Source organism: Nocardiopsis alba (assembly GCF_000710955.1).
Taxonomy (GTDB): domain Bacteria; phylum Actinomycetota; class Actinomycetes; order Streptosporangiales; family Streptosporangiaceae; genus Nocardiopsis; species Nocardiopsis alba.
Map to the genome: position 1 here is coordinate 115,344 of NZ_BAZE01000001.1, position 115,343 is coordinate 230,686.

Below are 115,343 nucleotides of genomic sequence, written 5' to 3' on the forward strand. Positions count from 1 at the left end.
CGTTGGCCAACGCCAGCCCGAACATGCCCTGACCGCACTGCATGAGGTCGACGACCTCCTCGGGAGAGGTGCACTCGTAGACGCTCACACCATCGCTCATGAGGGTGATGCGGGCCAGCTCACCGGCGGGGCGGCCCCGCAGATGGTCCACGGCCGTACGGATCTGCTGAAGGGAGATCCCGGTGTCCAGGAGGCGCTTGGCCACCTTGAGCATGAGGATGTCCGGGAGACTGTACAGGGGCGCGTTATGGGCGCCTGAGCGCACGCTCGGCTCCACCAGGCCGGTTCTGGCCCAGTAGTCGAGCTGTCGATAGGTGATCCCGGCGGCGGTACACGCCGCGGGTCCCCTATACCCGACGTCCATAGGCAGCGCCACCACGTCCTCTTCGCACAGTAGGCCCTGCTGCCCCGCTAGCCGCAGCGCGGACCGCCTGTCTTCGGGATCCCGCTTGCCGCTCGCTACCGCCACGCCGACCTCCGGCTTCTCGTCCCACGGCGGCATCGACAGGGGAAAGTCCACTCAGGGAAGGGGCGCGCCGTGGGTTCCACAGCACCGAAGGTAAAGCGGCGCCACGGCAGCGTCAACGAGGCCGCGCGGCGCGTCGCCAACTACGCGTTGCGACGGCTCCGCCCGGCCGACGGCTCCGATGGGCCCGCGGCTCCAGGGGGTTTCGGCTGTGGTCTCCACGACCAATCCCTCATCCCAATCTATCACTGAGACCCGCGACGAAGCCGCAGGTCAAGGCCGTGTCCTCGGTGGAGACACTCTCGCCTCCCGAGAACACGGAACGGGACCCGCGCTCGGCGCGGATCCCGTCGCGTGTTCACGTACTACGTCGCCCGAAATCCTCGGGAGAGATATTGTCCAGGAACTCCCGGAACGCCTCGACCTCGTCCTCCTGCTCGTCCGGGATCGGCATCCCCGCCTCGTCGATCACGTCCTCGTGAGCGTAGATCGGGGTTCCGGTCCGCAGCGCCAGGGCGATGGAGTCCGAGGGCCTGGCACTGACCTCCACACCGTTGCTGAAGACCAGCTCGGCGTAGAAGATGCCATCGCTCAACCCGGTGATCCTCACCGTCTCCAGGCCGGTGTCCAGGGCGTCGAGGACGTCCCGGAACAGGTCGTGGGTGAGGGGCCGGGCGGGGGCCACACCCTGCTGGGCCAGTGCGATGGCGGTGGCCTCCACACCACCGATCCAGATCGGCAGGTAGCGGTCACCCTCGGTCTCCTTGAGCAGGACAATCGGTTGGTTCGAGGGCATCTCAACCCGGACGCCGACGACCTCCATGTGCTTCACAGCGTCTCCGTCCCACGAGTCGTCATGCCGGCTGGGCGCTCGTCCCTGCTCCCCCGTTGGATCAGGACCCGAGGGCGAAATCGGCACCCTTCGTTACAAAGCTCTCCGGAGGCGGGGGGCCGCAAACCTCTCCGGCCCTCCCGCCCCCGTCGACCGTGGTCAGCGATCCGTCATCGGCGCGGCTTGGTCAACAGGACCATGCGGAACTTGCCGATCTGGATCTCGTCCCCACCGCCCAACTCGGCCTCGTCCACCGGCTCGCGGTTGACGTAGGTACCGTTGAGACTTCCGACGTCACGGACTCCGAACCCGTTGCCACGGCGGAAGAACTCCACGTGGCGCCGGGAGACGGTGACGTCGTCGAGGAAGATGTCGCTGTTGGGGTGACGCCCGGCGGTGGTCACGTCGCTGTCCAGCAGGAAACGGCTTCCCGCGTTCGGGCCACGACGGACCACGAGCAGAGCGGTGCCCGGAGGAAGCGCGTCGGCGCTGGCGGGGTCGTCCCCGCCGAGCTCATCGCCCGATTCCTCTTCCTCCAGCGCCTGTATTCCGGAGATGGAGATGGTCGAGGTGACATCTCCCGCGGAGTCCCCGCCCGCGGTGGGCCGTGGGCTCTGCTGGTCGGCCCTGCGGAGGGGGGTTCCACAGTGGGAGCAGAAACGGGCATCATCCGCAACGGCGTGACCGCACTGCGTGCAGTAAACGCTCGACATAGGTCGGCTCGGCCTCCTACCGCACGGGGCGGTGCTTGATTCGGCTGATCGGTGGCGCGTTCCGAACGTGCGACGGACACGGTGCCCGCCCACCATCCGGAACACGGCGGGGCGGCCCACTGTCGCGGCAGTGGAACGACCCGCACGGTCGGTCGCTAGGTCTCATCCCCCATGTTGTACTCCTTGTCACCCCCCGTTGGGTATCCGCCGTTGCCGGGACGCCCGTTCGGGTGATGACACGGTGCTTCAGGGAACACTCGACTTTAAACCATATCCCTGCCCAGGCAGGGTTCCGCTCCCCTCGGCCGGCCGCGAACACCCTCGATTCGCGTGCGCGTTCCGCGGTCGGCGGTTCCCCACCGGCCCTCCGCCCGGTCGGCGGTGGACCCGTTCAAGGACCATCACTCGTCCTGGAAGTGATGCCGTGCGCGGGCGTTTGGTTCACGCGAACGCGCGACGGATTTTCGAGGACTTCCCCCGCCGGCATTGACCTGCGTCTTTCGCGGGCCCTCTCGGCGAGGTGAACGGCGGGAAAAGAGCGGGAGACCGGGACGGCCGGGCACGCCTCGCGGGCGTGGGCGACCTCTTCGCCCACGCCCGCGAGGACGCGCGTCAGCCCTCGGCCGACTCGACCACGGCCGCCCACTCGTCCAGAAGCCGCTGCACCCTGTCCGGATCGGGACCTTCGGCCCAAAGATGGGTGACGGCCTCGGCCGTGTCCGGAAGGACCAGGGCCCAGCTTCCGTCGGGTTCGATCACCCGGACACCGTCGGTGGTGTCCAGCTCCCGGTCGCCGGCGGCCTCCACGACGGCGCGCATGACGCTGCCCTTGATCGCCCAGGGCGTGGGCACCGAACGGCGCAGCAGGTGCGCCTGGGGGATCGCCCGCTCGATCTGACCGAGCGACCGGCGTGTCCTGGCCACCAGGCCCAGCAACAGCACGAAGGCCGCGATGCCGTCACCGGTGGGGCTGAACTCGGGGACGACGAACCCGCCTCGGCCGTCGCCGGCGAGGACGATCGTGTCCCCTTCGGCCCGGACCGCCTTGGTCAGCTCGTCCGTGGCGGTCGCCGTCCAGCGCACCTGCGCCCCGTGCGACCGGGCCACGCGCTCGGCCACCCGGGTCGTGGTCACCGGCAGGGCCACGGTGCCGCCTCCCCGCTCGGCGGTGACCAGGTCCAGGACCACCAACAGCGCGCGGTCGTCGTCGACCAGTTCACCGTTCTCGTCCACGATGGACAGCCGCTCGGCCACCGGGTCGAAGCGCACGCCGAAGTCGGCGCCCGATCCGGACACCAGTTCGCCCAGCCGTTCCAGGTCGCGCATCCTCTTTGCGACGGTGTCGGTGGGCGAGGCCTCGTCCAATCGGTTGTTGACGGTGAGCACGTCCACCCCGATCCGCCCCAGCAGGGAGGGCAGGATGAGCGAGCCCGTGCCGCCCGCGCAGTCCACGACCACCTTCAACCCCGCCTCGGCCACCCCGGAGGTGTCCACGGCCCTCAGGAGGTCGTGCGAGTAGTTCTCCACGTTGCGCGCGGGGAAGGACAGTTCACCGATCTCCCCCGGGAAGGCACGACGGTACTCGGCGCGGGAGAAGACCCGGTCGAGCTTGCGCTGGGCCCCCGGCGAGAGGTCGGCCCCCTCGCCGTCGAGGAAGATGATGTCCACCGACTCGGGGTCGCCCGGACTGGTGCGGACGGTGATACCGCCGCTGATCCCGCTCTGCGCGGTGTGGAACCGTGCCACCGGCAACGGCACGACCTCCAGGTCGCGCACTTCGATGGCGGCCGCCGTGAGCGCGCTGATGATCGCCCGCTTGAGCGTGCGCGCGGCCCGCGAGACGTCGCGCGAGGTGGTGACGACCGCGCCCTTCTTGAGGGTGGTCGCGTAGGCGTTGGCGAGCCGGACCGCCAACTCCGGGGTGATCTCGACGTTGATCAGCCCGGACACGCCCCGGGGCCCGAACAGCGAACGCTGCCCGCGCGACTCCCAGACGACGTTGGTACTGACCACCGCCCCGGCCTCGATGGTCTTGAAGGGGTAGACCTTGACGTCGTTGTGCAGGTAGGCCTCGGACTCGATGACGCAGTCCTCGCCGACGACCGCGCCCTCCTCGATCCGGACCGCCGCCATCACGTCGGTGTTCTTGCCGATCACGGTGCCGCGCAGGTTGGCCCCACGACCGATGAACACGTTGTCGTGCAGGACCGTGCGATGCGCGAAGGCCTCGGCCCGGACCACGGCGTTGCTGCCCACGACGGTGTACTCCCGAAGCTCCGCCCCGGGCTCGACCTTGGCGTAGTCACCGATGTAGAGCGGGCCCTTGAGGATCGCCGCGGAACTGACCTCGGCGCCCTCGCCGACCCACACGCCCGGCGACACCTCGAAGCCGTCGATCTCGACGTCGACCTTGCCGGAGAGCACGTCGGCCTGGGCGCTCAGATAGCTCTCGTGGGTGCCCACGTCCTCCCAGTAGCCCTCGGCCACGTAGCCGTAGATGGGCTCGCCCTCTTCCAGGAGTTCCGGGAAGACGTCGCCGGACCAGTCGACCACCTCGCCCTCGGCGACGCGTTCGAGGACCTCGGGCTCCATGATGTAGATACCGGTGTTGACGGTGTCGGAGAAGACCTGACCCCAGGTCGGCTTCTCCAGGAACCGTTGGACGCGCCCCTGGTCGTCGACGATGATGATGCCGAACTCCAGCGGGTTCGGCACCCGCTTGAGGGCGATGGTCACCTTGGCGCCGCGTTCCTTGTGGAAGCGGACCATGTCGGTGAGGTCGATGTCGGTCAGCGCGTCACCGGAGATGACGACGAACGGCTCTCCGCGCAGGTGTTCCTCGGCGTTCTTCACACTGCCCGCGGTCCCCAGGGGGACCTCCTCGGCGACGTAGTGGAGCTTCATGCCGAGCTCCTCGCCGTCGCCGAAGTAGTTGCGGATGAGCGTGGCCAGGAACTGGACGGTGACGACGGTCTCGGTGAAGCCGTGCTTGCGCAGCAGACGCAGCACGTGCTCCATGATCGGTCTGTTGACCACCGGAAGAAGTGGCTTGGGCTGGTTGGCGGTCATCGGGCGCAGGCGCGTGCCCTCGCCGCCCGCCATCACGACGGCCTTCATCGGGGGTACGGCGGTCGTGGGTTCCTCGTGGGGCCCGGTCATCGCCCGGCCCTCCGTGGAGAGGTACCGTCCGCGAGGACGGGGATCAGGTGTTCGGAGCACGCGCCATCACGCGTGGTGGGACATGTTCTCATGGCGGAGACGACACTCCCTTTCGATCCGACAGGTCCGCGGTGAGCCGGCCCGCCGGTGTTCCGAATCAGGGCATGGTGCCGCCCTGATCCCTGTGGCCCCTTGGATCCGGGCCCTCGGGTTCCGCGCCGGGGTCGCCGTCGACGGTCGCCGGTGCGGTCGGATCGTGTCGATCCGTGTGCCCACCCCGCGTGTCACCGTCGGGGACTCCCGTGCGAACACCTTCGTGATCGGTACGTTCGGCGCGGCGGGTCTGGTCGATCAGGCGCAGCCCCTGTACGGCGTAGAGCGAACCGGCCCACCAGTAAAGAGCCGTTCCCCACAGAGCGAAGGCCCAACCTATAATCCTCGCCACATCAGCGACGAGAGACGCGTACTCGGCCACGAACAACAGGGGAAACGAGTACAACAGGCACAACGTCGCGGCCTTGCCGGCGAAGTTCACCGGCAGCGGCCCATAGCCGAAGTGGCGCAGCAGGGGCAGGGCCCCGATGATGAGGACGTCGCGCAGGACCAGGATGGCCATCAGCCACCACGGGACGATGCCCCGGATGACCAGACCCAGCAGGGCGGCGAAGATGTAGAGCCGGTCGGCGAGCGGGTCGAGGAACTGCCCCAGCCGGGAGGCCTGGTTCCAGGCCCGGGCGATCTTGCCGTCCAACCAGTCGCTGACCCCCGCGAAGGCCAGGACCAGGAGCGCCCACCAGTCGGCCTCGGGCACCAGCACGAGCCAGAGGAACAACGGTACGCCCAACAACCGGAGCATGCTCAACAGGTTGGGAACCGTCCAGATGCGGTCACTGACCACCGGGCCGGCCACACTGCCCCCCGCCTCGTGTCTGCCTTCTTCCGCGGATCGCCCCATAGCGCCCACGATAACGGCGGGGTCCGTCTCCCCCGCCACCGCGCGTCCCGTCGCGCCCTCGTGGCGCCCCGGAACGGCCGCCCGCCAATCGTATCCTGTACGGACTCACCGCGTGACCCGGTGATCACCTGGGCTTTCGGGGCCGGAAGGGACCGGAGGCGGGCCGCTCCCACGGCCACTATCGGCCAAGGCGGTGGACACGCTCGGGGCCGACGCCCGGCGAAGGCCCCGAAGCGAAGACGCCTCAGTCGCGCGCCAGGATCCGCTCGGCCTCGCGCAACCCCGAGAGCAGGGCCCCGTGGACCGTGGCGCTGTGCTCCAGATCGGTGGCCTCGCCGGCGAAGAAGACGCGGTCCTCGATCGGTTCGGCCAGGGCGACGCGATCGGAGTCGCCCGAACCGACGGCGGTGAAGGAGAACCCGCCTCGCGCGAAGGGGTCGTCCATCCAGTGCGTCAGGTAGTGGTCGATCGGGTCCGGGGCCTTCTTGAACATGCTCCGCAGCGAGGCCATGGCGTGCTCGACCACCTCACCGTCCTCCATGCCGGCCAGGAAGCGGGCCGCGTCCCCACCGTTGCGACAGACCAGTACCGGGGTGCCGAACACGTTCTGCCCGGCGTACCAGTGGAACCAGGTGCCCTCCTCCGTGCCCAGGTGCACCAGCACCTCGGCGTCGCCCCAGAAGACGTCGTCGAAGCGCAGGAAGAGCTTCTCCAGACGGCCGTTGCCCAGACGTTCCACCGCGTCGCGCTTGTCCTCCGGAAGCGGCGGATCGAAGTCGATCGTCCCCGCCTTGAGGACCCCGAGCGGAAGGGTGAGCACGACACGGTCGGCGGTCAGGGTCTCCTCGCCGTCGGGTGTCTCCACGCGTACGCGGACACCGTCCGCGTCGTGGGCCACGGACAGGACCACGTGTTCGTGGCGTACGTCCAGCCCCCGCGCCAGGTGGTCGGTGAGCTCCCCCATGCCGTCGGGGAAGACGACGTCGTCGCCGCTGAACTCGTGGGTGGAGCCGACGGCGGTGAAGGAGATCTCGTCGGCCTCCGCGCCGTGGTCGGCCTCGGCGATGCGGTGGACGATCTCGGTCGCGTCCCTGGCGCGGGAACGGACCAGGTTCACGTCGTAGAGGGCGTGCTCGATCCCCTGCTCCATGGACTGGTCCTCGGTCGCGCCGACCGTCGCCCAGTACATGTGCTCGTGCAGGAGGTTGACGTCCTCCATGTTGCGGCGGTGACGGTCGAAGAGGAGACGGCGCCCCTTGGGGTCGTAGGCGGTCTCGGTGGAACGGTTGAACGTGGCCGTGCGCGCCCCCGAGTCGCGCACCAGCCGGGAGAGCGGGTTGTTCTCCTCACCGCGCATCCAGGAGGCCCCGGCGTCCAGGGTCACGCCGTCCCAGGTCCGCACCGAGTGGATGCGACCGCCCAGGCGGTCCCGGGCCTCCAGGACGGTGACCCGCTCCCCGCGCTCGGCGAGCAGATCGGCCGCGGCCAGACCGGCCATACCGGCGCCGACGACGATCGTGTGACCGCGCCCCTCCTCGGCCCGACGCCCGCGAGGTTCGGGCTCGGCCTCCGGCTCACGACCGCTCTCGTCACCGGAGACCTCCTCCTCGACGATCTCCGCGCCCACATCCTCGGTCCCGGTCATCGCGCTCCCCCTGTCGTGTCGGCGGCCGACAAGTGCGACCTTAAGCTTCCACGCTCCCCCGACCTGGGAGGACACACCAGAAACCGCGCGATGCGCCCCTTTCCGACCGGTGGCGCCCCGCACCGGTAGCTCGAACACGAGGACATCGTCCACAAGGTAAAAGGCGGCGGTGGTCGGCGCTCTCCACCGACCACCGCCCGGTGGTGCACATCCTCTCCCCACGATCCGCGAAACGTGGAGAGGGGAGGAACCCGAGATGTCGTCCGTCCCCGACATCTCTCGAAAGCAGAACCTAGGACACGAGGCTTTCGGTTTTCTTACGCTTTCGGAAGGACACGATACGGCCTCGGCCCGATCGGGCGCACCCGCCCCGGTGGAAGGGCGCCACCGTGGCCGAAGGCCCTGGTCGTCGGCGGCGCCTCCGACTCACACCAGGACGCCGTCCCTGGCGACCACACGACCCGCGCGCACCACCAGACGACGCGGCGGCAGGTCCACCACGATCTGGGGCAGGCACTCCCCGTCGACCACCAGGAAGTCGGCGGGGGAACCCGGAGTGAAGTCGACCTCGGGCAGGTCGACCAGGGCCGCCCCGTCGTTCGCGGCGGTGAGGAAGGCGTCGGAGAGCTGCTCGTCGAGACGGGCCCGGAGCGTCGTGGCCAACCGGTGGGCCCGGTGCAGCATGTCGGCGTCGCCGAAGGGGCTCCAGGCGTCACGGACCCCGTCCGAGCCCACGCCGACCCGCACCCCGTGCTCGCGCAGACGGGCCACCGGCAGTACCCGCGCCGGGTCCGGGGCGATGGTGGTCAGTGCGATGCCCGCCTCCCCGAGCGCCGAGGCCAGGGCGTCGAACCCCTCGTCCGCCTCGGCCACCCCGAAGGCGTGGCTGACGGTCACGGAACCGCCCATGTCCAGGGCCCGGGTCCGCTCGATGATCGCCCACAGGCTGCGCGATCCCACGGGGCCGCGGTCGTGCAGGTGGATGTCGACACCGACCCGGTAGCGATCGGCCAGGCCGAAGACCAGGTCCAGCTGGCCGTCGAGGTCCTCGTCGAACCCCTCCGGGTCGATCCCGCCGATCAGGTCGGCGGCGCCGGTCCGCAACGCCTCCTCCATCAGCGCGTCCGTTCCGGGGCCCGTCGGACACCGTGCTGGGGGAAGGCCACGATCCGCACGTCGAGGGCGTGGGACAGGCTCGCGGCGGCCTCCCCGACGCCCAGGAGCCCCTCCAGCCCGTAGGCGGGGGCGATGTCGGCGTGGGCGCGCATGGCCCGGGTGCCTCGTGTGACGGCGTGGCCCATGAGCCGTCCGGAGCGCACGGACACCGGCGTGGGCATGTTCCGGAAGACCTCGGCGTCCTGTTCACCCAGTTCGGCGATGCCCCGGGCCGCGCGACGCGAGTACCAGGGCTCGCCCCAGGTGGTCTTGTCGGGGTGGATGTGGGCGTCCACCAGGGTGGGCAGCGCGACCCCTCCCCCGCAGTCGACCTCCTCGACGAGGCCTCGGGCCTCGGTGGCCACCACCCCGTCGACGACCGTCAGGTCGATGGGCTCTCCGCCCATGGGACGCACGTTCCGGAAGATCGTGGTGTTCCGCTGTCCGGTCATGGTGGGCCTTTCCGTGAGGGAGTGGTGCCGTCCACGACCTCCGAGGAGGCCATGGGTTCCGCATCTCGATCGTTCGAGTTCGCGATACGGCAGCATGTCACGGCTCACACCCCCACGTCACACCTCGGTCGGCGACGGTCCCTCCGACACGCTCACCGGACGGACCGTCGCCCCGTGTCAGGCGAAGCCCCGATCGGTCATGGCCACGGAGTACAGCACCTCCGTCTCCTCGGCGGGCGTGTGCTGCTCGGGGATCAGCGCCCTCGTGGCGACCGGGCGCACCGCGCTCGCGGGAAAGGCGTCCTCCTCCATCAGGTCGGCGATCAGCTCGTCGATCAGCGCCTCGGTCACGTGCGGCATCGTGAACAGGTGGACGTAGGTCTTCACCGAGCTCTCCCCGAAGGGCACCGTCACCGTGGCCAGCGAGTACTTCTCGATGATCCGCTCCACCGGGGCCCTGAACCGGACGCTGAACGAGTGCCGGGTCAGCTCGCGTTCCAGAGGGTCCTTCCCCAGTTCGCGGAGTCTGGGCGCCACCTTCTCCTCCAGTCGCCGCGCGGTGTACACGGCCGTGTCGTGGCAGCCCTTGGCCATCCGGACCTGGTCGTCGTGGGAGTGTTCGGCGAAGAAGTTCCACAGCACCGCCGCGGAGAACCCGTTGCGCGACCCGGCGAAGGTGGTGTCGGGCGACCCCACGTAGTCGGCCATCGGCGGCGGCTGCAACTGGAGTCCGCGCCTGGTCATGAACACCCCGCACGGCCAGGGACAGCCCGGATACTTGTGACCGCTGGCCACGATGGAGCTCACCCCCGGTCGGGGCAGGGAGAAGTCGAACTTCGGCACCGCGACCCCGGCCTTGGCCAGGAAGGGGACGTAGTTGGCCCCGAGCGCGCCGTCGACGTGGATCCAGAAGCCGTCGCGCTTGATCCTCTCCTTCTTTCCGTCCCTTTCGACCGTGAACTCGCGGTCGTACATCCCGTGTCTCTCGAACACCCCGCCCAGCCGGGACACGGCCTCCTCGACGTCGTCGTAGGCCCCCTTGAAGGTGGTGCCGAGGTTGAGCACGACCACCACCGGGTGGCCTTTCTCCGCGAAGTAGTCGACCGCCCGTACGAGCCCGTCCACGTCGATGCGGCCGTCGTCGTGGGAGGGGACCTCGGTCGGCCAGGTTGGGGTGCCCATGACCCTCCGCGCGTCCTTGAGGTAGTCCCGCTTCGGATCGTTGCCCATGGCGCCGAACGTCGGGATGCCGAGCGTGTGCGCGCTCTTGGCGATCGAGTAGTGGGACTCCCGGGAGAAGAGGATCACCGGGACGGTGGCGTTCGGGTTCCCCGTGACCGGTGTCGCCTGGGCCATGGCCAGCCGCGGCACCCGACTCTCGGATGTGCTGCGTTCCAACAGCAGGTGCTTGCCCGAGACGAAGTCGCGGGCGTTGAGCAGACCGTAGATGTTGCCTTCGGAGGAGCCCATGCTCAGCACGTAGCCCCAGGCGCTCTTCGGATCCTTCTCGTCGTGCGGGGCGATCCCCCACAGGTCCGCGTAGTAGGCGAGCACCGCGCGTTCCAACGGCTTGGTGTGGGTGCGCAGGTTGCTGTCCTTGAAAGGGTCGCCGATGTTGTTGGTGTGCACCCTCAGCAGGTCCGATAGGTCGTAGGCGACGTCGTCGAGCCCCTGGTTGACCTGGTATCCGAGGAAGTAGTGCCGTTGATGGTCCAGATATCTCTGTAGGTCGGCCAGGAGTCGCGGGCGTTTCTCCTTGAGCCCGGCGGGACCGAGTTTGAAGGCGGAGTCCGGTGGCATGGGAGGCGCCTTGTGCGCGGCCGCCTCCTCCGCGTCCCGTGAGGCGGTCGCGTGGTCCGCTTCCCGGTCCGGGGTGTCGTTCCTGTCGTGGGCCATGACGTCTCCCTGGGTGTGGGCACGAGAAAGGTGGTCGGTGGAGACCCCACCGACCACCTTCATTGCCCCCGACGCCCCGGGCCGCACCCCCGTCCCGTCAATACCCTGGGCAATTCCCCGCCAATGAGGAGCCCGGGCCTCGACACCACCTCCGCACGACGGACGACGCCCGCCCGGAGGGGTTCCGGACGGGCGTCGTGCGTGTTCGAGCGCGGGCGGTCAGACCTTACGGTGCTTCGGAACCCAGACACCGTCCTCGACGACGTAGTCGCCGAACAGGGCGGGGGCCTCCTTCTGGAGGGTCTCGCCGATCAGGTTGAACAGCAGCCGGATCTCCTCCTCCGCACCGGGCGCGGTGCGGGCCTCCAGGGTGTGCCGCAGGGTGCGCACGTTGGCGGTCCACACCAGACCGGTCGCCACGCCCTCGGGGGCGAAGCGGCGCATGAAGGAGGTCTTGTGCTTCTTCTCCGCGAACTTGACGCCCTCGTCGTCCAGGCCGAAGTGCTCGGCCATCCAGAACTGGAACTCCTCCATCCGCTGGAGCATCTCCGTGGCGCGTTCCATCAGCTCCGGGTCGTCCTCGGCCCAGTCCGGGAACCAGAACGGCAGGTCGGTCAGGCGCACGAAGCGCAGCGACTCCTGGGAGACCGCCACACCCGGACGGTGCCGGATGAGCTCGTGGGTGAGCACCCGCGAGACGTTGTGCAGCACGAAGCTGAAGCTCACGTGCTCCAGCACCGACCCGTGCAGGCTGGCGAGGATGTTGCCCAGGTAGGCGTCCTGGTCCTTGCGCACCCGCGTGACGTTGGGGTTCAGGCCCGGCTCCCAGGAGCGGTAGCACAGGCGCCCGGCGAACTCGGCGAGGTTCTGAGGGTCGTTGAGGTGGGCGTCGAGCTCACCCCGGTCGAACCGTTCCAGCCACGCGGCTCCGCCGACCTCCTCCAGGTAGTCGGCGATGGCGTCGTAGTCCACCTGTGGACGTGCGACCAGGCGGACCTGGGGCTCGACCTTCTTCACAGCACCCTCTCCTCGCGACTCCCCGTCCCATGGCACGCTCGACCGCCGCGACCTGGATCTTCCAGGGCACGGGAACGTGTGTGGGGCGGGGCCGATTGACCTCCCCCGAGGGTACACGTCCCGCCGGTCGGGCGTGGTCGGCCGGGCATCGGACATCGCCGGTCAGAGGGCGTCCGTCCGTTCGCACCTGCCCCGCCCCACCCCGTCCGCGAGGTCGGCGAGGGGCGGAGGCGCTCCGTCAGAGACCGTAGAAGTAGCCGGGGGCGACGAAGAGGCCGACGACGATGGCGGCGATACCCCAGAGGAGCTGTCCGCGCAGCACCCCCAGAACACCGGAGACGATAAGGATGATCCCGAGAATTGTTAGCAGAATACCCATACGCAACCCCTGTCCGGTCACGATCCGATCAAACTTCGCCTCGGTGATGCCTTCGCTTCACTCGGCGTCGGCCCAGGTGGGCGGCGGCCACTGTGACACGGGTCGCGCCGCCGCCCACGCCGGTTCAGCGCCGGGCCAGCTCCAGGACCCGGGCGACGATGTCCTCTCCGTCGGCGGCGGTGAGGATCGACTCGGGATGGAACTGGACGGCGTACCACCGGGCCGCGCGGTCCTCGATCGCCATGACGACCGGTTCCTCGCCGGCCTCGGCGTCCAGGACGGCGGTCACCTCGAAGTTCTTCACCGCCTCGGGCACCGTATAGGTGGAGTGATAGCGCGCGGCCTGGAAGAGTCCGTCCTCGCCCCGCCCCTCCAACAGGTCTCCGCCCAGCACCCGGACCCGTCCGGGCTTGCCGTGCACGGGGTGGTCGAGGGAGCGCAGCTCGCCTCCCGCGTGTTCGACCATGCCCTGGAGGCCCAGGCAGACACCGAACACCGGCAGTCGGCGGGCGGCCAGGGCGTCCAGTAGCTCCGACATGGCGAAGTCCTCGGGCAGGCCGGGGCCGGGCGAGAGGACCACCAGGTCGGGGGCGAGCCGGTCCAAGAGGTCGTGGTCGAAGCCGTAGCGGACGGTGGTGACCTCGGCCCCGTGGCGACGGACGTAGTCGGCCAGGGTGTTGACGAACGAGTCCTCGTGATCCACCAGCAGGACGCGCATGCCCTCGCCCGGGCGCTCCTCCGTTCGGACGGGCCCCGCCTCGGGCGGCGTGCCCTCGTCCTCGGCCTCCCCCAGCGCGAGGGTCTCCAACAGGGCACGGGCCTTGAGGAAGGTCTCCCGTTCCTCGGCCTCGGGGTCGGAGTCGTAGAGCAGGGTCGCGCCCACCCTGACGGCGGCCACCCCGTCACGGATGTGAGCGGTGCGCAGGGTGAGGCCGGTGTTCATCGAACCGTCGAAGTTGATCACGCCCACGGCCCCGCCGTACCAGCGGCGGGGGCTGCTCTCGTGCTGTTCGATGAACCGCATCGCCCAGGTCTTGGGCGCTCCGGTGACGGTGACCGCCCACATGTGGGTGAGGAAGGCGTCCAAAGCGTCGAACTCCGGACGCAGAGTGCCCTCGATGTGGTCGACCGTGTGGATGAGCCGCGAGTACATCTCGATCTGCCGGCGGCCGATGACCCGGACACTGCCCGGTTCGCACACCCGCGACTTGTCGTTGCGGTCCACGTCGGTGCACATGGTGAGCTCGGACTTCTCCTTGACCGAGGAGAGGAGCTCCTGGATGTTCTCGGCGTCGGCCAGGGCGTCCTCACCGCGTCGGATGGTGCCGGAGATGGGGCAGGTCTCCACCCGTCGTCCCGCGTCGGGGGCGCCGCTGACCCGGACGAACATCTCCGGGGAGGCGCCCACCAGGTACTCGCCCTCGCCGAGGTTGAAGAAGAACTCGTAGGGGGCGGGGTTGCGTTCGCGCAGTCGCTCGTAGAAGCGGGCCGGCGATGAGCAGCGGGCGAACGTGCGGTGACCGGGGACGACCTCGAACAGGTCACCGCGGCGGAAGCGCTTCTTGGCCTCGGCGACGATCTTCGCGTAGGAGCCGGGCACGGGCCCCTCCGGCACCTCGGAGGCGACCACCGGCGGCGTGGGTCCGGTCCGTCGGGGCATCCCCTCGGTCACGGCCTCGGGGCGTCCTTCCCCCGCCGGGACGGTGAACTCGTAGGTGTGACGCACACAGGTCTCGCGCTTGCGGTCACGGACGATGATCGCGTCGGGCAGGTGCAGGACCAGGTCGCGGTCGGTGGGGTCGCGGTCGATGTGGCGTTCGACGTGTTCGAACTGGAAGGCCAGGTCGTAGCCGAAGGCCCCGTAGAGACCCAGAGTGGAGTCCTCGGGGCTGCTCAGGGCCTCCACGAGCGCGCGCAGGGCGCTGAAGACGCTGGGACGGCGGCTGCGCTCCTCCTCGGTGAAGAGGACGGCCGGGTCGGGTTCTGGGACGGTCACCGTGACGTGGTCGACCCCTCGGTCGGTGGTCTCCCCCACGGTGGCCACCGCCTCGCCCAGGACGGGGAGCAGGACCCGTCCGCGGTCGTTGAGCGCGGTGAGCGTCACCCGCCGGTCTCGGGTGGCGATCTCCACGCAGGGGTCGACGTACCCGAGGTGCCAGCGGTCGTAGCGGCCGGGATACTCCATGCCCGAGGAGAGCACGCCGCCGCGTCGGTGCTCGACCGAGGTGACGAGTTCGGTGAGGATCTCGGGATCGCAGGGGGTGACGCTGCGATGGACGGTCACGCCGCTCGGTGTGCGGTACGTGGTGGTCTGGGCGTCGCTGGGCTTCACGGCCGGTCCTTCGGGGCGTTCGACGGTCGGGGTCGGTCACACCGGACGGGGCCGTGGGAGAACACGAACGACCGCCGTTCCGGGGCGGTCGCTGTTCGGGTATGCGAACTGATCGGTGCGCCGCCTAAGTGCGGCGCCACCACTGTCCGTTGATCGGTTCGGTTCGCATGGGGCCGAGTGTAGCCGGTGTCCCGCGGTCTTCGGGGCCGAATACACGAAAACCCTCGTCCCGGGAGGGGCGAGGGCGTACGAGCAGGGGTGGGCGCGAGGAGGACTCCTCTGCTAGGCTGCTTCACCCATGCATCCAAGGAAGAATTCTACACATCTTCCACAACGCAAGGATAGCAAACAGATGAGCTCCCGTCAACAGGACGACCTCTCCCCCTCGGCGGAGAAGGCGGCGATCGCGACCGAACAGGCCCGGGTCACCGCCATGTACGAGCGGTTGGACGACCTGCGCGCCCACACCAGGGAGCGACTCGCCGAGGCCCACCTCCAGGAGCGCTCGGGCTACGCCGCCCTCATGGAACGCGAGGCCCGCTCCTACGAGCAGGCCCTCCGGCACGCGCGCTTCGGCGCGGTCGAGGAGGGGTTGTGCTTCGGCAGGATCGACATCGCCCACGACGACGGCGACGAGGCGCGCTACGTGGGGCGGATCGGACTACGCGACACCGAGCACGAGACCATCCTCGTGGACTGGCGCGCGCCGGCCGCCCGGCCCTTCTACGCCGCGACGCCGGGCTCCCCCGAAGGGATCGTCCGCCGCCGGCATCTGAGGGTCCGCCATCGTCGTGTGATCGGACTGGACGACGAGGTGTTCGACCCCGACGGCCTGACCGAGGGGGACCGCCGTCAACTCGTCGGCGAGGCGGCGCTGATGGCCTCGTTGACCCGGGGCCGCACCGGAAGGATGGGCGACATCGTCGCCACCATCCAGGCCGAACAGGACCGGGTCATCCGCGCCCGTCTGTCCGGGATCCTGGTGGTCCAGGGAGGCCCGGGCACCGGCAAGACCGTCGCCGCCCTGCACCGGGCCGCCTATCTGCTCTACACCCACCGTTCGGTCCTGGAACGACGCGGTGTCCTGGTGGTGGGCCCCAACCCGACGTTCCTGCGCTACATCGGGGACGTGCTGCCGTCCTTGGGCGAGACCGACGTGGTGATGCGCACCGTGGGGGAGCTGGTGCCCGGGGTGGAGGCCACGATCGGCGACGATCACGAGGTCGCCGCCCTCAAGGGCGCGCCCGTCATGGCCGATCTGGTGCGCGCCGCGGTCCAAGACCGGCAGCGTTCACCGGAGCGGGCCTTCGGGGAACCGGACCTGCGGGTGGAGACCGACGCGGGAACGCTCGTCGTTCCCGGTCCGACCTGCGACCGCGTCCTGGCCACCGCCCGCGGCCTGAGGCTGGAGCACAACGTCGCCCGCAAGTACGTGGTCGACAGGCTGCTCCGCGAGCTCGCGCGGGCCGAGTCGACCCTGCTCGGTCGCCCCGTGGACGAGGAGGACCTGCCCCACGCCGGTGGACGACTGTGGCAGGAGGATCCCGTACGCGAGGCGCTGGACGCCCTGTGGCCCGATCTGACGCCGCGACGGCTGCTGCGCGATCTGTACTCCGACCGGGAGACGCTGCTCCGGGTCGCGGAGGCCGGCGGCCTCGACGCGGAGCGGGCCCCGCTCCTCCTGCGTCCGGCCGGGGCACCGTGGACCGTGGAGGACGTGCCCCTGCTGGACGAGGCCGCCGAGCTGCTGGGACGGGACGACGGGGCCGAGCGGGCGCGTCGTCGACGCGAGGACGCCGAACGGGCCGAGGAGGAACGCTACGCCCAGGGCGTTCTGGAGCTGACCGGCCTGGCGGAGGACCCGGCGGAGGGTCTGGACGCGGCCCTTCTCGCCGACCGGCACCGGGCGCCGGACCCCTCCTCGACCACGGCCGAACGGGCCGCGGCCGACCGGAGGTGGACCTACGGGCACGTGATCGTGGACGAGGCCCAGGAGCTCTCCCCCATGGCCTGGCGCGCGGTCATGCGACGCGTCCCGACCCGTTCCCTGACGGTGGTGGGCGACGTGGCCCAGACCGGCAGCACGGTGGGCGCCCGTTCCTGGAGGGAGACGCTCGAACCGTACGCCGGGGACAAGGTGTACGTGGAGACGCTGCGGGTCAACTACCGCACCCCCGCGCCGATCATGGAGGTCGCCGCCGACGTGCTGCGTGTGGCGGCGCCCGGTCAGGAGGCCCCGGAGTCGGTCCGTGAGGAGGGCGATCCGCCCAGGGCCGTCCTCATGGGGAACGGTCCGAAGGGCGATCTTCCCGGGCTCGTCGCGGAGGAGCTCGACGCCATCGGGGAGGGCCGGGTCGCGGTGATCGCCTCCGACGCCTCGATCTCCGAGGTGGCCGAGGCCCTCCCGGAGGCCGCGCGCCCCGCGGCGGAGCGAGGGCGCGACGGGTCGACCCCCTCCGTGGTGGTGTCGACCATCACCGAGGCCAAGGGGCTGGAGTTCGACTCGGTCATCGTTGTACGTCCCGAGGAACTGCTCGCCCGACCGTGCGGCGCCGGCGATCTGTACGTGGCGTTGACCCGGGCGACCCGGCGTCTGACCGTGGCGCACGAGATCGATCTTCCCGAGGTTCTGGGGAGGTTGAACGCCTGACGCGCGCGGGCCTTCTCGAGAGCGGGAGGGCCCGTGCCCACGGGCCTCGCGACCCCGCCACATCGTATCCCGCACCGGTTCACCTGGGCCTTCTCCGAGGGGTCCATGTGAATCCCTGTGGCGAACGAGGTGACGCCGACCAAAATTGTACGTACACTCTGTACGGACAATATGTGGATCGGCCCTGAGGAACGCCACCCCACGGGCCCCTGCGAACGGACACTCATGCGCGACGACCACGGGTCCGTGGTGCCCCTCTACCACTGGCTGAACAAGATCCCCGGCGGGGCCATGCTCATCCCGCTGATCCTGGGATCCGTGCTGGGCACCTTCGCCCCGGCCGCCCTCGACATCGGCAGCTTCACCACCGCGTTGTTCAAGGACAGCGCCCTGCCGCTGATCGCGCTCCTGATCTTCGCCACCGGCACCCAGGTCACCCTCCGCACCAGTGGTCCCGTCCTGGCCACCACCGGCGTGGTCCTCCTGGGCAAGAGCGTCATCCCCGGCCTGCTCATCGTCGCCCTGGCCATGGTCACCGGCCCCGAGGGCATCCTCGGCGTCTCCATCCTGGCGATGATCGCCGCCGCCACCAACGCCAACGGCGGACTGTGGCTCGCCATCACCGGCCAGTACGGACGCACCAAGGACCGGGGCGCCTACATCGCCGGAGCGGTCAACGACGGACCCTTCTTCGCCCTCCTGTTCATCGGCGCCTCCGGCCTCGGCCAGATCCCGTTCGTCACCCTGCTCGCCGCGATCCTGCCCTTCCTTCTGGGCGTGGTGATCGGCAACGTCGACGCCCAGTGGCGCTCGGTGCTCAAGCCCGTGCCCGGCATCGTCATCCCCTTCTTCGCCTTCGCCCTCGGTACCGGAATCGACCTCGGCGACGTCGCCCGAGGCGGTCTGACCGGCGTCCTGATGGGTGTGGTCATCACCCTGTTCACCGGCGGACTGGTCTACCTGGGCTACCGCTTCCTGCTCCGACGCGGTGGAGAGTCCGGCGTCGGCTTCGCCGCCGGCACCACCTCCGGCAACGCCGTGGCCACCCCGGCCGTCGTCGCCGCCGCGGACCCCTCCTTCAGCGCCTACGTGGGCACCGCCACCTCCCAGGTCGCCGCGAGCGTCCTGGTCACCGCCCTCCTCGCCCCTCTGGTCACCACCTGGGTCCTGCGCCGCGCCGGCGCCCGCCCGGCCGAGGCCGAACGAGAGGAGCTGGAGGCCGCCGCCGCGGCCACCGCCACGAAGGGGGCCGCCTCGTGACCACCCCGCGCATCGCGATCGTCGCCGACGACCTGACCGGCGCGGGCGACACCGCCGTCCAGTTCGTCCACGCGGGTCACCGCACCGAACTCCGCCTCACCCCGGCCGGTGGTGACGCCGACGTCGTCGCCATCACCACCGACTCCCGGGCCCTGCCCGCGGAGGAGGCCTCCGCCACCGTCGCCCGCGCCGTACGCGACCTGCGAGAGGCCGGTGTCGGGCTGGTCTACAAGAAGGTGGACTCCACCCTGCGCGGTCCGCTGCGCGCCGAGATCGACGGGGCCCTGTCCTCCTGGACCCCCGACGCGGTGGCCGTGGTCTGCCCGGCCTTCCCCGCCACAGGGCGCGTCGTCCAGGACGGGATCCTGCTCGTGGACGGCGTGGAGGTCCATCGCACCGCCGTCGGCCGCGACCCGGTGACCCCGGTGACCGAGAGCGACGTCGCCGCGCTGCTCGGCGCCGAACACGTCGTCCTGACCGGTGACACGGCCGCGGAGGACGCGGCCCTCCTGCGCGCGGCGGGGCCCGTGGTCGTCGTGGACGCCCGGACCGACGAGGACCTGGACCGGGTCGCGGCGGCCGTCGTCGCGCTCGGCCCCGACGCCCTCCCGGTGGGCTCCGCCGGGCTCGCCACCCGGCTCGCCCGTTCCCGGCCTCCGCGCACCGGCCTCGCGCCCTCGCTCGTCATGGTCACCTCCCTGCACGGCGTCGCCCGCGAACAGGTCGCCCGACTGGCCGACGACCCCGGCACCCGGCTGGAGCGTCCCGAGCCCGAGGACCTGGCCGACGACCTCTCCTGGCGCCGGTGGAGCGACACCGTCCTGGAGCGCTTCGACACCGAGGCGCCCCGGACCGTGATCGTGGCTCCGGAGGACCGGGGCGGTTCCCTCTCCCCGGAGGACGTGTCCCGCCGGTTGGGGGCCCTCTGCTCCGACATCGCCGAGCGACACGAGATCTCCGGGTTCGTGGTCACCGGAGGCGACGGCGCCCGCGCCCTCACCTCCCGCCTGGAGGCCAACGCCATCCGGCTGACCGGAGAGGTCGCCCCCGGCATCCCGATCGGCGCCCTGTCGGGCGGCCCCCGACACGGCCTCACCATCGTCACCAAGGCGGGGGGCTTCGGCTCCCCCACCGCACTCTTGGACGCCGCCGAGGCGGTCCGTCACACGAAAGGCAGCAACGAATGAGCCGTCCCACTCTCGCGGTCACCCTCGGCGACGTCGCCGGGATCGGTCCGGAGATCACCGCCAAGTCCCTGCTGCGCCACCCCGAGGTGCGCGAGGTCTCCCGTCCGGTGGTGGTCGGTGACGCCGACGCGCTGCGCAACGCCGTCCGCGCGGTGGGCGAGGACCCCGACGCGGTCAACCCGATCGCGTCCCCCGCGGACGCCGCCGACGACCCCGCCGTCATCGACATCGTGCAGACCGGCCCCTCCCTGGGCCACGTCCCCGCCGGCGAGCTGAGCGCCGAGGCCGGCGACGGGGCCGCCCGCTTCGTCATCGAGGCCGTGGACCTGGCCAAGCGCGGCCTGGTCGACGGCATCGTCACCCCGCCGCTGAACAAGGCCGCGATGCACCTGGGCGGACACGCCTGGCCCGGCCACACCGAACTGCTCGCCCACGAGTTCGGGGTGAGCGACTACAGCCTGGTGCTGTCCGCCGGCGAGCTGTCCTTCTTCCACCTCACCACCCACGTCTCGCTGCGTCAGGCGATCGAGGACGTCACCCGGGAGCGGACCCTGGAGGTACTGCGTCTGATGGGCGCCTTCGCCCGCGCCCAGGGCTCCCCCGACGAGCCCATCGGCGTGGCCGGACTGAACCCGCACGCCGGTGAGAACCGGCTCTTCGGAGACGAGGACGCCGACATCCTCGCCCCGGCGGTCGAACTGGCCCGTGCCGAGGGGATCAACGCCCACGGTCCGCTGCCCGCCGACGCCCTCATCCCGGCCGCCGTGCGCGGGAACTGGAAACTGGTGGCGGTCTGCTACCACGACCAGGGCCACGCCCCGTTCAAGGCCGTCTACGGCGACGACGGGGTCAACATCACCGCCGGCCTGCCCGTGGTGCGGGTGTCGGTCGACCACGGCACCGCCTTCGACATCGCCGGCAAGGGCATCGCCCGCGAGGCCAGCCTGGTCCTGGCCCTGCGCCGGGCCGCGGAGCTCGCCCCCGGTTGGGGCCACGTGTGGCGGGCCACCAACCCCGGAGCCTGAGCCCGGCGGCCGCACCACGGGGGCGCGGCCGTCCGACCCCCTGTTCCCGGACACCACCGGGAACAGGGGGTCTCGTCGTTCCCGGACCCTAGAATGAACGCCATGCCTGTCGACCGTTCCGACCCCCGCCCCCTGCACGCCCAGGTGGCCGACGTGCTCCGCGCGCAGATCCGCGACCACACGATCGCCCCCGGCGAGACGCTGCCCAGCGAGGCGGCGCTCCGTGAACGGTTCGGGGTCTCCCGCAGCGTCGTACGCCAGGCCCTGTCCACCCTGGAGGACGAGGGCACCGTACGCCGGGCCCGGGGTCGGGCCCCGGTCGCGGCCGTGCGCACCGAACACCACCGGCTCGTGCAACGGGTGACCGGTCTGTTCGACCAGTTCTCCGCCGAGGGCCTGTCCCTGACCACGGCCGTGGTCTCGCTGACCGCGGTGGAGACGGGGATCCCGGCCGCCGAGGAGCACCTGGGCACCCGCTCCCTGCTGCGGCTGGAACGGGTGCGTTCGGTGGACGGGGACCCCCTGTCCTACGTGCGCACCTGGCTGCCCGCGGACCGCTTCGCCGGTCTGGAGGCGTCGATGTTGGCCGACGCCTCCCTGCACCGTCTGATGGAGTCCCGGTTCGGGGTCGTACCGACCAGCGGACGCCGCCAGATCCGGGCCGTGCCCGCCGCCCCGGAGATCGCCCGCGAGCTCGGTGTGCCCGAAGGGATGCCGCTCCTGCTCCTGGAGGGCGGTACCTTCGACCGTTCCGGCGCCCCGTTGGAATGGTTCGAGAGCTGGCACCGGTCGGACCGGGTGGTCTTCGATATCGAGGCCGACGGCGCCGCCGACCAGGTGAACATGGCCCCCGGGCCCGCCTTGAGCAGGCGTTCCGAGACGAACCACCGGGAGAACACGAAGGCCCCGGAACTGGAGCGCGCGGTGGCCCTGGCCGAGGAACTGCGCGCCGAACTCGACCGGCTCCGGGCCTGAGACGACTCCCCACACCCCCTCACGGAGGCGCCCGTGCCCGAACCGCTCCCCCGCCCGATCACGGGTGTGTTCGTCCGTCAGGTCGTCCAGACCGCGTGCCCGGGCCACTTCGCCCTGATGTGGCTGGACGCCGCGCCGCCGCCCGAGGGCGCGGAGACGGATCGGGCCGTGGACGTCGTCGACGACCTGCCGCCGCTCTGCCGCGAACCTCTCGCCCCGCTCCCGGGCGACTTCGCCCGGGCGTTCGCCGAGGGTTTCCGGAGACGCTGGTCGATCCTGGGGCCGGACCGGAGTCCCCCCTACACGGTCCGGATCGTCCTCCGCGACGCGCTCTGGCACGAGGTCGACTCCAACACCCACGGCTTCGAGCGCGCCGGGGTCCTGGCGGCCGACGAGATCCTCTCCTGTGTCCGAGAGGGACGTCCCCCTCGGCCGGCCGGACGGCCGGTCCGGCCCGACGCCCGGATCCCGCCGATGCCGCGGCTCACCCTCGACGGGCGGCCCGGAGGCGACGGACCGCCCGGGTGAACGGCGTCAGCGCACGGCCGGGGAACCGCAGCACTTCTTGTACTTGCGTCCCGAACCGCACCAGCAGGCGGCGTTGCGCTCCGGCGGCCAGACGACCGGGCGCGCGGAGTCGGCGTCCAGGGTCCGTGCCCAGGAGCGGAGGGTGTCCGGGTCCTTCAGATCGAGACCGCGCTCCCGAGCGTGGGCATCGATCTCCCCGGGGTCGGCCCTCACCACGAAGCGGAGCTCCCCGGCGCTCTCCCGCAGGCCGCGCTCGACGTCCTCGTAGTACGACCGATCCTCTCCGGTGAGCACCACCCTCACTCGCGCGGTCGGGTCCTCGAAGGTTCCCCCTTCCTCCGCGGTCCCGTCCAGTCGGCCCATCTCGTCCACGAGGGAGGGTCCGCCCTCGCCCGCCGCGAGGACGGCGCGGTCGTGCTCGTCCGCGGGCAACCCGAGCCGTTCCCGTACGCGGGCGCGTCCCGTCAACGGCAGCAGCCCGACCGGGTCCATCCCCTCCACGAGCTCGACCGGCGCCGCGAGCAGACTGCGACAGGCGACGTTGTAGCAGTACAGGGCCCGATCCAGGTCTCCGGCCTCGGCGAACTCGTCGGCCAGCACCGCCGCCATGGGGCGGCCCAGGACACCGGGGCGCATGAGCTCCTCGATGAGCCGGTCGGCCTCCTCCGCCCGGCCCTCCTCGCGGAGCAGGCGCGCCGACATGTGCACGGCGTACTGACGGTGGTCGGCGTCGGGGGCCCGGTCGCGCAGCAGGTCGAGCACCCGCCGGGCCGTATCGGGGCGGGACCCGCGCAGTTCGTAGGCGGCGTTCAGGAGGATCTCCCCCGCCGCGTCGGGGGACTGCGCCAGATCGTCGATGACGTGCTGCGGCAGATCCGTGTCCAGGATCGCCGCCACCAGCCCGGGGTCGAGGGGGGCCGAGAATGCGGGTTCGGTCATCCCTCCAGGCTAGCCCCCGCGCCGTCCGCCCATCGCCCCTCCGGACGGTGCTCCCGGCCACGTGGATCGGACGCGCGCGCGTTCGTTCGGCCTTCCACCGTCTCCTCCTCGTGAAGACGGTCGAAGGCGCCGGCCGGGTTCTCCCGGGTCGGCAGCGCCTCCACGAACGGCAGCAGTTCCCGCCGGGCCACCCCGTGGACACGACGCAGCTCGGCGACCGGGTCCGTGTGCTCGTCCACCCTCAGATCCAGGTGGGGATAGGGGTTCCCGGTGTGCACGTACAGCGCGGCGCTCTGCCTCCCTCGACGGTCGCCCCCGGCCGCCTGGCCGGCCTCCAGGGCGCGCAACAGCCGTTCGTCGAACGGAAGGTCGGCCCCCGACTCCCAGGCCTCGGCCATCGCGTCGAGGGTGGCGCCGCCGGTCAGGATGTTCCCGGCCACCGCGTACCCCTCCCCCGTCCGATGGCCGCGCCAGGGGTGGGTCATGAACCCCGTGTGCGCGGCGGCGCGGCCCGTCCGGTCCACCACGGCCACCTGACGTGAGTCGGGCTCGGGGTCGTCGGCGAGCACGGCGGCCAACGCCTCGTCCGCGGGAAGGGTCCGCAACAGCTCCAGGGCGTCCACCCCCAGCAGGGGGTTGATCAACGCCTGGGTGGCGACGGCGCCCACGTCCGCGTGCGCGAACACCGTCAACGCCCCGATCGCGGGCATCCGGCTGGCGACCGCCACGCCGCACACCCCGGCCGCGGGGTCGTGGGCGACGATCGAGAAGGTCCCCGCGTACAACGACATCGCATGCTCCCGCTCGGTTCCGGTGAACGGAGATCGTATCGCCGGCGGGTTCACCGCCCCGCCACCCCCGTGGACACGGAACTTCACCTTGGGGGTCTGGTCGGAGCCCCTACCGAGGACCATCGTTGGAGGGACCGATATGTCGCACTCCCCCAAGGAGACATGTTGTCCACGTCCCCCTCCCTCCCCCGCGGTCCCCGTAGAACGGTGTCCGGCGCCCTGGCGACCCTCGCCGCGATCGTCATGGTCGCCGTCCTGGGCTGGGCCTCCCCCGCTTCGGCCCACCACTCCCTTCCGCCCGGCATCCCCTCCACCTCGGCCGCCCAGACCCAGCTCAACGGGTTGACGGTGCGCCCCAAGAACAGCGGATCCGGCTACGACCGCAGCCTCTTCCCGCACTGGGTCGTCGTCCAGAGCCCCTGCGACGCCCGTCAGCACGTGTTGCGTCGGGACGGACACACCGTCCAGGTGGACGGGAACTGCCGACCGACCTCGGGCCGCTGGTCCAGCGACTACGACGGCGTCTGGACCGACAACCCCTCCGACTTCGACATCGACCACATGGTGCCCCTGTACGACGCGTGGCGTTCCGGCGCCGACCGATGGACCACCGACCGGCGACGCTCCTTCGCCAACGACGTGTCCGCTCCCCAACTGTGGGCGGTGAGCGCCTCCAGCAACCGCTCCAAGGGCGACCGCGACCCCTCCCAGTGGATGCCGCCCAGGACCGCGATCCACTGTGACTACGTCAAGGCGTGGGTCAACGTGAAGCACCGGTACGGCCTGTCGGTGACCAGCGCGGAGAAGTCCTCCATCCAGAACACCATCAATACCCGCTGCTGAGTCGTTCCCGGCGTCCGGGCACGAGCGCCCCGGTTCCGTTCCCGGACACGACGACGGCCGGTGAGACCCCCTCCCCGGGGCCTCACCGGCCGTTCGCGACGGGCTCGCCGATCACCCGCGCCGGCGGGGTCCGGCTACCAGACGTCACCGTTCGGGAGCTCCCGCAGGGCCGGGCGCACCGCGTCGAGCACCGTCGGGAACCACACGGAGAACGTCCCCTCCGCGCGTGCCCGTTCCAACCCCTCCGGGTCGACGAGGAGCGTCTCGTGGATCTCCTCCGGATCCGGGTTCACCTCCCGGTCCACGAGACCGACGAACAGGTGGTTGTACTCGCGTTCCACCAGACCGGAGATCGGGTCCGGATGGTGGTAGGACACGGTCCCGGCCTCGCGCATCAGCGAGGGCGACAGTCCCAGTTCCTCGCCCACCCGTCGGGCCGCGGCCGCGAACGGCTGCTCCCCCGGATAGGGGTGACCGCAGCAGGTGTTGGACCACACCCCGGGCGAGTGGTACTTGGACAGGGAACGACGCTGGAGCAGGAGACGCCCCCGGCCGTCGAGGAGGAAGACCGAGAAGGCCCGGTGCAGGACCCCCGGGGCCCGGTGCGCGGCCAGCTTCTCGGAGGTGCCCGTGGTCCGTCCGGACTCGTCGACCAGCTCGAGCATGATCGGACGCCGTTCGTCGGACACGGACTCGGGCGTTCCGGTGTCTGTACTGATGGTCATGGACACCCTTCGTGATCGGTGGCGGGCGCCCGCCGTGATGGAGGCGGACGCCCGAAGTCGGTTCCCCGGAGCCGGAGCGCGGGGTCAGACCCGGTCGGCGGCGATGAGCAGGTAGTGGAAGCTGCCCTCCTTGTAGGCCGTGAGGAAGGGCTCCTCGATCCCGGTGGCCACCGAGGAGCGCGCCCGCAACTCCCAGTATGGGATGGTCGCGGCGGTGAGGTCGACGACGTGCATCGGAACGAGGCCGTTGGCCGACATCGCCCGGAAGTACTCGCTCCGGGGGTGGATGTTGCACGTGTAGTGCTCGTCGATCCGGCTGACCGCCTTGGAACGGCCACCGGTCACGTCGTTGTAGCAACCGGTGATGGTGACGTAACGGCCACCGTACTCCAGAAGACGCGCGTGCTCGCTGAAGAGGTCGAACAGGTCCACGTACATCGTGGACTCGTTGTTCCAGGTGGCCCGCATCGAGCCCGTCTCGAAGCCGGTGTCCAGCATGTTGCGGAAGTGGAAGCGCACCTTGTCGTCCACCCCCCGCTCACGGGCCTGGGCGTTGGCGAACTCGACCTGCTGCTCGGAGATGCTCACCCCGTCCACGCTGCAACCGAAGCGGGCGTTGGCCATGAAGCCGGTCCCGCCGCGGCCGGAGCCGGTGTCCTGGATTCGGTCGTCGGGCCCGATCGCGCCGAGGTGGTCCAGGAGCACGTCGGCCTGGGCCGTCTCCAGTCGGTGCATCTCCTCGATGATGCGCTGATCGCGGGTCTCCTCGGGGCCCTCCAGCACGGACGGGTCGTAGTCGCCGATCCCGTAGTGGTGGTGGAAGAGCCCGTCGACCTCGCCCAGGCGAATGTTGACCGGATCCTTCTCGGCGTTCCAGTAGGCGGCCACCGACCTCTGGTAGTCGGTACGCAGCACCCGGGTGTCGGAGGGCATGGTCGTGGTCATCGTGTGTACTCCTTGGTCGTGTGTTCCCGGCCTGAGGGAGGCCGGTGAGGGGTCTATCGGGGTCAGGCTCCGCCACCGTGGTAGCGGGCCGTGCGGGCGTGCCACTCGCGGCTGCCGCCGAGCCAGGCCCAGACCCCGGCGAGGAAACGCCGCAGTTCGGGTGACCCGGTCAGCGCCAGAGCGGCCGCCTCGGTCTCGTAGGTGTGCATGATCTCGTCGTGGATCAGGACACTGCGCTCGATCGCCTCGCGCTCCGAGCAGTTCTCCTCGGTGGCGATCAGCCTCGGCACGCTGAAGTCGGAGGGGTCCTCCTTGCCCATGGAGTACAGGTCGTTCACGATCACGCTGGCCGAGCCGGCCAGCGTGAACACACGACGTACCCGAGGGTCGGAGAACTCGGCCTGGGACAGCTCGTAGCCGGCGACCGCGTCGATGAGCACCATGCAGGGCACGAAACTGTTCTCGTGCCGGTGCATGAGGAACTCCCAGACCGGGGGGCGCTGGCCGGTCGCCGCCCAGACCGCCTCCTGGTTGTAGGCCACGAACATGATGGCCAGCTCGTGGCGGAGTCGACGGACCTGGGCCGCCGAGGCGTACTCGGACAGGTTGTCCAGGGCCGCGCGCAACGCCACCATGACCGGGTCGGCCTGGACGACCTCCTCCAACTGCGGGGCGTACCGCAGCGGCAGGTGCGCCTGGTCGATCACCGAGTGGGCGATCGCCAGCCGCTGCCCCAACAGCTCCGGGCGGGCCTCCTCCACCTCACCGTCCACGTAGTGGTCGTCCACGGACCACTCGGACAGGGCGCACTTGGCCGCGGCCAGCAGCCGCTCGACGTCGTCGGTCTCGGGGTGGGCGAGCATGATGAGGCGTCCGAAGTCGCACGCGCGCACCCGGTCGAGTTGACCGGGATAGACACCGACCTCCTCGGCCCATTCGACCAATCGGTCGTTGATCTCCTCGCCCAGCGCCGGGTCGTCCCGGACCGCGGGAGGGCAGTAGAGCACAGGGACCGACGAACCTTTGTCGTCCCCCCGTACGCCGGGGGCCGCGGGGGCGTCCGGGAGCCGGGTCCCCGACGTTCCCCGCGCGCTCTCGACCGGGGCGGGCCGAGGGGGCGACAGGATCGTGGCCGCCGAGGTGCCGAATCCGGTCGGTCCGCCCGGGATACGGAGCCCGGTGGGACCGCTCTGCGGGCGCGTGCCCGTCCGATTCCGCACCGCGAGCCGGGGCGTCGACGGAAGGTCGGGGCTGCCCGGACGTTTCGGGTCGCGGAGCAGGGCGCGCACCAGATCCGCCGTCATGTGTCCGGCCGAGGGCGCGGACATCCGTGACAACAGTGACACTCAGGCCTCCTTCCCTGACGGTGTCGATCGCTCAGGCACGCGGGCGGACCTCGACGTTCTCCAGTACACCCAGGGCGTCCGGGACGAGGACGGCCGCGGAGTAGTAGGTGCTCACCAGGTAGGAGATGATCGCCTGGCCGTCGATGCCCATGAAGCGCGCGTTGAGGCCGGGCTCGACCTCGTCGGGCAGGCCGGTCTGGTGCAGCCCGATGACGCCCTCGTTGTCCTCACCGGTACGGACCGCGATGATCGACGAGGTCTGGTGGCCGGAGATCGGGATCTTGCCGCAGGGCAGGAGCGGGACGCCGCGCCAGGCCGGCAGCTGGTGACCGTTGACGTCGACCGTGCCGATGTTCAGCCCGCGCTTGTTGCACTCCTTGCCGAAGGCCGCGATGGCCCGAGGGTGGGCGAACATGAACTGCGTGTTGCGACGCATGGTGATCAGGTCGTCGAGGTCGTCCGGGGTGGGCGGCCCGGAGTGGGTCTGCACGCGCTGCTTGAAGTCGGCGTTGTGCAGCAGGCCGAACTCCCGGTTGTTGACCAGCTCGTGCTCCTGCCGCTCCCGCAGCGCCTCGATGGTCAGCCGGAGCTGGTGCTCGGTCTGGTTCATCGGCTTGTTGTAGAGGTCGGCGACGCGGGTGTGCACGCGCAGGACCGTCTGGGCCACGCTCAGCTCGTACTCGCGCGGCTTGAGCTCGTAGTCGACGAAGGTGCCGGGAAGGTCCACCTCGCCGGTGTGACCGGAGGAGAGGGCGATCTCCGCCTCGCCGTGCTTGTTCTGCCCCCGCTCCGGCACCGACAGGAACCTCTGGATCTGGGCCTGAAGGCTCGGGGAGTCGTCCAGGAGCGCGATGAACTCCCGGCGCGGCAGCTCCAGCAGGGTGCCCGAGGTCGCGGCCTTGACCGTGTAGTCCCAGGTCGGCTCGGTGTCGAGGAGGTAGCGCTCACCGAAGTTGTCACCGTCGGCCAGAACCCCCAGCCGGTTGGTCTCGCCGTAGGCGCCCTCGCTGGTCTTGTGCACGCGGCCGTGGGCCAGCAGGTAGAGGTGCTCGGCCGACGTCCCCTGCTCGGCCAACACCTCGCCGGGCTCGAACTCGCGCTGGACGAAACGCCCGGCGAGCGCCTCCAGCACCTCGATGTCGTCGTAGTCGCGCAGCATCGCGAGTTCCCCGAGTTCGCGCGGGATCACCCGCACCTCGGAACCGGTCTGCACGAACTCGATCCGACCGTCGCCGACGGTGTAGGTCAGGCGGCGGTTGACCCGGTAGGCACCGCCGTCGGTCTGCACCCAGGGCAACATCCTGAGCAGCCATCGGGAGCTCTTCCCCTGCATCTGCGGGGCGGACTTGGTGGTGGTGGCCAGGTTCCGGGCCGCCGCGGTGGTCAGGCTCCGCTGTTGGCCGGTCCGTACCTCGGGGGTCGAGTCGATCGACATCGGCTGTGTGTCTCCTCATGGTGGTCGACGTCCGTACGGGGGCACGGACGGAGAAAGGGCTACCAAAAAGACGAAATACGACCTGTTCCGGTCTTCGCCGGTTCAAGGACCGTCGACCACCCTAGGAGAAAGACACCACCCGGTGACCAAGAACAACTTTTTCAGACAACAGAAGAATGAGCACTTCGATACCGACACCCAGAACGGATATATGACACTAACCCCCTCCTTTCGCCCATGCACCCCTGAGGAGAATACCCATCACAACCACCACGACCAGCGATGACACACGAAGCCGGCCGTAGCCGGCTTGAAACCGCCCATCCGATCCTCATGGGAACAAGAAGCCCATGGACATGGAAATCGCCCACGACAAACCGACAATCCGCCGCATCACCCACTCTGAACACGCCTCCTTTTCGGCCACCCCGAGAAAACCCCGAAAAGCCGTGTTCCACACATTTCCCCAAGGCCCGGAACCCGGACGAGCCGTCCCTTCGGGGTCCGCGACGTCCCCGGCCTCCTCTAATCTGTGCGGCACCCCCGTCCCCGGAGAGAAAGGCCGCTCTTGTCCCGGCCCCTCGACATCCGCCTCTGCCACGTCGTCCCTCCCCTGGCCCACACCTGCGACGACACCGCCCATCGCGCCCTCGCGCACCCGCGCATCACCGAGGAACGGTGGTGGCGACGCGTACGTCTGCCCCTGGTGACGGGACGGATCGGCGCCGAATCCGTCGCGACCGGACTGGCCCGACTCGCCCTGGAACGCTGGGAGGGGCACGCCCTGGGCGAGGTGATGCCCGCGCTGTACGCGGCCGGCGAGAGGCCCTCCGTACTCGCCACCCCCGTATGGCGCCTCCGCGAACCGGTGGGCGCCGAGGCCGCCCACGAGTACCTGCGCGACCTCTTCCTCACCGTGCTGGACCGTCTGCCCCGAGAGGACGTCGACCGAGAGGCCGACGGCACGACGGCCTCTCGGGTCGAGAGGGCGCCGACCACGATGCCCCGCCGGACCGACGTCCCCGAGCAGGACCGGCCGTCCCCCGAACGACCCACCCGCTCCTACGTCCATGAACTCGAGACCCACCTGTCCTCCGACGACGAACGCCGTCGCGCGGTGGCCGTCCGACGCGTCTTCAGCCGAACGCCCGAGACCCTCGACAGCCTCGGCGAATCCTTCGGGGTCACCCGGGAACGCATCCGCCAGATCCACAAACAGATCCGCGAGGACCTGCGCGCCCGCCTGGAAGGGCCCGAGGGCGCGTTCACCGCCGCCCACCTGCGTTCGCTCACCACCGCGCTGGGAACGGCGACCCCGTTGAAGGCCTTCTGGAACCTGGACCCCGGCCACCGGCACCTCATCCCCTCCCTCGGCCTACCGGTGGGCGAGATCCTCCTGGCCCTACTGCCCGAACACCGCGTGGCCGGCGACTGGATCGTCACCGGCGCCTCGACCTCCCTCGCCGAACGGTTCTCCGAGGAGCTGAGCCGACGGATCGTGCTCCCCCTCCACGAGGCCACGGCCCTACTCCTCGACGGAGGCGTCCCGAGCGAACACACCGGCGCCTGGCTGGAGACCCTCCCCAGGACCCGGATCATGGACGGACACCTCGTCCTCTGGGGGCGCAACCTCCCCGACAAGGCGTTCGCCGTCCTGTCCCTGGCCGGTCGCCCCCTGCACTTCGACGAACTCGTCGAGCGGGTCGGCGGCGACTTCAACGAGTCCGGGTTCCGCGAACGGGTCCACGGCGACGAACGCATCGTGCGCAGGGACCGCCGTCTCTTCGGCCTGCGCTCCTGGGGCGGCAGGGAGTACCTCGGGCTGGAGGAGACCATCCGCCGCGAGTTGGAGCGGGCCGGCGGCGAGATGGCCGTCTCCGACCTCGTCGAACGGATCACCGGATGGTTCGACGTCACCGAGAACTCGATCCGGGCCATGGCCTCCGGCAGCGCCTTCGCCCGACCCGCCCCGGGCCGGGTCGCCCTCCCCGGGACCGTCCCCGACCACGCCACCGCCCCCTACCGCCCCAAGCGCACCGTGGAACGCACCCGTCGCTGTTTCCGTTGCCCGGACGGCGTCTGGTGGCTTCGAGTGGACCTGAACGGCGAACATCTACGCGGCTCCGGCTTTCCCATCCCCAGCGGCTTCGCCGCGTGGATCGGCATGCGCCCCGGCCACCGCCTCCCCGTCCGCATCGGCGACCGCGACTCGGTGGCGGCGTGGAAGAACCAGCCCCTCATGAACTCGATCCGTCCCCTCCTCCTCGCCGAGGAGGCCCGGGTCGGCGACCACGCCTTCATCACCCTCGCCGAGGGACGTCTCCTCTGCCAGGTCCACCGCCACGACCCCGCCCCGGCCGACCCCCTCGCCCACGCCCTGAGCCTCGCGGGCCTCCCCGACCCGGTTTCGGGCACCGAAGGCCTGACCCTCCTGACCAGGGCCGTCGGCCTACCGGAGGCGACCGCCCCCGACCACCTTCTCGCCCATCTCGCCGACCGGGGCGACCACGACCTCCTCTCCGCCCTCACCCCCACCGACTGACTCGAACCCCGAAGGGAGACCGCCCTCTCGATGGACCTCGGGGCACCCGGCCCCCTCGGTCATGAAATGTTTGAAAAGAGAGATGCTTGGAATACGAGTAATACCATAGACACTTTGGGTAGTGTCGACGTGAGGGGACCGGCCGAACACGGCCGAAGCCCCGTTCCCGGAGGGAGACCATGACCGCCGCCAAAGCAGGACACACCCCGTCGACGACGTCCTCACTCCTCGCGGCCCTGGTCTTCGCCGCCGCCGTGACCGCGGCCGCGCTCGTGGGAGTGCTCTCCAACACGGAGACCGCCGGAGACTACGCGGCCCTCCGACAACCGTCGTGGGCCCCGCCCTCCTGGCTCTTCGGGCCGGTGTGGACCGTCCTGTACGCGATGATCGCCGTCTCCGGCTGGCTGGTCTGGCGCCTGCGCGGCCTGCGCGGAGCCCGGACGGAACTGGCCCTGTTCACCGTCCAACTGCTGTTGAACGCGGCCTGGTCGCCCCTCTTCTTCGCCGCCGGGCTTCGCGGCACGGCCCTGGTCGACATCGTCCTGCTCTTGGCGACCCTGGCGGTCACCATCGTCCTGTTCGCCCGCGTCTCCCGCTGGGCCGCCGCCCTCCTGGTGCCCTACTGGGTCTGGGTGGCGTTCGCGACCGCGCTCAACCTCTCCATCTGGTGGCTCAACATCGGCGTCTGACCACCGAGCGCCCGCCCTCAGGAGCGCGACGTGACCGCGCGATGCCCCGATACGTGGGCTGGACACATGGGGCGCCCGTAGCGGTGGATCCGAGCACCACCCATGAGGCGTGATCACCCGCGCGACCGGCCTCGATTACCATGACCACCCCCACCGCTTCAACCGCCGAACCCCCCACAGCTTCACGCGGTTTACCCCACCGTTCCCTATATCCCCTGCCGTCACTTCGGCGCGAAGATGACCGACATGTGCGACCGCCCGATCAGCGGTGACACCCCCGCCGATGCGGAACGCCCCATGCCGCCGGACGACCGCGCCCGCCCCTCGGAGACCGCCTCGTCTCCCGGTGAGGATTCGGCACTCTCCACCCCGACCCCCTGAGGAGCCCCCATGGCATTGGGAATCATAGGCATCGTCACATCCTTGCTCCTGCTCGTCACCCTCGCCTACCGCGGCGTCCCCGTCATCCTCGCCGCTCCCCTCGCCTCGGTGGTCGCGGTGGTCTTCTCCGGGGCCCCGATCCTGGCCTCCTACACCGAGATCTTCATGCCGGCGATGGCCGGCTTCGTCGGCAGCTGGTTCCCCGTCTTCCTGTTCGGCGCGATCTTCGGTGTCCTGATGACCATCACCGGCTACGCGGAGAGCATCGCCCGCACCGTGACGAGGCTGGTGGGCTCCCGGAGCGCGATCGCGGCGACGATCGTCACCTCGGCCCTCATGACCTACGGGGGCATCAGCCTCTTCGTCGTGGCCTTCGTCATGTATCCGCTGGCCCGCGAGCTCTTCCGGGTCGCCGACATCCCCCGCCGCCTCATCCCCGCCACCATCGCCCTGGGGATCTTCACCTTCACGATGACCGCGCTGCCCGGCAGCCCGCAGGTGCAGAACATCATTCCGGGACAGTTCTTCGGTACGGGCCCCTTCGCCGGAGCCGGCATCGGGCTGGTGGGCGGCGCCCTCATCTTCGGTCTCGGCCTGCTGTGGCTCGAATACCGTCGCACGGCGCTGATCCGCAAGGGCGAGAGCTTCGACAGCCCCGAGAGCGCTCTTTCGGCCGGTGGTTCCTCCGACGAAACCGACGGGAAACAGCGGGCCGCCACGCTCGAGCCGGCCAACCGCGTCGTTCCCTTCCTGCCGCTGATCACGGTCTTCGCCGTGAACTTCACGTGCACCCTGTTCCTCTTCCCGGCCCTCGACTGGTCCTACCTGGCGCAGGAGAAGTTCGGCGGGGTCGCCGCCGAAGAACGTCTCGGGCTGTGGGCCGTGCTGTCGGGCATCATCGCGGCGGTCCTCGTCCTGGTCGCCCTCAACCTCCGCCACCTCACCACGCTGTGGGACGGCTTCGTCGACGGCGCCAAGCGGTCCATGCTGCCGATCTTCAGCACCGCCTCCGAGGTGGGCTACGGAGCGGTCGTCGCCTCGGTCGCCGCCTTCGCCGTCGTCCGCGACTCGGTCTTCGGTCTCGGCGCCGACGCCCTGTGGACCTCCGTCCTCTCCGTCTCCATCACCGCCGGTCTCACCGGCTCGTCCTCGGGCGGTATGACGATCGCGCTCAACGCGCTCGGCGACGACCTACGGGCCCTGGCCGCGCAAGAGGACATCAGCATGGAGGCGATGCACCGGCTCACCGCCATGGCCGCCGGCGGCCTCGACACCCTGCCGCACTCCGGTGCCGTGGTGACCCTGCTCATCGTCTGCGGGCTCACCCACCGCCAGTCCTACAAGGACCTCGGTGTCGTGACCCTCGTGATCCCGGTCCTCGTGGTCGTCGCGCTCGTGAGCCTCGTCTCCGTCGTCGGCTCCTTCTGACCGCCACTCCACCGACGGGCCGAGAAGCGGCTTCTCGGCCCGTCGGCGTTCCGCCGGACAGGGGCGAGACCACTGACCGGAAACGGCCAGGAAGCTCGTTCCGGTTCTCCTTCCGGAGCGTGACACCTCTCTCGTGAACCCCTCTCGCCCGAGGAGGGTCGGAACCGGGGAACACCCCCGAGAACCCGCAAGGATCCCCCATGTTCCCGAAGACCCGTCACGCGTTCCTGCCCCTCGCCCTCCTCCTTCCGCTGACCGCCTGCTCCGAACAGGTCGTCCTCGAACCCAGCGAGCGGCTGGAGTCCCTCCTACTCCCCTCCTCCGACTACCCCGACGGATTCGAGGTGGAGACGATCGACCTGGACGAGGTCGACGGTTCGGGCGGGGGCGGCACCGACTTCGACTCGATCGAACCCGCGGCCTGCGAGGAGGCCTTCGAGGACAGCCCCGCCGACGTCCCCGAGGAGGCGGCCGAGGGAGCGGGCCAGGTCGCCGTCTCCTCCGGTTCCTCGCCCACCTTCTACACCTACGTCCTGGTCTCCGGAGACTTCGACGAGACACAGGACGCCTCCGGCTACGAGGCGATGCTCTCCTCTTGTTCGACCATGACCGCGGTCAGCGACGGGATCACTCTGGAGGGCAGCATCCGCGGGACCTCCTTCCCCTCCCTCCCCGACCAGGGCGACGCCTTCACCATGGACCTGTCCGCCGACGGGCTCGACATGACCATGTGGACCGCCTGGGGGCAGGTCGCGGACGTGCACTTCGTCCTGATCGGCATGGACCTCGGTTCCTCCCCCGACGTGGACACCTCCACTCTGGCCCGGGAATGCTTCGACGACCGGCTGGACACCGAATGTCGGGATCGCCTGCTCCAAGAGGCCGCCGATGAGGCACGCTCCGCCCAAGAGGAGGAGTTCGACGAGGTCCTGGCCGCCGCGGTCGCCCTCCTCGAATCCGACGCCTGACCCTCCCGCCACCCTGGGCCCTGAACCGCGCTGAACGCGGTCCAGGGCCTCCAAGGTTCGCCGTCCTTCTTCAGGATGGATAATTCGCTTCATGAAGGCATATGTCGGAATCACCGATACGCGATGGTACGAGTTCCTGGCCGAAAGACCCCATCTGACCGAGATCAACTTCTGGCGCCCTTCCTCGAACACGTCCTTCAAACGCATAGGCACCGGAGATCTCTTCCTCTTCAAGAGCCGCTATCCGCACAATCGGATCGTGGGCGGTGCCGTGTTCAGCAGGTTCGCCCAGGTGCCGCTCTCCCAGGCCTGGGAGGCCTTCGGTGAGGGAAACGGCAGGGCCGGCCTGAACGAACTGTGCGAGGCCCTCAACGCCTACCGGACCAAGGAGGGCAAGCCCGCCATCGCCTCAGGTGAGGACCCCGTGATCGGCTGCCTCATGCTTCGGGACCCCGTCTTCCTCCCCGAGGGCCGGACTCTCGCCCCGCCTCCGGACTTCCCCGGCAACCTGGTCCAGGGCAAGGGCTACGACGACATCCTCCGTGGAGAGCATTCCTCGTACTTCACCGAGGCCGTCGACCGCATCCTGGCCGCCGATGACCGCTCCCCTCTCGACGACGAACCTCACGCCACCGCCACCTGGGCTCACACCGGCCCCACCAGAGGCGGCCACGCTCTCGTACGCAGACGGCTGGGGCAGGAGGCCTTCAAACTCGCCCTCATCGACGCCTACCGGGGACGATGCGCCGTGACGGGCACCGACGTGCCCCCGACCCTGGAGGCGGCGCACATCCATCCGGTGGGCAAGGGAGGACTGCACCGCCTCGACAACGGACTACTGCTCCGAGCCGACGTCCACAAACTCTTCGACTCCGGCTACCTGACGATCACCCCGGAGTCGAAGATCAGGGTGAGCCCTCTCCTCCGGTCCCACCACTTCTCCGCGGCCGAGTACTACACCTCACTCGAAGACGCGACCATCTCCCTGCCGAGCCGACGGGAAGACCACCCCAGCAAAGACGCCCTCTCCTGGCACGAGGAACAGGTGTTCCGTGCCCTCTGAATCCCTCGGAGAGCACGGGGCCCTCAGGCCTCTTCTGAAAACCGAAGGGGCCTGAGAAAGCCACCCTCACGACGCCGTCCTCTGCCCCCGTACCCGTTTCACACCTCGTCGATCCTCGGGCCGGGGTCGCTTCCGGTACGAGCGAGTTCGGCCAGACGCCAGGCGGCGTCATTGCGCCAGAGTTCGCACACCGTCATGAAGGCTCCCAGGGTGTTCCTGAGATCCTTCTCCGCCTTGTCACGCGGCACGTCGGTACGCAGCCACTCGACCCGTCGCAGGTGCTGTCGATCTTCAGCAGCCTCGGCGTCGAACTCGTAGTCACCGACGATACGGCCGATGGCGAGCATGGGTCGCTTCCTGTTCTTGAGCGGAAGAACGACGAGGTCACCGATCTGCATCTTGCCGCGAAAGGCCCAGAGCTGACCGGCGTAGTTCCGGATGAGCCCCTGGCTCTCGTCCTTGTACTCCTGCTCGACCATTTCGACCATGCGGGCCCGGCTGTCGGCGGCGGTCAAGTCTCTCAATCCGGCGAAACCACCACCCACGAAACCGTTCTCCAGAGCCCAGTTCTCGCGTTCTCCGTACCTTCCGGCACGTACGAGCCAGGCCGGGGTCTCCTGTTCGACGACCACCTGCGGGATGCCTGCCAGAAGTGTCCTGATCTGTTCGGCCACGCTTTCGATCCACACCACCGCGGCCTCGACCTCATCGGCCGACATCGGGGTGCGTTGCCCATCCCTGTCCAGATCGGCCTGATGAGCGATCCGATTCCGCCGGTCGACGATCTTGTCCTGTCGGTCCCGAGCCGCGGCGGCGTTCGTTCCGAGCCCTTCGGCTATCCGCTCCCAGATCTGCTGCGCGTTGAGATGGGCGACCAGCCGAAGCCCCTCACCGATCCCCTTGCTGCGCTGGTAGGTGTCCCGACGGATCTCCTCCTCGATGAACTCCGCGAAAACAGAATCGACGGAGTTGTCCGCCATCTGCTCCACGGTGGAGAAGGGCATCTTCAGTTTCGCCAGCCGGTCGGGAAGAGGACGTTCCGGGGAACGGACCAGAGCGACAGCGTGTTCGAGCACCTCCTGGTGCAACCAGTGGTCCAGGGCCGACACCGCCTGTGACCAGGCCGCCCGATACAGGTCCTCGGGGCGGGCCGCAGCGAGGTCACCGTAGTTCACGGCAAGGCCGCGCAGACCTTCCAAAGCCCGTCCTCCCGTCACCATGTTGCGGGCGTAGGAAAGGTTGCTCTCGAACTGTTCGTAGGGGTGCGAACTCACGTATGTCCGTTCGTTTCATTCATGGCCCCGGCCGGTGACCGAACCAAGGCGAGGGGGATCGGACCAAGGCGAGGGGGATCGGACCAAGGCTACAAGGACGAGGGCATCTCGATCTCCAGCAGCCACCAGACCGCGAGAGCCCGCGATGAGGCCGTCCAAGGTACCGGCCCCCAGCTCTAACGTGTGCCGCCCCGCCCCGATGTACTCACCAGGCGGCCATATCGAGTCGGCACGGTTTCGTCTACGGTGCGAACGATATCCAGGACGAGCGTCCTTACCCCTTCCAGAGGGGATCACCGAGGTGACCCCGGAACTTCAAACTCCGAATAACAGAATGCGAAGCACCCCGTGGAACATAGTTCTATCCGGAAGGTGATACCGAATCACGTCTTGACGCTGATAGTTCTTAACTAGGACCCCTTCGGCCATCGGCGCAGAATTCCCAACCGTTAATACACCACGCACCTTCTAACGGATACACGCGACCACACCGGGAAAATCACCACCCAAGGAGTTTTCTTGTCCAAAGTCTCTCCTCGACCGCCCAACTGGCACAACAGCGCCTGCGAAAGCGCCAAACAGGCGGATTGTAAGTGCTACTGCCGTGGGGCCGGCCATCAGAACGATCTACTCAAGCGCGCATCGACATGCCCAGATACCACCGAGTACGCCAAACTCGAAAGCGATCTTCGGGAGATCTTCGGTGGTTTTCATCGAAACGAACGAGATGTCACTACTCGCACACGAAGCGCGCGCAGGGTGCCCGAACCGAAGGAGATACCGCACCTTCGACTCACAGTGGGCAAAGGTGCCACCTGGTTCGAGACCCTCCTGGTCGATGAGGCCTTGCATACGGCCTTCCTCCTTCTGGCTCGAGCAAGCCTCCGACTCGACGACACTGCGCGGGAGGCACAGGACCGCTACGTCGAATCGGTCACCGAGAGCGCGATCGACATCGTCAGATCGCAAGGACCCTCTACCGGTTCCGTGGATGCCCATGTCTGGTGCGGAATCGTCTCCGAATATCTGGCCTCGATGAGAGAGAACGACACCTCCACTCCACACCCGGAGAATTTCGCCGATATCCGCTATCCACGCAAGACCCGAGGCCGAACCCCCGCTGCTCTGAAAGAAGTCGGGGAACAGGGGATACGGCACCTCGCCGGCAACTTCGAAACACACGAGCAGGTTCCGCGTCCTCGCAGGATCGAACTTCTCCGCCTCGTCGGGGCGGCCACCTGCCCCGACCTGTGGAGCCACTCCGCCGCGGTCCGATTCTGTCTCGAACCCTTCGTACTCGCGGAAGCTTGGCCTCCGAAGAACACGACGCGGATCGCCGTACCACCGGGCTTCGATCAGCTACGCCTCCGCTGGAGCCGCAAGAAAAACTGGTGACCCTCCTCATCTGTGCCATCGATGAAAACGGCCGGGGCCTCACCGCATCGGTCGACGACGGTGAGTCCCGACCGCCTGCTCGGGGCGGGGTTCAGGACACCCTTGTGGGGTGTCTCCTACAACAGGGCGTTCGGAGGCTTGAAGAGGCCGCCGTCCTCGAAGTTCGCTTCGGGCTCGGCGGCTGATGCGCTTTCGGGGGCCGTCACACCTGTGGGCTCCTCCATATACACGGCCTTCTTCGGGAGCAGGCTGCTGGGCTCACCGTGCCAGGAGATCGTCAGGGAGTCCCGGGCACGGGTAGCCGCGACGAACAGCGTCGACCTGGCTTTCTGTATCTCCTGTCGGTAGCGCAGAGCATCAGAGTCTCGTAGGCGCTTCACGTCGGCATGGGGCACCAACCCCTCACTGACCGCAGCGATGGCCATGTGCTGGTACTCCAGTCCCTTGAACCGTTTGAGGGTTCCCACGTGCACAGCCTGCTCGAAGCCGGGGGGAGGCCCCTCCTTGCCGAGCTTGGCGGCGCGAACACCGCCCTTGTTCAGAGCGAACTGCAGGGCGTCGACCTCGTGCTTGGTGGGGGCTCCCACGCCGATAGAGGGCACAGTGTCGCGGGGTGCGTTCTTCTGCAGGTCCTGGGCCCAGGCGATAACGTCGTCGCACTCGGTCGCCCAGGTGGAAGAACCCCGGAACACCGGGCTAGGACCACGCAGTACCGACCGGTAGCCGGACAAAGACTCACTCCCCTCGTCCAAGTCGTCCAATTCCTCCTCACCGAGCAGGCCCAGTGCCGACTTCAGGATCTCCCAAGTTGTTCGGTAGCTGAGGGTGAGCCGAGAAGAGCGCCCTCGGATGTTGATGCCGAGTGCCCCCAGGGACACCCGGTTGTCGTAGATGCGCTGGTGGGTGTCACCAACCAGGAAGATGTCGTTCTCACCGTGGTCCACCACGGCACGCAGCAGAGACCAGTGAGCCGAGCTGAGATCCTGCGCCTCGTCGACGACCACGTGCTCGTATCGGAATCTCAGGTTGGTGAGGGTTTGATCCGGGCGCTGCAGCATCTGACCGCCCGCTTTGGCCTCCCTCGCGCGGTTGTCCGCGATCTTGGCGGCCCGCTCGGCCTCCACCTGGGCGGCGGCCTGCGCCACCTGGCGGAAGGTCCACACACCCTTCTCCTCCAAGCGCATGGTGAACCGCTCCACGAGCTGCCATATGTCAGCGCGCTGGGCACGACTGATCCGTTGTCCGCGCCCGGCCCGGCGGGCCCGGAAGTACTCCGAGCGAGTGCGAATCCCCTGGCCGAGAATGACTTGGTTCCACTCATCCTCGACGAACTCCGGGGTCCAGTTCCGCACGCCGAGTTCGGTGAACATATTCCGCCACTCGCGGCTGACCTGGTCATCGAAGATGGGGGTGCGGCCCTGACCACCGCGCCCGCTCTCATTCACGATTCGGAAGCTGAGCTTATCGATGTTAAGGATGTCGACCCGGTCCAGGACCTCCTGTCCGGCGAGCTCCCGGAGGCGGCGACGCAGATCGGCCGCGAGGTTGGTGTTATAGGTGGTGAGAAGCACGGCTTTGGTCCGGCCCTTGGGAAGCTGCTCGACCAGGTGCTTGACCCGGTGCAAGGCCACGATGGTCTTTCCAGTGCCTGGGCCACCGCTGACCCGGGCGGGGCCACGGAAGTTACGATGAACCAGCTTCTCCTGAGTGGGATGCAAGAACACCTTCCATGCGGAGAAGTCGTCCTCCAACACCTCTCGCAGGTCGGTGTCGGATGTGGTGACTCTGGTGGTCGGGCGAGCGAAGGCGGCACTGATGTCAGAGGTATCGACCGGGCCATCGGCGGTGACCGGGTGGGTGATCTCCGAAAGCACCTCGTCGAACCCGCGGCCGTCGGCGAGGGCGAGCAGAACCTCCTCGGTGTGGCTCGGAGCCCCGTAGACCAGTTCCAGAAGCTGGCTCTCGGTGGAGACTGTCAGAGCCTCCGAAATCAGTCCCTCGGCGACTCCGAGCTCACGCAACTGATCGGCGCCGTAATCGGCGAAGAGTGGCATAGAGGGAGGCCTGTCGTTCACCAAAGAGGTGGTGACCACTACTGGCTCGGGTATCTCGGCCGTGGCCTCGGCAGCCGGATCGGCTGGGTCCGGGGCCGTGTCCGTAACCGGTTCCAGAGGCAGGTCGGTCATGTCCCGGGCCTCCACGATCCCGAAGATCTCCAAGGCGCCGGTGACCTTGTTGACCTCGTACCTGAACCGTTCGAGGTTGTCGTAGACGTGCTGGCGCTTGCGGACTCCGACCAGGATGTAGTCGCCGTCTCCCACGTGGAAGAGCAGAGCTCGGTAGTCCGCGTTGATCCGCGCGGAGTGAAGTTTTCCATGCCCCTTGAGCTGTTGGAACTTCAGCCCGGCGGCCATGGGATTCTCACGGAACTTGTACTGGAAGTCGTACAGGGCGCCCTTGACGTTCTGGGGGAGTTTGCGGATCTGCTTGTCGGCCTTGTCGAGCAGTCGCAGTGTGGTCTTTCCCGGCACGCTCATCCCTTCGTATTCTTCGCGTCTCGGCCTGGCCGGTCTTCGGATCGTGCCACGGCCTTGGTCAGCATGGCGGACAGCTCCGACACATCCCAGTCCGCGGCCTGCCGCACGTGCCAGCCTGCGGCCGTGTAGGCGTCCAGACAGCGGTTGTGATCGTCGATGCTGCCGTGGAATTGAGCTGGGAGCACCACGGCCACGCCTTGGTCCGGCCACGCCAGTTCGGCGATCCACATCCCAGGCCCTTCCAGCTCGTGACCGACCTCGGGCGCGGTGACCCCGCGTTGGTACAGCTCGTCAGCAAGCTCGGTCAGCGCCGGATCTTCGACCTCCATCAAGTCCCACACCCAGATCCAGTCCGGGTCGACGTCGATATCGAAGGTATGGGGATCCTCGGCTCCCTCCGGAATGACCTTGGTCTTGGCCAGCCCGGTTGGTTTCGCCTCGACCTGGTCCTGGTCGGCCGGCACGACGGTGTCAGCGACCCTGCCCCTGGTCAGACGGCCGACCGAAGATTCAGAACGGGATAGGACGTCGCCGAGCAGCTCTTCTATCTCACTCGGAGTCGGCGGATGGCCGGCAACGCTCTCATCGAGGCTATGCCCACCAAGCGCGGCCAAGGCGGCAGAGTCGAAGAAGGGCAGGCCGCTCAACGCGATCTGAGCCCCATCTCCGCCCTGAAGGTTCAGGAACTGCAGAAAGTTACCCCAGTACAGCCAGGCTTTCCACCGGCGTTTGTGAGCGTCGGTGTCGGCGGTGATGGTCTCCTCACGGTCGTCCAGGACCACGAAGCCGCTGTACGCCTTGTGCAGGACCTGTCGGATGACCACCACGCTCAGCCCGGAGTCGTCCCGGCCGCGCACCACCTGGCACTCACCGCGTTGGACGAGGGCGGGGAGCACCTCCCCCTCCAGTACGGAGGTGAACCGGGGGGCGAGATCGGTCCCCGGCAACTGGGTCATCTCCTTGCCCTGAGTACCGGCGATCCCGCTGGCCAGCGCGGCGGCGCGGACCGCCCAGGCCTTGTCGTCGGGATCGGTGAGATAGGCGAACAGGGACTGGGCCGCGCTGACCCAGACCAGTTGTTCCAGTTCGACGGGGTCGGAGCCGGCGAACATCTTGCGGGCCGTCATCACGCCGCGGGTGCCATAGGGCTCCCAGACCGGGGATCCCTTCTTGAGAAAAGGGGCGTCCTTGCCCTTCTCCAGGTACTCGATGTCATCCCAGGTAAGTTGGAAGACGATGACGCCCTGGGAACGCAGCCAGGCGCGTTTGTCTGCGTCGTCGGAGATCCGGTTCTTCTCCGCGGAGGCGTGGTAGCGGTACCCGTCCAGGTAGACGGCGACCTGCTGGCCGGCCGAGTCGCGACGGCGAAAGACGACGTCGGGCCGGGTCTTCTCAATGGTGTTCTGCAAGATCACGTCCCAGCTCACCACACCCTTGTCGGTGACCAGCTGTAGGACGGCGGTCTTGCGGTCGCCCTGCCGGCCCTCGCGTTTGAAAGTGCGAGAGGGCCCTCCCTCCTGGGCCCAGCGTTCGAGCGCACCGAGGAAGCGGCCCTCCAGTTCGCTCTCCACCTGGCCCCACAGGGAGATGAGCCCGGTGTGAGTGATCTCGTCGGTACGCCACTCGTCGAGCAGGTCGGCGAGCATCTGCAACGCTACGCCGCGGTCGGCGTCGGGGAACTCGTCGTCGCTGACGTGCGCGAGCAGGCAACGGTGGCAGGCCGGTCGCTGGACGACGTCGTCCGCACAGGGGCAGTTCAACAGGGCATTGCGAGCGACGGTGAGGATCTCCCGGATGCCCTTCGCGTTTCGCCTCGGGTTGAGATAGCCGCTGCCACCGGGGAGAGTGTCGTAGACGACCAGGTAACGGCGCTGGTGTCCGGTGGCTTCGTCGGGCATGGTGGCCATGACGGTGTCCAGGTGCTCCAAGGCTCCGCCGTACACGCGGGCGAATCCGACCATGAGTGCGGCCTTGAAACTGACCAGGCGTTCCCTGGTATGCACGGTGGCGATGGGCAGCAGGATGCGCAGCGCCTCGGTGTGCAGGGTGTGGGCCAACAGCAGCGGCACGTGCTCGACGCTGTCGCCACGCCGCTGAGGACACCAGGGCCGGTGGTAGCCGGGGCGGTTGTCGTACTGGCTGCTCAGCACGTCCGATTGGGGTTCGGTGGGATCGTCGGGGGTGGCGCCGCCGCAGGCTCTACAGACCTGGAACGGGTTGACGCTGAGTGTGTCCCCGGCGAAGGCCACCTGTCCGGTGCGGGCGGTACGTTGGCGGCCCAGGTTGAAGTGACGAACTACCGCCTCGCGGGTGAACTCCACACCGAAGGCGTGCTTGGCGTGCCGCCAGGCTCCTGGTTCGATCCTCTCCTGGGGGATATCCACGGCGACCGTGCTGGTGTAGTACTCCTTGCGCCGGTCGTCGTGGTCATCCCGAATGAGGGCGTCCTCGCGGCGGTCCCGGGAGTGCACCCGGGTGGGTTCCAGCACCAGATGGAGATTGCTGCGGTCGCCGATGAAGGCACTGTGGCAGCGCGGACAGGGTGAGGTATCGCTCTCGGCGTTGTGGGTGCGCACGTAACCACAGCTGGGGCAGACCCGCCAGGGGTGGTAGGCCTGCCGGGCCCGGGAGCCGATGTCGAGGCCGTCGATCTCATGCCGGAAGCCGCGCACGTAGTAGTGGTTGCCCGGAGCGAATTCGCTGAGGGCCATCCGAGCAGCGCGCTTGTACTCGCGCACCTCGGAACGGAACTGCCGGTCGCCATCGGGGCCCTCCTCCTCCCAGGTAAGGGTGGCTTCCAGTTCCACTGCGCTGTCGATGAGCGAGTAGTTGGGCAGCACCCCGTACTCGACCAGGGCCCCGTGGGCGCTGGTGCGCCCGATCACTCCGATACGCCGCTGCACAGCGGAGAGCTCGGCTTGCAGGGTGCGCTTTCGGCGCTTCTGTTCGGGGTCTGAGTCCAGGAGCCGGCCTGTCTCCTCCTTGACGGTGTCCACCCGCCGGTACAGGTCGTCGAGACGTTCGCCCCAGGCTCGTTCGGCGACGGCGATCTTGGTCTTGATCCCGCTGACGGCGAACTCCCGCAGCTGTGCGGTGGCCTCGGAGTCGATGTCCTGCCCAGCCCCGGCGAACAGGGCCAGGAACTCCTCGACCACCCGTGGACCGGCTGTCAGGGCGGATACGGTGAAGCCGCGTAGCCAGCCCAGGTCACCGAAGAGATCAGCGGCACGGCCGGGCAGTGGAGGACAGCCGGGCAGCCGGCCTCGCGCGGCCAGATCCATCAGGTGGGCGGCGTACTGGCGGCGCAGGATCTCCACCGCGGAGGGGAAGCTGCCAGGCGGGTCGATCCGCCCGGCGATCATGTCGCGGGGTTCCTGCAGGTAGTACTGCTCACGAGCGCGGTGGCCGACCAGGGTGAGCAGGAAGGCGTTGCCGGTACCCCGCCCCGCCCGGCCCACCCGCTGGACGTAGTTGGCGGGGCCGTTTGGCAGGGAACCCAGGATGACCGCGGACAGATCACCGATGTCGATGCCGAGTTCGAGCGTGGGGGTTGCGGAGAGCACGTTGGGGGCGGTGTACCGCTCCCCTTCCTTGAAGTCCCTCTCCACCTGCTCGCGCTGGGCACGGGTGAGCTGTCCGGTGTGCTCGGCGGCGATGATCCGGAAGGGGTCGGCGTTGCGGTACAGGCGTCGGTAGTAGTCGTTGTGCGCTCGTGGCTCCTCGTCGAGTTGGAGGAACCCTGAACAGCGGTAGCGCGGGCAGTAGGCCCCCCTCCAATCGCCCTGGTGGATTTGGGACACCGTCTGGCGCCAGTGGCACACCGAGCAGCTGAGCCCGGCCCGGTTCACCTCCTCGTCTCGGACGGCGGTGACGATGATGTGCCCGGGGGCGAGCCCGTAGACACGAGTGGAGTTGTCGTCGGCGGTAAACCGATCGATGACCCCTTTGTCATGCAATATCTCCAGGAGACGGCCCAGGTAGCGGGTGGTGTGCTCAGCGGGGATCGACAAGCAGCGGGCGGTCCAGTCCTGGTACCAGGTGCCCTTGCCCGCGATCGAGTCGAACTCGCTGCCCTGCTTGGTGCGGTCCAGCAGGAAACGCGGGGCGGGCAGGGTGATCCCGCGCTTGGGTCTGGGGAAGGCGGGCATACCGTCAGGGCGCTTGCCCCAGATGGTGCCGTAGCGCCTGGTCCCCGCGTTGCGAATCCACGTGTCCAACCAGTGGTGCCGGATCCCGCCGCGGATACGAATGCGTTCGAGCAGTCCACGCACATAGCTGCGGAACACCTCCCGGTCGGGCACTCCGGTGAGAGGGACGTCGCCGTGCAGGAGCAGGTCGCGGGCCAGGTCGGCGACCTCGTCGGGCTTCTCCAAGCGCACGTGGGCGGCAACGGTGCGGGTGAGTTCGAGGGTACGCCCTTGCCGGGACCGTAGCCCGAACTCCAGCACGGCGGTCAAGGCCAGACGTTCACCGACCATCTCCCACTGGGCGGGGGTGCCGGTGCTCTCCCCCGCCAAGAGCGCGTCGATACCCGTCTTGTCGTGCAGGTCCGGGGGAACCACACACGCGAGGAAGCTGGGCTTCTGCGCTTCGAGGACGGTGTCGGCGATGAGATCGTTGAGGTAGGCGGGGGTTCCGTCGTCCGCCAAGCGCGAGGTGAGCAGTGATCGGGCAGAAAACGAGTAGGATCTGTTGGCGACGAACCCGGCGCGGTGGGCGGCGTCTTGGACCGAGTCGTTGAACAACAGCGCCTTGGGTTTGTCACGACCCTGCGCGAGTTGGCCTCCGGTGAACAGCTCCGTGACGGCCACCGAGGCCAGCGCGGCCTGCCCCGAGCCCAGGAAGCGAGTGCCCTGGTCCACGTCGCAGACCGGGCAGCGGTCGTTCTCGGCGTCTCGGAAGGCTTCCCGGTCGTGTCGGATGTCGGTCTGCACGAACACGCCGTCGAGCTCACCGGTGTTGTAGGCTTCGATGTCGACCCGTGTCACCGGACGCACGTGGGTCCCGGAGGAAGAGAGGACCCACACGGTCCGGTCGACGCCGCTCCGCATCGCCTCTTCAAGGCTGGCGTGCATGAGCGGACGCAAGCCCCGCTTGGCGGTGGTCGAGGCCCGGTAGATCTTCTCCGGCGCGGTGACCAGGTTGTCAGGCGTGGGTTCCGGTGAGATCGCCGCCCAACCGGAGCGTCCGCAGTGGCGGCAGTACACCGAGGGCAGATAGGCGTGCCCCAAAGCGCTGGTGGTGGTCGCAGACCCGCTGGCAGGTGTCTCTCCGTGCCAGGTGAAGGTGGGCCGATCAGAGACGGCACGCAGCAGGTGGGAGACCGCGCGGACCCACAGGTGAGCCTCGACCGTGACCAGCGGGGCCTCTGGGCGACCGTTCGCGGGTACGGGAGCGTCGGGGTCCCTAGCGTAGGAGAGCAGGGCGATGAAGCGCGCCAGGGCCTCGGCGGTGAGTTCTGGGGTACCGCGCAGGGCCTGGCCCCACGGGTAGGCACCGTTCTCCGGGAGGTGTTCGAGGACCTCACTCATGGAGCGGGCGGTGCCGTCCAGAACGGAGAGCACGGCCTTGGTGAGGATGTGCTTACGCAGGACCGCGCCGAGCTCCCTGGGAGTGAGATCGTCCCGCTCGGTGAAGGCCTGCATGATCGGGCCCATCCGGGATGGATCCCCATGCGGGTCTCGCAGATTGGCCACCTGGACGGGGTTGGGGACAGGGAGCTTGAACTCCAGCTCGTCCATGAACTCGTCCAAGCCGAGCCGGTCCTCGGTGATGACGGAGTCCGGCCCGAAGTACGTGCCGAAGACGGTGGCGGCGACCTCACGGATGTCCCGGCCGGGTGAGCTCCGGTCGACGACAGTGTTAGCGGAGGGGTCAGGGGCCGGGTCGTCCTGGCCCAGGGTCGCACTGGTGGCCACCGGACAGATGTTCCCAAGCGGGCGCCCGGGGCGGGAGTTTCCGGTGGTGGCGGCGAGACGGCGCAGCAGCATGGATACGTCGGTGCCCTGAGCACCGTCGTAGGTATGGAACTCGTCGACCACGATATAGGTGAGGTCGGAGTCCCGCCAGAGAGGCTGGTCCTCGGAACGCTGGAGCAGCAGATCCAGCATCTTGTAGTTGGTGATGAGAATGTCGGGGCACAGACGACGGATCTCGCCCCGAGAGGTGACGACCCGCTTGTAGTCGATGGAAGGGGTGTCACCGATGTATAGACCAGCGGTCACCTGGGACAGCTCGGGATCGGCGAGGAGCCCGTCGATCCGATCCGCCTGGTCGGTGGCGAGGGCGTTCATCGGGTAGAGCAGGATCGCCTTCACACCCCGTTTCCCGGCGGCACGGGCGCGACGGCAGTGGTCCAGGACCGGATAGAGGAAGGACTCGGTCTTACCGGAGCCGGTACCGGTGGTGATGAGCGTGGGCTCAGGCGACTTGTCCAGGGAGGACAAGCGCTGGAAGGCCTTCACCTGGTGCAGATAGGGGTGGAACCAGGCGGGATACCAGTCGAAGTACTGCTGCCAGGAATCGTCCGTCTTCCGGAAGGGCGCGCGGACCCGAAGGTAGGGGCCACGAAAGATTCCCTGGACGGGGTCGTTGAAGAAGGACTCCAGACTTTCCCGGACGGGTTCGTCGGCGAGCGCGAAGGTCGTCGAGAGGTACTGGGTGATGTTCCTGCGTACTTCGGCGGCGGCGAGGGTGGGATACACGGTCAGAACTCCCCGTTCCAGGTGCCGTTCCGCTCGGCACGCTCAACGATCTCGGTGAAGTAGGCGTGTGCCTCGCGATACTCGGCCTCACGGTCGGCCTTGTAAAAGGGCGCGGAGTAGCCCTCGGGGACTGTGTCGGTGGGATCGTCCTTGTCCAGGTACTTCTGGAGGTGGAGGTAGTCTTCCTTGGTCTGCCCATAGCCGTAGGCGTGGTAGATAGCAGCCACTTTACGGCCCGCGCTATCGAACCAGGTGTTGCTCTCATAGTCGAAGAGAACCGGATAGCGGGATCGGTAGACGGCTACGAGTTGATCTGCGGAGATCCCGAGCCAGACGGAGACCAGGGCGTCGAGCTCGACCAACGCGGCACGGCGTTCACGCTCAGAACGCAAAGGGGTGGAGTAAGACCACTCGGAAGTGATGTCCTGAAGCGGCGCCATTCCATTCCAGTCGACTGCCCATGCTTGCTGCGCCCAGGAGTCATCATGGAGCTCCGACCAGAGCGGGGAATACACGTCGGTCAGGCAGTTCAGGCGCATGGTACGGAGCAGAAGAGCGCTCTCCAGAGGATGCCCTGAGACGGGGGCAGGCATCTTGTTCACCTCAGCGTTCCGAAGATGTGAACGACCAGTGACACGCAGAAGATAGTCCAAGGGCAAGGAAGCCCAGAAACCGGCATTGAGCACGGTGGTCCGATTATCCTTCACCCACATTGAATGAACTGCATCAACATGTGAACCCCCAGGCGGAATAAGAACAGAAAAGAGACTCCTTTCCGTATTAAATGGAATCATCGCACGCCAAGCCAATCGGTAATACATCGAGTCCGGATACCCGCGCCAGGCATCCTTGGCCTTATCAAACGAATCCCGATTCGACGCACGTCGATAGTTGCACACGGGAACCTCTCCGACACCCAGAGAACTGAGATCCCAGGGACTCCAGTCCTGCTGACTGCGACACGGAATATTAGGCTTCTTGGCAAAAATGTTCGCCTGAGAGAAATTCGGACCCTGAAGGATGACTTCAGACCAATCGTGTGGCAGGCTCGTATCCCACTTGATCAGCCCGCTCTTCTTCGCTCCAGCTTCATGAAACCCATGCGTGACGAGCGGACGAAACCGGCCCAGCCTTTTCTCATACCGGCCGATCGAGGAGATTACGCTGTCCTCCTCTCCACTGACCGGATAGAGCAGAGCTGTACTCCGCTCCACACCTTGCGCCCCACCACCGATAACACGGCTCCACTCATCGAGCTTGCCTTGATCGACGCGGATCACACGCCGCCCACTGGACCGCAGGTCCCATGACCCTTCATAACGAAGCCCGGGAACGCCATCACCGATCCCGTCAAGGGACGAAAGAACCATGGATGCCCCGAAGAGCCAGTTCACACTCGCGAACGAGACCTCACCGGCAGCCCCGTATACGTGGACACCGAACTCAGCCGTTCGACTGATCGGATCCTCGAACGCCCAGTTGGCCACGTTCATGAAATGCGAATGAACTCTCAGCCTTCGGTACGCTTCCCCCCTAAGTTTGGCCTCCCTAACACCCCCGAAGTGCGTATCCGGGTGCACCAGGGCACTAATTCCACCGGGATTCGACCCTCTCCAGACTCGACACATAAAAGCCCGGTACAGGTCAGGCTGAGTCCCTTCCAGCAGCGGATAGCATGCGGGATCCGACAGAAATTCACTCAACCCCGAGACAGTAGTTATTTCAGAGAGATAAAAGTTCTTACTATCCTGCTCCTCCAGCGCATATACCTTACGTTCCGCCTTGATCTCTGAGGACACCTTTCCGGCCATTTTGAACCACGGATCGAACTCCGCGATCACACTATCCTCATCCCAACTCGGACGCACCCACGGCGGGTTACCCACCTGGATGTCGAATCCTCCCTTGCCCTTGAACAGGTGGGCGAACTGGAGTTCCCAGTGGAAGAAACCTTGCGTCTCCGCAATCTTTCGCGCCTCGTGCAACCAGGGGAACTTCTCTCCCAGACGCTCGAACCTCACAGTCCCCAGAACGCCGGGAAGTTCACCCTCCTGCTTGTCCAGGTCCTGCAAGGAGGTGATCTTCTCAGCGAACAGAGAATCTTCCATCGCATCGTGCGAACCGAGCACGGCTTCTGAGAAAGCGATCCAGCCATCCAGGTCAGCCAGGCTCACGCTCCGGTGCGCCGAAGGCGGTGCCGAACCCGCGACACTCAATTCCAGGGAGCGGTCGAAGCCCTGGTAGATCTCATCGGTACCGTCCAGCAGGCTCGCCTTCTGGACCGGCCAGAACCACAACGCGCACCAGGCGTCCATCACGGTCTTCAGTCGCCAGTACGGGGTGCCCGGACGGGTCAGGTTCTCCAGGACCTGCTCTCGCGGGATGGCGTTCTCAGGTTGGTCCATCCAGTCGGCCCCGTACACGTCGACGCGGCGGCTGACCTCCCGCTCGGACAGCTCCAACCTACGGACGACGAAATCCCACCAGTACTCCGCCCTCCGAGACAGCCCCTGCAACCGCTTGATCTGTGACTTCTTCCCCGTTCCACCTTTCAGCCTACGGCGCATGAGCTTACGCCAGGCGTTGAGCCTCTCGGCAGCCTCCGGAGCGAGGTTCTTGGCCTCCTTCTCCCCGGCCACACTCCCCCAGCCCTGGGCGGGCAGCAGCCAGTGGTGGATATAGCCCCCATCGATCCCACCATCTCTGAAGGGCATTTCCTCAGGGGCTTTCTTGAGCCACTCCCCTTGCTTCACCACCTCGGGGGAGTACAGAGCTCGCCGAGCACCCACCAAAGAGTTGCCCCGCTTCAAATGCAGTCCGAACCAAGGCGCCTGCAAACCCGGGTACATCACATTCAGCCACAGCGATACCTCCGCGAGCTCCACCGCGGTCTCGTTCAGGTCCACACCGTAGGCTCGGTGCAGGGCGATGTACGCCTTGGCCTTCTGCAGCTCCTCCGCGTACTTCTCCGGGTCGAGTTCCTCTCCTCGTTCCTTCTGCGCACGCTTGAGGTACTCCGCCGCCACCTGGTTAATGGCCTCGTTCAAGAACGCTCCGGAACCCAACGCGGGCTCGCAGATGGTCCACTCCAGCAGTTCACGCGCCGGGGTGGTCTTCCCATCCTGGTCGAGTCGCTCGCGCAGGGTGAGCTGCACGGTCAACCGGGTCAGCGACTCCGGGGTGTAGTACGAGGCACTGGTCTCCCGGTCGCGCCCGGCCAGCCGGTATACGAACGAGCCCGGGCGGTACACTACCCGCGGGCTCTCCTTGGTGACCTTCCCGTTCTCGTCCTTGACCCGCACCCACACGTCGTCCGGGTAGTCCTCCACTTTCGAGTGCGGAACCAGCCAGGACCCGTCCTTGGGGTCGCCGTTCTTCGCCGCCTCGTACAGGGTCTCCTCGGCGACCCTCCCGGTATAGGACATCAGCCCCTCGTACACCGCACCCAGCTGGTTGATGCCCAACTGTGCGTAGGAGATGAAGCCACCGCGGCCCTTTCTACTGCCCCTGGACAGCATGAGCAGCCGCAACACCCGGTGCAGCGCCCTGTTCCGCAGCCGGGTGTCCAATCTGGGCATCTCCGGTTCGTCGGGGTCGTCGTCCGGGTGGACCAGGCTCCGCCCGATCAGGTGGGTACGCGCCGGGTCGAACAGGTCGGCCCTGAGCGGTTCGAAGCGCAGCCCCTCGCCTTCCGAGAGCCCTGCGGCCTCTTCCTCACTCAGCTGGTGGCCACGTGGGTTGTGGCCCTCGTTGACCATCCGGAAGAGCAGTTCCAGCGACTCGTACAGGTGTGTGCTGCTTCGCGCCTCCTCACCCTGCAGGTCGTGAACGACCAGGTCACCTAGGCGCGCCATGCTGTAGCCGCGTTGGTAGGCCTCGTCCTTGGCGGGTACCACGCCCAGTTCCGGGCGGGCCTCCGCGTACAGCAGGAACAGGATGCGGTACAGGTATCGCAGTGACTGCCGGGCGAGCTCGTCAGCAAAGGCCCTCTCGGTCCCGGTGTCGATGTCCTGCGGGCGTACCCCTGCCTCGCGCAGCCGGTCCAAGACCTCGTTGGCGATGATCTCCACCGAGTGCTGCAGCCCCTGCCGCAGCTCTTTCGACACACCCACCGCGTGCTGATGGGAGGACTCCACCAGCTCCGCCAGGGCATCACCACTGCCGTCCTCCGAGGGCAGCAGGGATTCCGCGCCGAGCAGGGCGGCGATGGTGCCGAACTCGGCTGCGTCGTTGTTGTCGAGCGCGGTGTCCAGGCTCACCGCCAGGTAACGGCCCTCGCCCCACACCGCCCGGTCGGCGAGGATCACCACGCCACCGACCAACACCAGGACGTAGCGCAGCCCCTCCTCACGGGCGAAGAGCCAGGCGACCAGCTTGCTGCCCGAGTCGAGGAGTTCGCGTTCACCGCCGCCCAGACGGACCGGGTCCAGAAGTCGGCCCGCGCCCTCGGGATCCATGGCCGCGTCCACGTCCGGCGCCCAGCCACACTCGATCGCGACCACGGTGGGTTCGTGCAGTGCCAGCCGGACCTCGACGGTGTCGTCGCCGTGCTCGAAGTAGGCGGTGTACGGCTCGTCCTTGGGCGCGTAGCCCAGCGCGGTGAGCAGTTCCCGGTGCAGGCCGTGCAGGCGTTCGGTGTGCTCGGTGGTCCGGGCCGCGGTGATCGAGCCGGGATCCTCGCGGAAGCGTTCGGTGAAGTCGGTGAAGTCGAGACGATCATCAAAGTAGCGCGAACGCAGCCCGGTCAGCCTCCGTCGCGGGGTCACCGGTCGGCGTCGACGCTCCTCCTCGGTGGCCTCTCCTTTCTCCCGAGCAGCGGTCACCCGCTTGTTCTCAACTGCCTCGAGCTCGGCCCACTCCTTGAAGATCCCCTTCTTGAGGGTCTTGGGCAGCACCTCGACGAGGTAGTGGTCGGAGAAGTACTCACCACGGTTGATCACAGAGTCGTAGCTCATGCCCGGTTCACGCCCTTCACCACGGCCAAGACGCGCAGGAGGGGGTCCCCAGCGGTCCGCATCTTCTCCAGCAGACGCCGCTGTTCCTCAGCGGTGTCGTACACCTGCTTACGCTTGTCCTGCCTGCCCTCGCGCAGTCCGTCCAAGGCCAACTGTTCCCACTCGGTGACCCGACGCTCGGGTTCGGCGAGGTCGGCCTCGATACGAGCCGCGTACTCGTCACGGCGCCGCTCCAGGTGGGCAGCGGCCACCCGGACCGCCTCCGGCACCAGGGCCTGGAGTTCGCTCAGGTCACCGTTCTGCCCGGTGTTGACCATGTCGGGGCCCACGCCCGCGCGCTTGAGCGCCTCGAACATATCCTCCACCCGAGCATCCTCGGGGAGGCCGGTAACGGCCATCCATTCCACGACCGTTGGCTGGCCCAGGGCGTTGGAATAGGTGCCCTGGAGCAGGAACACCGGCTGATCCACCCGGCCGACCAGGACGTGGGCGTGACCGCGCGGAGTCCTCACCTGGACCTTGTCGACCAGCCAGTCCACCAGGGGGTGCAGGTCGGTGACGTATCCGGTGTCGGGCCAGATGGTCTTGGTGGAGCGCGCCGCGTCCAGGCGGTCCTGGCCGTGCTGCCGGTCGAAGGTGACCCGCAGCCTTTCCTTGACCTTGTGGTCTTTGAGATAGCCAGCGGGCAGGGCCTTGAGCCGCTGCTGAAGGTCGGTGGGCGGGCTGAATGCGAGCATCTTGCCGTCCTGGCTGAGGTCGAGTCCGCCGACGGTGTCCAGGGCGGTGCGCACGAATTGCTCGGTGTCGTCGAACAGGCGCGGTGCGGGCGCGGTCTCAGGCGGCACGCTGCCGTCGTCCACCCCGAAATCGCTGAAGAAGGCATCCGGCTCCCATGGATCGTCCTCGGCCGCCACCTCCTCTCTGGAAGCCTCCAAGGACTCATCGACCGTCCTGCCCTGGAGGAGGTCCAGGACCAGGCGGTCCTCCTCCTTCTTCGCGCTGTACAGGCCGCTCTCGGCCTCTGCGGTGCCAAGGCTTCGGTGGGCGTCCGCTTCCTTCCGCAGCAACTTCTCCGCGACTTGGGTATCGTCCTTGGCCCCATCGACCTCAGAGGTGAGGATCAGCGCTCGGAACTGGGGCTCGTGCTCCTGCCCGTAGCGGTCGATCCGACCGTTGCGCTGCTCGATACGGATCAGCGACCACGGCAGGTCGTAGTGGACGATGTGGTGGCACTGTCGATGCAGGTTGACACCCTCAGAGGCGACATCACCCGTGACCAGGACGCGAACCTTGCTGTCGGACAGAGCGAAGTCGGCGATCACCTCCTGCTGTGCGGTGTCGGACATGCCGCCATGCATCAGCTGAACCTGCTTGGCGTCCAAACCGAGGGCTTCGGGCAAGTTCTCTTTAAGCCATTTGAGGGTCGGCACCGACTCAGAGAAGACCACCACCCGAGTGGGGCTCTTCCTGCCGACCCCGATGTCGCTGAGCTGGGAGACCAGACCCTGAAACTTGGCAGAGGAGGAGGTGTCGATCTTCTTCGCGAGGTTCTGCAGTTCGATGAGGGCGGAGCGTTCGCGCTCTCGCACCGGATCGGCTTTCGGGGCGCCCGCACTCTTGCGTTCCAGGACCTTGAGGCGGTTGGCGACAGTGTCGGCCAGCGCGCGATGGGAGGACAGGAACGCCTTGAGCAGGGTGTAGGGGAAGAGACGGTTGTCCCGGCCGACGGCGGATCCACCCTCGCGGGCCTCCCCTGCCAGCCACACCCGGGTGAGTTCGGCGAAGACCGCCTCCTCGGGTGGGGTGGCGGGCACACGCACAGGGACGGAGGGACCGCGATCGGGCCACTTGTCCCCCATAGCCGCGCGCACCTCAGGGTGCACCTTGGTGCGGCGGATGTACAGGTGCTCGATGTCTTTAGCGGTGAAGTTCGCCGGGTCGGCGATGGCGGCCGGGTCGAGCAGGTTGATCAGCTGGGCGAAGGACTTGGAGTCGCCGTTGTGCGGAGTGGCGGAGGCCAGCAGCAGAGCGTCGGTGTGCCGGGCCAGGACCCTGGCCAGCTTGTTGCGCAGGTTGTTCTCGTTGACAAGGTTGTGGGACTCATCGATGACCACCGCGTCCCAGTGCATACCACGCAGATGCTGACCGTACTTGCCCTGGTTCTTGAGAGTATCGACGGAGATGATGGCGCGTTTGAAGAACAGGAAGGGGTTGCGTCCGGCAGGGATGTCGCGCTGGACACGTTCCAGGCCCACCGAGTCCAGACGCACCAGCGGGATGGCGAAGCGGGTCCACAGCTCCTGTTGGAACTGTTCCAGGACCTGCTGCGGGGTGACGACGAGAATACGCTCGCCGCGGCCCCGGCGGATGAGTTCAGCCAGGGTCAGCCCGATCTCCAGGGTCTTGCCCAGGCCTACGACGTCGGCGATGAGCACGCGCGGGCGAGGGCCCTTGAGCGCGAGTTCGGCGGGACGCTGCTGGTAGACCTTGTCATCGAGCAGGAAGCCGCCAGTGGTGGCCAGCCGACGCTCGGACTGCGGCAGTGGGGTGCGGCGCAGCACCGACTCCAGGTAGAGGCGGCTGTCCGTGAAACCGGAGGAGAGGTCGGGGACGAGCCTGGTCTCCTCCGGGCGCAGAGGTTCAATGGCCTCCAACCCGGTGAAGAACTGCGCCTCCTCGCCCCGGACGAACTCCGAGACCCCCACCGCACGCAATAGGTACCCGTCGTTATCGGTAGGAGTGCAGTTGCGCACCAGCCACTCGGCGTCCCGCACCACCACACGAGCACCCGGAGCATACTGCCCGCTGCCTGCGGTGTCCTCGGCCTCGGCCACTGAACAGCCCTCGCTCTCCGTCATCTGTTCTGTCAACGTTCACACATGTGACCGGGCGCAACGGTCCGTGTATCACCTCCGTGAGACACGCATCCCGGTTTTCCGGTGGCTCTGTGGTGTCAGGGCCAGGTGGGAGGCCACCGTAACGACCCGTCCCAAGGTTTCTTTCGCAGAGCCCATCCGATCCCCGTAGCAGCCCGGCCGGAGGCTCCGCTCAGGCCGCCACCTCTGGCCGGGCATAGGCTTTCCGGAGCCGTTCGGCCACCACTGCGGCCCGTCGCGGAACCGTCTCTTGGAGGACCGGCTCCGCCACCCGAGTCTGCTTACGGGTTCTCGGGGTGTCGAGCACCGTGTCAGGGACCTCAGTCCCGTTGACGTGGGTGTGTTCGGCCACCAGCTCACGGGCTGCCCCCGGAGTCAGACCCAGAGCGGAGAGCCGCTCCAATAGTCGGGCACGCACCTGGGCCAATGAGGGGCGCTCCTCGGGATTCACGGAAAGTAGGGACGACAGCAACGGGAGCAGGGGGGCGGGGGCACCCTCCAGGTCCGGGGCTACCCCGGGGTCGTGGATGTCCTTGTAGATCACGTGCCCGTTCGCGCCGTTGTAGGGATAGCGTCCGGTCAGAGAGAAAGCGAGCACCGCACCCAGGGCGTACACGTCCGCGGGCCGATCTACCTGGTCGGCGGCGCCGAACTGTTCGGGAGCCATGCAGAGGGGGGTGCCCATGTGCGCACCGACCATGGTGAGATCTCCGCCCGCGCCGCCGATTGCTACCAGCCCGAAGTCCACCACCTTGGGGCCGGTCGGACCCAGCATGATGTTGGCGGGCTTGAGGTCCCGATGCAGCAACCCCGCCGTGTGCACGGCGTCGAGCGCCTCGGTCAGGAGGTACGCCAGTCCGGTCCCGAGAACTTCATCCAGGGCTCCACTGCCCTTGACGTAGGCGTCCAGGTCCAAACCGGTGATGTACTCCATTGCCAGCCATGGCCGGTCCGCGTTGGGGTCGCTGACCCCCATGAGAGCGGCGGTCCCTGGGTTGTGCACCATCCCGAGTGCGCTCGCCTCACGTTGGAAACGCTCGCGCATCTCGCTCTGCGAGGCATAGTCCCCGAGCATGGTCTTGACCGCGGCGTGCTCCCCGTCGGGAGTCAACCCGAGGTAGACGACCCCCATCCCACCCTTGCCAAGCCTTTTCAGGAGCTTGATCTCACCGAGCACGCGTGGGTCTGCGGGGGTCAATGGGTGCATCGGGGGACCTGCCAATACCTCGGGAGCCGCGTGTGAGTCGAGGGAGCACACGGCTTGCGAACCTAGGCTATCGCCGCTGACCTGCGCATCGATCCAGGACCAAAGTCCCTTTCGGAACTCTGGCCGCATACGGCCACTGGGGCCACCCCCTCGAGAAGAGCAGCACACGAGAGACATAGCGGACCGCCCCGAGAAAAGCGATACCAGAGTCTCAAACCCATGCCTCATGCCAAGGCAGCACGAGAGACGAGGCACGTGGACACTTCCTCGAACAGACCATGGAGGACGAAGCCACAGCGGCATTTCAGCGTGCTCAGCACACAGGAGTACCTCGTGTCGGTGGTGGGAGGGGGAGGCGGAGGTCTCTCTTAGGGGGTGGTGGCCGGGGTCGGCCGGCTCGAGGGTGGGGTTCGTCGCGTGGTCGGCGGAGCGGGACGGGCTCCCGGCTGTGCCTGGTGGGGTTCAGGGTGTCCCGTGGGGTGGGGACTCCGGGTGTTCGGACAGATTTTCCTCTGCCATAATTTGGAATCATTCCAGAAAAGTGCTTCAATGGCGGCATGCGCCTGAGCGATGTCGAAGCGGCCCGGAGCGGCTTCGCCATGGCCTGGTGCCCCGCCAGCGGCGCGCGACGCCATGTCCTGGAGGTCCGGTCGGCCGGGGTCCCGTCGAAGACGGGGCCGTGTCCTTCGGTGTCACGAGGCCCGACACCGATCGACCGTGCTTCCACCGCGGCACCGAACGCTTCCCGTCAAGGAACAAGGAACACATGTCCCACGACAACACCCAGCCTCTGACCACGGCGAACGGCGCCCCCGTCGCCAATAACCAGAACAGCCTCACCGCGGGTCCCCGCGGCCCGATGCTGCTTCAGGACCTGTGGTTCCTGGAGAAGCTCGCCCACTTCGACCGTGAGGTCATCCCCGAGCGTCGTATGCACGCCAAGGGTTCCGGTGCTTTCGGTACCTTCACCGTCACCAAGGACATCACCCAGTACACCAAGGCCGCGCTCTTCTCCGAGGTCGGCAAGCAGTCCGAGGTGTTCCTGCGCTTCTCCACCGTCGCCGGTGAGCGCGGCGCCGCCGACGCCGAGCGTGACATCCGCGGCTTCGCCCTGCGCTTCTACACCGAAGAGGGAAACTGGGACGTCGTCGGTAACAACACCCCGGTGTTCTTCTTCCGCGACCCGCTGAAGTTCCCCGACCTGAACCGCGCCGTCAAGCGCGACCCGCGCACCAACATGCGCTCCGCCGAGAACAACTGGGACTTCTGGACCAACCTCCCCGAGGCTCTGCACCAGGTCACCATCGTCATGTCGGACCGCGGCATCCCCGCGAGCTACCGCCACATGCACGGCTTCGGCTCGCACACCTTCTCGTTCGTGAACGCCGACAACGAGCGTTTCTGGGTCAAGTTCCACTTCCGGACCCAGCAGGGCATCAAGAACCTGACCGACCAGGAGGCCGCCGAGGTCATCGCCGAGGACCGCGAGTCCTCGCAGCGCGACCTCTACGACTCCATCGAGAACGGCGACTACCCGAAGTGGACGTTCTACGTCCAGATCATGCCCGAGGCGGACGCGGAGAACTACCGCTTCCACCCCTTCGACCTGACCAAGGTCTGGTCGAAGAAGGACTACCCGCTCATCGAGGTCGGCGAGTTCGAGCTGAACCGCAACCCGGAGAACTACCACGCCGACGTGGAGCAGGCCTCCTTCACCCCGGCCAACCTGGTGCCCGGCATCGGCGTCTCCCCCGACCGCATGCTCCAGGGTCGTCTGTTCTCCTACGGTGACGCCGCCCGTTACCGCCTGGGCGTCAACCACCACCAGATCCCGGTGAACTACCCGCGCGCCGCCAAGCTGGTCAACACCTACCACCGTGACGGTGTCATGCGTGTGGACGGCAACCAGGGTGGGGTCCCCGGCATCGAGCCGAACTCCTACGGTCGCTGGCAGGAGCAGCCCGCCTACGCCGAGCCGGCGCTGGGTGTGGGTTCGAACGCCGACCGGTTCGACTACCGCGAGGACGACGACAACTACTTCGAGCAGCCCGGTGACCTGTTCCGCTCGATGAGCGCCGAGCAGCAGCAGGTTCTGTTCGAGAACACCGCGCGTGCGATCGACGGCGCCTCCGACGCCACCATCGAGCGCCACATCGCCAACTGCACCAAGGCCGACCCGGCCTACGGTGAGGGCGTGCGCAAGGCCATCGAGGCCAACAAGGCCGGCAAGCTGTAACACCCGGTCTTCGGGCGCCGGGGCGGGCGTCGCATACGATCCCGCCCCGATCCCCGCGAGTGAACCGACACGAGCCGCCACGGTCCCCGACCGTGGCGGCTCGTCGTCGTCTCGGGGTCAGGGGAGCAGGTCGGAGCGGCCGAACATCTCGGCCGTGGCGCGGGCGCTGGGCGTGCCCGCGTCGAGGTCGGCTCCGGCGTCGACGAGGGCCTTGACGACGTCGTTCTCGCCCTTGAAGAGCGCGCCGGCCACCGGTGACTGGTCCCGGTCGTTGCGCAGGTCCACGTCGGCCCCCCGCTCGATCAGGGAGCCGACGGTGTCGTGGTGGCCGTGGTAGGCGGCGAGCATCAGCAGGGTGTTGCCGTTCTCGTCCTTGGCATCGATGGGAAGGCCGTGGTCGAGGAACTCCAGCAGTTCTCCGGTCTTGCCCTCCCTCGCCAGGTCCATCGCCAACGCGATGACACGGTTGCTCTGCTCCGGTGAGAGTGCGTTCATGGTCTCCATGCTAGAAGCCGAAGGCCCCGGGACGTACTTCGTGTCCGGGTGTGTCCGGTTCATTCGCAGCAGCTACAGCACTGACAGCAGTTGCAACAGGTACAGCATTCGCAGTAGTCGCACCAGGATCTTCTGGGCTCGCCGGACCAGGGGCCGGGGTGGGGGTCCCTACAGCAGAACTGGCAGGTGCAGCACATGAGGAGCGCCGCGGCGCAGCCCATGAGCGGGCCTCTGCGGCGTGGCGGGGACTCCAGGGCGGGCTTCGAGCACGAGCAGCCGGAGCAGCATCCGCCCGACTCGTCGTGGCCCTTGTCGCGCCGACCTCCGCCCACTCCCGTGTGGCCGGGCCCGCCGCCGTGTCCATGGCCGCCGGGGGCACCATGGCCGTGTCCGTGGTGCGCGCCCGCCCCATGTCCCTGGTGAGGGCCGTGAGCGTGACCGGGGTGCCCTTGGGGATGTCCTTGGTGTCCGGGGTGCCCGTGCCGCCCCGGGTGGCCCTGGTGACCGGGGTGGCCGTGGTATCCGGCGTGGGCGAAGGTGCGCTCGACGGCCTTTCCCAGTTCGGTCACCAGGAGTGCGCGCACCAACCGGTCGTCGGTGAACTCCGCCTCGTCCAAGGCCAGGGAGACGCCGAGGACCGCGTCGTCACAGAGTTCACGGGCCCGGTCGAGGCCGGTACCGGTGGCTGTGAGCGGGTTCCAGGCCCCCTTCTCCAGGTCCTCCTTCCGGTCCTCGACGGCGTCCAGCAGGTGCGCGATCCTCCCGAACAGACGACCCGCCTCGTGGAGGGCGGCGTGATTGGTCGGGCGGTCGGTGAGGATCGCGGTGTGCGCGAAGGCCTCCGCGGTGGCCTCCTCGGTGGGGGCGGTCACGGTCAGGACGTCGGTGCCCTCCCCGGCCTCGCGTTCCACTTCGCGTTGGCGGTCGACGACGAGGGCCAGGGCGGCTCCATCGAAACCGAGCCCCTCCCCCGAGGTTTGGGCCCCCTGTTGCCACCGTCGGGCGACCCGGCCCGCGACGGCGCGGACCCCGGGCCTGGCGAAGGCCCCGTCGCCGTCCTCGATGTGGTCTCTGACCTTGGCCGAGGCGAGCATCAAGGAGACCGTCGCGGCAAGGTCCGCTCCGGACCCCTCCGCGACCCTCGCCGACCGCATGCCGCGCAGCGGGCAGGGCCCGGCCATTCGGCTCCCGGACCGTTCCCGGGACTGGGCCGTGGCCAGGACCGACACCACCAGTCCGTCGTGGTTGGTGGCCATACGGGACATCTGGCCGTGCCCGTCGCGTAGGGCCAGGCACAGGCCGCAGAGGTGGGACATCCACTCCTCGGCCAACCCGTCGCTCAGACTGTGGCGACAGGGCCGCAGGATTCCGAACACGATCGTTCCCCTCGTTCTCGTTCCGCTCTCGAGGCGGACTCCGGCAACGGGGTTCGACTCACACGGAGCCCGGTCGGTTCCGGCCTTCTTCTAGTACCTGGAACCGGCCTCCGCGAGGGTCGTCTCGCCCCGGAATCATGCTGTGACCAGCGGTGACGAGAGTTGTCCACAGGCCTTCAGCACGCCGGACAGATCTGGTCCATCCTTGAGGGGAAGCCTGTTCCCACACCCCCTGTGAGCGGCGATGATCACCACGTTCTTTCCCTCGGACCTCGACCTCTCCCGTTTGGAACGCTCCGCCCTCGAACGAGCCGAACGTCTGGACCTCCCGTGCACGGCGGAGGACCCCCGGCCGTCGACCGACCGTCTGCTCGTGGACCACCTACGGCACGAGTACACCGACTACGACCTGGATCGGAGCGCGGCACGACATCGGGCCGCCTGCGAGGCGATAGGACGCCGCTTCCCCCGACTACGCGAGGAGTGCGAGCGCCAGATCGCCCGACGGAGGGTCCGGGAGGAGGAAGAGCGGATACCGCACGCGCTGTTCGAGGCGGAGCGTGAACGGGAGCGGGAGCGGCGCCGTGCCCTGGTGGCCGCCTCCCACGAGATGATCCGGACTCTGCACCTCGGGCAGCGGGTGCGGTTCAAGGCGGGACGGTACCGGTACACCGGTGTGATCCTCGCGTTGGGTCGCTCCAGGGCGACGGTGGCCTACCGTGTCGCCTCCGGACGCGACCGTGATCGGGTGCGACTTCTGCACGCCGCCCTGCTCACACCGGTGGAAGACGACGGACCGGAGAAGGGCAGCCCGACCGACCCCGCCCCCTCGGAGCAGCGGTGGGTCCCTCCCCGGCCCGACGGCCGCCATGTGCCGCGCTCCTCGCCGAGGCTCCGGCAGGACGTTCCACCGTCGAGGTGCGGGGGCGCACTCTCCGCTCGGCGAGGGTACGGACAGGCACATCCTCCTTCGAAGCCTCGGATCACGATGAGGGGAGCCGGCCGAACGCCCCAGGGCAGGGGGCCGACACGGTCGCCCGCGTCCCGAGGTCGAGGATTCTCCCGGACCGGGCCCGCTACCTCCGCACACGACCGGCGTCTGCGAGAAGAGGCCGTCCGTCGAGCCCTCGACCCTCCGGGCTTCCCTGTAGCGGGGTCGCGGACCGCCCACGAGTCGGTACCGCCGGACCTCCCCGGCTCAGAGGGGAAGACCGGGGATCATACCGAGCAGACCGAGCACCCCGCCCTCGACGCGGGCCCCGACCTCCACTCCGATGGCGAGGGCCGCCGCCAGAAGCAGGAGAAGGAACAGAATCCTGAGCGCTCCTCTCCTGCGGGGGCGTGCGGGCTCCTCGTCGGCGTCGGTCTCGATCCAGGAACGGTCCAGGCGGGCGTTCTCTCGGCGCAGCTCCTGCACCTCGACATGGTAGTGGTCGCGTTCGGACCGCACCCGGTCGAGTTCGGAGCGCTCGGCCCTGACCGCCGCGTGGACGTCGGCCACGTCGGTCCGGGCACCTTCCGGGCCTCGACGACGATGCCAACGCTCCAGGCGCGCCAAGGGCAGGTCGATGTAGTGCGTGGGCCAGTTGTCGTCAGGATCGGTGTGGTCCTCGTCGACCTCGGGGGCCGTCTCGGCCTCGTAGTTCGGCGGTGCCTCCTCGTCTCTGATGAACGGGAGTGCCGGGGCCTCGTCGGGGTCACGGGAGGAGGCCGGCGCCGAAAGGGCCGGGGGCGTCCCCCTCTCGGCCGATGCGTCGGACAGGGGCGAGGAGGCTTCCGGATCCGCTACGAACTCGAAGAGAGGGGATTCCCGGCCGTGGGACGAGAACCCGGACTCCGGGTCGAGCCCGGGTTCCGAGTCGCTCGGGGCCGTTGTGTCGGCGAAGGTCCCCGAAAGCGTGGCCTCACCGCCCTCGCCCGAGCGCTCGGATCCCGAACCGGGGACGGAGGGCTCGAGGCTGGAGGCTCTCGGTGGCACCGTGTCATCGGAGGTCCCGGAGAGCGTGGTCTCCGGGGCATGGGCCGGGATCTCGGGGTCCGGGTCGAGCACGGAAGGCTCAGGGTCCGGGCCACTCGGCGTCGTACCTGCGAAGGCTTCGGAAGGGTCCTTCTCCCGATCGCGGGAGGAGGGTCCGAGATCCGGGGCTCTCGAGGATGTCGCGCCGGTGGAGAGCTCGGAGGAGGGGGTCGCCCCGCCATGGGCCGGGGCCTCGGGGTCCGGGTCGAGCACGGAAGGCCCGGGTTCCGAGCCGCTCGAGGTCGTTGTGTCCGTGGAGGGTTCCGGGGACGGAGCCTCGATCCTCGACGTGCGAGCGGCGGGTTCGGGTTCCGGGCCGCGGAACACGAAGGCGGGGGCGGCCCCTCTGGGCGGTGTCGTGGGATCCGATTCGTCCGCGACGGGTTCGGAGAACGGGGCGCCCACGTTCCCCACCGGTTCGGAGGGTGCGGACGCGGGCTCGGGGGTCGCGGGCTCCGTGGCCCGGCCGGTGTTCATCGGGGTCGGGGAAGCGATCGAAGTCCCGGGGGCCGTGCCTCGGGTGGTCGTGGCGGGGTTCGAACGCTCGTTCCTCGAAGCGGGCGGGGAGGACTCGAGATCCGATTCGTCGAACCCGGGCAGGGGCGTGGCCTCGAGGTCGAGGGAGGGATCCTCCGTCTCCTCCCCCGCGTCCTCGTCGCTCTCCGTTCCGGACGTCCCCTCGCCCCTCACCCTCCGGGGGCCGGGTACGGCGGGTCCCTCTTCTCCCGTCGGCACGCCCTCGGTTCGGAAGGGCCTCTTCCCTATGGGGAACTCGCGTTCGTGGGGTTCCTCCTCCGTATCGGCGAAGGGGTCGGGGGCCTCCCGGAGTTCCCCGCCGGGCGTCTCCGGAAAGGGCTCGACCCGCTCCGAAGCGGTCCGGCTCCTCGGAACCGATTCCGTCGACGCGCTCTCCCCACCCTCCGGGGCCTCGAAGAACGGTCGCACCGGGGCGTCCCTCTCCTCGTCGTGCCCTTCCGAGGGGGAGGTCTCCAGCACGGGAGGTTCGGCGACGGCGGTCTCCGTGTCCCCCTCCCCTGTCCGGGGCCTCTCGTCCGGCACTGCGTTCGGCGGCTCCCCCGGCCCGGGTCGGGGATCGAGCCAGTCCTGGATCAGCTCGAGCCGGTCGGCGAAGGTACCGGCCCCGGGCACGCCCCGGGCGTTCAGGTGCTCGGTGAGGGCGTCGCCCCCTTCCTCACGCAGGATCGTGACCAGGGCGTCGGCGATCTTGAGGTGTTCGAGGGGCGCCGGGGACAGAAAGGGGCCACGGCCGGCGGCGTTCTCGACAGGCGGGCCGAAGGCCAGGTGCGGCCCGTCCTCACCGCCCAGCACCGGTTCGTAGGTGGAGAAGGACCAGTTCCAGGCAGCCGCGGGGATCGCGGAGGGCGGGGTCAGGACGTCGTGCAGGATGCGGTGCATGCCCCACAGGAAACGCAGTTGGACGGCCTGCCACAGGTCGGCGCGCTCGGGCTCCAGCATGAGGTGGACGGGCCGGTCCGGGTGGGCCAGGGCTCGGGCGACGGCCCCGATGAGGATGGGCTCGTCACCGATCCTGGTCTCGGCGGCACGTCGGTCGCGGCTGCGGACCGCGCCCGGGGCCGCGGTGAGTTCCCAGGATTCGGGGGCCCGCAGGGCACGCATGGTCGCCCAGCCCGGGGAGGGCGGCCTGCTGTCGGCCGGGCGCGTATTGGGGTTCTCGTGCAGGGCGAGAACGCGCGGAAGGGTCAGCCCGCGGGAGGGCCCGACGATCGCCCAGGCGTGGGCACGGCGGACATCGCCCGGCCAGCGGTAGACCAGCGCGCTACGACCATCGGGATAGTGCCGGGCCCACAGGGTCTCCGGATACGCGGAGGGCGCGGTATCGGCGAGGGCGGACCGATAGTCGGCCGTGAGAGCAGGCAGGAGCCGGTCGCGCCAGGACCTCAGGGCGGGTCGATCGTCGGCGGTCAGCGAGGTGGCGGCCGGTCCGGGACCGTTGTGGCCGAGGAGGGTGGGTTCGGCCCAGGCGAAGTGGATCTGGTGGTGGTCACCGGACCGCACCGCCGACCACTCGTCCGGCGCCATTGTGCTCTCGGGCAAGTGACCCCTCCCACGGGTTCGCGAACCATCCGGTGTGCCCGGCCACCGGGGCCGCGCGCTTCCTTAGGGAAGGTATCCGGCGGAAGCGACGAGAAACAGCGGAAGCGGCGTTATACGAGGATTTATGAGCTTTGCGAAGAAAGGAGGGTTCCATCGGAACGGCACCGGTTTCGGGAGGGGCTACGCGGCGCTGCCGTCGATGGCGCCCACCACCGCGGCGGTGAGATCGTCGATGATCTGCTCCTCCTCGACCTCGGGGTGCTCCAGCCACCACTCCCCGGCGGCCTGCACCATGCCGACGATGGCGTGCGCGGCTATCTGGGCGCGCGGACGCTGCTCGACGCGCCGTTCGGTGATGAGCAGGTCGGCGAGCTCCTCACCCAGGCGACGGACCATGAGTCCCAGGTCGCTCCGTGTCCGTACGTCCTCGGAGGTGGCCCTGTCCATGAGGAAGCGGTACAGGTTGAGGTTCTGGGAGATCATCGACAGGTAGGCCCCGACCGTGGCCCTGGCACGCACCTCGAACTCGGTGTGCTGGTGCAGTTCGGCGCGGATACGTTCGATCAACGGGTCGACGTGGCGTTGGGCCAGGGCCTGATAGAGACCGCTCTTATCGCCGAAGTGCCGGTAGAGGATGGGTTTGCTGATCCCGGCCTCGGTCGCGATGGCGACCATGGAGGCCTCGTGACCGTCGCGCTGGATCACCCGGTCGGCGGCGTCCAGGATGGCCCGCCGCCGTTCGGGGTCGCGTCCACGAGGGTGACGGCCCCCTCGGGAGCGCGCGGGGCGGGCTCCGTCGGAGCGCTCGGGGGAGGCGGACCCGGCGGTCACACCGGCTCCGTTCGAGGGGTCGTCGTCACTGAACACGTCCATCGGTCGTCTTCGAAGGCCACAAGGGTCCACCGTAGCGGTTCGGCCGTCTCAGGACCGCAGAGTGATCCAGGTGGCCTCGGCCATGGCGAGCCGTCGACCCTCCTCGTCGTACAGGGCGCTGGAGGTACGCACCTTGCGTCCCTCCACGGACTCCAGTCGGCCCATGACCACCGGGGTGGTGCCCACCTTCGGCGCGCTCAGGACCCGGGCGGTGAAGCGACCCAGGACGATCGGGCGACCGTTGATGTCGTGAGACCAGCCGCCGGGGCAGTCCAGAGCCGCCCAGACCTGGGCGAAGGCGACGGACCCCGTTCCGTCGTCCACGGCCGGGAGGACGTTCCACGTGCAGGCGACGGTGTTGCCCACGTTGTCGGGCCCCTCGCCCGGGCGGACCCGACCGGCGAAGAGACGCAGCCCTTCGCCCTCGGCCCGCTCGGGACCGCAGCTGTAGCAGCGAGGGAAGGGGTGCTCCACCAGACCGGGGTAGAGGTCGCGGGCCTTCTCCGCCTCCTCTACGGAGACGGGGCCTCCGGGGATCGGGGCGAGGTCCCGGGCTTCGACACGGCTCGCCTCGGCGACCAGCCGCGCCCGATCCTCCGGATCCTCGACGGAGGGATCGATCAGGCGCAGCCCGTCCTGTCCCAGGGTCTCCACCGCCAGCGGACGGTCCAGGGGAGGCGGGGTCCGCAGGGTGACCTGGACCGCGTCCCCGCCCACCGAGGTCAGCCGCTCGGCGAGGAGGCCGGCGCTGTAACCACCGTTTCCGGAACCGTCGGGACCATTGAAGGCCGCTGGGATGGTGATCGTGGGGGCGTCATTGCCTGGTGTCATGGGCCACAGGGTAGTGACCGGCCGCGGAGTGCCCCGCTCCCGGGGTCAGTCCACGAGCCCCATGTCCTCGGGCCAGTCGGCGAGCAGTTCGAAGTCCTTCTCCCAGAGGCCGATCGCCGGGTCGACCGGGTGCAGAAGGGCGTCGGAGAGATGGTTGCGCCGGACCCAGGTGATGTCGCGGGCGGTGATCCCGTCGTCGACCCAGGCGAAGGGGCGGCCCGCGGCGTACTCCACGAGCCTTCGGGTCTTGAAGAACAGCCCTGGGGCGAACCGGTCCACGTGGGGGAACGCGACGACGGGAAGCTCGGGCAGGCCCAGGAGGGGACCGATCATCGTGTTGGCGTCCTCCTCCCAGGTGGTGGCCCAGACCAGGTCGTAGGGCAGGGCCAGCAGTGCCTCACCGTGGTGCGGGTTCAGCCGTACCCGCAAGGGGCGGGCGGGCGGCTCCCAGCCGGTCGGACGCATCGGGTGGGCGACGTAGGAGTCCGGAAGGTCGGCGTGTTCGGCCCGGAAGGGGTTGAGGGGACCGTCGACGTCGAGGAAGAGCAGGGGGCGGGGCATGGCTGACTCCAGTGGATGCTCGCGGTGGGCGTTTCCGATGAGGGCCCTTTCGGGTTCGGTCGTGCGGGGGTGGGCCGTTTCGGGCAGGAGTACGGGGCCGACGGGTGTCTCCATGTTCTTTTCCCGTCCGGGCGCGCCCGGACCGGCCGATCGGCTCGCCGGCGGTACGGGCGCGTGCGCGTTCTCGGACCACGTGTGGTGGCGGAACGGTTCGCGGGCGTTCGGGGGTTCCCCTCTCAGGACGCCTCAGGCGTCCCCGTCCATGCCACGGTATGCGGGTCCTCCCCGGATCGGGTGCCGTGCGCCCATGGTTCGACCACTCGTCATCGGCACGAAACCCCCTCGTGTTACCGTTGGTAACACATATAGATCGCCCCTCCTCCCCCGGAGGATCCAACGAAGGATGTACGCGTATGAGTGAGGCCACCGCCCCCGCCTTCAGCCTGGAACCGAGCGAAGACGTCCGCGACGTCCGGGACTGGGCCCACGGGTTCGCCGCCGACGTCATCCGCCCCGCCGCCGCCGAATGGGACGAGCGCGAGGAGACCCCCTGGCCGATCATCGAGGAGGCCGCCAAGATCGGCCTGTACTCCCTGGACTTCTTCGCCAACCAGTGGTTGGAGCCCACCGGCCTGGGCATCCCCGTCGCCTTCGAGGAGCTCTACTGGGGCGACCCTGGGATCGCCCTGTCCATCACCGGCACCGGGCTGGCCGCCGTGGCGGTCGCCTCCAACGGCACCCAGGACCAGCTCTTCGAGTGGGTCCCGCAGATGTTCGGCAGCCCCGAGGACGTCAAGCTCGGCGCCTTCTGCTCCTCCGAGCCCAACGCCGGTTCCGACGTCTCGGCCATCAAGACCCGCGCCGTCTACGACCAGGCCAAGGACGAGTGGGTCCTCAACGGAGTCAAGACCTGGGCGACCAACGGCGGCATCGCCAACGTGCACGTGATCGTCGCCTCGGTCGAGCCCGAGCTGGGCTCGCGCGGTCAGGCCTCCTTCATCGTGCCGCCCAACACCCCGGGCCTGTCCCAGGGACAGAAGTTCCAGAAGCACGGCATCCGCGCCTCGCACACCGCCGAGGTCGTCCTGGACGACGTGCGGATCCCCGGTTCCTGCCTGCTGGGCGGCAAGGAGAAGCTCGACGAGCGGCTGGCCCGGGCCCGAGAGGGCAAGCGTTCCAAGGGTCAGGCCGCGATGAAGACCTTCGAGGCCTCACGCCCGAGCGTCGGTGTCATGGCCGTCGGTTGCGCCCGCGCCGCCTACGAGTACGCCCGCGACTACGCCAAGCAGCGGGAGCAGTTCGGCAGGCCGATCGGCGACAACCAGGGGGTGGCGTTCCTGCTCGCGGACATGGCCACCCGGATCGACGCGGCCCGGCTGCTGGTCTGGCGCGCGGCGTGGATGGCCCGCAACGGCAAGGACTTCACGAACGCGGAGGGCTCCATGAGCAAGCTCTACGCGTCCGAGACGGCCACCTTCGTCACCCAGAACGCCCTGCGCATCCTGGGCGGGAATGGCTACACCAGGGAATACCCCGTCGAGCGGTGGCACCGCGACGCCACGATCTTCACGATCTTCGAGGGCGCCAGCGAGATCCAGAAGCTCATCATCGGCCGCACCATCACCGGCCTGCCGATCCGCTGAGGTTTCCGCGGTTCACAGAGGCTTGAAGGGGTCGGCGCCCGTACGGCGCCGACCCCTTCGCGTGTCCTCAGTCCGCGCCGTGTCGTTCCAGGAAGGTGTAGACGTCGTGCTCGTCCACACCGGGGAAGGACCCGGAGGGCAGCGCCGACAGCACGTGCGAGTGGGCGCGGGCCGAGGGCCACACGTTGCCCTCCCACTTGCCGGCGAGTTCCGCGGGCGGACGCACGCAGCACTCGCCGCTGGGGCAGTTGGACTTGGTGCGGTTGGTGGTCTCCCGACCGCGGAACCAGCGCGACTCCTTGTAGGGCACCCCCAGGGTGATGGCGAAGTTGCGTTCGCGGCTGGGGTCGACGTGGGCCACGCACCAGTGGGTGCCGTTGGGTTTGTCGGTGTACTGGTAGTAGATCGAGTACCGGTCGGGTGACTGGAAGACCTGGCGTCCCGACCATTGGCGGCACATGCGCTGTCCTTCGATGGCGCCGGTGTCGTCCGTGGGGAAGACGAGGCCGTCGTTCTCGTAGGCCTTGTAGATGATGCCGGTCTCGTCGTTTCGGATGAAGTGGCAGACCAGGTCCAGGTGACGGTGGGCCAGGTTGGTGAACCGGTGGGCGGCCATCTCGTAGGAGACGGAGTAGACGTCGCGCAGGTCCTCCACGGACAGGTCGCGGGCCTTCTTGGCCTCCTGGAGATAGGTGACGGCGGTGGTCTCGGGGATGAGCACGGCCGCGGCGAAGTAGTTGGCCTCCACCCGCTGACGCAGGAAGTCGCCGAAGTCCTCGGGGCGATTGTGTCCCAGGATCACGTGTCCCAGGGTCTGGAGGAGGATCGTGCGCGGGCTGTGCATGCCCAGGCTGGTCTCGCGCTTGAGGTAGATGCGCCGGTTGACGTGGTCGGTGAGCGAGCGGACGGAGCGGGGAAGGTCCTGCACGTACTTCAGGGAGAAGCCGTGGTGGGTGGCGATCGCGAGGATCTGCCCCTGGGAGAGGGGTCCCGCGCTGTAGTTGACCGCCCGGAGGGTCTCGGCGGCCGCGCTCTCTATGTGTTCGAAGTAGTTGCCGCGTTCGCGCATCTGGCGTCGCAGGTCGGCGTTGGCCCGGCGGGCCTCCTCCGGTGTGGCCGTGGGTTTGGCGTTGCGCCGCTTGAGTTCCTCGTAGAGACCGACGATGTGTTCGAGGACGTCGTTGGGGACCCGCTTGCCGACCTTCAGGTGCGGCAGGTCGAGCTCTTGGTAGAGCGGGTCGCGCTGGGCCTCTTCGACGGAGATCTCCAGCTGGGCCCGGCGGCTCGGTGGCTGCTTGGACAGAAGTTCCTCGACCGAGACCCCCAGGACCGTCGCCAGGGAGGTGAGGAGGGAGAGCTTGGGCTCGCGTTTCCCGTTCTCCAGGAGGGAGAGCTGGGAGGGCGCCCGCCCCACGCGTTCTCCCAGGTCGGAGAGGGTCATCCCGCGCGCTCGACGCAGATGACGAAGCCTCTGACCAAAGGTGACGAGATCTAGGTCACCCGTCAAAGACGGTATTTCTTCAGCACCAAAGTACGCCATGGCTTCATGATACGGAAAGATTCAGCGTTCTTCACACGATTTCCAGTGGAAAAGTCTTGGATCTTCCCCAAGAATCATAGTTACCGGCGGGGAACTTACCGCCCAGGGCTCACCCCCTGGCCCTGGTCAGGATCTCCCTCGACCGGTGCGAACACCTTGGGGACTACACGTAAGGCGGGAACGAACATGAGCACCAGCGCTCGTCGTCAGGAAGCCAGCGCCGCGCTCCAGCGTGACTGGGAGACCAACCCCCGCTGGGCGGGGATCGAGCGGACCTACTCCGCCGACGACGTGGTCAAGCTGCGCGGTTCGGTCACCGAGGAGCACACCCTGGCCCGGCGCGGTGCCGAGCGCCTGTGGGACCTGCTCCACACCGAGGACTACGTCAACAGCCTCGGCGCCCTGACCGGCAACCAGGCGGTCCAGCAGGTCCGCGCCGGCCTCAAGGCCATCTACCTCTCGGGGTGGCAGGTCGCGGCCGACGCGAACCTCTCCGGCAGCACCTACCCGGACCAGAGCCTCTACCCGGCCAACTCGGTCCCGGCCGTGGTCCGCCGGATCAACAACGCCCTTCTGCGCGCCGACCAGATCACCTGGGCCGAGGGCGACGACACCGCCCCCGAGTGGCTCGCTCCGATCGTGGCGGACGCTGAGGCCGGCTTCGGCGGCGTCCTCAACGCCTACGAGCTGATGAAGGGCATGATCGCCTCCGGCGCCGCCGGTGTGCACTGGGAGGACCAGCTCGCCTCCGAGAAGAAGTGCGGTCACCTGGGCGGCAAGGTCCTCATCCCGACCGGGCAGCACGTCAAGACCCTGAACTCCGCCCGTCTGGCGGCGGACGTCGCCGGGGTGCCCTCGCTGGTCATCGCGCGGACCGACGCCCAGGCCGCGACCCTGATCACCAGTGACATCGACGAGCGCGACCGCCCCTACATCACGGGCGAGCGCACCGCCGAGGGCTTCTACCGCTTCCGCAACGGCGTCGACGCCTGTGTCGCCCGCGGTCTGGCCTACGCGCCCCACTCGGACCTGCTCTGGATGGAGACCGCGACGCCGGACCTGGAGGTCGCCCGCAACTTCGCCGAGCGCATCAAGGCCGAGTACCCGGACCAGATGCTGGCCTACAACTGCTCGCCGTCCTTCAACTGGAAGCGTCACCTGGACGACTCCACCATCGCGAAGTTCCAGCGCGAACTGGGCCACATGGGCTACAAGTTCCAGTTCATCACCCTGGCGGGCTTCCACTCGTTGAACTACTCGATGTTCAACCTGGCCAAGGGCTACGCCAAGAACGGGATGACCTCGTACGTCGAGCTCCAGGAGGCCGAGTTCGCGGCGGAGGCCGAGGGCTACACCGCCACCCGCCACCAGCGCGAGGTCGGCACCGGCTACTTCGACGCCATCAGCACGACCATTTCCCCTGAGGCCAGCACCACGGCTCTCACCGGCTCCACCGAAGAAGACCAGTTCTCAGCGGCTCACTGACTCTGGCTCTTCGTTCCCCGGAGGCCGTCCCTCCCCGCTTTCGTGGCTGGGGCGGGGCGGGTCGGCCTCCACCCCCTGGCCGTCGGCCATGCGCGGTCCGTGTCACACACGCGCATGGCCGGCGGCCTTTTCACGCCCTTGAAAGCGTCGCAATACATGGATCAATACATTTTCCATAGGCGACCACAGGAAGACATAGGGACGCCACTTTCCCGCCTCGTGCTTTTTCCAAAGAGCCCGACCTCCCCGATACCCGCAATGACTAAACGGGATTTCCTGTCCGAATTCGGCCAGAAGCGATAACAGAGACCCCTGTTCACACCAAGGAAACATCAATACAGTGGTTCGCGCGTGGGTCACAGAACAATAACGCCCCGGCTCCTCCCGTTCTCCGGGAGCCCCATGAGCCGGTCCACAGGCGTTCCGTGAGGCCGACCCGCAGCACACATCCCCGATCACATGGAGTCACTGTGAAGCTCGAGGACATCAGCAAGGAGATGCTCACCACCACCCGCCGGGTCCTGGCCGGAGGCGCGATCGCGGCCGTGGCCGTGTTCGGTGTCGCCGCCTGTGAGGACACCGCCGTCGACGACCCGGGCGTCGAACTCGAGGGCGAGGACGGTCTCGACGAGGGCCTGGACGACGGCCTCGAAGCGCCCGGTGACGAGGGCGACGAGTAACCCTCCTCCGCAGGAGTCCCGAACGGGCGGGGCGCCGCCTCAAGGGCGCCGTCCCGCCCGTTCCTCCTCCTCAAGGCCCCGTGTCCGCCGTGTCCGGAGTCCGTGGGGAAGACGTACATTCGACACGTGACCGACAGAACCCACCCGGATCCGAACGAGCCCACGCCCTCCCGGAGCCCGGGCGCCCCGCGCCCCTCTTCGCCGGGGCCCGTTTCCACGATCGAGGTCCGCGACCTTCTCCCCGATCGCTCCCTGCTGCGCTGGGAGATCCTGTGCGTACTCGCCCTCTCGTTGGGGGCGGCCGCCGTCTCCGCGGTCATCTCCTTCGTGGGCGTGCTGACCGCCCCCGAGTCGATGGCCGACCAGACCGCCAGTCTGATCCGGTCCCGCGCCGAGGGGCGCCCCTGGCTCGACCTGTCCTTCCAGCTGTACTCGGTCGTCTTCGCGCTGGCCCCCGTGGCCCTGGTCGTGTACCTGCTGCACCGCACCGGGGAGTCGGCCCGAACGATCGGCTTCGACGTCCGCAGACCCTGGTTCGACACCTGGAGCGGGCTGGTCCTGGCCGCGCTGATCGGCTGTGGCGGGCTGGTCGTCTACCTGGTGTCCTGGCAGCTCGGTCTGACCCGCACCATCGTCCCGAGCACGTTGGACGGCAACTGGTGGGACACCCTCGTCCTGATCCTCCAGGCCCTCAAGAACGGGGTCCTGGAGGAGGTCATCGTGGTCGGCTATCTGTTGCAGCGACTGGCACAGATGGGGTGGAGTCCGTGGAAGGCGGTGCTCGCCTCGTCGGTGCTGCGCGCCTTCTACCACCTGTACCAGGGCGTGGGGATGTTCTTCGGCAACCTGGTGATGGGGCTGGTGTTCGGCTGGTTCTACCTGCGTTACGGCCGCGTGATGCCGCTGGTCGTGGCGCACACGGTCATCGACATCGTCGCGTTCGTCGGTGCGGTGTACCTGATCGGACGGATCGACTGGCTGCCGTTCTGATCGTGCTCGGAACGCCCGACCCGCAGACTCGGGGGCCGTTCTAGGCCCGAGCCCGCTCCGCCTTCTTCTCGATGGCGTCCTCCAGGTACTGGGGACGTCCTACGAGCAGCCCGGTGACGAGGTTGATCGCCACGAGGGTCAGCACCAGGAACAGCGGGGCGTACCAGCCGTCGGTGAGGTCGTGCAGGAGCCCGAACAGGAAGGGGCCGGCGCCGCCCAGCAGGTAGCCGAGGCTCTGGCTGGTGGCGGACATCGCGGCGGTGCCCTCGGCCGTACGGGTGCGCACGGTGAAGATGGTCAGCGCCAGGACGAAGGTGCCCAGGGCGAAACCGATGAAGGTCGTCCACACCCAGGTGCCCGCCACCGGGGAGAACAGGAGTCCGCAGATCCCGATGGTGTAGGCCAGGGCGAACATGACGACGAAGGGGCGCTGGTCGCGTACCCGCACGATGAGCGAGGGCAGCACCAGGGACATGGGGATGCCCAGGATCGTGAGGTAGGCCAGCATCACACCCGCGGACTGGGCGTCCATCCCCTGGTCGCGCAGCATCTGGGCGTACCAGCCGAACATGATGTAGGCGATCGAGGACTGGGTACCGAAGAACAGCACGCCCTGTCTACCGAGCCCGGTGGACAGCACCTGGCGTACGCCCATCGTGACGCCACCGCCGCCGACCGAGGGCTCGTGCCGCAGTACCAGGAGCCAGGGCAGGAGGGCGACCAGCCCGAAGAGCGCGTAGGCGCCCAGGGCGAAGCGCCACTCGCCGGTGCTCTGTTCCAGGGGGACGGTGGAGGCGGCGGCGATGGCGGTCCCCGTGGCCAGGCCGGTGGTGTAGACGGTGGTCATCAGACCGACACGGTGGGGGAAGTGCTGCTTGACCAGGACGGGCAGGATCACGTTGCCGACCGCGCCGCCGGCCAGGGCGATCACGCTCAGGGCCAGGAACGTCCAGGTGTCGGGGGCGAAGGCGCGGGCGGTCAGTCCGAGGGTGACCGCGGCCAGCGCGTAGACCAGCAGGTGGTGCGATCCGAGTCGACGGCCGAGCGTCGGGGTGACCCCGCCGAAGGCGGCGAAGCACAGGACGGGCAGGGTCGTGAGGATGCCGGCGCCCACCGCGCTCATGCCCAGCCCCTGGGTGACCTCGTCGAGGAGGGGGCCGACACTGGTGATGGCGGTGCGCAGGTTGAGAGAGGTCAAGGCGATCGCGAGGGCGATCAGCAGAAGGGCCACCCGAGGTGTCGCCGAGGGGGTGGTGGTGCCGGTCGAGGAGGCGTCCTGAGCAGGTGACGCGGGAGTAGGGGCTGCGCTCATAGAAGGCGACTCACAAATTCGTAGGATGACCCTATGTACTTCATGAGGATAACGCATTGCCCTCGAGTGCCGATTCCCGCGCCCAACTGGTCTAAGCTCCGCCCTAACCCATCCCCTGGGCGCTGGCCCTATCATCCGGCGACCCGCCCCTAGGAGGTATCAGCGTGCCCCTCGCCTCGACACGCCGGACCGGTCTCGTCGACCAGGTCATCAGCCAGTTACGAGCACAGATCGACTCGGGTGAGTGGGGCGTGGGCGATCGCATCCCCACCGAGTCGGAACTGTCCGAGCAACTCGAAGTCGGCCGCAACACCGTCCGGGAGGCCGTCCGGGCCCTGGCCCACGCGGGCCTGTTGGAGATCCGGCAGGGCGCGGGGACCTTCGTGCGCGCCTCCAGCGAGCTCGGCGGCGCCCTGCGCCGTCGGTTGGAGCGCTCCCGTCTTCGGGAGAACCTGGAGGTCCGACGCGCCCTCGAGGTGGAGGCCGCGCGCCTGGCCGCCCTACGGCACAGCGACGAGGACCTGGCCGACATCGACCGCGCCATGGCCCTGCGCGAGGAGGCCTGGCGCGCCCACGACATGGGCGCGTTCGTGGAGGCGGACTTCACCTTCCACCGGGCGGTGGTCAACGCCACGCACAACTCGTTGCTCATCGAACTGTACGACGACATCGCCCAGGTGGTCTACGCGAGCATCGCGCACACCGCGTACGGGCAGGACGAGGGGTCGACCGAACGTCCCTCCTCCGACGGTGAGGGTGTCGACCACAGTGGTCTGAGCGAGGCCATCCGCGAGGCCGATCCGGCCCGTGCCGCCCGCGAGGCCACCTGTTACATAGACGAACTGCTCTCCCTCGCCGAGGAGTAGGGCACGCCTTTCGTGGAGCGTCTCGCCCTCGGGTCCCGGTCGGGCCCGAGGGCGGCCTCGTCCCGGCCCGGGGCGGGTTCAGTCCCCGCCGTAGACGTCGGTCACCGTCGAACACGATCCTCGACGCGACCGGGGCGAGGGATGGCCCTCACCGCCGCGGTCGCCCCGACGCGGGTTCAACTGCCGGGGCCGTCCCCTGGGGGCGGGATCGTTCGTGTGCTCGCCGCCCTCCCAGCCGGTGACCCGGGAGGGATCGAGTCCGAGCAGGTCGAGGGTGCTCTCCCCCGCGCAGACCGCGTCGATGATCTCCCGTTCCCGGGTGATGCTGCTCATCGTCTCGGCGATGATCGTGCTCACCTGACCGCGGGGAAGACAGACCACCCCGTCGTCGTCGGCCACGATCCAATCGCCCCGTCTGACCGGGAGGGGCGCGGGCCCGGTGGCGTTCATGCTGATCTGTCGTCCGATGGCCCCGCCCGCGTCGTGTCCGACCTCACGGACCGAGACACCGGCTCCGAAGACGGGAAGGCCGCAGTGGGCGATGGCGGTGACGTCGCGGACACATCCGTCCAGGACGATCCCGGCGACCCCTCGGGTGCGCGCGGCCACGGCGAGGATCTCGTCGACGTAGCCGTACTCGGCCTCCCCCGCCACGTCCACGACCAGGGCGGATCCCGGGGGCGCCTGGGCCACCGCCACGTGGAGGGCGAGGTTGTCCCCCGGTGCGCAGCGGACCGGGAAGGCGGTCGCGGCGAAGGCGGCGCCCGGCCAGACGGAGAAGAGGTGGGTCCCGAAGGGACGGCCGCCGCATCGGGCCAGGGCCACGGTTCCCACAGCCGTCAACGTCTTCGCAAGCGCCACGTCAGCCTCCATTACACCCGCGCCCGGTGCGGTCGATTCGGACCGACCCCCTCCATACTCATGGGTAACTTAAGCGTGACGCAAGCGGTGCGAGCCCGAAACACGTAAAAATGCTACCCCCGGTTACACATTGGCCCTGGAGACGGGCGATCCACGTGCCCGGTGCTCCACCGTGCCCGCTCTCGCCCTCCCCGCCATGACCACGAGGGCCCGGGAACGACCTCAGCCGACCGCCGCGACCACGTCCAACGCGGTGCGCGCCGCCACCACGTCGTGGACCCGGAAGACACGGGCCCCCTCACGCGCCGAGACCACGAGGGTGGCGAGCGTGCCGTCGCCGCGTTCGGTCAGCCCCGCGCCGAGGGTCTCCCCCACGAAGTCCTTGTTGGAGACCGCCACCAACACCGGCAGCCCCGTGTCCGCCAGCTCCCTCAGCCGTCGGGTGAGCTCCAGCGAGTGGTAGGTGTTCTTGCCGAAGTCGTGGGTGGGGTCGATCATCACCCGGTCCGGACGCACCCCCAGCGAGATCGCCCGTTCGGCCAGGGCGCACACGCCCGCCACCACGTCGGCGACCACGTCGTCGTAGCGGACCCGGTGGGGGTCGGTGCGCGGGGCCAGGCCTCCGCTGTGACTGCACACCAGACCGGTGCCGTACTCGGCGGCCACCCGGGCCAGATCCGGATCGGCGCCGGCCCAGGTGTCGTTGATCATGTCGGCGCCCGCTTCCGCGCAGGCACGACCGACCTCGGCCCGCCAGGTGTCGACGGAGATCACCACCTCGGGGTGGCGGTCCCGCAACTCGCGCACGAACGGCACCGTGCGGCGGATCTCCTCGTCCACCCCCACGTAGGAGCCGTAGCCCGCCTTGACCCCGCCGACGTCGATGATGTCGACGCCGGCGGCCACGGCGTGGTCGGCGGAGGCCAGGGCGGCGTCCAGGGCGTAGGTGGCGCCCCGGTCGTAGAAGGAGTCGGGGGTCCTGTTGATCACGCCCATCACCGCGTACCGATGTCCCGCGAACGTCCGCCCGCGCAGTCGCAGTGTCCCTGTCCTGTCCGGCACAGCCGGGCCGCCTGTCACCATGGGCCCATCATGGGGCACGCCGGGGGTCGGCGACCACCGCCCCCGGCCCCGGCCCCGGGGGTGGGACCCGCCTCACAGCGGCCCCCACCCCTCCGGTCGATCCCCTCCCCGTCGTTCCTTGCGCACCCGCAGGTACTCCCAGGTCTCCACGTTCCCGACCCCGACGGTGCCGCGCACGGCCTCCAGGGCCTCGACCAGTCGGCAACGGTCGGGGGCGGTGATCGAACCGATCACGTCGTAGCGTCCGAACCCGCTGGCCAGGAAGGACACCCTGGACATGTTGGCCAGGGCGGCGCCGAGCGCGTCGGCGTCCCCCCGGCAGCACAGCCCGAAGCCGAGCTGTTCGTTGGCCCCCACCGCGGAGGGCTCCACCAGGGCGGTCACGTGCACCACCCCCGAGTCGAGCAGGCGCACCACCCTCGAACGGGCGGCGGCCTGTGACAACCCGACCTGGCGTGCCAGGTCGGCGTAGGAGGCCCGTCCGTCCTTGAGCAATCTACGGACCAGGCGCCAGTCCAGCGCGTCCAATTCGATGTCGCCCAGTTCGCGCACACTGCTGTGGGCGTCCTTGTAGACGGCGTTGGCCCGGAAGACCTCCGCGCCCTCCACCCCCGGTAGCGAGCGCAGGTGGGCCAGTTCCTTGGTCAGCGCCGCGTCGTCGGCCACCCGTACCTGGGCCACGGCCGGGAAGCGCCCGGCCGCCTGGGCCGCGAAGGTCACGGCCTCCCGTTCCCCCAGGACCTCCAGGACCGGTTCGACCGGTCCGCCGACCCTGAAGGACACGTGGCCGAGGACCTCCATGCCCACGACCCCGGCGTGCAGTACGCCGACGATCCTGATCGCCCCCGACTGCACGAGTTGGCGCACTCTGGCGCGCACCGCGGTCCTGGACAGACCGACCCCGTCCGCCAAGGCCTGGAAGGTCGCCCTGCCGTCCCCCTGCAACACGCGCATGAGCGCCGCGTCAACCGCATCGAGCACGATGCCTGCCTTTCGTTCCCATGTCGCCGTCCATTCCCCCGGACGGCGCCCCCTCCTCCGGGCAGATCATCGCAGTTGTGGAGCTCGTTTCACTACCGATCGCGAAAGAAATCGGCTGATTCACCCCTTTGAGCGGCCCGATAGCGCCATCCAATGCCTCAACGAGCACCTCTCGACCACATAACAGACTTGTATAGAACATCCCTTATGAGGTGGCCGCCGCACACACAACCCCGGCAAAGCGACACACTGAACTCACCCACCCGGGCGACGGCCCCCGGGGCCTCCGGGACCATGGTCCTCGGACGTCCCCACCGCCCGGCACATGTGATCGGCGAGCATGGGATCGTTCACTGACGCGTAACCCGGGTGTGGCGTGCCCCGAATGTTGGACACCGCCGGGGATCGTTGTAAGGGGACAGGACCAGGACGGGACGGCTCGGTCGGGCCGTCCCACTGCGTGAGAGGAAACGCTGGTGGCAGCGGAGGACGAGCAGCGGGACGAGGAGGCGCCGAAGCGCCCGAACGAACGTCTCGGCACGGGGCGGGCTCTGCTGTGGACCGCCCTTTCGGTCCCCTTCCCCGGATCGGCCCACCTGCGCATGGGGCGCCGGAGGGCGGGGGGCCTGATCCTGGGCGCCTACCTTCTCGGGATCGTCGCCTTGATCGCCGCGGTGGTCTGGCTCAGCACACACGGATCCGACGCCGTGACCGTGGTGGCCGCGTTGGCCGTGCAGGACCGTTGGCTGCTGGGCGCGATGATCGCGGTCTTCGTGGTCGCGATCCTGTGGCTGAGCATCATCGTGCACTCGTGGTCCATCACACGGCCCGAGGGGCCCGGCATCGGTCACCGCCTGCTCGGCGGCGTCACCGTTCTCCTGTTGTGTCTGACCATCGCCGCGCCCTCCGCCTGGGCCCTGCACGCCGGCTACACCGCCTACGAGACCCTGGGCGCTGTGTTCGGCGGCTTCGGGGAGGACGGCCTGCCGCACGACGCGGCCGACCCGTGGAACGGGGCGGAGCGGGTCAACGTCCTCCTGCTCGGCGCCGATTCGGGCGACAATCGCTACGGCGTGCGCACCGACTCGATGATGGTCGCGAGCGTGGACACCGCCTCCGGTGACACACTGCTGGTGGGGCTGCCGCGCAACCTGGAGAACGCCCGCTTCCCCGAGGGCAGTGCCCTCGCCGAGCGCTACCCCGAGCCCTACGGGTTCGATCTGCTGCTCAACGACGTCTATCAGACGGTCGCGGAGGAGCCCGAGGAACTGGCGATCGATCCCCGTGTCCCGGACCCGTCCGCCGACACCCTGAAGAAGGTGATCGGGTACAACCTCGGTCTGGACATCGAGTACTACGCGATGGTCGACATGATGGGGTTCCGCGATCTCATCGACGCGGTCGGCGGGATCCAGGTGCGGATCACCGAGCCCATCCCGTACGGGGTGCACGGCGGGGTGCTGGAGCCGGGCCTGCGTCGCCTGGACGGTCACGAGGCCCTCTGGTACGGACGTTCCCGGATCGGCACCGACGACTACGGGCGGATGGGCCGTCAGGGGTGCCTGATCAAGTACGTCGCCGAACAGGTGGAGCCGACCACCATCCTCACCGGCTATCGACGGCTCGCGGGCGCCACCAAGAGGACGCTGAGCACCGACATTCCGCAGACCAAGGTGCCCGCCTTCATCGAGCTGGCCGACCTGGTCACCGACGAGGGCCGGATGAGCGCCCTCCAGCTCTCCCCGCCCCAGGTCAACACCGCCAACCCCGACTGGGACGAGGTGAAGGCGCTGGTGCAGGAGGCCATCACGGGACGCGCTCCCGTCGACGCCCCCTCGGGCGAGCCCTCGGACTCTCCCACCGGTGAGTCCGATCTGGTGGAGGACACCACCGCCGAGGCCGGCGCCGAGGAGACGACCGAGAGCGACCGGACCGAGTGGCAGGACTACACCGGCCTGGACGAGCCCTCCCCCGCCGATCCGGGCCGTCAGGTCGGCTCCGAGGCCACCGACCTGGACATGCTCTGCCCCTGACGTGGGCACGGTCCCGGGGCCGGGTCGCCCCGGGACCACACCGCCCCGGAACCGCGGCCTGACCGAAAGCGGCCATTCGATCACCGACCGTTGTCTCCGGCGCGCCCTCGTGTGACCCTGGCGCGGTGACCTCCGCGCAGTTGTGGACCCTCATCGCTCTCGGTGCCTTTCACGGACTCCATCCAGGGATGGGTTGGCTTCTGGCCGTCGGACGCGGTCTCCAGGAGGGCGGGCGTGCCCAGGTTCTGCGCGCGCTGCCCGCGATCGCCCTGGGGCACGCCGGCAGCGTCGCGGTGGCCGCGGTCGCGATCACCGTGACCGGTTCGGCGACCGCGTCGGTGCTCTTCCCCGTGATCGGTGGGTCACTGATCGTTCTGGTGGGGCTGGTGATGCTGCTGTCGCGACGGCACGTCCACAAGAGCGCCCTCCGGCTTCCGTTGTGGCAGCTCTGCGCCTGGTCCTTCCTCATGGCCTCGGCCCACGGCGCCGGTCTGATGCTGATGCCGGTGCTGGCCGGCCGGCTCTCGCATTCGCACGTGGAGGGTGGACACGCCGGGCATGGCGCCCCCTCCCCCGCCGCGGAGACCGCGGTGGAGCCCGCCGCGGCCACGGAACCGGTCGAAGGCGTGTGGAGCCTGTGGGACGCCACGCTGCTCGGTCTGGCGGCGACCGGGGTGCACACGCTGGCGATGTTCGCGGCGGCCGCCGTGGCCGCCCTGATCGCCTACGACTTCCTGGGCGTGCACGCCCTGCGCTGGAAGGGCGTGACGATGGACCGGATCTGGGCGCTGACCCTGCTTCTGGGCGGGGCGTTCGTCCTGTGGTCGGTGCTGTGAACCCCTCCGGGCGACTGCGGGCGACACCACCCCTGGATTTGATCCCGGTCACTGTCGGGAATGAGCAAACGACCTCTTGCGTCCCATAAGCGAAGTATCTCTCGAGAAACGCAAGTCACGTGCGCCCGGGACCCCGACGGCGAAGAAGGCCGTCCGTCCGGCGTGAGAGGGCAGGAGTCCATGACGCACAGAGCCGCCGTACCCCCCGAGGACCTTCGAAGACGCAGGGCGATCATGTCCGCCGCGTTCCTGCTCGTGCTGGCCGTGATCGCGGTCCTGGCCTTCCAGTGGTGGCGGGAGAACGAGGGGCGGACCTCCTTCTCCCGGCCGTGGGGGCCGAGTTGTTCGGTCTGGGTCGACGGAGAACGGGTCCCCCTCGACCGCGACCAGGCACGACGGGCGAGCACCGCGGCGGCCGTGATCGCTCAGGGGGACGCCGCGCCCATCGAGGCCCCCGACATCGAGGACATCCCCGACGAGGTCATGACGGCCCTGGTCGAAGGGCCGAAGGACGACGCGGGACCCTCCATGACCTGCCGCTACCCCGGCGAGGAGGTGGAGTTCGAGGAGGAGGAGCCCTCCGGGCTGACCCCGCGCGCCACCACCCTCAAGGAGGGTATCGAGGAGGTCTTCGCCGACAGCAGCATCGGCGGCTACGTCGCCGGCGGCTACGACACCGGGCACGGGGAGAAATCGGCGCACTACGAGGGGCGCGCGCTCGACATCTTCTACCGTCCCGTGAACGAGGAGAACCGCCGGGAGGGGTGGCTGCTGGCCCACTGGCTGATCGCGCACGCGCCGAACTACCAGATCGACGTGATCATCTTCGACGACAAGATCTGGAGCACCCGCTACCCGTCCATGGGGTGGCGCCACTACGACGCGGACCCGGACAACGAGATCCTGCGTCATCTGGACCACGTGCACGCGGACGTGCTGCGCGGCCCCGACCCCGAAGAGGGTTGAGCCCCCGTCCTCCCGCAAGCGCGCGGGGCCCGGACCGAACGGTCCGGGCCCCGCGTCGTTCCGGGGTCGTTCGTGGTCGGCGTGGCCTCGACCGAGGAACGCCCGTCGACTCAGTCCTCCAGGCGGAAGCCGACCTTGAGCCCCACCTGGAAATGGGCGACCCCGTCGTTCTCGATGTGGCCGCGGATCTGGGTGACCTCGAACCAGTCGAGTCCGCGCAACGTGGCCGAGGCCCGTTGGATGCCGTTGCGAACGGCCTGGTCGACACCGTCGGGCGAGGTGCCGACGATCTCCGTGACGCGATAGGTGTGGTCGCTCATGGACGCCCCCTGCGTAGTCGCTCGTACGGACCGCGCGAGCACGGTCCCCCCGTTCCCCTCCGTCCCCTCAAACCCCGTTCGCCACACGTGCCCCCACAGCGACGCCGATTTATCGGAAGCGCCTTTCCTCGGAACGGGTCGAAGCCCTTTGCCGAGAATTTCTGAGGACTTTGGCCCCGGTTGGGACGTGATTGACCACGAGGCCCACTCTTCATGCCCGACAGGCACCGTGAAAGGCGCCGAGACCTGTCGGATAAGTCCTGACCTGGGACTTAGGACCCACCCGATGGGACTGTCCCGAGACAACGTCGTAACTGACTCTTGACGTACCCCGGGGGGCTCCGGTGTACATTGGGACCTAGCGCTTCGGTCCCCCGTCGAAGCGCGAGACGATGTTTCGAGCCCCCGTCGGAACATCGTGCGCGACGCCGGGTGGTTTGCCCCCGTAACCACCCGGCGTCGTCTTTTGTCCACACCCGGTCGGAGCGAATACCCGCCCGTGGTCGTGGTTTGACCACGAAATCCACTTCGTCATCCGGGGATCGACTTTGGGTAATACCGCACCGGACGCGCACTGTTCTCGTAAGGGCTGCCGCGAGGCCGCCACCTGGGCATTGGTGTGGAACAACCCCCGCCTGCACACCCCGGACCGACGCAAGGTCTGGGTGGCCTGCGACGAGCACCGCGCCTACCTCGCCGGCTTCCTGGAGATGCGCGGCTTCCTCCGTGAGACCGTGCCGATGGACCGCTTCGAGGGCTGAGTCCGTCGCGAGGCCCCGGGTGGAAGCCCACGCCCGTGATCACCTCATCACCGACCGAGCCCCTCGTCGGTCCGGTTCCGACCGTTCCTCAGCCCTTGACGCAGACGACCTGCCGCAGGTGGGCGACCACCTGGACGAGGTCGGTCTGGGCCTCGATGACCGATTCCAGGTCCTTGTAGGCGGCGGGGATCTCGTCCACGACGCCCAGGTCCTTGCGGCACTCCACTCCCCTGGTCTGTTCGACCAGGTCCTCCCGGGTGAAGGTCTTGCGGGCCTTGTTCCGGCTCATACGGCGTCCGGCCCCGTGGGAGGCGGAGTTGAACGACTCCGGGTTGCCCAGGCCCTTGACCACGTACGTTCCCGTCGCCATGCTCCCGGGGATGATGCCGTACTCGCCGCTTCCCGCGCGGATGGCGCCCTTACGGGTGACGAGCACGTCCACCCCGTCGTAACGCTCCTCCGCGACGTAGTTGTGGTGGCAGGAGATCCACTGCCCGAAGCCGGTCCCCGGCACCTCCCGCTCCAGGGTCCGGCAGGCCAGCCCCATCATGACGTCGCGGTTACGGCGGGCGTAGTCCTGGGCCCAGAACAGATCACGCCGGTAGGCGTCCATCTCCGGGGTCCCGGACAGGAACACCGCCAGGTCGCGGTCGGGCAGATCCCGGTTGTGCGGCAGGTCGCGGGCCCGCCCGATGTGGTGCTCGGCCAGCTCCTTGCCGATGTTGCGCGATCCCGAGTGCAGGACGAGCCAGACCATGCCGTCGTCGTCCAGACACACTTCGAGGAAGTGGTTGCCTCCGCCCAGGGTCCCCATCTGGCGCAGGGCCCTTTCACGACGCGGGTGGACGGCCTCGGCGAGGTCGTCGAAGCCCCGCCAGAACCCGTCCCAGTCCCCGCTGCGCAGTCCCGGCACCGTGGCGGGGTCGATCGCCTCGTCGTGGAAGTGGAACCCGACCGGGATCGTCGCCTCCAGGGCGGACCGCAGGCGCCCCAGATCGTCCGGCAGGCGTTCGGCGGTCAGGTCGGTGCGCACCGCCGTCATCCCGCAGCCGATGTCGACCCCGACCGCGGCCGGGCTGACCGCGTCGCGCATCGCGATGACCGAACCGACGGTGGCGCCCTTGCCGTAGTGGACGTCGGGCATCACCGCGAGCCCGTGGGTCCAGGGCATGCGGGTGACGTTGCGCAGCTGCTCCATGGCGGCGGGCTCGACCGTGTCCGGGTCGGCCCACATGCGGATCGGTACGCGCTCTCCGGGAACTTCGGTGTGAGGCATGGGGCCACCTCCCTTTCCTGTCGGGCCCCGGGACGCCGTGCGCGTCCCGGGAACATCAAGTCAGGTCCCGTGGAGGGGAGGCAACCCGTTTTCGGCGCGGATCAACCGCCGATGGCGGACATCGGGCGTGCCGGCTGAAGGAACCCCGGGTCGTCGATCCCGTGCCCGGGCAGCTTGCCGGCGACGGCGGCCGTCCAGCGTTCGGCGATCTCGTCGTCGGTGGCTCCCTCGCGCAGGGGCGTGCGCAGGTCGGACTCCTCGCGCGCGAAGAGGCAGTTGCGGATCTGGCCGTCGGCGGTCAGGCGGACACGGTCACAGGCCCCGCAGAAGGGGCGGGTCACCGAACCGATGACCCCGACGGTGGCCTCCCTGCCGTCGGGGAAGGTGAGTCCTCGGACGTGGAAGAGTTCGGCCGGCGCGCTGCCCCGGGCCTCACCGTCGGCCGGTCGGAGGTCGAAGTCGGCCTCCAGCCGTCGGAGGATCTCGTCGGCGGTGATCATCGTGTCGCGGCGCCACCCGTGCTGGGCGTCCAGCGGCATCTGTTCGATGAACCGCAGTTCGTAGCCGCGTTCGACGCAGTAGCGCAGGAGGTCGGCGGCCTCGTGATCGTTGACGTCGCGCATGAGGACGGCGTTGACCTTGACCGGGGTCAGTCCCCCTTCGGAGGCGGCGGACAGCCCCTCCAGGACGTCGTCGAGTCGGCGGCGTCGGGCGAGTTTCTCGAACACGACGGGGTCGAGGGTGTCGAGGGAGACGTTGACCCGGTCCAGCCCGGCCTCGGCCAGGGCGGGGGCGGTCCGGGCGAGTCCGATGCCGTTGGTGGTCAGAGCGGTGCGGGGGCGGGGGGACAGGGCGGTGGTCCCGGCGATGATGCCGGGCAGTCCGCGCCGGAGCAGCGGTTCTCCTCCGGTGAAGCGGACCTCGTCGATTCCCAGGCGGGTGACCCCCACACGGATCAGGCGCAGGAGTTCGTCGTCGGTGAGCAATTCCGGTTTGGGCAACCACTCCAGCCCCTCCGGCGGCATGCAGTAGGTGCACCTGAGGTTGCAGCGGTCGGTGAGCGAGACCCGCAGGTCCGTCGCCACGCGTCCGTAGGAGTCGGACAGCACGGGCGTCACCCCTCTCCAGTCTGAATTGCCGAGCGGGTGTTACGCCAAAATTGCACCCGCTCGAGGGATACCCACTCGTAAGCGTAAAAGATGCACTTTCACTATGAGTAGCCTAGATCACACCTTTTGCACCATTTCGTCGGTGACCACGAGGAATCGCGCCCGCCTCTGGACCTTCGCCCCAAGAACACGCCTCGGATCGTTGCCCGAACGTTGTGTCATGGGCGATTCCGGACACGCACCGTAACGGCCCCGCCCTCGCCCCTCGAAAGATGACACATCGCCGCACCGTCCCCCATGCTCTAGGAGCGGTGACGATCATCCGATCGTCGCAGACGGACATGGCGATGAGGAGGCGGGACACGGTGATCAGCGCACGTGAGTGGGCCCTGGCGGGCGGTCCGGACGGTTCGGGGCGGCTGGCGGCACGGGCGTGGGCCCCGTCCGGGGGCGAGCCCACATGGATGGCGGTCCTGGTCCACGGCTACGGCGAGCACCTCGGTCGTTACGAGCGGGTGGCCGAGGACCTGTGCGCGGCGGGCGCCGTGGTGTACGGGGCCGATCACCGCGGCCACGGGCGTTCCTCCGGCGAGCGGGTGCTGATCGACGACTACGCCGGTGTGGTCGAGGACGTGCACCGCGTGGTCACCCAGGCACGCACCGCCTACAGGACCCTGCCCCTGGTGATGATCGGCCATTCGATGGGAGGCCTGATCGCCACCCGCTACGCGCAGACCCACCCCGATCAGGTGCACGCCCTGGTCCTGTCCGGCCCGGTCCTGGGCCGTTGGAGCACCCTGGAGGAGCTCGCTGCGGCCGAGGAGATCCCCGACGCCCCCATCGACACCACCACGCTCTCCCGCGACCCCGAGGTGGGTCGGGCCTACGTCGACGATCCGCTCGTCTGGCACGGTCCCTTCAAGCGGACCACGGTCCGGGCCATGCTCACCGAACTGGAGCGCGGTAACGCCGCGGGCTCCCTGGGATCCCTGCCCCTGCTGTGGGTGCACGGACACGCGGACGCGCTGGTCCCGATCGCCGACACCAAGACGGGCATCGAGGCCGTCGCCGGAGAGGACCTCACCGCGCGGATCTTCCCCGGCGCTCGGCACGAGGTGTTCAACGAGACGAACCGGGACGAGGTGCTGGCCGAGGTGACCCGTTTCGCCCACCGCTTCGCCGTGTGAGGGGGCGTCGCCGACGAGGGTCGTTCCGGAGCCCGGGGACGTCCGGCATCCTGGGGGCGTGAACGAACGATGTGACGCGGTGGTCCTGGCCGGCGGAGCGGCGAGCCGTATGGGCGGGGTGGACAAACCCGGGCTGACCGTCGCCGGGCGCTCCCTGCTGGAACACGTCGTGTCCACCGTGCGCGCCCACGCCCCGACGGCCGGCGTGGTCGTGGTCGGTCCCGAACGGGAACGGCCACGCGCACGCTACGTCCGTGAGGATCCTCCCGGGGCGGGACCGGTGCCCGCTCTGCGCACCGGGTTCGCCCGGATCGAGGCCCCCCGCGTGGTCCTGCTCGCGGCGGATCTGCCCTATCTGACCCCGGACCATCTCGTCGCCTTGGGCGAGGCTCTCGATGGCTCCCCGAAGAGCGCGGGCGCCGTCCTGGTGGACGAGGCCGGACGGGAACAGTGGCTCACCGGCGTCTGGCGTACCGGCCCTCTGGCGGCGGCCCTGAGCGTCTACTCGGGGCGTTCGCTGTACGGACTGCTCGGCCCCCTCGCCCCCGCCCACGTGGCGTTCTCCACAAGAGGCCGGGGGTTCGACGTGGACACACCGCGAGACCTGGATCGCGCACGGTCCGACCTGGAGGGTGATCGGCGCCGATGACCCGGTGGCCCGAACCTCGGGAAGGGAGACCCTCACCGAGGTCGTCCGTGTCGAGGTCCGGTACCGGCCCGGGTCACACGTACAGGTGACCGCGTGGCTGGGTCGGGTGGGACAGGGTCTCGGAGTAGGCCACGGCCAGCCGTTCCACGGCGTCCTCCAGGACGTCCGGTGGACGGGTGTAGGCCAGGCGCAGGTAACGCTCCAGGGTCCCGTCCACCCCGAACACCGGCCCGGCCGCCGGATGGACCCCGTGCCGGACCGCGGTCGCCGACAGGGAGGTCGCCACCGGCTGGGGCAGGGCCGCCCACAGCACCAGCCCTCCCCCGGGGACACTGGGGCGCCAGTCGGGCAGACGCTCGCGCAGGGCGGCCAGGAGCGCGTCGCGGTTCCGTCGTAGCTGGCGGCTGCGTTCGGCCCGGATCCGCAGCATGTCCGCCAACAGGTGGGTGGCGGTGAGCTGGTCGTGCACCGAACCGGACAGGTCCATGCGCTGGCGTACCTGCATGAGCCGGGTGACCATCGGCGGTGTGGCGCGCACCCAGCCGACCCGGAGACCGCCCCACAGTAGTTTGGCCACCGACCCGACGGTCAGCACCCGACCGTCGGTGTCGTGGGCCGCCACCGGGGCGGGCAGGTCGCCCGAGTCGATCGCCAGCTCCGCCACCGACTCGTCGACCACCAGGTGCGCACCGGCCCGGCGGGCCTCACGGACCAGAACACGGCGCTCGTCGTCGTCCATGAGCGCGCCGGTGGGGTTGTGGAAGTCGGCGACCACGTACGCCAGTTGGGGTTTCCATTGGCGGAAGGAGTCCACCATGTACTCCATGTCCCAGCCCTGGGGGGTGACCCCGGTGGTGCGGATCCGTCCTCCCCTGCGGCGGGCCGCGTCCGGGGCGTTGGGGTAGGTGGGGGATTCCACGAGCACCTCGTCGCCCGGCTGGAGCAGCAGTTCCATGACCAGGCTGATGCCCTGTTGGGCGCCGTTGGTGACGAGGATCTGTTCCGGGGTCGTGGGCAGCCCGCGTTCGACGTAGCGTCGGGCGATGGCGTGCCGTAGTTCGGGCAGTCCGTAGGGGTAGTAGCCCAGGCCCCCCACGTGCGCGGCGAGCTGTTCGGAGGCGTGGAAGGAGGCCTCGCGCAGTCCGTCGATCGCGGGCGGGGCGGCCAACCCCAGGTCGATCTGTTCCGCGGCCAGCGCGAACGGAGCGGGGTCCGGGGTACTGGTGTCGGGCAGGACCGTCCAGCTGCCCGCCCCCTGCCGGCTGTCCAGGAAGCTGTTGTCCCGCAGCCAGGCGTAGGCCGCCGTGACGGTGTTCCTGCTCACCCCCAGCGCCGCGGCCAGGTCGCGTTCGGCCGGCAGCCGGGTGTGCGTCGGCACCCGGCCGTCCAGGACCAGACCGCTGACCGCGCGGGCGATCGCCAGGTAGTACGGGCGTTCCACCGGCGCCTCGCCGATGAGACGGGCGAGCAGACGCCCGTTGATCCGCCGGGTCCCGCCACCGGTTCCGGGGCCGTCACTGCGCTGCCTCACCATGAAGATCCACTTCAGAAGGTCGGGTTGGGGAGTGTTCTTTGGATGCTTTCGCCCGGCATCGGCGGAGCCGATCCGTGGCGAGCGGCCGCCGGGCGATCTCTCGCCGGACGACGAGCGAAGCCGCCCCTACTGTGCCCTGCTACGCGGGCTCCGCAGTGTCGCACAGCGGGGGCCCGCCCGGGTTCGGCTGTCCTCGTCGGTGTTTGCTTCGAATGGGCGGCGCCGCGAGAGGAAGCCCGGCACCGTGTCAAACACCGCGCGCGCCAGCGCGACCGTTGAGGGTGGTGGCGGGCAACGGCGTGGGAGGAATGATCCAAAAAACACGACCTAGTGCCAGTTGACCGGATTGGCTCTTCAATCACGGCGCCAACTCGGCCACGATACCGATGTGGCTCCCCCAATGGATCATCGCCCAATGACCCGATGAATCCTGCCGCACACGAACCCCGCCTTTCACGAGAGAACGGAAAGAGAGGACGGCAGTGTCCGCACCGTCCCGGTCTTCGGTCCGTGCCCTGGTCGACAGGGTCATGATCACACCGGTCCTGCCACGGCCCCGTCTGCGTCGACTGGCCCAGCTCTACCTCGGTCTGTACCTGTACGGCCTCAGTGGTGCACTGCTGATCCGATCCGACCTGGGCGCGATGCCCTGGGACGTGCTGAGCCAGGGCCTGTCCAACCAGACCGGCCTGTCGATCGGCACCTGGAGCGTGATCATCGGTGCGCTGATCATGCTGCTGTGGATCCCGCTGCGACAGAAGCCCGGCCTGGGCACGTTGAGCAACGTGATCGTGATCGGCGTGTCGGTGGACCTGTCCCTGTGGCTGATCCCCACCACGGACTTCCTGCCGTTGCAGATCCTGTTGCTGATCTCGGGCGTCCTGGTGTGCGCGATCGCCACCGGCTGCTACATCGGGGTGGGGCTCGGCCCGGGTCCGCGTGACGGGCTGATGACCGGTCTGGCCTCGCTCGGACTCTCCATCCGGCTGGCCCGGACCATCATCGAGGTGACCGTCGCGCTGTTGGGCTTCCTGATGGGCGGCACGGTGGGCCTGGGGACCCTCGTGTTCATGATCGCCATCGGCCCGCTGGCCCAGATCTTCCTCCCGATGATGCGTATGGCCGAGGCGACCCCGAGGGTTCCGCCGACCCAGACGGACTCGAAGGCCTGACATGGAAGGGCCGGAATCGGACACGATCCCGGCCCTCTCCGCCATCGCTGCACGAATTCTCCCCGACCAAAGCCCACCATTTCATCCCATACCCCTACGAGCTTTCAGATGCACGTGCACGCAAGGGTGGCCATGTCCGCACCGATTGTGGAAGATGGGACCGCGGTCGACGGCGAGGGGCATACCGGGCACTCTCCGGAGACCGTTCTTTACGGTGGCCTCCATCTGGGCACATAACCGGATGAAGGCGACCGACGGACGGTCCGGGGGGACGTGGTGACCCGAACGGCGCCCCGACCCGGTCGTGGGTCGGGTGACGACACCCCGATGGGGCGTGTGCGGGCGTGCGCGCGTTGGTCCGCGAAGAAGCGGACCCCCTGTCCCGCCCGTGTGAACACGCCCACCGCACGAGGATGACGACGCGATGGGGGTGAGCCGCGTGCCCGGCCGAATCGAAGACTACGCAATGATCGGCGACATGCAGACGGCGGCGCTGGTCGGCCGTGACGGTTCCATCGACTGGGCCTGCCTGCCCGACTTCGACTCCGCCGCCTGCTTCGCGGCCCTGCTCGGCGATGAGCAGAACGGCTGCTGGACCCTGCGCCCGGACGGCACCGACGCCCCCGCCGACAGACGTCGCTACCGAGGTCAGACCCTGGTCCTGGAGCAGGAGTGGGACACCGACACCGGCTCGGTGCGGGTCATCGACTTCATGCCGCCCCGCGGCAGCATGCCGCACGTGGTGCGGATCGTGGAGGGGCTGCGCGGCACGGTGCGGATGAACACCACCCTGCGCATCCGTTTCGACTACGGGCACGTGGTCCCGTGGGTGCACCGCTCCGGGAGCGAACTGGTCGCCATCGCCGGCCCCGACTCCATCTGGTTGAGCAGCCCCGTCCACCTCCAGGGCCACAACCTCACCCACGACACCACCTTCACCGTGACCGAGGGGCAGCGCGTCCCCTTCGTAATGACCTGGCACCCCTCCCAAGTGGAGGAGTCCGACCACCTGGACGCGGAGAAGGCGCTCTCCCGCACCGAACGCTTCTGGGAACGCTGGGTCGACCAGTGCACCTACGACGGCCCCTACCGTGAGGCGGTCGTGCGTTCCCTCATCACCCTCAAGGCCCTCACCTACCAGCCCACCGGCGGGATCGTCGCCGCGCCCACGACCTCCCTGCCCGAGGAGATCGGCGGTGTCCGCAACTGGGACTACCGCTACTGCTGGCTGCGCGACGCCACCATCACCCTGGAGGCGCTGATCCGCTCCGGCTACCAGGAGGAGGCCCAGGCCTGGCGCGAGTGGCTGGTCCGCGCGGTGGCCGGTGAACCCCAACTGATGCAGATCATGTACGGGATCCGGGGAGAGCGCAGGCTCACCGAATGGGAGGCCGACTGGCTGCCCGGATACGAGGGCTCCTCCCCCGTCCGCATCGGCAACGCCGCCGTGGGCCAGTACCAACTGGACGTGTACGGCGAGGTCATGGACGTCCTGCACCTGGCCCGACGCTCGGGCATCCGGGGCGGCGACTACCTGTGGGGGCTGCAACGTTCCCTCGTGAACTACCTGGAGTGGTGCTGGGACGAACCCGACGAGGGTCTGTGGGAGGTCCGCGGCCCCCGGCAGCACTTCGTGCACTCCAAGGTGATGGCCTGGGTCGCCGCCGACCGCGCCGTCCGCAGCATCGAGGAATTCGGCAAGGAGGGCCCCGTCGAACGGTGGCGGGCCCTGCGCGACACCATCCACGCCGAGGTGTGCGAATACGGCTACGATCCGCAGCGCAACACCTTCACCCAGTACTACGGCAGCAAGGAACTGGACGCCGCCCTGCTGCTCATCCCCGAGGTCGGTTTCCTGCCCTACGACGACCCCCGCGTCATCGGCACCATCGAGGCGGTGCGCAAGGACCTGATGGTGGACGGTTTCGTGCTGCGCTACCGTACCGACCTGGAGCACTCCGCCGACCAGCTGCCCGGCGACGAGGGCGCCTTCCTGGCGTGCAGTTTCTGGATGGCCAACGCGCTGCTGTCCATCGGTCGTCAAGAGGAGGCACGGGAGCTGTTCGACCGGCTGCTCTCCCTGCGCAACGACGTCGGGCTGCTCGCCGAGGAGTGGGACCCGCGCGACGGCCGCCAGGTCGGCAACTTCCCCCAGGCCTTCAGCCACGTGCCCCTGGTGACCACGGCCCTCAACCTGGCCGACCGGCAGGGCGGCTGGCGCGCCGAGTAGCGGCGCCGCGAGAACGGAGCGGGCCCGCCCGGACGTCACGGGTCCGGGCGGGCCCATCGCCGCTCCTCGGAGGGGCTCCGATCAGTCCTTGGTGAGGACGGGGTCGGCCCAGACCGGGTAGACCCCCGTGCCGTCGCTCTCGACCTCGACCCGCAGGCGCAGGGCGTTCTCGACGGAGACCTCGATCTCCTTCACCTCGCCCAGGCGCAGCGTCTCGGTGACCTTCTGCTCTCCGTCGACGAGCACGAGGAACGTGGTCGTCGCCGAGGAGCTGGAGTTGTCCTCCACGCCGATGGTGGCGGTGAAGGTGTTCCAGTCCCGGCCGAGGTTGTAGTCCATCCACCCCGAGCACCGGGAGTCGTAGGTCTTGCAGAACCCGGAGATCAGAGCACGGTTGTAGGCCTGACCGTCGATGTCGGCGCGTCCGGTCTCGGGCCGCCAGTAGTCGTTGTTCGACTGGTCGACGGCCTCCATCTGGGTGAGCAGGGTCTCGCCGCCGCTCGGAGCCCCGGAGGACCCGCTCTCGGGCTCGTCCGAGGGTTCCTTCTCGGGCTTCTCAGAAGGATCGGGCTGCGCCTGCGCCTCGTTCTCGGGGCTCTCCGAGGGCTCCTCCCGCGCGTCCGCCTCGACCGTCCGTCCGCCTTCGTCGGAGAACAGGGGCAGGACGCGGTCGATGAACAGGTAGGTGCCACCGCCTCCGACGATCATGAACACGACGGCGAAGATCGCCAGACCGATCATCATGGGCTTGCGCGACCTGCGCTTGGGCTTCTCCGCCGCCGGCTCGGGCCGGGGCGGCACCGGGCCGGAACCGTTGTACCCCTGGGGAGCACCGCCCTGGACGGGTCCGCTGTGGACCGGAGCGCTGTGACCGGGGGCGCCGTGAGCCGGGGTGTTCCGGTAGGAGCCGGGGCCCGTCGCCCTCGACCAGGGGCCGGAAGGACCCGGGACCGGACCGCCGGGCGGGGGGTTCTGCGGCCCAGACGGGGGCCCGTACCCCGCCCTCGCTCCTGCGGGCGGCCCCGACCTCGGCGGACGGGAGGGCGGCGGCCCCTGCCTGGAGGCTGAGGAGACGCCCATGGGCGGGGTGGCGGGGGTCGGCACCGGGGCCTCCGAGGAGGGGCCGGGTTCGGGGAGGGGGCGCGGAGCCGGGGGCCGAGGCTCCTGCACGGGCCTGCCGCGCATCCCGCCGACCGGGCGTTTGGACATCGGCTCCTCCGCGTCGGAGGCGTCCTCGCCCGTCCCGGGAGCGGCCCCACCCGGTGCGTCGTCCACCTCCGGTCCGGCCGCGGCCACGTCCTGGGCGCCGGTGTCGGTCGGCGCGGGGCCGGAGAAGCGCGGTCCCCTGGGCTGCGCCCCCTCGGGGGTGTCGACGGATGTGCTCCCGCCCGGGAACACCGCGGCCGCCGCGAGGGCCTCTCCCGGCTCGGGAAGGGCGTCGTCGTCGAGACCGTCCTCCCCGGGCTCCGGAGCGGCACCCGGATCGGCGACCGGACCCGTCCAAGGCGCCGAGGTGGCCAGGGAGCGCAGGATCCTGACCCACGCCGAGGATTCGGGGCGTTCCGAGGGCTCGATGGAGAACATGCTCATGACGAGCTCCCGCTGCCCCTCCTCCGCCTCGGCGAGCAGCGGCAGGGCACCGAACCGTTCACGCAACTGTTCGGGGGCGGGCGGCGGATCCTCACCCGTCAGGGCGAAGTAGGCGATCGCGCCGAAGGCGTAGCGGTCGGTGGCGGCGGAGTACTCGCCGGTGAAGATCTCCGGGGCGGCGTAGCCCGGGGTGAACCAGGGGCGCGCGGTCATGTGCCGGGCCGCGATCCGGCTCAGGCCGAAGTCCACCAGGGTGGCCTGGCCCTCCTCGCTGACCATGATGTTGCCCGGCGACAGGTCGCCGTGGACCACCACCCGCTTGGACGGGGTGGCCCGTCCCGAGTGCAGCAGGTCCAGGACCTGGGCGACCTGCTCCAGGAACCGCAGGACCCGACGCTGCCCGGCGACCCCCTCGACCGGGTTCTCCGCCCGCCAGTCCCGCAGGTCCAGGCCCTCGACGTAGTTCATCACCAGGTACAGGGCCCGGTCGTTCAGCTCGGCCGCGCCGTCGGCCGGGTGCTCGGGCGCTCCTTCGAAGTGCTCCCGTACCCCGACCACGCCCAGGCGGTTGATGAAGCGCAGCAGTTCGGCCTGTTCGGCCCAGCGGGCGCTGAGGTCGGCGAACTTCTCGTCGTCCGCGGTGAGGTCGGGGTGGAGCGCCTTCACCACCACGGGTTCGGTCTGCCCGGCCAGCGTGACCTCGGCCAGGTAGAGCGTGGCCTCACCACCACGTCCCACCGACCTGACCAGGCGGTACTTGTCCGGTTGGGTATCCGGGCCAACGTAGAGACTCGGGCTCACGACTCTGACACTCGATTCCACAAGGGGGTTTGCGGGGTCACGGGCGCCGACGGGCGCAGAGAACACACTAACGCCGGCCGCTGTACGCTTACGCCCCGTACTCCCCGGCCCCGATAACGGTCGGGGCTGGTCCGACCACAGGGGGCACGCGTGCCGGAGGAAAGGGTCCTGGGCGGTCGCTACCGCCTGCTGTCCAAGCTCGGCGCGGGCGGCATGGGCCAGGTCTGGCGCGCGGTGGACGAACTGTTGGACCGTCCCGTGGCGGTCAAACTGATCCGACCGGCGCGGGTGGGATCGACCGAGATCACGGCCCGGTTCCGGCGCGAGGCCAGGCTGACCGCCCGCCTGGCCGGCCATCCCAACGTGGTGATCCTGCACGACTTCGGCCACGACCCCGACGGCGGGGACGTGGTGTTCGCCGTGATGGAGCTGGTCCAGGGCCGGCCGCTCTCGGCGGTGATCAAGGAGAACGGACCGCTGCCCCTGGGCCGGGCCGCCGCCCTGGTCTCCCAGGCCGCCTCCGGCCTGGGCGCCGCGCACGCCTCGGGGATCGTGCACAGGGACGTCAAGCCGGGGAACCTCATGGTGGTGGAGGAGGAGCTCGGCGAGGACACCCTGAAGATCCTGGACTTCGGGATCGCCGCCCTCACCGCGGCCAACCAGAACGACCGCATCACCCGGACCGGCCAGGTGATCGGCACTCCGCTGTACATGTCCCCTGAGCAGGTCCGGGGCGGCCGGGTCGACCACGCCGGCGACCTGTACTCCCTGGGCGCCATCCTGTACCAGCTGTTGACCGGCGAACCCCCGTTCCGGGGAGATCGGCCGTTGAAGGTGCTGCGCATGCACCTGCACGACGTTCCGAGGCCGGCGGCGGCGCTGCGTCCGGAGATCCCGACCTCGCTGTCCGAGCTGGTCGCGCAGATGTTGGCCAAACGGCCCGAGGACCGCCCCTCCAGTGCCGAGGAGGTCCGCGACCGCTTGTCCCCCTATCTTCCGCACCGGCCCACGCCGACCGCCCCGGTGCCCCGGCTGACGCCGACGCTCCCCTACACCCAGGAGGACGCCAAGGATCGGAACACCGACGCCCACCCGATCCGGCTCATGGAGCTGGTGGAGGCCGCACGGGAACGCGCCGACGCGGGCGAGTACCGGGCCGCCGCGGAGGAGCTGCGTACGTTGTTGCCGCTGTTGCGCGCCTCCTTCGGGCCCGATCATCCGGACACTCTGCGCGCCCGGCGTCGCGAGGCCTACGCGACGGGCAAGAGCGGCGACCACTCGCGCGCGGTCGCCGGTTTCAGCACCCTGTTGACCGACCTGAACCGGGTGTACGGACCGCGCCATCCCGAGACCCTGGCCGCCCGCTACTACCTGGCGACCAACGCGGGCCGCGCCGGCGACCACGCTCTGGCGGCGCGCACCCACGGGGAACTCGTGCCGGACCTGATCGTCGTCGGCGGCCCCGATTCCACCAAGGTGCTGACCACCCGCCTGTACCTGGGATTCGAGGTCGGCGAGTCCGGGGATCCGGCCCGCGCCGTGGAGCTGCTGTCCGCACTGGTCCCCGATCTGACCCGGCTGCGCGGGGCGGACGCCGCGGTCACCCTGCGGGCCCGGCACTACCAGGCCGCCTACCTGGGCCACAGTGGGCGCCCGCAGGAGGCCGTCCGGCACTACGAGGCGCTGCTCGCCGATCACATCAGGCTGCACGGCGAGGAGGCGTCCAGCACACAGGGCATCCGTTCCCATCTGGAACGCTGGCGCTCGCACATGGACCCCTGACCCCGACCGTCCGCGTCCGCCCAGGTGAGGGCGGTCCGCGGCCGGTAGCCAGACCCTTCCGACGGGGACGCACCGCCGGAAACGGCCTCCCCACGGGGATCCCCGATCGTCCGAAGGGGACGCCGTTGTCGTCGCCTGGTACTAATGTTCTGGCCATGGCAACACGGGACCTCACTGAGATCATGGACAGCGGCTGGGCGAAGGCGTTGGAGCCGGTCGCCCCACAGATCGCCGCTATGGGCGACTTCCTCCGCCAGGAGGTCGCCGAAGGACGCACCTATCTGCCCGCGGGCGACAACGTCCTGCGCGCCTTCCAGCAGCCCTTCGACCAGGTGCGCGTGCTCATCATGGGGCAGGACCCCTACCCCACCCCCGGCAACGCGGTCGGGCTGAGCTTCTCGGTGGCCCCGGACGTGCGTCTGCCCGCGAGCCTGCGCAACATCTACAAGGAGATGGGCGAGGACCTGGGCACCACGATGCCCTCCAACGGCGACCTCACCCCCTGGACCGAGCAGGGCGTGCTGCTGCTCAACAGGGTCCTGACCGTCGCCCCCGGCAAGGCCGGTTCGCACCGGGGCAAGGGCTGGGAGGCCATCACCGAGCAGGCCATCCGGGCGTTGGCCGAGCGCGGCGGGCCGCTCGTGGCGATCCTGTGGGGACGCGACGCCCGCAACCTGCGTCCGATGATGCCCGGTGTCCCGTGCGTGGAGTCGGCCCACCCGAGCCCGCTCTCGGCCCGTAACGGCTTCTTCGGCTCCCGGCCGTTCAGCAGGACCAACGAGCTGTTGGTCGAACAGGGCGCCGCACCGGTGAACTGGCAGCTCCCCTAGGCACTCTCATCCTCAAGGGGCCTCTTCGGCCCCACCCTCGAACCCCGACCAGCCCACGGACTCGGTACCTCCCCCGGTACCGGGTCCGCCGCGTTCCACCCCCCGAACCCGGAAAGGCCCCGTCATGGCCAAGCGACTCCGCTACGAAGACGCGCTGCGCATCCTCGGAGAGAACGACTCCGAGGTCCTGGACCTGGCCGAGAAGGTCGCCGACGGAGGCCTGGGCCTGGTGGGCGTGCCCGACCTGTTCGGGCTCCGCGGTGCCCTGGTCGGCAAGGGCCGCAAGGCGTTGGAGGGGATGCGCGGCAAGCTCAAGGGGGAGAGTCGGCTCTCCCGCACCGAGAAGATCGAGGCGGCCTACCAGGTCCTGGTGATCATCTCCTTCTTCGAGGCCGCGGCGGAGGCCTTCGAGGAAGTCGGGATGCCCTTCGGCCTGGACGACCTGAAGATCACCGCCGAGGAGCAGTACACACTGCTGGACCGGCATCTGATCTCGGTTTCCAGCACTGTCCCCGTATCTCCCCTTATGCGACCAGAGCATCGAACGAGCATCGGCCGGCGAGCTCTTCGCCCCGCTTCCTTTGACGCCTTCATCAGGTTCGTCTGCGGTCTCGAGATCGCCGAACGCCACGGCATCACCGAGAGTCGTGCACTGATGGTGAAGCTGGCCGGGCCGTTGGAACAGCGAATGTCCGAACGGTTCGAGGAGAACCTGCTCCGCTTGGGCGCCGAGATCCCCGAGTTCGGGATGTGGCTGTCCAGGGACGAGCACGCGCGGACCCGTCGAGAGATCGGTACCGGCCTGTCCGACCTGCACGCACAACTGGCCCGGATCGGTTCGGAGCGTTCGGTTCCCCGTCGACGTCGAGAGCTCTCCGCCGCCTACCAGGCGGTCCTGGAGCGGCCCGTCCTGCGCTCGGACGACGCCCCACCGGGGCTGCGTCTGCCCTCGCTCCGGGAGGCCTACATCCCACCGCGGGGGCGGCTCGCCATTGCCGATGGGGAGGGCGCCCTCGCACACGACGACTGGTGGCGGGTCTGGCCCGTCCAGGACGATCTCCAGTCCCTGGTGGCCGCCCTCATCACCCATCCTCGTTCCACCGAGTCCCCCCTGGTCATCCTGGGGCATCCGGGGGCGGGCAAGTCCAAGTTCACCGAGATGCTCGCCGCGCAGCTCCCGCAGGAGGACTTCCTGCCGATCCGGGTGGAGTTGCGCTCGGTCGGCCCCAACGCCCCCCTGCACGTCCAGATCGAGGAGGGGCTGCGCGCCGATCTGCACACCTCCGTCTCCTGGCGGGATCTGGCCGACGACGCCGACGGGGCGCTGCCGGTGATCATCCTGGACGGGTTCGACGAGCTCCTCCAGGCCTCCGGGGTGGACCGCTCCGACTACCTGGAGCGGGTGCAGGAGTTCCAGCAACAGCAGGAGGCCCTCGGTCAGCCGGTGGTCGTCATCGTCACCAGCCGCACCCTGGTGGCCGGCCGGACCCGCTTCCCCGCGGGTACCAAGGTGATTCGGCTGGAGCCCTTCGACGAGGCCCAGGTCGAGCGGATGCTCGACCTGTGGAACCGGACCAACGAGGCGGCCTTCGCCGAACGCGGTCTGAGCCCCCTCGAAGCCGGAACGGTGCTGCGCTATCGCGATCTGGCCGAACAGCCGCTGCTCCTGCTGATGCTGTTGATCTACGACGCCCACGACAACGCCTTGCTCCGGGCCTCGGAGCACATCTCCCACGGGGAGCTGTACGAACGCCTGCTGCGGATGTTCGCCTCCCGCGAGGTGACCAAGCACCACTCCCGGCTCGGTGGCCGGGCCCGGGAGCAGGCCGTGGAGGACGAGCTGCGCCGGCTGGAGGTCGTCGCGATGGCCATGTTCGCCCGGGGTCGGCAGAGCGTGCGCGCCGAGGAGCTGGACCGGGACCTGGCCGTGCTGATGCCCGAGGCCGCCGAACGCCCCGAGCACACCGACCTGCACGGGGAGATCGCCCCCGCCCACCAGGTGCTGGGCCGGTTCTTCTTCGTGCACGAAGACCGTGCCCGCACCGCGGACGGGACGAGCAGCGCCTTCGAGTTCCTGCACGCCACCTTCGGCGAGTACCTGGTGGCGCGCATGGTCATCACCGCTCTGGAGGAGCTGGCCGAGGACCGTCGGCACGCCTCACGCCGCCGGGGCAGGTCCGCCCCGCTGGACGACGGCGAGCTCTACGCCCTGTCCTCCTTCGCCGCCTTCGCGGGGCGGGACAAGGTGGTCTCCTTCCTGGAGGAGCGGCTGGAGCTTCGTGTGTCCGAGGACCCCGAACTCGGCCACGACCTGCGCGAGCTGCTCTTGGACCTCTTCCGTGAGGCACCTTTCCCCGCGCCCAACCGATCCTTCCTCGACTACGAACCCCAACGGCTGTCCCTGTCCACGAGGGAGGCCTGCTACACGGCCAATCTGCTCACCCTGGCGATCCTGCTCGCGGAGGAACCGATCCCGTTCCGGGAGCTCTATCCCGAATCCACCGACCCCTGGCACGCCTGGCGGAGGACCGTGTCGCTCTGGCGTTCGCTGCCCACCTCGCAATGGTTCGGCATCCTGGACACGGCGCGCGTACGCCATCTGGGCTTCTGGGAGAACGAGAACCCCGTGACGGTGCTCGACCGGGAGCGGGGCGGGCCGGTCAACCTGGGCGAGTGCACCGGCTTCGAGCTCCGCGGCGACGTCGACGCCGCCCCCGGGATCGAGAACCCCTACGAGGTCGAGATCCCCACCGGCACGGTGGCGGCGCGGCTGTTGCGGTCGACCGCGCTGCGCGCCAACGGCACCGCCTCCCGGCTGGCCCTGATCCTCTCCCCGTACCTGAGGCACGTCTCCGACGATCTGGGCACCTGGTACGTGGACCGGGACGAGGACGGGGAGAGGTCCTGGATCCTGGCCCACGACATCCTCAGGCTCCGGTTGGAGCCCCTCGACACCCTCACTGAGGAACAGGTCGACGAACGGCTCTCCTGTTATCGGCGCCTGCTCAAGGAGAAGGTTCGGGAACAGGTCGTACTGGACCCGAGTGTCGAGAAACGGCGCGTGGTGGACAACGCCACCCTCACCGTCCTACGGCAGGCCTACGAGGATCTGCGGTCCTGGCCCTCCCACGCGGACATGAGGTGCAGGAGCGAGCTGGTCTCCCTGACGCAACGGACGGTGCGCGCCTTGTCGAGGTCCGCGTTCCCCTCACCCGAGATCGGTGAGTCCTTCGCCCGGCTGCGTCACGAGATCCTCACCTTCCTCGGTGAGGACGCCGATGACGCCGAGTTCCGGCGTCCCTCCGTTCCGGACTCCGATCCCTCCGTGCCCTTCCGGTATCCGTCTCTTCCGGAATCGCCGTTCGGGTCGGCCGGTCCCTGAGGGGCCTGTCCGCCCGGGTCAGCGGTCGAGGATCCGGGCGACCAGGGCGGGCACGACCTCGCCGATGGGGTCGTGCAGGACCGCCCCGGCGTAGTCGTCGTAGGGCGTGGGCTCGGCGTTGACGATGACCAGCGGGGCCCGCGCCATCATGGCGACGTCGCACAGCCCGGCCACGGGGTGGACGGTCAGGGAGGTGCCGATGGCGACGAAGACGTCGCACTCGCGGGCGGCCCGGGCGGCGCGTTCGATGACCTCGGGGTCCAGGCGCTGGCCGAAGGAGATGGTGTCCGACTTCTGGATGCCCCCGCAGGACACGCAGCGGGGGTCGGACTCGTCGTCGAGTCGGTCGAGCACGACGGCGCTGGGGGTGCGCAGCCCGCACGACATGCACATGACCCGCAGCATGGTGCCGTGGACCTCGATGACCTCGTCCTCGGGGACCCCGGCGCGCTGGTGCAGACCGTCGATGTTCTGGGTGATGAGGGCGTGCAGGCGGCCCGAGCCGGCCAGTTCGGCCAGGGCGCGGTGGGCGGCGTTGGGTTCGGCCTCCCAGACCCGGTGGGCGCGGCGGGCCAGCCAGACCTCGCGACGGACGTCGATGTCGCCCATGTAACTGTCGATGTCCGACATCGCCTGCGCGCCCGGGTCGGTGGTCCACAGCCCCTGGGGCCCTCGGTAGTCGGGGATGCCGGAGTCGGTGGACACGCCCGCGCCGGTCAGGACGGTGATGCGCCGCGCGGACGCCAACAGTTCGGCGGCGTGCTCGAACCCCTCGGGGTCGGTGAAGGGCACGGTGTCGTCGGTCTTCGAGGCCATACCTCATTGTTACAGCGACGTCGGGACCGCTTCTCACGGCCCGCCCGCGAGCTGCGAACCGGATGCTCCCGGATACCCGTAACCTCGGGGAACGTGTGGGGCATGGCACCACAACGACCGGCCAATGCACGCGAGTGGTGCGAAGGGTGCGAAAATCGACGGAATCATGAAGCAGCAGCCGTCCTACATCCTCGTGGTCAACGGGACCAAGGTGCAGCGCCCCGTCTTCGTTCTGGGCGCTCCCCACTCCGGGGTCCCGGTGATCGCCCGCGCCCTGTCCCGCGCGCCAGGTTTCCATCTGGGCGCGGGTTCCCCGGGGGTGCTCAACACCGTCTACGCCGTGGCCAGGCGCCCCTCACTGGCCTCGGAGAAGGTCGCCGGAACGGCGAGTCTGTTCCGCGAGGCCTACGCCGAGACCTGGCATCTGACCCCCCTGACCTGTCCGAGGTGTCCGGGTCCGGGGGCCCGGATCCCGGCCAACGCCTCCGCCGAGCCGTGCGAGCACAGCGCCGAGGCCGTCCGCTACGGCGACGCCAGCCCCGACCTCCTCTACTCCGCGAGCGCGCTGCACGCGGCCTTCCCCGACGCCCTGTTCGTCCAGGTCATCCGGGACGGCCGGGACGTCGTCGCGGACATGATGGAGGACGAGCGATCGCTGGCCTGGCTCAAGCCCAGCTTCATGAAGCTGGAGCACGAGTTCCCCAACCACTTCTTCGGCCTGGACGAGGAGGCCGACCTGGAGCGCTTCACGGACGGCTCGACCGCGACCAAGTGCGCGATGCGCTGGCGGGGCGCGGTACGCATGTCGGCGCGGTTGCGTCGGGAGCTGGGCCCCGAGCAGCTGCTGACCCTGCGGTACGAGGACGTGCACGGCGGAGAGGTGAAGGCCGCCGGCGAGCTGCGCAGGTTCACCGGGGCCCGGGTCTCGGCCAGCGAGCTGCTGACCGAACGGGCCTGGGGTGTGGGCTCCTGGCGGGAGCGGCTGTCCCGGAGCGACCACGGCGACGTGCACGAGGTGGCCCGTAACGAACTCTCCCGCCTGGGTTACCGGTAGGTCGGGAACCTAGGCGTCCACGCCGTGCGCGCGGAGCAGGGCTCCGGCCGCGTTCCGAGCGGTGGCCGCGGCGTCGGCGATCCCGGTGACGTTGCGACCGACCACGGCCCCCTCGTGGAGCATGGCGAGGGTGTCGCCCAGGGCCCCGGGGTCGGTGGCCCCGGTCTCCGCCGCCAGCTCCCGGTACAGCTCGCGGAGACGGACCTTCTGTTCCTCGGCCACGGTCCGGCCGGGGTGCTCGGGGTCGGAGAGTTCGGCGTAGGCGTTGACCATGGCGCAGCCGCGTTCGTTCTCCCGGTCCATCCACTCCCCCAACGCGTCGAAGGTGGCGAGGATCCGGGCCACGGGGTCCTCGTGCGCCTCCACCCGTGAGGTGAGGAAATCGTTCCAGCGTTCGTCGCGGCCGCGCAGGTAGGCCACCACGAGACGCTGTTTGGAGCCGAAGCGGTCGTAGATGGTCTTCTTGGTGACCCCGGCCTCCTCGGCCACCAGTTCCATACCGACCGTGTTGATGCCCCGGGTGTAGAAGAGCTCCGAGGCCACCGCCAGGACCCTGCGGGCGGCGGGGGTGAGCGGGTTCCGTTCGGTGGTGCGCATATCGACTCCCTCGTTGGAACGGACGACTACATTGTGAGTATACCGACCGGTGTGTTTACCTCGGCGGCATGGAACCCATCGACACCGCGCGCCGCGTTCCGCGCCGCCTCCGCGACCCGCTCGCCCCTCTTCTGGCCGTGGGATTGGTGGTGATGTGGAGCTCGGGTTTCGTCGGCGCCGAGCTCGGAACCCGGCACGCCCCCACGACCACGCTGCTGGCCTGGCGCTTCCTCGTCGTGGCCGCGCTCCTCGTCGCCTGGTGCCTGTGGCGGGGTGTTCGAATGGACCGCCGTGACCTGGCCCTGCACGGGACGGTGGGGCTACTCGCCCAGGCCGGCTACCTGTACGGCGTGGTGGCCGCCGCCGAGCACGGGGTCTCCGCCGGGACCAGTGCCCTGGTCGCGGCCCTGCAACCGATGGTGGCCACCGCCCTGGCCGTGCCCCTCTTGGGCGAAGCGGTCCGACGACGTCAGGCCGTGGGGCTGGTCGTGGGCCTGGGCGGGGTGGCCCTGGTGGTGGGGTCCGACCTGGTCGGCGCGGGCGCGGCCCCCTGGTGGGCGTACCTGTTGCCGCTGGGGGCGATGCTCTCCCTGGTCGCCGCCACCCTGACGGAACGGCGGACCCGGCCCGGCGGTGGTCTGTTCGAGGCCTTGGCGGTGCAGTGCTCGGTGAGCGCGGTGCTGTTCGTCGGCCTGGCGACGGTCACCGGCACCCTCGCCCCTCCGGCGGATCCGGGCTTCTGGGGCGCGGTGGCCTGGGTGGTGGTGCTGTCGACCCTGGGCGGCTACGGGCTGTACTGGATCAACCTGGCGCGCAGCGGCGTCGCCCGCGTGTCGGCGCTGCTCTATCTCACCCCTCCCACCACGATGCTGTGGACCTGGCTGATGTTCGGCGATCCGGTGAGCGCGGGCACCCTGGCGGGGTCGGGCGTGTGCCTGGCCGCGGTGTGGCTGGTCCGCTCGGGTCACCCCGGTCGCACACGCGACGCGGCCGCCGGGGAGTCCCGGCGGCCGCGTGACGAAGGAACCTCGGTGGAGTCTCTCAGTCCCGATCCCGATCGGAGGCCTCTCCGGTGAAGGTGGCGTCGACCTCCTCCACCGACTCTCGTGACGCCTCCTCCGGTGCCTCTTCGATGTAGACGTCCGGGACGACGGCGAGGCATTCCAGCTCGACCTGGGCGCCCGAGGTCAGCAGTTCGGTGACCCCCACGACCGACATCGGCGGGTAGTAGCGGCCCATATGGCGCCGGTAGATCGACCCCAGGGTGTTGAGGTTGATCCGGTAGACGCCGATGGAGGTCGTGTACACGCGCATGCTCACCACGTGCGTCGGTTCGGCCTTGGCCGCCCGCAGCGCCTCCACCATGTTGGCCAGTGCCTGGTCGAACTGTTGGACCAAGGAGTCACCGGTGAGCACACCGTCCATACGGCGCGAGGTCTGGCCTCCTATGTACACCGTGCGCCCGGGGGTGACCACGAGCGCGTGCGAGTAACCGATGGGGTCGGAGAGACTGAGCGGATTGACGATCTCATGCGGAGTGCGGTCCATCAGCGGCCCTTCCCTGTCGATGGGCGCTCACCTCGGTGCCCCTGGAGGGGGATCATCAGGTGTGCGGCTACGATGAGCGCATGTTCTCTTTCGTGCTGTCCGTCCTGGCCCTGACCGTCGTGGTCGGGATCTTCCTCTCGATCTTCATCGGCGGCGCGGTGTACGTCGCCCGTACCCGCCGCAACGGCACCGAGGCCATGCTCACCGGCGCCCGTAGGTTCCGCGAGCTCCGCTAGCCTCTGACCTCCGTGCCGTCCCGGCTCACTCGTCGAAGGTGTCGGGATCGGGCCCGAAGCGGTGCCCCTCGTCGAGTCCGTCGATCCGGCCCATCTCCTCGTCCGAGAGCTCGAAGTCGAAGATCTCGAAGTTGGTCCGGATGCGCTCCGGGGTCACCGACTTGGGGATGGCCACGTTGCCGAGTTGCATGTGCCAGCGCAGTATGACCTGTGCCGGGGTCTTCTCGTGCTCCTCGGCGATCTCGACGATCACGTCCTCGTCCAGGAGTCGCCCCTGCCCCAAGGGGCTCCACGCCTCGGTCACGATGTTGTGCGCGGCGTCGAACTCGCGCATGTCCTTCTGCGCGAGTCGGGGATGCATCTCGATCTGGTTGACCATGGGGGCGATCCCGCCCTCCTCCATGACCCGCTCCAGATGCGTGGGCTGGAAGTTGCAGACACCGATGGCGCGTGCGCGTCCTTCGGCGTACAGGCGTTCCAGCGCCTTCCAGGTGGAGACGTACAGATCGCGCCGGGGCAGCGGCCAGTGCACGAGGTAGAGGTCGATGACCTCCAGGCCGAGCCGTTCCAGTGAGGCGTCGAAGGCGCGCAGGGTCGAGTCGTAACCCTGATCGGGGTTGGCGAGCTTGCTGGTGACGAACATGTCGCCGCGTTCCAGCCCCGAACGGCGCAGGGCCTCGCCCACCCCCTTCTCGTTGCCGTAGGCGGCCGCGGTGTCGATGCTGCGGTAGCCGGCGGCGAACGCCTCCAGGACGACCTCGGTCACGGACTCCTCGGGCACCTTCCACACGCCGAAGCCCAGTTGCGGCATCCGGAGCCCGTTGTTCAGTGTGATGTCGGGAACCGTCATCGTCCTCTTCCCCCGCCGGACCCGACCGGCCCGTCGCTTTCGTCTCGTCTTCCCCCTGGTGCGGCCTTGGTGACCGCTGTGCGCATACTGCCATGTCGGAGCGGGTCCGGACTTGAGGCTGCGCCGCTGTTGTGCGGGCTTTTCACCCTGTTGACCCTCATCGACCATCGACCTCGGCCTCCCCGCGCTCCGGCGGAAAGGGCTCTCCCCCACCCCTCACGCACCTCTGTTCGCTCTGGGCGAACACCCTTCCTTCGAGTGCGGCCCTCGCCCCGCGTTCCGCCTCCAGGGCAAAGCCTTGCCCCGGTATGGGGTGGGTTTTCTCTTGCGACAACGGTCGGTGTTCGAGACTGACAGGCGGAGCACCTTGGCGCCCGCTCCACGCCGATCTCAGAGGGGGAATCCAGCCGTGACGACCGCCGATCAGCGCGCGAAGCAGACTCCGAAGCCCCGCAGCAGCCAGCCGTGGCTCCACCAGAGGGGTGAGGAGATCCAGCAGTTCGGGACGGTACGCCAGTTCCCGATCGGTCTGTCCTACGACGCGCGGATGTACTCGTGTCAGCGGCTCAACCAGGTGCTGTGCGACACCCGTATCCTGCACGACCTCTACAAGAAGCACCACTGGCTGATGCGCGGCCAGACCTTCTACCAGCTGCATCTGCTCATGGACAAGCACGCCGACGAGCAGCTCGCCCTCATCGACACGATCGCCGAACGCGTCCAGACGCTGGGCGGTGTCGCGGTGGGCGACCCCAGACACGTCGCGGAGATCACCGCCATCCCGAGGCCGCCCAACGGTGTCGAGGAGGTCCCGGCGATGCTCTCCCGTCTGCTGGAGGCGCACGAGACCATCCTGGAGGACAGCCACGACGCCGCGGCCCGCGTCCAGGAGATGGGCGACGACGGCACCAACGACGTCCTGGTCTCGGACGTGATCCGGACCAACGAGCTGGAGGCCTGGTTCGTGGCCGAGCACCTGGTGGACACGCCGCTGGTGCGCAGCTGAATCGAACCCGTCGAGGGGCCGGTCGCCGTGCGGCGGCCGGCCCCTCGGCCGTCCACCTCCATCACGGTCCGGAACCGGACAGGATCCGGAGGTGTCAGGGCCGACGAGGGGGTACGTAGACGATCACCGAGCGTGCCGTTCGAGGTCCCCGGTCCCGGCGGCCGCCCCCTCCGAACGTCCCGGACGGGGACCGGTACCGAACTCCCGACCCCCGGAGGTATCGACGTGACCGCTTCCATCGCCCTGCCCCGCGTGATGCGCGTGGGTGCCGGGGCCTCGGCCGAACTGGCCGAGGTCCTGAAGTCCTTCGACCTGTCCCGCCCCCTCGTCGTGACCGACCCCTTCGTCGCCGAGCAGCCCTTCTTCCACGGCATCCTGCGAGAGCTACGCGATTCGGGGCTCTCCCCCGGAGTCTTCTCCGAGACCGTGCCCGACCCCACCACGGAGGTGGTGGAGCACGGGGTGCGCGTATTGCGGGAGGGCGACTTCGACTGTCTGGTGGGTGTGGGCGGAGGCAGCCCCATCGACACCGCCAAGGCCATCGCCCTGGTGGGAGCGCACGGAGGCCGGATGCGCGACTACAAGGCCCCCGTGGTCACCGACGCCCCCGCTCTACCGGTGGTGGCGGTTCCGACCACGGCCGGCAGCGGGTCGGAGTCGACCCGCTACAGCATCATCATCGACACGGAGACGGACGAGAAGATGCTGTGCGCGGGCGCCGCCCTGCTCCCGCGCGCGGCGTTGGTGGACTTCGAACTCACCCTGGGCATGCCGCCCAGGTTGACCGCCGATACGGGGATCGACGCCCTCACCCACGCGATCGAGGCGTACGTGAGCAGGCGGGCCAACCCGATCTCGGACGGCCTGGCCCGCGAGGCGATGCGCCTCCTCTTCGCCCACCTGCGATCGGCCTACGCCGACCCGGACGACCGGGTGGCCAGGGAGGCCGTCATGGCCGGCGCCACCCAGGCGGGGTTGGCCTTCTCCAACTCCAGCGTCGCCCTGGTCCACGGGATGAGCAGGCCGATCGGCGCCCGGTTCAAGGTGGCGCACGGGCTGTCCAACGCCATGCTCCTGCCGGCGGTCACCGAGTTCTCGGTGCCCTCCGCCCCCGAGCGCTACGCCGACTGCGCCCGGGCGATGGGGATGGCGGCTCACGACAGTGGTGTCGGCGAGGCCACCAGGGCCCTGGTGTGGGAGCTGCGACTGCTCAACGAGGAGTTGGACGTGCCCACCCCGTACGGGTACGGGATCGACGCCGACGAATGGTGGGAGGCGGCCCCGACGATGGCGGAACAGGCCTTGGCCTCGGGCTCTCCGGGGAACAACCCCCGGGTGCCCACCGCCGAGGAGATCGTGCGTCTGTACCAGGTCGTCTACGGCTAGATCGGGCACCGCGAGGCCCTCCACCGACGCGTCCGTGTCGGTGGAGGGCCTCGTGTCGTCAGGGGCGGCCCACCGGCAGCGACGGCCTCGGCCGGACATGGGAACGGGGTCGTGGCCCCTGCGCCGCGGCCCCGTCACCCCTCTTCTAGCGGGTGATGCCCCACCTGCGGCGCAGGGAGCGGTCGGCCCAGTTGAAGAACACGTCGATCACGATGCCGATCGCCAACACGATGATGATGTAGCTGAGAAGCCGCTCGGCGTCGTTGAGCTGGCGCGCCTGGCTCAACGCCCAACCGATCGAGTTCTGCTGATTGATGATGACCAGCAGCTCACCGGCCATCAGGGAACGCCAGGCGAACGCCCAGCCCTGTTTGAGTCCGGTGACGAACATCGGCAGCGCCGCCGGGATGATCAGCAGGCGGTAGCGCTGCACTCCGCGCAGCCCCATCACCTGGCCGGCCCGCAACAGCGACGGGGAGACGTAGTCGATCCCCGAGGTCAGACCGCCCGCGATCGAGGGGGCCGCGCCCAGGACGATCACGAACATGATGGCCGACTCGCTGATGCCGTACAGCAGCATCGCGAACGGGAACCACACGATCGACGGCATGGTCTGTAGGCCGGTGATCAACGACCCGATGGCCACCCGCAGCGGTTTGAACTGCGAGACCGCCAACCCGATGATCACGCCCACCGCCAGGGCCAGGGCGAAGCCGATGAAGGCCCGCCGCATGGTGACCCGCACGGCCTCCCAGAACTCGGGGGTGGTGATCTCGTGGAAGAGCGTGGGCAGGACCCGGTCCGGCCCGGGGAAGACCCATTCGGAGCGCCAGCCGCTCCACACCACGGCCTGCCAGGCCAGGAGCACCAGGGCCACGGCCGCGAGCTTGGGCCAGGTGGCCGCCCAGATCCCCCGCGCCACCTCGGCCGGGCCGCGCTCGGCGGTACCGCGCCGGGGCTGGAGTTCGAGGGCGTCCAGGCCTTGGACGGCGCTGTCCTTCGTCGACGTCTCAGGCATGACGGGAGACCTCCTCGCGGAGTCGGTCGGTGATGGTGGCGGCCTGCTCCGCGATCTGAACCGAGTCGATGCGGCGCGGACGCTCGCCCTCCACCTCGAACTCGGCGATGACCCGGCCGGGTCGACTGGACAGCAGGACCACCCTGTCGCCCAGACGCACCGCCTCGCGCACGTTGTGGGTGACGAACATGACGGTCAGCGACCGCTCCCGCCAGATCCGCTCCAGCTCGTCGTGGAGGATGTCGCGGGTCATGGCGTCCAGGGCGCCGAAGGGCTCGTCCATGAGCAGGACGTCGGCGTCCTGGGCCAAGGCCCGGGCCAGGGCGACCCGCTGACGCATGCCGCCGGAGAGCTCGTGGGGGCGCTTGCGTTCGAAACCGGTCAGGCGCACCAGGTCCAGGAGTTCGGCCACACGACGCGCACGTTCGGCCCTGGGCACCTTGTTGACCTTCATGGGGACCTCGATGTTGGCTCCCACGGTGAGCCAGGGGAAGAGCGCGGCCTCCTGGAACATCATGGCGACCCGGTGGTCGCCGACCTCCACGCTGCCGCCGGTGGGCTGTTCCAGCCCGGCCACGAGCGAGAGGAGGGTGCTCTTGCCGCATCCGGAGGCGCCCAGGATGGCGAGGAACTCGCCGGTGCGGATCTCGATGGACATGCCGTCGATGGCGGTGACGGCACCCGCGCCGCGTCCGAACACCTTGGTGATGTCGTCGATCCGCACGGCGTTGGTGCCGGTGGGGCTCTCGGTGATGGTGCTCATGGTGCCCTTACCCTTCCAACCCGACGACCGGCTCGCGTCCGGCCTCGGCCAGGACGTCGTTGAGCGGGTCGAGTGCGTAGATTCCGGTGAGGTCGACGGGGTCCAGAAGACCGATCGCCTCCGCCTGCTCGGCCTGGGTGAGCAGTGAGGGGACGATGGGGTCGACGGTGAACGCGACGTTGTCGAAGGCCGTGGCGGTGATCTCGGGGTCGAGCGTGCCGCCGGTGAGGTCCTCCAGGTGGAGACGGGTGGTCTCGGCCGCCTCCTCCGGAGCGTCGTCGATGCGGTCGACGGATTCGACATGGCCGCGCAGCAGGTCCGCCACGGTCTCGGGGTTGTTCTCCAGGTAGTCGGCGTTGACCACGAGGAGGGTGGTGACGTACATGCCGTCCGTCTCCTCCCACAGGTCGGGCTCGTCGATGAGCAGGTGGGCGTCGTCCTGGGCGAGGATCCGGCTCAGGTGCGGTTCGGGGATCCAGGCCCCGTCGATCTCGCCGAGTTCGAAGGCGTCGACGGTGTCGGGGTTGTCCTGGGGGATGATCGACAGGTCGCCCCCACCGGCGGTATCGACCTCCCACCCCTGTTCCCGGGCGAACCAGCGCAACGCCACGTCCTGGGTGCCTCCGAGCATCGGGGTGGAGAAGGTGTGGCCGGGCAGATCGTCGATGGTCTCGATGTCGTCCCGGACCACGAGTCCGCTCCCCTGGGCGGCGGCACCGGCGATGATGTGCAGGGCCTCCCCTCCGGACTGGGACCAGCCGTTGACGGCCGGGTTGGGACCGAGGAAGGCCGCGTCGATCTCCCCGGAGAAGAGCGCGTTGACCGCGTCGGGACCGTTGTGGAAGGTCCTGGTGTCGAAGTCGACGTCTCCGAGGGCCTCTTCGTAGAGGCCGTCCTCGACACCGATCAGCGCCGGCGCGTGGGTGATGTTCGGGAAGTAGCCGAGGGTGAGGGAGGAGCCGTCGGCGTCCGCCCCGTTCCCCTCTCCCGCGCAGCCGGTGGCGGCCAGGCTCAGAGCCAGGACGGCGGCCACGATGGTTCTCGGCGGGGGTGGGGAGACACGCATGTCAGGGGTCCTTATCGGGGGTGTCTGTGGTGGGACGGGAAAACTCTACTTAAGAAGTAGGTTTTGTGGAAGCACCGCCACGACAATTCCCCACTGAAAAGGTCCGATAAGGGGGGATACACCCCGCCCGACCGGACCCCCGCCCCCTAGAACCCCTCGACCTCGTCCCGACCGGCCTCGGAGAGGAGACCGTTGAGCGGGTCGAGCGCATAGATCCCCTCCAGGTCGACCGGGTCGAGCAGGCCGACCGCCTCGGCGTGCTCGGCCCCGCCCCGCAGGGAGGCGGCGATCGGGTCGACGGTGAAGGTGACGTTGTCGAAGGCCGAGGCGACCACCTCGGGGGCGGGCTCGCTACCGGTGAGCGCCCCCAGGTGGGCGATGGTCGCCCTCTGAGCCTCCTCAGGGTCCTCGTTGACGCGGTCGACCGTCTCGATGTGGCCGCGCAGCAGATCCTCCACGATCTCCGGGTTGTCCTCCAGGAAGTCCGCGTTGACGATCAGGTGGGTGGTCACGAAGGCACCATCGGCCTCGGGCCACAGGTCGGCCTCGTCCACGAGGACCTTTCCGCCGGCCTCATCGACCAGACGACTCAGGTGCGGTTCGGGGACCCAGGCCCCATCGATCTCACCGAGGACGAAGGCGTCGACGATCTCGGCGTTGCCCTGGGGGACGATCGACAGATCGCCGCCGCCCTCGGTGTCGACCTCCCACCCCTGCTCCTCGGCGAACCAGCGCAACGCCACGTCCTGGGTGTTGCCGAGCTGGGGCGTGGACAGGGTGGTGCCCGGCAGGTCCTCGATCCCGTCGATCCCCTCGCGCACGACCAGACCGGCCCCGCCCGAGGTGGAGCCGGCGATGACCCGCAGGGCCGTACCCCCCGATTGGGACCAGCCGTTGACGGCCGGGTTGGGGCCGATGAAGGTCGCGTCGATCTCCCCGGAGAAGAGCGCGTTGATGGCGTCCGGACCGGCGTTGAAGGTCTGGGTGGACAGCTCCACGTCGCCGAGGGCGTCCGCGAGATAGCCCTCCTCCACCCCGACCAGGGCCGGCGCGTGGGTGATGTTCGGGAAGTAGCCGAGGGTGAGGGTGTCGGCCCCGCCCGCCCCTCCGCCGTCGTCGGCCCCTCCGCATCCGGAGGCGAGCAGTCCGATGGCCGCCGCGGCGGCGACGGACGAGAGCACAGGGGTACGCATACGCATGGGGGTCCTTCGAAGGTCGGAGCCTGACAGGAAAACTCTACTTAATGAGTAGGTTTTGTGGAAGATCGGATGAACCCACCCACCGTGACCTGCGCCACTCCCATGCCCCCTCCGAAAACACGAAGGCCCGGACCACCTGGCCCGGGCACGCGAAGGGGCGGCGGGGTCGAGGACCCCGCCGCCCCTTTCGAAGGACGTCGTGGACGGGACCACGACGCCCGAGGATCACTCGATGGGCTCGCCATCGGCGTCGACGGCCAGGACGACTCCCTGCCAGGTCTCCTGGATGTAGTCCAGGACCCGCTCGTCGTGGAGCAGGTCGGCCAGGATCCGGATGCGCTCGTCGTCGCTGTTCTCCGCCAGGACCACGAGGCCGTTGGCGTACTTCTCGACGTAGTCGTCGCCCTCGGGCTCCCAGGCCAGGACCTCGGCCTCGTCGGTCAGCCCCGCCTCGATGGCGTAGTTGCCGTTGACGATCGCGGCGTCGGTGTCGGCGATCGAACGCGGGATCTGGGCCGCCTCCAGGGGTCGGATCTCCAGGTCGCGCGGGTTGTCGGTGATGTCCTTCTCGGTGGCGGTCTCACCGGCGTCGGGGTCGACGGTGATCAGACCCTCGGCCTCCAGGATGCCCAGCGCGCGGTTCAGGTTGGCGGGGTCGTTGGGGACCGCGATCTCGGCGCCGTCGGGCAGTTCGGCGACGTCGTCGACCTGCTCGGAGTACAGACCCAGACGCTCGATGTGCACGTCGGTGAGGTACTCGAGGTCGGCGTCGGGGCCGTTCTCGACCCACTCGTTCAGGAACGAGCGGTGCTGGAAGTAGTTGGCGTCGAGGTCGCCGTCGACCAACTGGGCGTTGGGCGTGTTGTAGTCGGCGATCTCCACGATGTCCAGCTCCAGGCCGGCCTCCTCGGCGAGGTTCTCGTCGATGAAGGCGAGGATGTCGCCGTGCGGGACCGGGCTGACGCCGACGCGAAGCGGACCCTGACCGTCCTCGGAGGCCTCGGAGGCCTGCTCACTGGGGGCACCGCAGGCGGCGACGGCGAAGACGAGGGCGGCCGCACCGATGAGGGTGGAGGTCGTGCGCATGGGCACTCCTTGGTGATCGTGGGACGGAGGATCGCGGACGGCGCCCGAGGCCGACGGTGGCCGGCCGCGACGCACCCGCGTGCCGCGGGGAACGCTGAAGCGCTGCTCAGAGACTAGCCGACCTTATTGGTAGGAAATTTCCCTTTCGACCGTCTTGAGCGTGGCGTTCCCCACAGAGAACAGATTACCAACTAATCCGGTAGATATTACATACAATCCGGCGCATCATGGGACCATGCTCAGCGCACACACCGCCTCCCCCGGAGCCGACCGTCGTCCCGCCGCACCGCGAGCACCTCTGACCGTCGCCCCCGCCTCCGGTGACGGCCCTCACGAGTCGGAGCACTCCCTCCTCGGCGTCCTGCCCCTCCCCGAGAGCGGGCGCTACATGCTGGTCTACGGGGTCATCGTGGACGAACCCCACCCCCGCGACCGCCCGGTCCCGCCCGAGGTGGAGGCCTGCCCCCTGTTCCTGGACCGGGGCGCCCGGAGGGTCTGGGCCCGGGGCGCCGAGGTCGAACTGACCTACCAGGAGTACGAGCTCCTGGACCGCCTGACCGCCTCCCCCGGACGGGCGGTCACCCGCGCCGAACTCCTGGAGCGGATCTGGGGCTCGGGCCGTGATCTCCATTCGCGCACCATCGACGTGCACATCCACCGACTGCGGCGCAAACTCGGGGCCGCC

The 115,343-nt window shown here is 69.0% G+C and carries 85 protein-coding genes (2 of these 85 cut by a window edge); 36 read left to right on the top strand and 49 right to left on the bottom strand.

Annotated elements, in window-relative coordinates; all coding sequences use genetic code 11:
• From TR33_RS00485 to TR33_RS00535, 12 genes are all read right to left on the bottom strand, one after another.
• Positions 1 to 364 carry the 5' portion of a MerR family transcriptional regulator gene (locus TR33_RS00485; protein WP_017533891.1) on the bottom strand. It extends 125 nt beyond the left edge of the window, so 364 of the gene's 489 nt are visible here — the first part of the coding sequence; its start codon is at positions 362 to 364; its stop codon lies off the left edge, out of view.
• Positions 365 to 824: 460 nt separating this feature from the next.
• Positions 825 to 1,298, bottom strand: a complete 474-nt coding sequence (locus tag TR33_RS00490) for a bifunctional nuclease family protein (protein ID WP_014913412.1) — start codon at positions 1,296 to 1,298, stop codon at positions 825 to 827.
• A gap of 170 nt (positions 1,299 to 1,468) precedes the next feature.
• Positions 1,469 to 2,011: a double zinc ribbon and FHA domain-containing protein gene (locus TR33_RS00495; protein ID WP_014912302.1), complete on the bottom strand. Its 543-nt coding sequence runs from the start codon at positions 2,009 to 2,011 to the stop codon at positions 1,469 to 1,471.
• Positions 2,012 to 2,623: 612 nt separating this feature from the next.
• A complete protein-coding gene (locus TR33_RS00500) occupies positions 2,624 to 5,128 on the bottom strand; it encodes a mannose-1-phosphate guanyltransferase (RefSeq protein ID WP_042281251.1) in 2,505 nt (834 codons plus the stop codon).
• A 199-nt stretch (positions 5,129 to 5,327) separates the two neighbouring features.
• Positions 5,328 to 6,080 (bottom strand): cardiolipin synthase ClsA, encoded by a 753-nt coding sequence (locus tag TR33_RS00505; RefSeq protein WP_014912242.1) that lies wholly within the window; start codon positions 6,078 to 6,080, stop codon positions 5,328 to 5,330.
• Positions 6,081 to 6,369: 289 nt separating this feature from the next.
• A complete protein-coding gene (locus TR33_RS00510; RefSeq protein WP_014912041.1) occupies positions 6,370 to 7,770 on the bottom strand; it encodes a flavin monoamine oxidase family protein in 1,401 nt (466 codons plus the stop codon).
• Between the two features lie 426 nt (positions 7,771 to 8,196).
• Positions 8,197 to 8,886, bottom strand: coding sequence for an amidohydrolase family protein (locus TR33_RS27055; protein ID WP_234305709.1), 690 nt, complete (start codon positions 8,884 to 8,886; stop codon positions 8,197 to 8,199).
• The gene (locus TR33_RS27060) at positions 8,886 to 9,377 is read right to left on the bottom strand and encodes an amidohydrolase family protein (RefSeq protein WP_234305710.1); all 492 of its coding nucleotides are present in this window, start codon (positions 9,375 to 9,377) and stop codon (positions 8,886 to 8,888) included. The genes TR33_RS27055 and TR33_RS27060 overlap by 1 nt, the downstream gene beginning before the upstream one ends.
• Before the next feature lie 177 nt (positions 9,378 to 9,554).
• Positions 9,555 to 11,273: a pyridoxal-dependent decarboxylase gene (locus TR33_RS00520; protein WP_234305711.1), complete on the bottom strand. Its 1,719-nt coding sequence runs from the start codon at positions 11,271 to 11,273 to the stop codon at positions 9,555 to 9,557.
• A gap of 219 nt (positions 11,274 to 11,492) precedes the next feature.
• Positions 11,493 to 12,290: an FAD-dependent thymidylate synthase gene (gene thyX, locus TR33_RS00525; RefSeq protein ID WP_014912638.1), complete on the bottom strand. Its 798-nt coding sequence runs from the start codon at positions 12,288 to 12,290 to the stop codon at positions 11,493 to 11,495.
• 238 nt (positions 12,291 to 12,528) lie between these two features.
• Complete coding sequence (locus TR33_RS26810; protein ID WP_014912075.1) at positions 12,529 to 12,669, bottom strand: GPGG-motif small membrane protein; 141 nt, start codon at positions 12,667 to 12,669, stop codon at positions 12,529 to 12,531.
• 124 nt (positions 12,670 to 12,793) lie between these two features.
• Positions 12,794 to 15,001, bottom strand: coding sequence for an anthranilate synthase component I (locus tag TR33_RS00535; protein WP_042280801.1), 2,208 nt, complete (start codon positions 14,999 to 15,001; stop codon positions 12,794 to 12,796).
• Positions 15,002 to 15,353: 352 nt separating this feature from the next.
• On the opposite strand from TR33_RS00535, the gene TR33_RS00540 reads away from it, so the two are divergent.
• The 6 genes from TR33_RS00540 (at position 15,354) to TR33_RS00565 (ending at position 22,626) form a co-directional block, all read left to right on the top strand.
• Positions 15,354 to 17,651: a HelD family protein gene (locus TR33_RS00540; RefSeq protein WP_042280802.1), complete on the top strand. Its 2,298-nt coding sequence runs from the start codon at positions 15,354 to 15,356 to the stop codon at positions 17,649 to 17,651.
• Positions 17,652 to 17,876: 225 nt separating this feature from the next.
• Positions 17,877 to 18,911, top strand: coding sequence for a 2-keto-3-deoxygluconate permease (locus TR33_RS00545; RefSeq protein WP_014911407.1), 1,035 nt, complete (start codon positions 17,877 to 17,879; stop codon positions 18,909 to 18,911).
• Complete coding sequence (locus tag TR33_RS00550) at positions 18,908 to 20,098, top strand: four-carbon acid sugar kinase family protein (protein ID WP_042280803.1); 1,191 nt, start codon at positions 18,908 to 18,910, stop codon at positions 20,096 to 20,098. Before TR33_RS00545 ends, TR33_RS00550 begins: the two co-directional genes overlap by 4 nt.
• Positions 20,095 to 21,123, top strand: a complete 1,029-nt coding sequence (gene pdxA, locus TR33_RS00555) for a 4-hydroxythreonine-4-phosphate dehydrogenase PdxA (protein ID WP_017533899.1) — start codon at positions 20,095 to 20,097, stop codon at positions 21,121 to 21,123. The genes TR33_RS00550 and pdxA overlap by 4 nt, the downstream gene beginning before the upstream one ends.
• 93 nt (positions 21,124 to 21,216) lie before the next feature.
• The gene (locus TR33_RS00560; protein WP_042280805.1) at positions 21,217 to 22,098 is read left to right on the top strand and encodes a GntR family transcriptional regulator; all 882 of its coding nucleotides are present in this window, start codon (positions 21,217 to 21,219) and stop codon (positions 22,096 to 22,098) included.
• 33 nt (positions 22,099 to 22,131) lie between these two features.
• The gene (locus tag TR33_RS00565) at positions 22,132 to 22,626 is read left to right on the top strand and encodes a hypothetical protein (RefSeq protein WP_042280806.1); all 495 of its coding nucleotides are present in this window, start codon (positions 22,132 to 22,134) and stop codon (positions 22,624 to 22,626) included.
• Between the two features lie 6 nt (positions 22,627 to 22,632).
• Here TR33_RS00565 and TR33_RS00570 read toward each other — a convergent pair whose 3' ends face one another.
• Together TR33_RS00570 and TR33_RS00575 are read right to left on the bottom strand one after the other, a co-directional pair.
• Positions 22,633 to 23,565, bottom strand: coding sequence for an SEC-C metal-binding domain-containing protein (locus tag TR33_RS00570; protein WP_042280808.1), 933 nt, complete (start codon positions 23,563 to 23,565; stop codon positions 22,633 to 22,635).
• On the bottom strand, positions 23,562 to 24,350 hold the full coding sequence (locus TR33_RS00575; RefSeq protein WP_234305730.1) for a DUF1028 domain-containing protein: 789 nt from the start codon (positions 24,348 to 24,350) through the stop codon (positions 23,562 to 23,564). The genes TR33_RS00570 and TR33_RS00575 overlap by 4 nt, the downstream gene beginning before the upstream one ends.
• 168 nt (positions 24,351 to 24,518) lie before the next feature.
• Between TR33_RS00575 and TR33_RS00580 the strand changes: the two genes are divergently transcribed.
• Positions 24,519 to 25,199, top strand: coding sequence for an HNH endonuclease family protein (locus TR33_RS00580; protein ID WP_017533903.1), 681 nt, complete (start codon positions 24,519 to 24,521; stop codon positions 25,197 to 25,199).
• A gap of 134 nt (positions 25,200 to 25,333) precedes the next feature.
• Here the strand turns inward: TR33_RS00580 and idi are convergent, their stop codons facing one another.
• The 4 genes from idi to TR33_RS00600 form a co-directional block, all read right to left on the bottom strand.
• On the bottom strand, positions 25,334 to 25,924 hold the full coding sequence (gene idi, locus TR33_RS00585; RefSeq protein ID WP_017533904.1) for an isopentenyl-diphosphate Delta-isomerase: 591 nt from the start codon (positions 25,922 to 25,924) through the stop codon (positions 25,334 to 25,336).
• A gap of 84 nt (positions 25,925 to 26,008) precedes the next feature.
• Complete coding sequence (locus TR33_RS00590) at positions 26,009 to 26,869, bottom strand: geranyl diphosphate 2-C-methyltransferase (RefSeq protein WP_042280809.1); 861 nt, start codon at positions 26,867 to 26,869, stop codon at positions 26,009 to 26,011.
• Between the two features lie 62 nt (positions 26,870 to 26,931).
• A complete protein-coding gene (locus TR33_RS00595) occupies positions 26,932 to 28,215 on the bottom strand; it encodes a family 2 encapsulin nanocompartment cargo protein terpene cyclase (protein ID WP_017533906.1) in 1,284 nt (427 codons plus the stop codon).
• Between the two features lie 31 nt (positions 28,216 to 28,246).
• Complete coding sequence (locus TR33_RS00600; protein ID WP_014912272.1) at positions 28,247 to 29,650, bottom strand: family 2B encapsulin nanocompartment shell protein; 1,404 nt, start codon at positions 29,648 to 29,650, stop codon at positions 28,247 to 28,249.
• 568 nt (positions 29,651 to 30,218) lie between these two features.
• Here TR33_RS00600 and TR33_RS00605 point away from each other — a divergent pair.
• The 5 genes from TR33_RS00605 to TR33_RS00625 all read left to right on the top strand — a co-directional run bounded on the left by TR33_RS00605 (position 30,219) and on the right by TR33_RS00625 (position 36,721).
• The gene (locus TR33_RS00605) at positions 30,219 to 32,192 is read left to right on the top strand and encodes a sigma factor-like helix-turn-helix DNA-binding protein (protein ID WP_042280811.1); all 1,974 of its coding nucleotides are present in this window, start codon (positions 30,219 to 30,221) and stop codon (positions 32,190 to 32,192) included.
• Positions 32,193 to 32,371: 179 nt separating this feature from the next.
• A complete protein-coding gene (locus TR33_RS00610; RefSeq protein WP_017533908.1) occupies positions 32,372 to 32,881 on the top strand; it encodes a TspO/MBR family protein in 510 nt (169 codons plus the stop codon).
• 390 nt (positions 32,882 to 33,271) lie between these two features.
• The gene (locus tag TR33_RS00615) at positions 33,272 to 34,690 is read left to right on the top strand and encodes a GntP family permease (RefSeq protein ID WP_014908969.1); all 1,419 of its coding nucleotides are present in this window, start codon (positions 33,272 to 33,274) and stop codon (positions 34,688 to 34,690) included.
• A 200-nt stretch (positions 34,691 to 34,890) separates the two neighbouring features.
• Complete coding sequence (locus tag TR33_RS00620) at positions 34,891 to 35,658, top strand: hypothetical protein (protein ID WP_042280813.1); 768 nt, start codon at positions 34,891 to 34,893, stop codon at positions 35,656 to 35,658.
• 91 nt (positions 35,659 to 35,749) lie between these two features.
• On the top strand, positions 35,750 to 36,721 hold the full coding sequence (locus TR33_RS00625) for an HNH endonuclease (RefSeq protein ID WP_042280815.1): 972 nt from the start codon (positions 35,750 to 35,752) through the stop codon (positions 36,719 to 36,721).
• 98 nt (positions 36,722 to 36,819) lie between these two features.
• Here the strand turns inward: TR33_RS00625 and TR33_RS25630 are convergent, their stop codons facing one another.
• Positions 36,820 to 37,995 (bottom strand): DUF8426 domain-containing protein, encoded by a 1,176-nt coding sequence (locus tag TR33_RS25630; protein WP_052358052.1) that lies wholly within the window; start codon positions 37,993 to 37,995, stop codon positions 36,820 to 36,822.
• A gap of 519 nt (positions 37,996 to 38,514) precedes the next feature.
• Between TR33_RS25630 and TR33_RS26505 the strand changes: the two genes are divergently transcribed.
• Positions 38,515 to 39,390 carry a hypothetical protein gene (locus TR33_RS26505; protein WP_159068759.1) on the top strand — a complete coding sequence of 292 codons (876 nt, stop codon included), beginning with the start codon at positions 38,515 to 38,517 and terminating at the stop codon, positions 39,388 to 39,390.
• 116 nt (positions 39,391 to 39,506) lie between these two features.
• Here the strand turns inward: TR33_RS26505 and TR33_RS00635 are convergent, their stop codons facing one another.
• The 5 genes from TR33_RS00635 to TR33_RS00655 form a co-directional block, all read right to left on the bottom strand.
• Positions 39,507 to 41,927 (bottom strand): UvrD-helicase domain-containing protein, encoded by a 2,421-nt coding sequence (locus TR33_RS00635; protein WP_042280817.1) that lies wholly within the window; start codon positions 41,925 to 41,927, stop codon positions 39,507 to 39,509.
• Entirely contained in the window at positions 41,924 to 48,631 is a 6,708-nt protein-coding gene (locus TR33_RS00640; RefSeq protein WP_042280819.1) for a DEAD/DEAH box helicase, read from the bottom strand. Before TR33_RS00640 ends, TR33_RS00635 begins: the two co-directional genes overlap by 4 nt.
• A gap of 2 nt (positions 48,632 to 48,633) precedes the next feature.
• Positions 48,634 to 53,586, bottom strand: coding sequence for an Eco57I restriction-modification methylase domain-containing protein (locus TR33_RS00645; protein WP_042280820.1), 4,953 nt, complete (start codon positions 53,584 to 53,586; stop codon positions 48,634 to 48,636).
• On the bottom strand, positions 53,583 to 56,444 hold the full coding sequence (locus tag TR33_RS00650) for a DEAD/DEAH box helicase (RefSeq protein ID WP_042280822.1): 2,862 nt from the start codon (positions 56,442 to 56,444) through the stop codon (positions 53,583 to 53,585). The genes TR33_RS00645 and TR33_RS00650 overlap by 4 nt, the downstream gene beginning before the upstream one ends.
• A 190-nt stretch (positions 56,445 to 56,634) precedes the next feature.
• A complete protein-coding gene (locus tag TR33_RS00655) occupies positions 56,635 to 57,972 on the bottom strand; it encodes a serine/threonine-protein kinase (RefSeq protein ID WP_084570165.1) in 1,338 nt (445 codons plus the stop codon).
• Between the two features lie 463 nt (positions 57,973 to 58,435).
• Between TR33_RS00655 and TR33_RS00660 the strand changes: the two genes are divergently transcribed.
• Positions 58,436 to 59,905 (top strand): catalase, encoded by a 1,470-nt coding sequence (locus TR33_RS00660; protein WP_014912595.1) that lies wholly within the window; start codon positions 58,436 to 58,438, stop codon positions 59,903 to 59,905.
• A 117-nt stretch (positions 59,906 to 60,022) separates the two neighbouring features.
• Here TR33_RS00660 and TR33_RS00665 read toward each other — a convergent pair whose 3' ends face one another.
• The 6 genes from TR33_RS00665 to TR33_RS00695 form a co-directional block, all read right to left on the bottom strand.
• Positions 60,023 to 60,400: an ankyrin repeat domain-containing protein gene (locus TR33_RS00665; RefSeq protein ID WP_014911563.1), complete on the bottom strand. Its 378-nt coding sequence runs from the start codon at positions 60,398 to 60,400 to the stop codon at positions 60,023 to 60,025.
• A gap of 59 nt (positions 60,401 to 60,459) precedes the next feature.
• Positions 60,460 to 61,776: a DUF5685 family protein gene (locus TR33_RS00670; protein WP_042280824.1), complete on the bottom strand. Its 1,317-nt coding sequence runs from the start codon at positions 61,774 to 61,776 to the stop codon at positions 60,460 to 60,462.
• Between the two features lie 1,198 nt (positions 61,777 to 62,974).
• The gene (locus TR33_RS26510; RefSeq protein WP_234305712.1) at positions 62,975 to 65,869 is read right to left on the bottom strand and encodes a hypothetical protein; all 2,895 of its coding nucleotides are present in this window, start codon (positions 65,867 to 65,869) and stop codon (positions 62,975 to 62,977) included.
• A gap of 180 nt (positions 65,870 to 66,049) precedes the next feature.
• The gene (locus TR33_RS00685; RefSeq protein WP_042280829.1) at positions 66,050 to 66,742 is read right to left on the bottom strand and encodes a TetR/AcrR family transcriptional regulator; all 693 of its coding nucleotides are present in this window, start codon (positions 66,740 to 66,742) and stop codon (positions 66,050 to 66,052) included.
• A gap of 48 nt (positions 66,743 to 66,790) precedes the next feature.
• The gene (locus tag TR33_RS00690; RefSeq protein ID WP_042280831.1) at positions 66,791 to 67,573 is read right to left on the bottom strand and encodes a hypothetical protein; all 783 of its coding nucleotides are present in this window, start codon (positions 67,571 to 67,573) and stop codon (positions 66,791 to 66,793) included.
• A gap of 45 nt (positions 67,574 to 67,618) precedes the next feature.
• Positions 67,619 to 68,248: an HAD domain-containing protein gene (locus TR33_RS00695; RefSeq protein ID WP_042280832.1), complete on the bottom strand. Its 630-nt coding sequence runs from the start codon at positions 68,246 to 68,248 to the stop codon at positions 67,619 to 67,621.
• A 299-nt stretch (positions 68,249 to 68,547) separates the two neighbouring features.
• Between TR33_RS00695 and TR33_RS00700 the strand changes: the two genes are divergently transcribed.
• A complete protein-coding gene (locus TR33_RS00700; protein ID WP_017533918.1) occupies positions 68,548 to 69,777 on the top strand; it encodes an acyl-CoA dehydrogenase family protein in 1,230 nt (409 codons plus the stop codon).
• A 67-nt stretch (positions 69,778 to 69,844) separates the two neighbouring features.
• Here TR33_RS00700 and TR33_RS00705 read toward each other — a convergent pair whose 3' ends face one another.
• Positions 69,845 to 71,284, bottom strand: coding sequence for an XRE family transcriptional regulator (locus TR33_RS00705; RefSeq protein ID WP_042280834.1), 1,440 nt, complete (start codon positions 71,282 to 71,284; stop codon positions 69,845 to 69,847).
• A 219-nt stretch (positions 71,285 to 71,503) separates the two neighbouring features.
• Here TR33_RS00705 and aceA point away from each other — a divergent pair, with 219 nt between their 5' ends.
• The 3 genes from aceA (at position 71,504) to TR33_RS00720 (ending at position 74,472) form a co-directional block, all read left to right on the top strand.
• Positions 71,504 to 72,802, top strand: coding sequence for an isocitrate lyase (gene aceA, locus TR33_RS00710; RefSeq protein ID WP_014910696.1), 1,299 nt, complete (start codon positions 71,504 to 71,506; stop codon positions 72,800 to 72,802).
• Between the two features lie 470 nt (positions 72,803 to 73,272).
• A complete protein-coding gene (locus TR33_RS00715; protein ID WP_017533920.1) occupies positions 73,273 to 73,482 on the top strand; it encodes a hypothetical protein in 210 nt (69 codons plus the stop codon).
• A 126-nt stretch (positions 73,483 to 73,608) separates the two neighbouring features.
• Positions 73,609 to 74,472, top strand: coding sequence for a CPBP family intramembrane glutamic endopeptidase (locus TR33_RS00720; RefSeq protein ID WP_042280839.1), 864 nt, complete (start codon positions 73,609 to 73,611; stop codon positions 74,470 to 74,472).
• A 40-nt stretch (positions 74,473 to 74,512) separates the two neighbouring features.
• Here the strand turns inward: TR33_RS00720 and TR33_RS00725 are convergent, their stop codons facing one another.
• Positions 74,513 to 75,784: a CynX/NimT family MFS transporter gene (locus TR33_RS00725; protein ID WP_042280840.1), complete on the bottom strand. Its 1,272-nt coding sequence runs from the start codon at positions 75,782 to 75,784 to the stop codon at positions 74,513 to 74,515.
• Positions 75,785 to 75,948: 164 nt separating this feature from the next.
• Between TR33_RS00725 and TR33_RS00730 the strand changes: the two genes are divergently transcribed.
• Positions 75,949 to 76,650, top strand: a complete 702-nt coding sequence (locus TR33_RS00730) for a FadR/GntR family transcriptional regulator (protein ID WP_017533923.1) — start codon at positions 75,949 to 75,951, stop codon at positions 76,648 to 76,650.
• Between the two features lie 78 nt (positions 76,651 to 76,728).
• Here TR33_RS00730 and TR33_RS00735 read toward each other — a convergent pair whose 3' ends face one another.
• The 3 genes from TR33_RS00735 to TR33_RS00745 form a co-directional block, all read right to left on the bottom strand.
• Positions 76,729 to 77,484: an RraA family protein gene (locus TR33_RS00735; protein WP_042280841.1), complete on the bottom strand. Its 756-nt coding sequence runs from the start codon at positions 77,482 to 77,484 to the stop codon at positions 76,729 to 76,731.
• Positions 77,485 to 77,733: 249 nt separating this feature from the next.
• The gene (gene folP / locus TR33_RS00740) at positions 77,734 to 78,594 is read right to left on the bottom strand and encodes a dihydropteroate synthase (protein WP_199806084.1); all 861 of its coding nucleotides are present in this window, start codon (positions 78,592 to 78,594) and stop codon (positions 77,734 to 77,736) included.
• 72 nt (positions 78,595 to 78,666) lie between these two features.
• Positions 78,667 to 79,575, bottom strand: coding sequence for an Lrp/AsnC family transcriptional regulator (locus tag TR33_RS00745; RefSeq protein ID WP_042280844.1), 909 nt, complete (start codon positions 79,573 to 79,575; stop codon positions 78,667 to 78,669).
• Positions 79,576 to 80,051: 476 nt separating this feature from the next.
• On the opposite strand from TR33_RS00745, the gene TR33_RS00750 reads away from it, so the two are divergent.
• From TR33_RS00750 to TR33_RS00760, 3 genes are all read left to right on the top strand, one after another.
• On the top strand, positions 80,052 to 81,608 hold the full coding sequence (locus TR33_RS00750) for an LCP family protein (protein WP_042280845.1): 1,557 nt from the start codon (positions 80,052 to 80,054) through the stop codon (positions 81,606 to 81,608).
• Between the two features lie 125 nt (positions 81,609 to 81,733).
• On the top strand, positions 81,734 to 82,444 hold the full coding sequence (locus TR33_RS00755) for a hypothetical protein (RefSeq protein WP_014911427.1): 711 nt from the start codon (positions 81,734 to 81,736) through the stop codon (positions 82,442 to 82,444).
• 180 nt (positions 82,445 to 82,624) lie between these two features.
• The gene (locus tag TR33_RS00760) at positions 82,625 to 83,410 is read left to right on the top strand and encodes a VldE C-terminal domain-containing protein (RefSeq protein ID WP_017533928.1); all 786 of its coding nucleotides are present in this window, start codon (positions 82,625 to 82,627) and stop codon (positions 83,408 to 83,410) included.
• 110 nt (positions 83,411 to 83,520) lie between these two features.
• Here TR33_RS00760 and TR33_RS00765 read toward each other — a convergent pair whose 3' ends face one another.
• Positions 83,521 to 83,730, bottom strand: coding sequence for a dodecin (locus tag TR33_RS00765; protein ID WP_014908924.1), 210 nt, complete (start codon positions 83,728 to 83,730; stop codon positions 83,521 to 83,523).
• A 548-nt stretch (positions 83,731 to 84,278) separates the two neighbouring features.
• Between TR33_RS00765 and TR33_RS26515 the strand changes: the two genes are divergently transcribed.
• A complete protein-coding gene (locus tag TR33_RS26515) occupies positions 84,279 to 84,491 on the top strand; it encodes a hypothetical protein (protein ID WP_148281640.1) in 213 nt (70 codons plus the stop codon).
• Between the two features lie 88 nt (positions 84,492 to 84,579).
• Here TR33_RS26515 and TR33_RS00770 read toward each other — a convergent pair whose 3' ends face one another.
• Both TR33_RS00770 and moaA read right to left on the bottom strand, forming a co-directional pair.
• On the bottom strand, positions 84,580 to 85,767 hold the full coding sequence (locus tag TR33_RS00770; RefSeq protein ID WP_042280847.1) for an RtcB family protein: 1,188 nt from the start codon (positions 85,765 to 85,767) through the stop codon (positions 84,580 to 84,582).
• Between the two features lie 101 nt (positions 85,768 to 85,868).
• Positions 85,869 to 86,876, bottom strand: a complete 1,008-nt coding sequence (moaA, locus tag TR33_RS00775) for a GTP 3',8-cyclase MoaA (RefSeq protein ID WP_017533931.1) — start codon at positions 86,874 to 86,876, stop codon at positions 85,869 to 85,871.
• 365 nt (positions 86,877 to 87,241) lie between these two features.
• Here moaA and TR33_RS00780 point away from each other — a divergent pair, with 365 nt between their 5' ends.
• Together TR33_RS00780 and mobA are read left to right on the top strand one after the other, a co-directional pair.
• Entirely contained in the window at positions 87,242 to 88,063 is an 822-nt protein-coding gene (locus TR33_RS00780) for an alpha/beta hydrolase (RefSeq protein WP_042281262.1), read from the top strand.
• A 58-nt stretch (positions 88,064 to 88,121) separates the two neighbouring features.
• Positions 88,122 to 88,712 (top strand): molybdenum cofactor guanylyltransferase, encoded by a 591-nt coding sequence (gene mobA / locus TR33_RS00785; RefSeq protein WP_042280849.1) that lies wholly within the window; start codon positions 88,122 to 88,124, stop codon positions 88,710 to 88,712.
• A 73-nt stretch (positions 88,713 to 88,785) separates the two neighbouring features.
• Here the strand turns inward: mobA and yczR are convergent, their stop codons facing one another.
• Positions 88,786 to 90,246, bottom strand: coding sequence for a MocR-like transcription factor YczR (yczR, locus tag TR33_RS00790; RefSeq protein ID WP_014912541.1), 1,461 nt, complete (start codon positions 90,244 to 90,246; stop codon positions 88,786 to 88,788).
• Between the two features lie 482 nt (positions 90,247 to 90,728).
• On the opposite strand from yczR, the gene yczE reads away from it, so the two are divergent.
• Positions 90,729 to 91,418 (top strand): membrane protein YczE, encoded by a 690-nt coding sequence (gene yczE / locus TR33_RS00795; protein WP_014911029.1) that lies wholly within the window; start codon positions 90,729 to 90,731, stop codon positions 91,416 to 91,418.
• Between the two features lie 424 nt (positions 91,419 to 91,842).
• Positions 91,843 to 93,648 carry a glycoside hydrolase family 15 protein gene (locus tag TR33_RS00800; protein ID WP_234305713.1) on the top strand — a complete coding sequence of 602 codons (1,806 nt, stop codon included), beginning with the start codon at positions 91,843 to 91,845 and terminating at the stop codon, positions 93,646 to 93,648.
• 81 nt (positions 93,649 to 93,729) lie between these two features.
• Here the strand turns inward: TR33_RS00800 and TR33_RS27365 are convergent, their stop codons facing one another.
• Positions 93,730 to 96,039, bottom strand: a complete 2,310-nt coding sequence (locus TR33_RS27365; protein ID WP_042280851.1) for a protein kinase domain-containing protein — start codon at positions 96,037 to 96,039, stop codon at positions 93,730 to 93,732.
• Between the two features lie 150 nt (positions 96,040 to 96,189).
• Between TR33_RS27365 and TR33_RS00810 the strand changes: the two genes are divergently transcribed.
• The 3 genes from TR33_RS00810 (at position 96,190) to TR33_RS00820 (ending at position 102,033) form a co-directional block, all read left to right on the top strand.
• Positions 96,190 to 97,821: a serine/threonine-protein kinase gene (locus TR33_RS00810; RefSeq protein ID WP_017533936.1), complete on the top strand. Its 1,632-nt coding sequence runs from the start codon at positions 96,190 to 96,192 to the stop codon at positions 97,819 to 97,821.
• Between the two features lie 155 nt (positions 97,822 to 97,976).
• On the top strand, positions 97,977 to 98,651 hold the full coding sequence (locus tag TR33_RS00815) for a uracil-DNA glycosylase (protein ID WP_042280853.1): 675 nt from the start codon (positions 97,977 to 97,979) through the stop codon (positions 98,649 to 98,651).
• A gap of 124 nt (positions 98,652 to 98,775) precedes the next feature.
• On the top strand, positions 98,776 to 102,033 hold the full coding sequence (locus TR33_RS00820; RefSeq protein WP_042280854.1) for an NACHT domain-containing protein: 3,258 nt from the start codon (positions 98,776 to 98,778) through the stop codon (positions 102,031 to 102,033).
• An 18-nt stretch (positions 102,034 to 102,051) separates the two neighbouring features.
• Here TR33_RS00820 and TR33_RS00825 read toward each other — a convergent pair whose 3' ends face one another.
• On the bottom strand, positions 102,052 to 102,849 hold the full coding sequence (locus tag TR33_RS00825) for an SIR2 family NAD-dependent protein deacylase (RefSeq protein WP_014912037.1): 798 nt from the start codon (positions 102,847 to 102,849) through the stop codon (positions 102,052 to 102,054).
• 124 nt (positions 102,850 to 102,973) lie between these two features.
• On the opposite strand from TR33_RS00825, the gene TR33_RS00830 reads away from it, so the two are divergent.
• Positions 102,974 to 103,903 carry a sulfotransferase family protein gene (locus TR33_RS00830; protein ID WP_014909998.1) on the top strand — a complete coding sequence of 310 codons (930 nt, stop codon included), beginning with the start codon at positions 102,974 to 102,976 and terminating at the stop codon, positions 103,901 to 103,903.
• 9 nt (positions 103,904 to 103,912) lie between these two features.
• Here the strand turns inward: TR33_RS00830 and TR33_RS00835 are convergent, their stop codons facing one another.
• Positions 103,913 to 104,500, bottom strand: coding sequence for a TetR/AcrR family transcriptional regulator (locus tag TR33_RS00835; RefSeq protein WP_017533938.1), 588 nt, complete (start codon positions 104,498 to 104,500; stop codon positions 103,913 to 103,915).
• A gap of 68 nt (positions 104,501 to 104,568) precedes the next feature.
• On the opposite strand from TR33_RS00835, the gene TR33_RS00840 reads away from it, so the two are divergent.
• Positions 104,569 to 105,576: a DMT family transporter gene (locus TR33_RS00840; protein WP_042280856.1), complete on the top strand. Its 1,008-nt coding sequence runs from the start codon at positions 104,569 to 104,571 to the stop codon at positions 105,574 to 105,576.
• Here TR33_RS00840 and TR33_RS00845 read toward each other — a convergent pair.
• Complete coding sequence (locus tag TR33_RS00845; protein WP_042280858.1) at positions 105,542 to 106,048, bottom strand: RidA family protein; 507 nt, start codon at positions 106,046 to 106,048, stop codon at positions 105,542 to 105,544. The two genes, TR33_RS00840 and TR33_RS00845, sit on opposite strands and share 35 nt — an antisense overlap.
• Positions 106,049 to 106,128: 80 nt before the next feature.
• Between TR33_RS00845 and TR33_RS00850 the strand changes: the two genes are divergently transcribed.
• The gene (locus TR33_RS00850) at positions 106,129 to 106,284 is read left to right on the top strand and encodes a hypothetical protein (RefSeq protein WP_187294478.1); all 156 of its coding nucleotides are present in this window, start codon (positions 106,129 to 106,131) and stop codon (positions 106,282 to 106,284) included.
• Positions 106,285 to 106,309: 25 nt separating this feature from the next.
• Here TR33_RS00850 and TR33_RS00855 read toward each other — a convergent pair whose 3' ends face one another.
• Entirely contained in the window at positions 106,310 to 107,134 is an 825-nt protein-coding gene (locus TR33_RS00855; RefSeq protein ID WP_042280861.1) for an aldo/keto reductase, read from the bottom strand.
• Between the two features lie 409 nt (positions 107,135 to 107,543).
• Between TR33_RS00855 and TR33_RS00860 the strand changes: the two genes are divergently transcribed.
• Complete coding sequence (locus tag TR33_RS00860; RefSeq protein ID WP_014908543.1) at positions 107,544 to 108,140, top strand: Dps family protein; 597 nt, start codon at positions 107,544 to 107,546, stop codon at positions 108,138 to 108,140.
• A gap of 225 nt (positions 108,141 to 108,365) precedes the next feature.
• Positions 108,366 to 109,526 carry an iron-containing alcohol dehydrogenase gene (locus TR33_RS00865; protein WP_042281265.1) on the top strand — a complete coding sequence of 387 codons (1,161 nt, stop codon included), beginning with the start codon at positions 108,366 to 108,368 and terminating at the stop codon, positions 109,524 to 109,526.
• A 145-nt stretch (positions 109,527 to 109,671) separates the two neighbouring features.
• Here TR33_RS00865 and TR33_RS00870 read toward each other — a convergent pair whose 3' ends face one another.
• The 5 genes from TR33_RS00870 to TR33_RS00890 all read right to left on the bottom strand — a co-directional run bounded on the left by TR33_RS00870 (position 109,672) and on the right by TR33_RS00890 (position 114,658).
• Complete coding sequence (locus tag TR33_RS00870) at positions 109,672 to 110,544, bottom strand: ABC transporter permease (RefSeq protein WP_042280864.1); 873 nt, start codon at positions 110,542 to 110,544, stop codon at positions 109,672 to 109,674.
• Positions 110,537 to 111,307, bottom strand: a complete 771-nt coding sequence (locus TR33_RS00875; protein WP_014913368.1) for an ABC transporter ATP-binding protein — start codon at positions 111,305 to 111,307, stop codon at positions 110,537 to 110,539. Before TR33_RS00875 ends, TR33_RS00870 begins: the two co-directional genes overlap by 8 nt.
• Positions 111,308 to 111,314: 7 nt before the next feature.
• Positions 111,315 to 112,373 (bottom strand): ABC transporter substrate-binding protein, encoded by a 1,059-nt coding sequence (locus TR33_RS00880; protein ID WP_199806085.1) that lies wholly within the window; start codon positions 112,371 to 112,373, stop codon positions 111,315 to 111,317.
• Positions 112,374 to 112,519: 146 nt separating this feature from the next.
• Positions 112,520 to 113,572 carry an ABC transporter substrate-binding protein gene (locus tag TR33_RS00885; protein WP_042280869.1) on the bottom strand — a complete coding sequence of 351 codons (1,053 nt, stop codon included), beginning with the start codon at positions 113,570 to 113,572 and terminating at the stop codon, positions 112,520 to 112,522.
• 225 nt (positions 113,573 to 113,797) lie between these two features.
• Positions 113,798 to 114,658 carry a MetQ/NlpA family ABC transporter substrate-binding protein gene (locus TR33_RS00890; RefSeq protein ID WP_017533943.1) on the bottom strand — a complete coding sequence of 287 codons (861 nt, stop codon included), beginning with the start codon at positions 114,656 to 114,658 and terminating at the stop codon, positions 113,798 to 113,800.
• Positions 114,659 to 114,893: 235 nt separating this feature from the next.
• Here TR33_RS00890 and TR33_RS00895 point away from each other — a divergent pair, with 235 nt between their 5' ends.
• On the top strand, positions 114,894 to 115,343 hold the 5' portion of the coding sequence (locus TR33_RS00895; protein WP_017533944.1) for a winged helix-turn-helix domain-containing protein. 81 nt of this gene lie beyond the right edge of the window; only the first 450 of its 531 coding nucleotides appear in the window; the start codon lies at positions 114,894 to 114,896; the stop codon falls past the right edge of the window.

Bases quoted from the DNA above. Each gene is read 5' to 3' on its own strand.
- TR33_RS00495 (WP_014912302.1), bottom strand. From the start codon at position 2,011: ATGTCGAGCGTTTACTGCACGCAGTGCGGTCACGCCGTTGCGGATGAT.
- TR33_RS00500 (WP_042281251.1), bottom strand. From the start codon at position 5,128: ATGAAGGCCGTCGTGATGGCGGGCGGCGAGGGCACGCGCCTGCGCCCG.
- TR33_RS00510 (WP_014912041.1), bottom strand. From the start codon at position 7,770: ATGACCGGGACCGAGGATGTGGGCGCGGAGATCGTCGAGGAGGAGGTC.
- TR33_RS27055 (WP_234305709.1), bottom strand. From the start codon at position 8,886: ATGGAGGAGGCGTTGCGGACCGGCGCCGCCGACCTGATCGGCGGGATC.
- TR33_RS27060 (WP_234305710.1), bottom strand. From the start codon at position 9,377: ATGACCGGACAGCGGAACACCACGATCTTCCGGAACGTGCGTCCCATG.
- TR33_RS00520 (WP_234305711.1), bottom strand. From the start codon at position 11,273: ATGGCCCACGACAGGAACGACACCCCGGACCGGGAAGCGGACCACGCG.
- TR33_RS26810 (WP_014912075.1), bottom strand. From the start codon at position 12,669: ATGGGTATTCTGCTAACAATTCTCGGGATCATCCTTATCGTCTCCGGT.
- TR33_RS00540 (WP_042280802.1), top strand. From the start codon at position 15,354: ATGAGCTCCCGTCAACAGGACGACCTCTCCCCCTCGGCGGAGAAGGCG.
- TR33_RS00545 (WP_014911407.1), top strand. From the start codon at position 17,877: ATGCGCGACGACCACGGGTCCGTGGTGCCCCTCTACCACTGGCTGAAC.
- pdxA (WP_017533899.1), top strand. From the start codon at position 20,095: ATGAGCCGTCCCACTCTCGCGGTCACCCTCGGCGACGTCGCCGGGATC.
- TR33_RS00560 (WP_042280805.1), top strand. From the start codon at position 21,217: ATGAACGCCATGCCTGTCGACCGTTCCGACCCCCGCCCCCTGCACGCC.
- TR33_RS00570 (WP_042280808.1), bottom strand. From the start codon at position 23,565: ATGACCGAACCCGCATTCTCGGCCCCCCTCGACCCCGGGCTGGTGGCG.
- TR33_RS00580 (WP_017533903.1), top strand. From the start codon at position 24,519: ATGTTGTCCACGTCCCCCTCCCTCCCCCGCGGTCCCCGTAGAACGGTG.
- idi (WP_017533904.1), bottom strand. From the start codon at position 25,924: ATGACCATCAGTACAGACACCGGAACGCCCGAGTCCGTGTCCGACGAA.
- TR33_RS00590 (WP_042280809.1), bottom strand. From the start codon at position 26,869: ATGACCACGACCATGCCCTCCGACACCCGGGTGCTGCGTACCGACTAC.
- TR33_RS00600 (WP_014912272.1), bottom strand. From the start codon at position 29,650: ATGTCGATCGACTCGACCCCCGAGGTACGGACCGGCCAACAGCGGAGC.
- TR33_RS00610 (WP_017533908.1), top strand. From the start codon at position 32,372: ATGACCGCCGCCAAAGCAGGACACACCCCGTCGACGACGTCCTCACTC.
- TR33_RS00615 (WP_014908969.1), top strand. From the start codon at position 33,272: ATGGCATTGGGAATCATAGGCATCGTCACATCCTTGCTCCTGCTCGTC.
- TR33_RS00620 (WP_042280813.1), top strand. From the start codon at position 34,891: ATGTTCCCGAAGACCCGTCACGCGTTCCTGCCCCTCGCCCTCCTCCTT.
- TR33_RS00625 (WP_042280815.1), top strand. From the start codon at position 35,750: ATGAAGGCATATGTCGGAATCACCGATACGCGATGGTACGAGTTCCTG.
- TR33_RS00635 (WP_042280817.1), bottom strand. From the start codon at position 41,927: ATGAGCGTGCCGGGAAAGACCACACTGCGACTGCTCGACAAGGCCGAC.
- TR33_RS00645 (WP_042280820.1), bottom strand. From the start codon at position 53,586: ATGAGCTACGACTCTGTGATCAACCGTGGTGAGTACTTCTCCGACCAC.
- TR33_RS00650 (WP_042280822.1), bottom strand. From the start codon at position 56,444: ATGACGGAGAGCGAGGGCTGTTCAGTGGCCGAGGCCGAGGACACCGCA.
- TR33_RS00655 (WP_084570165.1), bottom strand. From the start codon at position 57,972: ATGCCGCTGTGGCTTCGTCCTCCATGGTCTGTTCGAGGAAGTGTCCAC.
- TR33_RS00660 (WP_014912595.1), top strand. From the start codon at position 58,436: ATGTCCCACGACAACACCCAGCCTCTGACCACGGCGAACGGCGCCCCC.
- TR33_RS00665 (WP_014911563.1), bottom strand. From the start codon at position 60,400: ATGAACGCACTCTCACCGGAGCAGAGCAACCGTGTCATCGCGTTGGCG.
- TR33_RS00685 (WP_042280829.1), bottom strand. From the start codon at position 66,742: ATGGACGTGTTCAGTGACGACGACCCCTCGAACGGAGCCGGTGTGACC.
- TR33_RS00690 (WP_042280831.1), bottom strand. From the start codon at position 67,573: ATGACACCAGGCAATGACGCCCCCACGATCACCATCCCAGCGGCCTTC.
- TR33_RS00695 (WP_042280832.1), bottom strand. From the start codon at position 68,248: ATGGAGACACCCGTCGGCCCCGTACTCCTGCCCGAAACGGCCCACCCC.
- TR33_RS00700 (WP_017533918.1), top strand. From the start codon at position 68,548: ATGAGTGAGGCCACCGCCCCCGCCTTCAGCCTGGAACCGAGCGAAGAC.
- aceA (WP_014910696.1), top strand. From the start codon at position 71,504: ATGAGCACCAGCGCTCGTCGTCAGGAAGCCAGCGCCGCGCTCCAGCGT.
- TR33_RS00725 (WP_042280840.1), bottom strand. From the start codon at position 75,784: ATGAGCGCAGCCCCTACTCCCGCGTCACCTGCTCAGGACGCCTCCTCG.
- folP (WP_199806084.1), bottom strand. From the start codon at position 78,594: ATGGTGACAGGCGGCCCGGCTGTGCCGGACAGGACAGGGACACTGCGA.
- TR33_RS00760 (WP_017533928.1), top strand. From the start codon at position 82,625: ATGACGCACAGAGCCGCCGTACCCCCCGAGGACCTTCGAAGACGCAGG.
- TR33_RS00765 (WP_014908924.1), bottom strand. From the start codon at position 83,730: ATGAGCGACCACACCTATCGCGTCACGGAGATCGTCGGCACCTCGCCC.
- TR33_RS00770 (WP_042280847.1), bottom strand. From the start codon at position 85,767: ATGCCTCACACCGAAGTTCCCGGAGAGCGCGTACCGATCCGCATGTGG.
- yczR (WP_014912541.1), bottom strand. From the start codon at position 90,246: ATGGTGAGGCAGCGCAGTGACGGCCCCGGAACCGGTGGCGGGACCCGG.
- TR33_RS00800 (WP_234305713.1), top strand. From the start codon at position 91,843: ATGGGGGTGAGCCGCGTGCCCGGCCGAATCGAAGACTACGCAATGATC.
- TR33_RS00815 (WP_042280853.1), top strand. From the start codon at position 97,977: ATGGCAACACGGGACCTCACTGAGATCATGGACAGCGGCTGGGCGAAG.
- TR33_RS00820 (WP_042280854.1), top strand. From the start codon at position 98,776: ATGGCCAAGCGACTCCGCTACGAAGACGCGCTGCGCATCCTCGGAGAG.
- TR33_RS00825 (WP_014912037.1), bottom strand. From the start codon at position 102,849: ATGGCCTCGAAGACCGACGACACCGTGCCCTTCACCGACCCCGAGGGG.
- TR33_RS00830 (WP_014909998.1), top strand. From the start codon at position 102,974: ATGCACGCGAGTGGTGCGAAGGGTGCGAAAATCGACGGAATCATGAAG.
- TR33_RS00835 (WP_017533938.1), bottom strand. From the start codon at position 104,500: ATGCGCACCACCGAACGGAACCCGCTCACCCCCGCCGCCCGCAGGGTC.
- TR33_RS00840 (WP_042280856.1), top strand. From the start codon at position 104,569: ATGGAACCCATCGACACCGCGCGCCGCGTTCCGCGCCGCCTCCGCGAC.
- TR33_RS00845 (WP_042280858.1), bottom strand. From the start codon at position 106,048: ATGGACCGCACTCCGCATGAGATCGTCAATCCGCTCAGTCTCTCCGAC.
- TR33_RS00850 (WP_187294478.1), top strand. From the start codon at position 106,129: ATGTTCTCTTTCGTGCTGTCCGTCCTGGCCCTGACCGTCGTGGTCGGG.
- TR33_RS00855 (WP_042280861.1), bottom strand. From the start codon at position 107,134: ATGACGGTTCCCGACATCACACTGAACAACGGGCTCCGGATGCCGCAA.
- TR33_RS00870 (WP_042280864.1), bottom strand. From the start codon at position 110,544: ATGCCTGAGACGTCGACGAAGGACAGCGCCGTCCAAGGCCTGGACGCC.
- TR33_RS00875 (WP_014913368.1), bottom strand. From the start codon at position 111,307: ATGAGCACCATCACCGAGAGCCCCACCGGCACCAACGCCGTGCGGATC.
- TR33_RS00880 (WP_199806085.1), bottom strand. From the start codon at position 112,373: ATGCGTGTCTCCCCACCCCCGCCGAGAACCATCGTGGCCGCCGTCCTG.
- TR33_RS00885 (WP_042280869.1), bottom strand. From the start codon at position 113,572: ATGCGTATGCGTACCCCTGTGCTCTCGTCCGTCGCCGCCGCGGCGGCC.
- TR33_RS00890 (WP_017533943.1), bottom strand. From the start codon at position 114,658: ATGCGCACGACCTCCACCCTCATCGGTGCGGCCGCCCTCGTCTTCGCC.